Genomic DNA, 109,909 nt, shown 5'->3' on the forward strand with positions numbered 1-109,909 from the left:
ACAGGCATCTCCCAACCAGCAAAATCAACAAGCTTACCCCCCAACTCAACGTGCAAGTCATACAAGGGGGTGCGTTTTAAATCGATCATATCTCTAGCCTTTCGATCAGCGAGATTGGTCACGAACGACCATGACGGTGCAATGCGCGTTGCGCACCACACGGGCCAGGTTCGGGCCAATTTCATAATTCGGGAAATCGCCTTTGGTCGACGCCATGACGATCAGATCAAAGCCGTCCTTGTAGGCCAGCTTCAGGATTTCGCGGTAGACGCTGCCTTCTTCGATGTGAATTGCAACGTCGGAGGCATTGGCATGATCCAGAATGGCTTGAACCGCATTACGCACGTGCTCTTTGGCACCGGCGCCATAGTTGGCGGGCAGGTTCGGCAGTTGGATGATCTCGGGAATGACGGCAACCGCATGCAGTTCAGCACCGTAGAATTTTGCTTGTTCCAATGCGGTCGGCAGGGCCAATTTCCACGAGCGTTCGTCAGTGTGGTCAATAGGCAGCAGGATTTTCGTGGCCATCACGTCTCTCCTCGAGATATGGAATTCTATTTCAAAGGCGGGGGGCCGGAATGGCCCCCCGTATTCTTCAGGGCCGGATTATTCGGCAGGCGTGCCGCCCGGCTCTTCGGATTTGCCGCCCGAGGCAAAGAACTCTTTCGTCAGTTTGAAGACGATCGGGCTCAGCAGGGCTAGGGCGATCAGGTTCGGAATGGCCATCATGGCGTTCAGCGTATCCGCCAGCAGCCAGACAAAGCCCAGATCCGCGGTTGCGCCGAAGTAGATCGCGACAATCCACAGAACGCGGTACGGCATCAGGGATTTAACACCCAGAAGGAACTCGACGCATTTTTCGCCGTAGAACGACCAGCCGAGGATGGTTGTGAAGGCGAAGATCGACAGAGCGATTGCGATCAGAGCACCGCCACCCGGCAGCGACGTGGCGAATGCCAGTGAGGTCAGGGCCGCACCGGATTCACCGGAGGTCCATGCGCCTGTCGAAATGATCGCCAGACCGGTGATCGAGCACACGATGATTGTGTCGATGAACGTACCCAGCATCGCGATCAGGCCCTGGTTGACCGGACCTTTGGTCTCGGCTGCCGCGTGAGCAATCGGAGCCGAACCCAGACCGGCTTCGTTCGAGAACACACCTCGTGCCACACCAAAACGGATGGCGGCCCAAACGGCTGCACCTGCAAAGCCACCTTCGGCGGCGGACGGCGTGAAGGCGTAGGTGAAGACCAGTGACAGCGCGTTGCCGATCTCGCCGATATTGATGATCAGAACCAAAAGGCCTGCAACAATGTATGCAATTGCCATGGCCGGAACCAGTTTACCAGCAACCGCACCGATGCGGGTGATGCCGCCCAGAATAACGGCTGCGGTCAGGACCATCAGAACCACGCCGGTGACCGAAGTGTTCACGCCGAAGTTCGATTCCAGAACCTGCGCCACGCCGTTGGCCTGCACGCCGTTTCCGATGCCAAAGGCTGCAACTGCGCCGAACAGGGCAAATGCAACGCCCAGCCAGGCCCATTTCGCGCCGAGGCCGTTTTTGATGTAGTACATCGGGCCGCCGACAAAATTGCCCAGCTCGTCTTTTTCACGGTATTTAACCGCCAGAACAGCTTCGGCATATTTGGTGGCCATGCCCACCAGGGCGGTCATCCACATCCAGAACAAAGCGCCCGGACCGCCCAGGAAGACAGCAGTGGCCACACCGGCGATGTTGCCGGTACCAATGGTTGCCGACAGCGACGTCATCAGCGCGTTGAACGGGCTGATCTGACCATCACCTTGGCCTTCGCGGCCAGCAAACAGCAGCTTGAAGCCGGTGCCGATTTTCAGGATCGGCATGAATTTCAGCCCGACCTGCAGGAAGAAGCCGACGCCAAGGATGAGGACCAGCATCAGCGGCCCCCATACGACGCCATTGATGGCTCCTACGATTGAATTTAACGCTTCCATGGTTTCCCTCCCATTTGCGTTTGGTTTATGCCCCGTTGGCGATGGCCCGCTGGCGGGCCTGCTTGAGGGCGGCAAAATCTTCGTCGGCGTGGAACGAGGAACGTGTCAGCGGCGTCGCCGACACATGCAAAAAGCCCTTGGACCTTGCGATCTGTTCCAGTTGGGCGAACTCCTCCGGTGACCAGAACCGGTCAATTGGATGGTGTTTTGGGGTCGGCTGCAGGTATTGACCCACGGTCAGAAAATCGACCTGAGCCGCGCGCAGATCGTCCATGACCTGACGCACGTCATTCAGGCTCTCGCCCAGGCCAACCATCAAGCCGGATTTCGTAAAGATTTCTGGGTTTGCGCGCTTGGCATCATCCAGAAGTCGCAGTGAAGTATAGTAGCGTGCGCCGGGGCGAACGGTCGGGTACAAGTGCGGAACGGTTTCCAGATTGTGGTTGAACACGTCCGGGGCAGCATCGAACACCAGATCCGCCGCGTCGCCTTTGCCCAGAAAATCGGGGGTCAGCACCTCGACCGTGGTGCCGGGGTTCTGATGACGCACGGCGCGGATGGTTTGCGCGATATGTTCGGCTCCGCCATCGGCTAGATCATCGCGGTCCACGGATGTGATCACCACATGGCGCAAGCCCAGCTTTTTCACCGCCGCTGCGACGCGCCCGGGTTCGAACGCGTCCAGCGCATCGGGGCGGCCGGTGGCCACGTTGCAGAAAGAACAGCCACGGGTGCAGATCTCGCCCATGATCATCATGGTGGCGTGGCGCTTGGACCAGCATTCGCCAATATTGGGGCAGGCGGCCTCTTCGCAGACCGTTGCCAGATCGTGGTCGCGCATCAGGCGACGGGTCTCGTAATATTCGGGCCCGTCGATCTTTTTCTTGCGAATCCACTTCGGCTTTCGCGGGATGACACTGTCGGCCTTCTTGGCTTTTTCCGGATGGCGGGTGCGAAGCTGGATGGTCATCTGGCTGTTCCCTCTCAGGCGTGGATTGCGCGGCCCATGGCGTCCAGGCAGGCTTCCTTTACGGCCTCGCCCATTGCCGGATGCGCATGACAGGTTGAGGCGACTTCGCCGACGGTTGCGCCCTTGGTCATGGCCAGAACCAGCTCGGCGATCAGGTCACCGCCATGTGCGCCGCAGATATGCGCGCCCAGGATATTGCCATTTGGGTCGGCCAGTACTTTGACGGCACCGTCCGTCTCACCGGTCGAGCGCGCACGTGAGTTGGCCATGAAGGCAAACTTGCCAACCGAATATTCGGTGCCAGCCTCTTTCAGTGCTTCCTCGGTCAGACCGACCGAGGCGACTTCGGGGTCAGTATACACAACGCCCGGAACGGTGTTGTAATCCACATGACCGGCTTCACCTGCCAGCATCTCGACACAGGCGACGCCGTCTTCTTCGGCCTTGTGGGCAAGCATCGGGCCGGGGACACAATCGCCGATCGCATAGATGCCAGGGACCGAAGTGCGGAACGACTTGTCCACCTGGATAAAGCCGCGCGGGTCAAAGGCTATCCCCAGATCTTCCAGCCCAAGCCCGCGCGTTACGGGGCGGCGTCCGACGGCGATCAGGACCTTGTCAGCCTCGATCACCTCTTCCTTGTCTTTGCCGACCCGGTCCAATTTCAGCGTCAGTCCAACGTTGGTCTTGTCGATGGTTTTCAGTGCGCGCCCCAGCTGAAACTTCAGGCCACGCTTTGACAGGGCGCGCTGTGCGAGTTTCGCGATCTCGCCGTCAATTCCGGGCAGAATGCGATCCAGATATTCGACAACCGTGACCTTTGCACCCAAACGGGACCAGACCTGCCCAAGCTCCAGCCCGATCACGCCAGCACCGACGACAACCAGATGTTCGGGTACAGCGTCCAGCGCGATTGCTCCGGTCGAGCTCAGGATGTCCTGCTCGTCAATATCGATCCCGTTCAGCGGGGTAGGCTCGGAACCGGTGGCGATCAGGATGTTTTTGGCTTCATAAACATCTTCGCCAACTTTGACCTGCCCGTCAGAAGGGATACTGGCCCAGCCCTCGATCAGATCGACGCCGTTTTTCTTGAACAGAAACGCAATGCCCTTGGTCAGATCGCCGACGATCTTGTCCTTGCGACCCATCATCGAGCTCAGGTCGATGCTGGCCCCCTCGACAGCAATGCCATGGGAGGAGAGATGTGCAAGCTCGGCATACTTAGCCGAGGAGGTCAGCAACGCTTTGGAGGGTATGCACCCCACATTCAGACAGGTTCCGCCAAGCGAACCGCGGCCTTCAACGCAGGCGACTTTCATGCCCAGTTGTGCTGCGCGGATTGCTGCAACATATCCGCCGGGTCCGCCCCCGATGACGATTAGGTCGTAGATACTCATTGAACGGACTTTCAGTAGATCGGGTGGCTGGCGCAGAGTGCGCGGACTTTTTTGCGGGTTTCGGCTTCGATCTTCGCGTCGCCCTCGGGGGATTGGGCCAAGGCCTCGAGCACGTCGCCGATCAGGTGACCGATTTGTTTGAACTCTTCCGGTCCAAACCCGCGACTGCAGCCTGCTGCGGTGCCCAGCCGGATACCGCTGGTCACGGTAGGTTTTTGCGGATCGCCCGGCACGCTATTCTTGTTGCAGGTGAACCCGGCACGCTCCAGCGCGGCTTCTGCGTCTTTGCCGGTCACGCCCAGCGGGCGCAGATCGACCAGCATCAGGTGGTTTTCCGTGCCGCCCGAAACGATGTCACATCCACGCGCCATCATGACGTTTGCCAGGGCCGATGCGCTATCCACAACGCGTTGCATGTAGTCCTTGAATTCGGGCTTTAGCGCCTCGCCAAACGCGACAGCCTTACCGGCAATCACATGCATCAGTGGGCCGCCCTGAAGGCCGGGGAAAACGGCCGAATTCATCTTTTTCGCCAGCGCCTCGTCATTCGTCAGAATGATCCCGCCGCGCGGACCGCGCAGGGTTTTGTGCGTGGTCGAGGTAACCACATGCGCGTGGCCGATAGGCGAGGGGTGCAGCCCTGTTGCGACCAGGCCGGCGATATGTGCCATGTCCGCCAGCAGCCACGCGCCGACCTCATCTGCAATGGCACGGAAGCGGGCAAAATCGATCTTTTGCGAATAGGCGGATGCGCCAGCGATGATCAACTTGGGCTTTTCAGCCTTTGCCAACTCTGCAACCTGATCGTAGTCGATCAGACCTGCGTCTGTCAGACCGTACTGAACCGGGCGGAACCACTTGCCGGATTGTGCTGGTTTGGCACCGTGTGTTAGGTGGCCACCCGCATCCAGTGACATGCCCAGGATCGTGTCGCCGGGGCTGAGCAGGGCCAATTTGACGGCGCCGTTGGCCTGCGCGCCCGAATGCGGCTGAACGTTAGCGTATTCGCAGCCGAACAACTGTTTCAGACGGTCGATGGCCTCGGATTCAACTTCGTCTACAAATTCGCATCCGCCATAGTAGCGACGGCCAGGGTACCCTTCGGCGTATTTGTTGGTCAGGACTGACCCCTGCGCGTCGATCACCGCTTGCGAGACAATATTCTCGGACGCGATCAATTCGATCTGTTCAGCCTGACGTTTGCCTTCTCGCGCAATTGACGCGGCGACAACCGGATCAGCTTCGGTAAGCGACGTTTTGAACATGGTTTCCTCCTCAGGCACCGAATCCTCAGTACGAAATTTTGTTTCCTATAGTGGAAATCGTGCAGATAAAGCAACATATATCTCACATTTGTGAAGTTGTGTGGTTTGAGGGAAATCTGTAACCTCTGGTAAAACAGGGAGATTTTTATGGGCGACGAGACTCGCGGTGATGTTTCCTCACCGGAAGATCAGGACGAGGGTGAGGTTCTGGGGCGTTCCATCCGCGATGCACGACGTGCAAAAGGCTGGACTTTGGAGGAAGCCGGACGCGCGGCGGGAATCGGTCGGTCCACTTTATCGAAGATCGAAAACAACCAGACGCGGCCAAGTTTCGACATCGTGCGCAGGCTGACGCAGGCGCTGGATATGAGCACGCCGCAGCTGTTTCTGCAGTCCGGGCAATCGGGGATTTCGGGAAGGCGCGACTTTACCCCGAAAGGTGAAGGCGAGATAAAAAGCACACCGACCTATTTGCACGAACTGCTGTGTCCCGAGCTGACCAGCAAGCGGATGCTGCCCTATATCGCGACAATCAAAGCCCGCGACCTGTCAGAGTTCGAAACCTGGATCCGGCATACGGGCGAAGAGTTCATGTATGTCATCAGCGGAGAGCTGATTTTTGTGTCAGAGCATTACCGCCCGCTGCCGATGAAGGCTGGTGACTCGCTTTATTATGACAGCGGGATGGGGCACGGGTGCATTTCAACCAGTGAGGAAGATGCGAAGGTGCTGTGGGTGTCACTCGAATAAGCGCGGCGCACAAGGCATGAATAAAAGCGGCCCCAGCGGCCGCTTTTTTTGTAGGATAAGACGGTCACTGGGTCAGGTGTGGCCCAGTACCTTGCGGGCAACGCGGAAACACTCCAGCGCTTGTGGGACACCACAGTAGATGCCAATCACGTGGATGATGGCTCGGATTTCCTCGGGCGAGACGCCGTTGTTGATCGCGCCTTTGCAGTGAATTTCCCATTCATGCATCTTCCCAAGCGCGCCGATCATGGACAGGTTCATCATCGACCGCGTCTTGGCGTCGATCACGTCATCGCCCCAGCCAAATCCCCAGCACCAAGCGGTCATCGCCTCTTGGAACGGACGGGTAAAGTCATCTGCCGCCGCCAGGTTCTTTTCCACGTATTCCGCGCCCAGCGTGTTCTTGCGCTGTTCAAGGCCTTTCAGGAACAGGTCTTCGTCGAAAATATCAGCCATCTATGGTCTCCGGTTCTTCATCGCTTTGCGCGGTGTTCGTAAATGCGATCATATTGTGGGATCGTTTTGAACTGTACCCGTTCGATCCGATCCTGCAGGTCACTTTTGGGCGAGCGCAGATTATTCCACCGCCTCGCGCATCCATTGTTGCAACCGGGCAATTGAGTGTTCCGACATCACCCCACAACTGGGGTCCAGCACGAGCGGACCGGGGCGATACCCGCGGGATTTCAGGCCGCGATGGACGCTTTCGACCAGATGGATGTCTTCCTCGACTGTGGTCTCCCGGTCCTGCACGGCCAGTTGTCGTATCACCGCGCTTTCGGATCCACCCTCGGTGTACCAGCCGCGCCAGACGGTGCAGTGATCGGCATCAATGGCGCGCCAGTGATAAGTGTTAAGCACATTGCCGGGATAGCATTGGAACGAGAACATCGGCCACAAGAACCATGACTGATAGTCGCCCGCATGTGGCACCGACAGATCGACCGGGTAGGTCATCTTGTCGAGGCTTTGGCATTCGGTCGTATGACGCAGCACGTAACCGCCGTCTGCATCGGGCTGGATGTCATAGGTCTCGGGCTTGACCACACCTTCGGCAAAGGTCGGGTGGTTGGTCGGGCAATGATAGCACTCCGAGTAATTCTCTATACTGACTTTCCAATTGCAGTTTTCCGGGATTTCGACCCATTCCAGCGGTTCCAGATCGTCGATATGAGGGACAAAGGCGCGGATTTCCTCGCGCACGCCGGGGTACCATTCATCCATCGGGGCGGCGTTGTCGTCGAGGTTGACGAAGATGAATCCGTTGAACACCTCGGTCCGAACCGAAGTCAGGCAGATGGCGCTGCGGTCAAAACCGGGGACGGATTTGATATTGGGTCCCGCGCGCAGCTGGCCGGACAGCTCATAGGTCCAGGCGTGATAGGGGCAGACTACGACGCGGGTGTTGCCAGCGCCTGTTACCATCTCATGTGCGCGATGCTGGCACACGTTATAGAACGTGCGAATTTCGCTGTCTCGGCCCTGAATGCAGAACAGGTTTTGCCCGGCGATTTCAAAAGCAAAGTAATCGCCCGATTCCCGAACCTGCGCCACATGCCCGGCGAATTGCCATGTGCGGGCCAGAAGCCCCTGCATCTCCTGCGCGAAAATCGCGGGGTCGGTATAATACCGCGCGTCCAGTGAATGCGTCAGAGGTGCGTTCATTCGGGTTCCTCCGCGTAGAGGCCAAGCTGGTGGCGGCGTTGGTGAAATCGTTCCACCCGCTCGACGATCTCATCGCTGGAAACGGCGATCACAAAGGACAGCAGCGTTTCCAGCAAGGCGATGGTCGAAACCGAGGACGGAAAGAACTGTGGTGTGTCAGCGGCAACGACAAAACCGTGCTGTGCATTTAGGATCACTGGGCTGGCCGGGCTGTCGGAAATGCCAATGACGGTCATTCCCTGTTGCCGCGCCAGTTTGATAGCGTCGATGACTTCAGTGCGGTAGGGATGGCAGGTGATCGCGATCAGTACGTCTTGCTCATCCGCCCATGCCAGATCATCCACCGGAGTGGAACCGGGACGCGGGATGGCGTGAAACTGCTTCATGCCGGTTGAGGCCAGATAGGTGAAGTTTCGCGCGTTAGAATTGTTGACGCCAACGCCCAGTGTGAAAATCTGGCGACAATTCCAGATATCCTCGGCCGCGGCCTTCAGCTTTGCGGCGTCGATCCCGGCAAAGGTTTCTTCGATATTGCGGATCGCGGCGCCGATCATATCGGCATAGAGGCCGCCCAGTTCCCCTGACTTGCCGATGTCCTGCAACCAGCGGGCGCGGTCCGGAAATGACACTCGTCCCTGCCGGATCGCATCCCGGAACGGGGCGCGAAAATCTTCGTAGCCCTCGAACCCCACCTGCCGCGCCATGCGGACAAACGTGTTGGGTTTGACTTTCGCCGCCTCGGCGATCTCTCGCACGGTAGAAACTCCAACATCGGTTGGGTTTTCCAGCACGTAACGCGCGGCCTTCTGCGCTTCGGGCGTAAGGGCGTCCCATTCCTCGGACAGGCGATCCAGAACAGTTGATGATACATTTGTGTCATTCATGATTGACGATGGTACATTTGTGGAATTAGCCTGTCGAGCAGAAACGCGACTCGGGAAGAGGAAAAATCATGTCCGAGAAGAATCTGCCGTCGCATGCCCGCGTGGTGATCGTAGGCGGAGGTGTCATGGGAGTCGGTCTGGCCTATCATCTGGCGCATGAAGGATGGGGCGACGACACCGTCCTGCTTGAAAAGGCCGAGCTGACCAGCGGCAGCACCTGGCACGCCGCTGGGCAGATCACGCATTCGACGTCCAGTTTTGGGTTGGGTAAATGCGTCGACTACAACATCAGCTTGTATTCTGGCCAGCTGGAGGCCGAAACCGGCCAGCCGGTGACGTGGCATGGCTGCGGATCGTTCCGTCTGGCCTATACCGAGGATGAAATGGACTGGCTGCGCCACACCCTGTCGGTGGGCCGGTCGCTGGGGTTCAACATTGAGCTAGTCGGACCTGAAAAGGTGGCCGAACTGCACCCGTTCTACAATCTCGAAGGCGTGTTGGGTGCACTGCACACGCCTGATGACGGGCATGTGGACCCGACCAACGTCACCATGGCAATGGCAACTGGAGCGCGGCAAAAGGGTGTACGCATCTTCCGCAACTGCCGCGCCACCAACATTACGCAGGCCGAGAATGGCGAGTGGGTGGTAGAGACCGCACAGGGCACCATAACTTGTGAGCATGTGGTGAACGCTGGCGGCACCTATGCCCGTCAGATGGGCGAATGGTCGGGGCTGCAACTGCCCATGACCTCGATGACCCACCATTACTTCGTGACCGAGCCGGTGCCCGAGTTCCAGAATCTGGACAAGGAACTGCCCGTGATCCGCGATGACCGCAAGGTCTCGGGCTACATCCGGATGGAGCAGCAGCGCGGCCTGATCGGGATATACGAGAAAGAGAACCCGAACTCGGTCTGGCATGATCATTGCCCCTGGGAATACGAGAACTGGCTGTTCGATGCGGATTACGACCGAGTGATGCCGTGGCTTGAAGAAAGCCTGAACCGCATGCCGATCTTTGCCGAGTTGGGCATTCAACGCGACGTGCACGGTGCGATTTCACATCCGCCGGACGGGAACCCTTTGATCGGGCCTGCGCCGGGTGTGCGGAACTACTGGTGTTGCTGTGGGACGCAGATTGGCATTGGCTGGGGGCCGGGACTGACCCGCGAACTGGCGCGATGGATGGTGCATGGGGCCGCCGATATCTCGATGCGCGACTTCGACCCGCGCCGCTTCGGCAGCTATGCCACTAAGGACTGGCAGGTGGTTAAGGCCGAGGAAGACTACTGCCTGCGCCACGAAATTCCGTTTCCCCATTTCAACCGTCTGGCGGGGCGTCCGATCAAGCCGTCGCCTCTATATGATCTGTTGAATTCCAAGGGTGCGGTACATGAAGAAGTTTATGGTTTTGAGCGCCCCCGCTGGTTCGTCCGGGATGGGGCCGAGCAGCGCGATCACTACTCCTTCCGTCGGACCCCTGCGGATGACATGGTCGCAACTGAGGTCAAAGCGGTGCGCGAACGCGTGGGCATCATGGACGTGACCGCCTTCACCAAGGTCGAAGTCTCGGGCCCTGATGCCTACGCGCTGTTGGACCGTCTGACCGCCAACCGGATGCCGCAAAAGGTCGGATCGATCACGCTGACCCACATGCTGAACCGTCGGGGGCGGATCGAGTTGGAGACGACGATTGTCCGCATGGCCGAAGACCGCTTCTATCTGGTCTGTGCCGCGTTCTTCGAACAGCGTCTGCTGGACTATCTCGCGCAACAAGGCGCAAAGGAGAATGTTCAGGTCACAGCCTTGTCTTCCGACTGGTCCGCCCTGTCGCTGAACGGCCCCCGGTCGCGGGACGTGCTGGCGCGCTGCACCGATGCCGATCTGAGCAATGCCGGGTTCCGTTGGCTATCCGCGCAGGAGATCACCATCGCAGGTCACAAGGTCTGGGCCTTCCGCATGTCTTATGCCGGCGAGTTGGGGTGGGAATTGCACATGCCCAACGCCGCCTGCCTCGACGTCTACAATGCGCTTTGGGCAGCGGGTGAGCCGCACGGCATCACCGACTATGGCAGCTTCGCCATGAATGTGATGCGGATGGAGAAGGGGTTCAAGGGCGCGGGCGAGCTGACCAACGAGGTCACTTTGGCCGAGGCTGATGTGCTGCGCTTTGCGCGTACGGACAAAGAGTATCTGGGCAAAGACAAAACGCTGAACACTGACTTGCCGTGGGTGTGTGCCTATCTCGAAATTGAGCCGGATGGTGAAATTGACGGCCACGGTGGAGAAGCGGTGATGCTGGGCGGACGTGTAGTGGGTTCAACAGCCTCAGTCGTCTATGGGCACACGGTCGGCAAGATCCTGGCCTTTGCGTACATCAAGCCCGAGGCTGCTGCCCCTGGCACCGAGTTACAGGTCGTGATTCATGGCCAACCCCGCGCGGCCTATGTTCTGGGCGAACCAGCCTATGATCCGCAAAGCCTGCTGCCCCGCACCGACGCTATTTTGGAGACTGCATAATGAGCTTGCCTGACAAAATGAAGGCCATGGTCACGATGGGCCATGGCGGCTTGGAGCAAATGGTGCTGCACAAAGACTGGCCGCGCCCGGATCCCGCGGCCGGCGAGGTGTTGATCAAAGTCGCAGCCTGCGGGCTTAACAATACCGACGTCAACACGCGATCCGGCTGGTACTCAAAAACCGTGACCGATGCGACGACAGGCGACGCGTTCGAGGAAGTCAGTGACGAGGATCCGACGTGGGGCGGCGCGCCCATCACTTTTCCCCGGATCCAAGGGGCTGATATCTGCGGGGAGGTCGTCGCCGTGGGAAAAGGCGTCGACCCCGGGTTGATCGGTCAACGTGTGATCACCGATGGATGGCTGCGCGACCCGTTTGATCCGGGCAATAAGGACAAAACCGGCTATTTCGGCTCGGAACGGGACGGTGGGTTCGCCGAATACGCCACGACCCTGGCGGTTAACGCGGTGCCGATCCGGTCCGACCTGTCGGATGCCGAACTGGCAACGTTCTCGTGTTCCTATTCGACTGCCGAGGGCATGCTGACCCGCGCCAACGTCACCGACGCCGACACGGTTCTGGTGCCCGGAGCCTCGGGCGGGGTTGGCGGTGCCTTGGTGCAACTGGCCAAACGCCGGGGTGCCCGAGTCATTGCACTGGCGTCAGAGGCGAAACACGCAGACGTGGCGAAACTGGGCGCGGACATGATCCTGCCACGCGCTCCGGAAAACCTGCGTGCGGCGCTTGGCAATGAAAAGGTCACCGTTGTAGCCGACGTGGTTGGTGGCCCCTACTGGCCCAACCTGATCGACATTCTGGAACGTGGGGGGCGCTATACATGCTCGGGCGCGATTGCCGGGCCCATGGTCGAATTTGACCTGCGCACATTCTACCTGCGTGACCTGACCCTCACCGGCTCTACCGTGATTGACCCCCAGGTGATGCATAACATCGTTCAGTATATCGAGGCTGGTGAGATTAAGCCCGCCCTGGCCGCGACATTTCCCCTGGAAGAGTTGCGCGAGGCGCAAGCCGCATTCATTGCCAAGCAGCACACCGGGAACATCGTGGTGATCCCATGACGATGGACGACGTTCTCGAAGCTGCCCGACAGATGCATCAATCACATCCTGAGCTTTCAGAATTCGGCGCTTGGCCTGATGACCTGACGCCGGCCGATTTGGAGCCATACCAAATCCCAGCCGTTGAATTGATTCAGCAAACTGACTTCGCGACCGGGCACGCAACGCGATCCCTTTCAGACGCGATCAGGGCAACCGCACATCTGGCGCAGTGGAAACACACCTATACGGAGGAAGAGGTCGGCGCCGATTTCCTTAGTCGCTATGGCTATTACGAGCTATTCGGTCCGACCGGGCATTTCCATTCGACCCAAATGCGGGGCTACGTCGCCTACTGGGGGGCGGGCCTGAATTATGATTGGCACAGCCATCAGGCCGAAGAACTCTATCTGATCGTAGGCGGTGGGGCGATGTTCCGCGTCGAAGAAGACGAGACTTACGTCGGCCTCAATCAGACACGACATCACTGCAGCTGGCAAAGCCACGCCATGACAACAACCGACGAGCCAATTCTGGCTTTCGTTCTGTGGCGAGGACAAGGATTGAACGACTTGCCACAAATGGATGCGGCATGAAAACCATTCCGATACCTATCTGGCCATCCCAATGTGGGCATGCCTGTGTTGCGAAATGGCCCAGTATCCCGATTGAGGAGTTCCGTCTATGAGACCGCAAGCCGAAGCCACTCAGATGATTGATGACGCCCGCGTGCGTGTGACGCGATTTGACTTTGCACCGGGGGCCGAAACGGGATGGCATCGTCACGCAATGGATTACGTCATCACCGCCGTAACCGATTGCCATATGCGGCTGGAACTGCCCGATGGTTCGGTCAACGACGTAACGGTTGCTGCGGGAGTAACTTATCGCCGCGACGAGGGTGTCGAACACAACGTGATCAATGCCGGGGACGCGCCGATGACCTTTGTTGAAGTGGAACTGAAATGAAAATCACTCGTCTTTCAGTCTACCATGTCGACCTACCGCTTGAGCATCCGTATTGGCTGTCTGGTGGGCGGTTGAAGTTTGAAACGCTCGACGCAACGATTGTAAAGATCGAAACCGATTCAGGTCTGACCGGTTGGGGCGAGGGTACCCCGTGGGGCCACACATATGTTCCAGCCCACGGTCCGGGTATTCGCGCCGGGATTCAGACGATGGCACCGTTCATTCTGGGCCTTGATCCGCGTCGGGTGCTGGATGTCGAACGGGCGATGGATATCGCTCTGCCAGGCCACCTCTATGCCAAAAGCCCCATTGATATGGCTTGCTGGGATATTGCGGGTCAGGCCGCCGGTCTGCCAATTGCCGATCTGATGGGCGGCGGGTCTCGCACGCCGCGCCCGATTGCCTCGTCGGTCGGTGCGAAGACCGTCGAAGAAACGCGCGAAGTGATGGAGCGCTATCGCAGCCGCGGTTACGTTGCGCATTCGGTCAAAATCGGTGGGGATGTAGAACGCGACATTGCCCGCGTCCGTGACGTGGAAAGTATCCGACGCCCCGGCGAGATCGTCCTTTATGACGTCAACCGTGGCTGGACCCGGCAGCAAGCCCTGCGGGTGATGAGTGCCTGCGAGGACCTGAACGTGATGTTTGAACAGCCCTGCGAGTCGCTGGACGATATCGCCGCGATCTCGGGCCGCCATGCCTCATCCGTTTCGGTGGATGAAAGTCTTGTGACCCTGCAAGACGCCGCCCGCATTGCCCGCGAAGGGTTGGCTGAGGTGTTCGGAATAAAACTGAACCGCGTCGGCGGCCTGACCAAGGCTGCACGTATCCGGGACATCGCGTCGGCGCATGGAATCGACATGTTCGTGATGGCCACCGGTGGTTCGGTTCTGGCCGATACCGAGGCGCTGCATCTGGCGGCGACAATTCCGGATGAAAATTGCCACGCCGTCTGGGCGTGCCAGGACATGATCACCGTCGATGTCGCTGGCGGGCGAGGCCCCCGCAATATCGACGGCCACCTGCATTTGCCGGAAACGCCGGGACTTGGTGTGCACCCTGACGAAGATGCATTGGGCGATCCCGTCGGAGTTTATCATTGAGGATCATCAGGATAACGCTCTGGGCCGTCGATCTGACGAGTCATGAGACCTATCACATGGCTGAGGGTAAGACCTGCGCGACCGTGACCTCTCATATCCTGTGCCTTGAGACAGATACAGGCTTGAGGGGTTGGGGCGAGGTCTGCCCGATCCCGCATTACCTGCCAGCGTTTGCGGGCGGAGTGCCGGGCGCAGTGACAGAGATGGGCCGCGAGATTCTGGGCATGTCCCCCTTCGGGGTAGATGCGCCGATGCGAAAGCTGGACGGGTTCCTGCAGGGGCATCTCTATGCCAAGTCACTCGTCGACATCGCACTTTGGGATTTGTTCGGACAAGCGACGGGTCAACCGGTCTATGCGTTGCTGGGTGGGCGGACACGAAAGGACATGCCGCTGTACCACTCGATCACCTGCGTCGCGCCGGATGATATGGCGCGGATCGCCAAGACGGCTTACCAGACCGGCATTCGCCAGTTTCAGGTCAAGCTGGGGGTCGAAGGCGACTGGCAGGCCGACGCCGAGCGTTTGACCAAAGTGCGTGAGGCCGTGGGACCGGGTCCTCTGGTTTATGGAGACTGGAACTGCGGTGCGTCACGCCTGCAAGCTACGCGAACGGGCAGGGCGGTGGCCCACTTGGATGTGATGCTGGAACAGCCCTGCAAAACACTTGAGGACTGTGCGGCGGTTCGGCAGGCCACTGGTTTACCTATGAAGATAGACGAGAACGCCCATGATCTGGCGTCGCTGCAGCGTGCGCATGAGCTGGGTTGTTTGGATGCTGTCGCGCTCAAGCTTTCGAAGTTCGGCGGTTTGTCGGCCATGCGCCGGGCGCGTGATCTGACCGTGCATTTCGGGGCCGAAATCTGCGCCGAATGCACCTGGGGCTCGGACATAGTCACCGCTGCATCGCTGCATTTTGCGGCCTCGACCCCGCACGGGTCACTGATGAACACGTGCGACCTGTCATCGTATGTGTCACCCCGCATTTGTCCCGACGCACCAAACCGTGAAAACGGCCGGATTGCCCCGCCCGACGGACCGGGGTTAGGTGTTGTGCCAGACCCAGAGGTTCTTGGTCCGCCAATTTTGGAGATCGTTTGAGATGCTGAAAATCAACACCCAATCCGAATGGAGCGCCCGCGCGAATGAGGTACTGCCCGCTGGTGGGTTTGGTAATTTCGATCCCGGAATCATCATCGCGCGCGGCGAGGGCAGCCATGTCTGGGATGAAGACGGCAATGAATATGTGGACTACCTGATCGGTTCGGGCCCGATGTTGCTGGGCCATGGTCACCCCGAAGTCATAGAAGCCGTGCTGGAACAGCTGCCCAAGGGTATGACTTTCTTTGCCAACAACGCCCGGGGCATCGAACTGGCCGAGGCCATCGTTGACGCGGTGCCGTGTTGTGAGCAGGTCCGCTTTGTCGCTGCGGGGGGGGAGGCTGATATGTACGCCATTCGTCTGGCCCGTGCCTATACTGGCCGTAGCAAGATCCTGAAATTCGAAGGCGGCTATCACGGGATGAGCGCCGAGGCACAGATGAGTCTGGCCCCCAGCCGCCACGTCAACTTCCCCCAAGCTGTCCCGGACAGCGCGGGCATTCCCGACAGTGTGGCCGAGCAGATGCTGATCGCGCCTTTCAATGATCTGGAAGCCGTTGCCAATCTACTGGCCGAGCATGATGACGTTGCCGCGATCATGGTTGAGCCGTTGCAACGAATTGTCCCTCCGGCACCCGGATACCTTCAGGGGTTGCGCGATCTTTGCGACAAGCACAATGTTCTGCTGATTTTCGATGAAATCGTCACCGGATTCCGTTTGGCTTATGGCGGCGCGCAAGAAAAATATGGCGTGACGCCCGATATCTGCACCTTGGGCAAAATCATCGGCGGCGGCTTCCCTTTGGCCGCGCTGGGCGCAAGCGCCGAGATCATGCAGCATTTTGACAAAGCGAAAGTAGGCGAGGAAGGCTGGCTGATGCAGTTGGGCACGCTGTCGGGTAACCCCGTCGCTTCGGCTGCCGGGTTGAAGACGATGGAGGTTTTGCGGCGCGACGGCATGTATGACCATCTGCGTGAAATCGGTGCCGAGCTTCAACAGATGCAGGTGGATGCGCTGACCGGGGCTGGCATCCCGCATCAGATCTGCGGGGACGAAACCCTGTTCGACATCTATTTCACGGATGCGGACTGTCGCGACTACCGCAGCGCCAAACATGATGACCCCCGCCGCAACGCCATCTACAACGATTCGCTGCGCGCACATGGGATATTTAAAGCCCCCGGCAAACTCTATCCGTCTCTGGCTGTGACCCAAGCAGATCTGGATCAGACACGGATGGCCGTTGAGAAAGCGGTTCAGGCGATCAGCGCAGCCTGAGGGTCAAAAAGGCCATAAAATTGAGCGGGCCGCTGTCATTTCTGACAGCGGCCCTAACTGGTTGGATTTCAGGGTCTGGTCTCGCCCCCTCGAATACCACTTAAAAGAGAACGGACTAAAAAAACTTTCGACTATTTCGAGACCGACCCGACTTCACAACCGGTATGAATACTTTATGCACCATCGACGGCACTGTCTCAGTGAAGTAGTTCACTTTTCTTAAACTTTTTTATTTTTTCCAATCAAAAAAGCCTGGGCCTGCCTGTTTCAGCAGGGATTCTGCCATGGCGCGACCTATTTCCGGGCCATCTGCGACCGACCCAGTGGTGTCCTCGGATATGGATTCGGACCCGTCGGGGCGCAAAACCTCACCGCGCATGCGTAGTTGATCACCTTCTATTTCTGCCAAACCCGCGATCGGCGTTTCGCAAGAGCCGTCCAAAGCGGCCAGCAATGCGCGTTCTGCTGCCAATCGCTGCCCGGTCTCAGCGTGGTGGATGGCCTCGAGCATTTCGGCCGCACGGGAATCATCGCCACGGCGCTCGATGCCGATCGTGCCTTGGGCGATGGCGGGCAGCATATCTTCGACGGCGATGGCGGTTGCGGGAACCTCCTCCATATTCAGACGCCGGATGCCGGCCATGGCCAGAAACGTGCAATCGGCCACACCATCTGCCAGCTTCTTGAGGCGCGTTTGAACATTGCCCCGGAACTCGACCACATTCAGGTCCGGGCGACGGTTCAGCAATTGTGCCCGCCGCCGCAGCGATGAGGTGCCCACAATTGCGCCCTGCGCGAGGTCATGGATCGAGCTCAGGCTAGGTGAGATAAAGACGTCCCGCACATCTTCGCGCGGCAGAAACGTGTCCAGCACCAGACCCTGGGGCTGTTCTACTGGCATGTCCTTGGTGGAATGCACCGCGATGTCGATATCGCCACGCAGCATCGCCTCTTCGATTTCCTTGGTGAACAGGCCTTTGTTGCCAATCTCTTTCAACGGACGATCCGCATCAATCATGGCGCGGTTGTCGCCGGTGGTCTTGATCACCACAATCTCGAACGCGTCTTCGGGCAGATCAAAGGCTTTGCCCAGCCGTTGCCGGGTTTCATAAGCTTGCGCCAGCGCCAGCGGTGAGCCACGAGTGCCGATTTTGAGCGGTGATGCGGGGGTTGGCAGGGTCAGTGTCATATGCACAGCTTTAGTCGCGTCACATTGCCCTGACAATGGGGGCAGACCTTGACAAATTGACGCCGAAGGCAGACCCGTTTGCCGCAAACCTGACGATTGGGGACAAAGATGGCCGAGACAAAGAAACTGCTGCGGGCGCTGGCGGGCGAGGTTCAGGATGTGCCACCGATTTGGATGATGCGGCAGGCGGGGCGTTATTTGCCGGAGTACCGCGCAACCCGGGCGCAGGCCGGGGACTTTTTGTCTTTGTGTTATAACCCCGATTTGGCGGCCGAGGTGACGTTACAGCCAATCCGCCGCTATGGCTTTGACGCGGCTATTCTGTTTGCTGACATTCTGTTGGTGCCGCAAGCTCTGGGTGCGGATCTGTGGTTTGTCACAGGTGAGGGGCCGCGGTTGTCGACGATCACTCAGCAATCCGATTTCGATGCGCTGAAACCGGTATCGGATATCCATGAAACCCTGTCGCCGGTGTACGAAACTGTCCGAATCCTTTCGCGAGAATTGCCATCCGAGACCACCCTTATCGGGTTCGCAGGCGCGCCATGGACGGTTGCGACCTACATGATCGCCGGTCGCGGCACGCCGGATCAGGGACCGGCTCATGCGCTGCGCGAGGAAAACACCGCCCTGTTCGAAGCGCTACTGGAGCGGATCACGCTGGCCACCATCGAATATCTCTCGGCCCAAATCGAGGCCGGGGCCGAGGTGGTGAAGATTTTCGACAGCTGGGCCGGGTCGCTGAAAGGCGATGCCTTTCAAAAATATGCGGTCGAGCCTTGCCGTGTGATCACGCAGGCCATCAAGCAGCGCCATCCGGGCATCCCGGTGATCGGTTTCCCGCGCGAGGCAGGTGATGGTTACATAGGTTTTGCCAAAACCACCGGTGTGGATTGCGTTGCGCTGGACAATTCGGTGTCGCCGGATTGGGCGGTCGAGCATGTGCAGGTGGATGGCTGCGTTCAGGGCAATCTGGCCTCGTCACACATGGTGACCGGCGGACAGGCGCTGGTGGATGAGACGCGTCAGATTGTCGAGGCGTTCTCGAAAGGACCGCATATCTTTAATCTGGGCCACGGGATCACGCCAGATGCCGATCCTGAAAACGTTCAACTGATGATCGACACGGTGCGGTCGTGGCGGGACGCGTAGAGGGGCCAGCCCCTCTTGGATTTCGGCCAACTCACCCAGGGAAAACTTTAGCGAGGTGAAGGGTCAGGAGACGCGTTGGTGGACAGCTGATCCAGAATTTCCTGCCTGTGTTCGCCTCGGTGTGGGCTGGTTTTGGGCTGCCATGTCTCGGTCGAAAAGCGGGGCGCGGCCGCAGCCTGCAGCGCTCCGTCATGGTCGATCCAGGTATGGCGCGCGGCGTTCATGGGATGGGCTTGCGCCTCGACCGGGTCGAGTACGGGCGCGACGCAGGCGTCGGAACCTTGGAATATATCGGCCCAGTGGGCGCGGGGTTTGCTGGCGAATATGTCGGTGAGCCGTTGCGTGAGTTTGGGCCAAAGTGCCGGAACATATTGGTTTTTGAATTCGGTATCGTTGGTGAGGCCCAGTTTTTGCAGGAATTCGGCGTAGAACTTGGGCTCAAGACACTGGACGGACATGAAGCCCCCGTCCAGGCACACGTAAGTGCGGCTCCAATGTGGGCCATCCAGCAGGCTTTGACCGCGCGCTTCTGACAGGTTTCCGGTTTGGCGCATACTCATCAACAAGTTCATCATGTGGGCCGATCCGTCATAAATGGCGGCATCAACCACGGTACCCTGTCCGGTCCGCTGCGCGTTGAGAAGCCCGGCAAGAATACCGGCAACTAGATACATGGCACCGCCGCCTATATCCCCGACCAGGGTCGCCGGGGTCTGCGGGGGCTGGCCCGCTGCTGATGCATACCACAATGCCCCGGACAATGAGATGTAGTTCAGATCGTGCCCTGCAGTTTCAGACAACGGGCTGTTCTGACCCCATCCGGTCATGCGACCATAGACCAGTTTGGGGTTCGACGCGTTGAACGTGTCGGGACCCAGTCCCAGTTTTTCCATCACGCCGGGGCGGAACCCTTCGATTAGCGCATCGGCCGAGGCGATCAGACGCCTTGCGATGTCCAGATCGGCGGCATCCTTCAGATTCAAGTCAATCGAGCGTTTTCCGCGATCCAGGACGGATTGCTCGGGCATACCCGGTACGGCAGGCTGGTCTTTGCGGTGGATCGTAATGACGTCCGCCCCCAGATCGGCCAGCAGCATGGCGGCGAACGGACCTGGCCCCAAACCTTCAATTTCAATGATCCGTATTCCGCTGAGCATGAGCCCTCTCCTTTCTGCGCAGGTTTTCGGGGATGCCCGGGGATTGCAAGCCCGGATTCTGCTGACTTGCCAGATGGTCACGCGATCCTTAGCGTTCCAAACGGGATGGAGAGCGAGGCTCGGATGCGGTTGTGGTTCCTTTTTGGTAGCGCCGTTGCGCTGGCGGTGTTGGTAGGCGTGTTTTCGCGCCTGCATCCCCCTGGCAGTATGATGTTGGCGGCGGGTCCAGAAGGCGGCGCTTATGAAACGGTTGCGCGAGACTACGCCGAAATTCTGGCGCGCGATGATATTCAACTGGAAATACTGGATACCGCTGGTTCGGTCGAAAATGCTGAACTGCTTAGTGCGGGCGATGTCGACGCTGCGTTTCTACAAGGCGGTATCCGGGTTGATCCCAAAAAGGCTGAGGCCGTCGGGGCAGCGTTTTTTGAACCCATCATCTTTTTGGTCAACGAAGGCGCAACAATCCCAAAGAACCCCGCCTTGTGGACCGGTTTAAGGATCAACAGCGGCGCACCAGGCTCAGGTACGGCTGCGGCTTTTCGGGATTTCGAAAAGGCGGTCGGCTTGAATGAGGGGGATAATATACATTTCTCAATCCCTTATGCAAAAGCCGCGGCCGCTTTGTTGGACGGGGATTTGGATATCGCCGTCTATGTTGCGCCCATCGAAGCTCCCTATCTGAAGGCTGCATATGCAGAGCCGGGGCTTCGCGTGCTGGCGCTGGATCATGTTCAGGCGATCTCGCGGCGGTTGGAATACGCGACGGTGGTGACAGTTCCGGCGGGAGGAATGTCGTTGGACCCAGTTCTTCCGCCGCGACCGGTAGAGTTGATAGCGATCGAAGCCCGTCTGGTCGTGCGACCGGATTTGCACCCTGCGCTGATCAACCGTCTGACGATGGCGGCGATTGAATTGCACAGTGCCCGCGGAATTATCGCCGATCCGGGGGCATTCCCCAACCTCGAAGGTGCAGGGATGACTATCAACAATACGGCTCGGCAGCTAATTGTTGATGGTCCTTCGACATGGCATAATTGGCTGCCCTATTGGATCGCGGCACAGATTAACCGGGTTCTTTTGCTGTTGCTGCCGTTCTTTTTCATTGTCGTGCCTCTGATCCGGCTTGTGCCTATGGCCTATGCCTACGCGATGCGGTGGCGGGTTTGGCAGCACTACCCCGAAATCCGGGAAATTGAGGAGGAACTGGCCAACAATCCCGGTGTCAACGAGCTGCGCGAGATGCAGGCGCATCTGAACGCCCTAGATGAACGCCTCGCAACGTTGCGGCTGCCCGCGGCCTATCGGCAAGGACTGTACGATGCGCGGTTGCATGTCGAACTTGTACAAAAACGGGTGGCCGAATTGCAGCAGCATAGTCAGACCTGACCAAGCTGCGCGCCCACAAAAAAGCGCAGAACAATGTGCGGAATTGACCTGTTCTGTGACGGGCCATCGGGGTAGTGTCCCCGCCAGAACAGGGAATGTGCATGACAACTATTCTGTCCATTAGGGATTTGCGTAAGTCCTATGCCGACGGATTCGAGGCGCTCAAAGGAGTGTCCTTGGATATCGAGCAGGGCGAAATTCTGGCGTTGCTGGGCCCAAACGGGGCTGGCAAGACAACGCTGATTTCCACCGTGTGTGGCATTACCACGCCGACTTCGGGCACCGTTACCGTAGGTGGGCATGACATCCAGACCGAATTTCGTGCCGCGCGCCGGATGATCGGGCTGGTGCCGCAGGAAATCGCGCTTGAGCCGTTTGAGAAAGTTTGGAACACGGTCCGGTTCTCTCGCGGCCTGTTCGGATATGGCAGCGACAATGCCCGGATCGAAGAGATCCTGCGCAAGCTGTCTCTGTGGGACAAGCGTAAAAACGCGATCAAGGAACTGTCCGGTGGCATGAAGCGCCGCGTGCTGATTGCCAAGGCCCTGGCACATGAGCCGCGCGTGCTGTTCCTGGATGAGCCGACCGCCGGCGTAGATGTCGAACTGCGCAAGGACATGTGGGAGATCGTGGCCGAGCTGAAAAAGGCCGGGGTCACCATCATCCTGACGACACATTACATCGAAGAGGCCGAAGCCATTGCCGACAGGGTAGGTGTGATCGACAAGGGTGAGCTGCGGCTGGTGCAGGACAAGAACACCCTGATGGCCCAGATGGGCAAGAAACAGATCGAGGTTATGCTGGCCGATCCTATCCAGGCCATTCCCGATAGTCTGGCTGTGCATAACCTGACGCTGAACGGCAATGGCGATGCGCTGGTCTATACCTATGACACGCACGCGGACCGCACTGGGATCACCACTTTGCTGAACGATGTGGCGCAGGCGGGGCTTGTTCTGCGCGACGTGCAGACCCGGCAGTCGAGCTTGGAAGAGATTTTCGTGAACCTGGTATCCGGAGAACCCGCATGAACTGGTCTGCCATCGCTGCAATCTACCGGTTCGAAATGGCCCGGTTCTTCCGCACTCTGGCGCAGAGCTTTCTGTCGCCGGTCCTGTCGACCTCGTTGTATTTTGTGGTCTTCGGCACTGCGATCGGCAGCCGCATCCAAGAGGTCGAGGGTGTATCTTATGGCGCGTTTATCGTGCCGGGGCTTATCATGTTGTCCGTTGTGATGCTGGCAATCTCGAACGCGTCATTCGGGATCTACTTCCCGAAATTCCTTGGTACGATCTACGAACTGTTGTCGGCGCCGGTGAATTTCATAGAGATCGTAATAGGTTACGTCGGGGCCGCCGCCACCAAGTCGCTATTTGTCGGGCTGGTAATCCTTGTGACAGCCACATTCTTCGTGGACATACGCATAGAACATCCCTTTGCGATGGCGGCGTTCCTGATCCTGTCCTGCCTCAGTTTTTCGCTGTTAGGCTTTATCGTTGGGATATGGGCCAGCAACTTTGAACAGATATCTTTGGTGCCCCAACTGGTTGTCACGCCACTGATATTTCTGGGCGGCACGTTCTATTCGATCTCGATGCTGCCGCCGGTGTGGCAGACGATCACCCTGTTCAACCCGGTTGTTTATCTGATTTCCGGGTTCCGCTGGTCGTTTTACGGGTTGGCCGATGTCCCGATCGGATTCAGCCTGTTGGCGATTCTGGTCTTCACGGGGACTTGTCTGGCTGTGATCGGCTGGATCTTCAAAACCGGTTGGCGCATTCGCAGCTAGGGCGTTGCATTTTTGCCCGCCATGTGTGTGAATTTGGTTCACGTCACGTCTAAGGCCCGAACGGTCCCTTGTTTAGGGCCCGGCTGCACTCTACATCGGCACCCATGAAGCTCAGCCTGCCATTTGTCAAAAAGCAGCCCCTCGTGGCCGTGGTTCGCCTGTCTGGCGCCATCGGAATGGCGGGGCGTGGATCGTTGAACGACACCGCGCTGGCCCCCGTTCTGGAAAAGGCGTTTCGCAAAGGCAAACCTGCGGCCGTGGCGCTTGAGATCAACTCGCCCGGTGGATCGCCGGTGCAAAGCTCTCTGATCGGGTCGCGAATCCGGCGGCTGTCGGAAGAGCTTGAGATCCCCGTTATCGCCTTTGTCGAAGACGTTGCAGCGTCTGGCGGCTACTGGCTGGCCGCTGCCGCCGACGAAATCTGGGCGGATGACAGCTCGGTCCTGGGTTCGATCGGTGTGATTTCGGCTGGGTTTGGCGCGCATGTCCTTCTGGCGCGGCAAGGCATCGAGCGGCGCGTACATACGGCGGGCAAATCAAAATCAATGCTCGACCCGTTTTCGCCGGAGAAAGAAGAAGATGTCGCGCGGCTGCAAGGGTTGCTGGGTGATATCCATGCGAACTTCATTGACCATGTCAAAGCCCGTCGCGGTGACAAGCTGGATCAAAGTGCGGATCTGTTCACCGGCGAGGTCTGGCTTGCCAGGCGTGCGCAGGAACTGGGCCTGATTGACGGCGTCGCGCACCTGAGGCCGAAAATGCAGGAGCGGTTCGGCGACAAGGTGAAGTTCCGCCGCTATGGCCTGCGCAAACCGTTCTGGTCGCGGTTCGGTGCCACACTTGCGCAAGACGCCATAACCGGAATTGAGGAGCGGGCGGCTTACGCGCGCTTTGGTTTGTGACGTGATTGTCAAGATTGTCACCCTTTTCCTGATTGCCATGGGTGTCTTGGCGATGTTCGGCAAGCTGCGCTTTCCGGGGCAGAAGAAGTTGCAATCTGCAAGATGTCCGCGCTGTGGACGGTTCAGTATCGGTAAGGGGCCTTGCTCCTGCGAAAAAGGAGGCCGTACATGACGGCATGGCTGTTATCCGGCCTCGGCTTGCTGATCTTGCTTCTCGCAGGTGATGCTCTGGTCCGCGGCGCAGTGAACCTGAGCCTGCGCCTGGGTGTACCAGCCCTGATCGTCAGCCTGACCATTGTGGCCTTTGGCACCTCGGCCCCCGAGCTGTTAATCGCGATCAGTGCGATCAAGGAAAACGCGCCGGGGATTGCGCTGGGTAACGTGGTCGGGTCGAACACGGCAAACATCTTGCTGGTTCTGGGTTTGCCAGCCTTGCTTGCCACGCTGCACACCAGCGAATGCAACACCAGAAGAAACTATGTTTTCATGCTGCTGGCCACGGTGCTGTTCATCGGCCTGGCATTTTGCGGCGTGTTCAACATTGCCAGTGGTGCGATCTTGCTGGCTGCTTTGGGATTGGTCCTGCTTAACGCGTTCCGCGATGCGCGCGCGCATCGCAAAGCCTGCGGTGAAGCCTGCGCGGAAGAGGATGAGCTGGAAGGTCTGGAAGAGGCCGATCCGGACATGCCCTATTGGAAACTATCGATCTATCTGGTCCTGGGCCTGATAGGCCTGCCGATGGGTGCGCATCTATTGGTCGACAACGCCACGATCATTGCCCGCACATACGGCGTCAGCGAAACGATTATCGGACTGACGCTGATCGCAGTTGGGACATCCCTGCCGGAACTGGCAACGACTGTGATGGCGGCCTTACGTAGGCAAGCGGATGTCGCCTTGGGTAACGTGATCGGGTCGAACATGTTCAACCTTTTGGCCATCGTCGGTATCGCCACTTTGTTTGGACGTATCCCGGTGGACCCGGAATTCCTGCGTTTCGATCTGTGGGTCATGCTGGGCGCATCGCTTCTGTTGATCCCGTTCGTGTTCTTGAAACAAGATATCACACGCGGCTGGGGTCTAGTGTTGACGCTGCTGTATGCCGTCTACATCGTCTCGCTATTGGCGTGACCTGAAGATAGGGGGAAATCCATGGCCCGAGCGTTGGTGACCGGTGCAGGTATTCGTCTTGGTCGGGCAATGGCCCTGTATCTGGCAAACCGGGGGTATGACGTCGCCGTGCACTATGCGACGTCTGAACAACCTGCCGCCGAAACCGTAGCCGAGGTGCAGGCGCTTGGGCGCAAGGCTGTCGCCTTGCACGCCGATCTGCTGGATGAGGCGCAGGTCCTGACCTTGCTGCCCCGTGCGGCAGAGGCGCTGGGCGGACCAATCACCTGTCTGGTGAACAACGCGTCGATCTTTGAATACGACAGCCTTCAGTCCGCCACGCGGCAAAGCTGGGACCGACACCTCGACAGCAACCTGCGCGCGCCTTTCGTACTTACGCAGGCCATGGCCGAGCAGGGGCTGCAGCCGGGCACGGACGAGGCGGGTGAGCCTGTTGCCACCGGGCTGATCGTGAACATGGTGGATATGCGGGTGCGCAAGCTCACGCCAGAGTTCATGACCTATACGATTGCCAAGATGGGTCTGTGGGCCTTGACGCGCACCTCGGCGCAGGCGCTTTCGCCAGCAATCCGGGTTAACGCGATCGGGCCTGGTCCAACGATGCAAGGTCATCGGCAAAGCCAAGAACACTTCAATGCGCAGCGCGCGAACACGGTGCTGGAGCGCGGGTCAAACCCATCCGATATCACCGCGGCTTTGGGTTATTTCCTGGATGCGCATGCGGTCACAGGCCAACTATTGTGCGTCGACGGAGGTCAGCATCTGGGGTGGAAAACACCGGATGTTCTGGGGCTTGAATAGGTAAAACTGCTGCAAGTTTTGCACCGCTCTCGGTTCTGTTACTTTCGCGTTACAAAAATGTCTTTTTTTTCATACACTTGCCTTGTGAATGAAATTATATACAATGAAAGCAATGAGTTAAATATTTGCTTATTTTTTGTGCAAATCAAGGATTCCTTAATGAATCAAGGGAATTTCGCCACGCTCAGAAACTTATCTTCACACTTATCCACAGAAACCGTGGATTTGTTTTCTCTTGATCTGGGGGCCACAAGATTGCAGCCATGGTCAGAGAATCATATCTCAGGCAAATGACAACAGACAGCGACTCGACCCCTGACACTCAATTGACCGGCTATGCCTGCATTTTGCGGTATGTGAAGACGCTGGACAGCTCACCCGGTGTGTATCGGATGTTAGATGCGGACAGCCGGGTGCTGTACGTCGGCAAGGCGCGCAACCTCAAGGCGCGGGTGTCGAACTATGCGCGGCCGGGGCATTCGGGGCGGATTGAGCGGATGATCGCGGCGACAGCCTCGATGATGTTCCTGACCACGCGGACCGAGACCGAGGCGCTGCTGCTTGAGCAGAACCTGATCAAGCAGCTCAAGCCCAAGTACAACGTGCTGTTGCGGGACGATAAAAGTTTTCCCAATATTCTGGTCGCCAAGGACCATGCCTTTCCGCAAATCAAAAAACACCGTGGCGCGAAGAAAGAGAAGGGGACCTATTTTGGCCCCTTCGCCAGTGCTGGCGCGGTCAATCGAACGTTGAACCAGCTGCAAAAGGCGTTTCTGCTGCGCAACTGCTCGGATTCCATGTTTGACGGCCGCACGCGGCCCTGTCTGCTTTATCAGATCAAGCGGTGCTCGGGGCCATGCGTTGGCCTGATCTCGGAAGATGAATACGGCGAAAGCGTCAAAGATGCCGAGCGGTTCCTGTCGGGGCGGTCGACCAAAGTGCAAGAGGAGCTGGCCGAACAGATGATGGCCGCGTCTGAGGCGATGGAGTTCGAACGCGCCGCCGGGCTACGAGATCGCATCCGGGCGCTGACGCAGGTGCAGACGTCCCAGGGTATCAATCCGCGCGGCGTGGCTGAGGCGGATGTGATCGGCCTCTATATGGACAGTGGGCAGGCTTGTGTTCAGGTGTTCTTTATCCGCGCCAATCAGAACTGGGGGAACAAAGATTTCTATCCTCGTGTCGGTGCGGATGTGTCCGCAGCAGAGGTGATGGAGGCGTTTCTTGGCCAGTTCTACGACAACAAGGAACCGCCCCGGCAACTGATCCTGTCGGGCGCCGTTGAAAACGCAGATCTAATGCACGAGGCGCTGAGCGAGAAGGCAGGGCGCAAGGTCGAAATCGTAGTGCCTCAGCGCGGTGAGAAACAGGAACTGATTGCGGGCGCCTTGCGCAACGCGCGGGAATCTCTGGCCCGTCGTATGTCGGAAAGTGCCACGCAGGCCAAGCTGCTGCGTGGCGTGGCCGAGGCGTTTGATCTGGACAGCCCGCCGAACCGGATTGAGGTTTACGATAACTCTCATATCCAGGGCACCAACGCCGTTGGTGGGATGATCGTGGCAGGCCCAGAAGGGTACATGAAAAATGCCTATCGAAAGTTCAATATTCGCGGCGACGATCTGACCCCTGGTGACGATTTCGGCATGATGAAAGAGGTTCTGACCCGCCGCTTTACCCGCCTGCAAAAAGAGGATCCGGATCGTGACAAGGGGTTGTGGCCCGACCTGTTACTGATCGATGGCGGCGCGGGGCAGGTGAGTGCTGTTCGCGAGATCATGGTTGAACATGGGGTCGAAGATATCCCTATGGTCGGTGTTGCAAAGGGCGTTGATCGCGATCACGGCAAGGAAGAGTTCCATCGTACCGGCCAGCGCCCCTTTGCCTTAAAACGCAATGACCCGGTGCTGTATTTTATTCAACGTCTGCGGGACGAGGCGCACCGGTTTGCAATCGGCACTCACCGTGCCAAACGGGCCAAAGCGGTTGGCGCGACGCCGTTGGACGAAATCCCCGGAGTTGGTGCTGCGCGCAAACGGGCATTACTGGCGCATTTCGGCAGTGCCAAGGCTGTTAGCCGGGCCAATCTGGCGGATTTGAAAGCGGTCGAGGGGATCTCAGCCGGGTTGGCGCAGAAGGTTTATGATTTCTTCCACGACAAGGGCTAGGCCTTGCGCCCGCGCCACAGGATGTAGAGGCCGGAGGCCACGATCAGACCACTACCGATCCACATTGTCCGGTCCAGATCCTCACCGAAGAAGATCACGCCTAAGGCAACACCGAACAGCAGGCGGGAATAGCGGAAGGGCGTGACGGCGGACACCTCGCCGGTTCGCATGGCCTTCATCAGGGATGTGTATGCGATTGCGCCAAGGCCTACCGCTCCGGCGATATGCAGGCTTGTGAGCAACGGCACAGACGCGATGGGGGCCTGTTCCCAAAAGCTGTAGGCAAACCCGGCGACAATCACGCTGACAAAGCCGTAGAACCCTAAAACTTCGGTTCCAAGGCTGGCGGGTGCGACCCGACTGGCCAGATCGCGACCTGCAAATCCCAACATCCCCAGCACGGCCAGCAGGGACAGGATTGTGAAACTGTCCCCAGTTGGTTGGATGATGATCACAACGCCGATCAGGCCAACGAGAATGGCGCTCCACCGCCGCCAACCAACGGTCTCTCCGAATAGAAGCGCAGCACAGGCGACGACCACAAGCGGGGTGGCCTGCAGGATAACGGTTGCTGATGACAAGGGCGTCAATGTGATGGCCAGAACGTAGAACAGCCGCCCAAGAATTTCGAACACCGCGCGGATCTTCATTGCAGGCGACAGCACATCCGGTTGCAGCAGCTGCGTGCCTCGTGCCATTGCGACACAGGCAAAAATGACCGCGCCACCCAATCCGAACAGGACAAGAATTTGCCAGACGGGCAAGGCAACCGCCGCTGCTTTCAGCAGCGCGTCTTCCAGTGCGAAACATGCCATCGCGCCGATCATCCATGCGCTACCGATCAGGTTGGCGCGCGCGTCGGTCTCAATATTCGGGGTCATCGGTTCGTCTTTGCCATTGGGCTTGGTCGGCTGCACTCTGACGACAATCCGACCCGGGGCCAAGGCCAATAACCGGTGCCGGGCCGGACTGCGGCGCTTTGACCAAGCCTCTGTGATCGGTACAGTTTTTTTCCGCCCCGTCTTTCCTGTCCCAGGCCAGCGATGTAGGGTCTGCTTCATGAAGTGGAACCTGCCGAATATCCTGACTGTCCTGCGCCTGCTGGCCGCGCCCGGTCTGGCCGTAATGTTTTTGTATTTCACCAGACCCTACGCGGATTGGTTTGCGCTGATTCTATTTCTGACGGCAGCCATTACCGACTGGTTTGACGGATATCTGGCGCGGGCATGGAAACAGGAAACCAAGATCGGCGCCATGCTGGACCCGATTGCGGACAAGGCGATGGTGGTGATCGCGCTGATGATCCTTGTGGGTTACTCCGCTGAGCACTGGACGCCCTGGCTAGTGCTGCCAGCGACGGTCATCCTGTTCCGCGAAGTTTTTGTCTCGGGGCTGCGGGAATATCTGGGCGATACGGCCGGAACGCTGAAGGTCACAAAGCTGGCGAAATGGAAAACGACCGCGCAGATGGTGGCGATTGCCATTCTGTTTTCGCAGGGGATTTTCGAGCACTATTTTGTGATGGCTACATTCGGCATGGATGCCGCAACGATGGATCAAGTTCTGACGGGTCAATTGGAAGACCTGAATCATATGCGCTGGCACCTTGAGGCGATGTTCTGGTCCGGTCGCATTGGGCTGTGGCTGTTGTGGATCGCGGCAGCGCTGACATTGATCACCGGCTATGACTACCTACGTAAAGCCATGCCCCATCTGAAGGAGAGCTAAGGGATGGACGTGCTGTATTTTGCATGGGTACGCGAACGGATCGGCCTGCCGAAAGAGCGGATCGAAACCGAGGCCGCAACCGTATCCGATCTGGTCGCCGAGCTGAGCGCGCGTGAAGACCGCTATGCTGCCGCATTTGCGGACCTGTCCGCACTGCGCGTGGCACTGGATCAGGAACTGTCCGATTTTGACGCATCGCTTGCCGGTGTGCGCGAAGTGGCATTTTTCCCGCCGATGACCGGCGGCTAAAACCATGCGCATCGCGGTTCAGGAAGAAGAATTTGATCTTGGGGCCGAAGCCAATACCTTCGCCGCCGGAGACGATGCCAACGGCGCCATCGTGACCTTCACCGGCGTGGTGCGCGATCTGGCATCTGGCGATCTGGATGTGATGGAGATCGAGCATTACCCCGGTATGACCGAACGGGCGCTAACCAAAATCGCCGAAGAGGCACAGCAACGCTGGTCGTTGGGCGATGTTCTGGTGATCCACCGCCACGGGCGCCTTGCCCCGGGGGACCGGATCATGATGGTGGCTACTGCCGCGCGGCACCGCAAGGATGCGTTTGAGGCGGCGGAATACCTGATGGATTACCTGAAATCCCGCGCCCCGTTCTGGAAAAAGGAAATCACCACATCCGGCGCGGAATGGGTCGCAGCCAAGGATGAGGATGAAGATGCGCTGACGCGGTGGTAGGTTCTGTGCCCGGCACCGGATTATCTGGTGCCGGGTCTATCATAGCGAGTTAGGTGCTTTGTTCGGTGTTACACTGCCGTGCCGCTTCGATGGCTTTTTTAGTACCATCCAGACTAACGGTGAATGCGAACTCTTTCTTCGGAAACACGGTCATTTCGTATTTGTTCATGACGTCATCCACAAACTGGGCGTTGTTCGCAAGGATGTATCCGCCAGTATATCCGTCGGCGAGATGCTTAGTCTTCTTGTGCGCCTCAGCTTCGTAGACGTTGCCGTCGAGTGACAGGAAAATCTTTTCCTTCTTACCCTTCAGGCCAATGTCGTTCTTCGTGAACACACCAAGATAGCCCATCTCGTGGTCCTTGGTCAGACCCATCTGAACGACGTTCTGGTTTTCGTCCATACGCTCGATCAGGCAGGACCCGCGGGAGTCATCCACAAAGATAGTCCAACCGGATTCTTCGCCCCAGTTGGTGAAGGTATCGTTCTCTGACGGTATGACGTCACTTGAAGCCCAAGCGGCTACAGCAGAGAAGATGCTTAGAGTCGCAGCGGTTGTTAATGATGATTTGAAATTCATAGTACACTCCAATTTTCTGGATAGTGAACAGTGATGTGCATGTGTAAAAAATGCACCAATTCCTAATATTGAATTTGTTGTAAGAATTGAAGGCGATTGCCTCGGATCGGCTGATTTGTGCCTAAGGTGCAGTCGGCCCCAACCGGGGTCAGCTATTAAGCCCGGGGCTGGGATCAATCCGCGTTGTTGATACGCCCGCGTAGTTCTTCCGCCTCTTGCCGGGCGGCGCGCAGGCCGTCCATGGCGGCGGCCAATTCGGCCTCGGTCTGGGTCAGCTGGTTGGTCAGTTCGGCCTCGCGCTGCTGCAGATAGGTGATGGCCTGGTCGCGGGTTTCTTCTGCCTCATGCAGCTCCTGGCTCATGCGGTCCAGATCGGCGACGTCGCTTTGGCGGACGCGCGACAGGCGATGGGCCAGCCAGTTGGCGAACCATCCCATGCTAAAGGCGGCAAACAATATGACGGCGGTCGCGATAATGAATTCGATTCTGTTCAATTTACTGGTCCCCTGCGCCCGAGTCGGTTTCCGCATCCGTTTCCGCGGCTTCGGCCTCTGGCTCTGCGTCTTGTGACGTCTCTGTTTCGTCTTCCATCGCTTCCAACGCGGTTTGAGATTCGGCGGTGGATTCGGGCCGGATCAGGCGGAATTCGATACGTCTGTTTTCTTCGCGCCCGGTTTCGGTGTCATTGTCGGCGATTGGCTGGGTTTCACCATAGCCCAAGGCAGTAAAGCTGGCTGTGGGCACGCGCCGCGCGCGCAGCTCATTTAAGATGGATTGTGCACGCGACTGGCTGAGCTGCTGGTTCATCTCTTCGCGGCCCTGGCTGTCAGTGTGGCCCTGAATCTCCAGCCGGATGGGTCCGCATTCCCGCAGGATGTCGGCGATCTGATTGACCGTATCGCGCGATTCGGCTGCGACCGTGGCAGAACCTGGTTCAAAGGCGATTTTGGAACCCGCCTGAACCTCGGCGATGCGCTCTTCGCAAACATCCGGGTCGGGCAGCTTGTCTGCGGGCTCGGGTGGCTTTTGATAGGTGATCGACAGGCTGAAATCTTGTGCCTCGCCCAGTTTTTCCGACAAAAGCCCCGAAATATAGGCCCGGGTTTTGGGGTCGTGACTGATGCCGTTCAGAACCACTTCGTCCGGCGTCACGGTCAGTGCACCATTGTGCAGTTGCGACAACGCCTCAAGCCCGCTGAGGACGCGAATGGGCCAATCAGCGGGAAGGTCAGGGGCCACGCGGGTTGCGGTATGAACGTGTTCGTAACCAAAGGCTGCACGGGCATAGCTGTCGACCATGTCGCGCAGGGTTTCATCCCCCAGCCGGCCGCGCATTTGTACCAGACCCTCGGGGCTTCGTGTTGCTGAGAATTCGGGCGGGCCGGATTGGTCTTCCGTTTCGGGTTCCGGCAGAACCGCATGCAGGGCAAAGACCTCGGGCAGTGCGTTTTCCAGTTCGCCGATCACCTGGTCAAACCGCGCGGCACCAGTGCCTTCAGCCGCGACCAGAGTGATATCCGCATCTGACAAAGTCACCGTACCCTGGCCGATTTCCGCCAGCGCCCGAATGCTTAACACGGCGGCGTCGGGCCAGCGAGGTGAGGGTTCACCCAGACCGATGGTGCAGGAATAAGGCCCGGTCAGACTAGCATCCTGTGCGGCCGCGACGATCCGGTCCCGCGCCTTTTCGTCCTGGGCCGAACAGGCATCGAATTGCCCGCCATTTTCGTCGATCAGGTAACGCAGGGTGAAGGGTGTAATGACCGGGCGCGGTGCGGAAATGGACAAGCCGATGCGCAGGCTGGGCGGCGCTGCGCGCGTCAGCTCTTGCTCAAGCCGCTCTTTTTCCTGCTGGCTGTCGGCAATTGCCGTCACCTTTACGAGCCCGGGGCTGGCCGAGATTTTTGCTCGCGGCAGTCGGGTCAGCGCCTCAACAGCAAAAGCGATCGCATCGTCCCAGCCTTTGGGTTTTGGATAGTCGGCGGTTTCCAGCAAATCTGATACCGGCCCGTCATTCAGCGTGCGCAATCTTTTCGTCAGCGCATCGCGATCTTCGCTGGCCGGGATCAGGCCAATAACCGATATTCCGCTGTCATTGCGAAGAATCTCGGCTGAAAAGCGTGGCGAGGCCAGTTGCGTCGTGGGCGCGACTTCCATTTCGTCAATGACGCGCGAGGTGTCGACCTCTGTCCCTGCCGCTGTCAGAGCGTTGAATCGTGTGGCCTCATCCGAAGCCGTACCGGTCAGAACGACCCGCAGCCCGTCCGATTGGACCTCGGCCCAGTCGTGACCCTTCAGGTCCAGCGCACGTCGCACGGCGAACTCCGAGGCTTCTTCGACTTTTGTCACGGCAAAACTTGCCGCCAACAGAGACAGCCCTGCGGACACAAGGAAGACAAAGGCAACGACGAAGACATAAGGCAGGCGCATGTGCGAACTATCGACTCCTCGGGTGAGTGTTCGGAACTCTTACAGAGGGCTAGACCCGGGTGCAATCAGAGCAACAAGGCGACGCCAAGGAAGATCAGCGGAATAAGGCCGGTGTCACGGTTGGCGCGGAACAATTGCAGCAGTTTGGCGTTGTCTTCGATATCAAGCCCCCGCAATTGCCATGCCATGTGCCACCCCATCGCCCAAGGCCCCCCAAGGGCCACTACCAGGGCAATGATTGACGCCTGGGTCGTCGCGGCGTCGATGATTGCCAGTCCCATAAGCGCCACTGTGGCCATCAGGAAATACTTCAACCATCGCGCAGTGTCGGTGCCAAACAGCCGGGCGGTGGACTTGATCCCGATCAGTTCGTCATCTTCGGCGTCCTGGTGGGCATAGATCGTATCGTAGAACAGCGTCCATGCGATCCCGGCTAGGTACAGCGTGATTGCGGGTATACCCACGGTTCCTGTGTGGGCAGCCCAGGCCAGCAGGATGCCCCAGTTGAAGGCCAGCCCCAGAAACACCTGCGGCCACCAGGTGAATCGCTTGGCAAAGGGGTAGATCGTCACCGGCAACAGCGACAGTACGCCCATCGCAATTGCGGCCTGGTTGAATGTCAACAGAATCATCAGCGCCAGCAGGCATTGTAGCCCCATCCAGATCACTGCCTGCCGCACGCTGACCTGACCCGATGGAATCGGGCGGGATCGGGTGCGCTCCACCTGACCGTCAAATTCGCGGTCGGTGATGTCATTCCATGTGCAGCCCGCACCGCGCATCAGAAAGGCTCCGAAGGCGCAGCCGATGGCGATCCACAGATCCTCCCACCGCGGGGTGCCGTCACTGAGGATGGCCAGTGCCAATCCCCACCAGCAGGGAATCAACAGCAACCACGTGCCGATGGGCCGGTCAGCGCGGCTCAGGCGCAGGTAGGGACGGGTGAACGCCGGCGCATATGTATCGACCCAGTTGCCGCTGACAGCGTCGGCAACCTGACCGTCTGGTGTTGGGGCATTGCCTTGCATATGTAAGGTCTCATGAGTGCAAAGATCAGACTGTATGTAGAGCACCCTCTGGGTCAGGGGCAATCGGTTCCTTTGACGCGCGAGCAGGCCCATTACCTGTTTGGCGTTATGCGCCTGTCCGTCGGTGGACATGTCGCGCTGTTCAATGGGCAGAACGGAGAGTGGCTGGCCGAGGTAATAGAGGCAGGCAAGCGGGGCGGCGTCTTGTCATGCGTTGAGCAATCCAAACCGCTGCAACTGCCACCAGACCTGTGGTTCCTGTTCGCGCCGATCAAAAAGGCGCGCACTGACTTTATCGTTGAAAAGGCAGCGGAAATGGGCGCAGCGCGGATCATGCCGGTGCAGACGGAATTCACCAATTCGGAACGCATTCGTCAGGACCGATTGCAGGCGCACGCCGTTGAGGCGACCGAGCAATGCGGTGGAACATTTGTGCCCGAGGTGGCTGATCTACAGCGATTGGATCGCGTATTGGAAAGCTGGCCCGAAGGGCGGCAACTGATGTTCTGCGATGAGGCCGAGGTGGGCTCGGCCCTGCGGTTGGCTGGCAATGAAACGGACCAACCCTGGGCTATTCTCATCGGCCCCGAAGGTGGCTTTTCCGAGCGTGAACGCGCGAGGCTGGCCGCGTTGCCTTATTCACATGTGGTCAGCCTTGGCCCGCGCATCCTGCGCGCCGATACGGCTGCCGTGGCGGCGCTGACCATGTGGCAGCAGGCGCTGGGAGACTGGGTGTGAACTGGCAAGAAGCGCAAGGCGCAGACGTTCCAAAGATCGACAGGTTCCTATTCGAATACATCCAGACGTCCATGTTCCCTCTGGCGAACCTGCGGGACTTCGGCTTGCGCGGCTCAGACCCGCGCGCCGTGAACTTGTGGAAATTGGGTGATGGCCCACGGGCGGTTTTTGGAATTACCAACGAAGGTATGGTCCTGCCGCAATGCCCTGAATGTTCGGATGATGAACTGAGCCATGCGATTCGCCTGATCCGAGGGCGCAGGTTGTTCGGTCTAGCGGCTGAGGCCGCTCAAGCCGGTCGGATCATGCAGCTTGCGGGATGGGAAGACCGGCCTGCAACCCTAAACAGTGACGAGCCGGGGTTCTCGTTGGATCTGAGAAATCTTGTCATGCCGGACGCCACCGGCGCGAAACTGGTGCTGCTGAATGAACTGGACCGATCCTTAACAGTGGGATGGCGGCAAGACTATCTGATCGAAGCAATGGGCTTTGACCCCGAACGCGCGCAACCTCAGGCACAAAAAGATATCGCTGCCTATATCGAACGCGATTCTCATCGGGCCTTGTTGATGGATAACCAGCCGGTAGGAATGACCGGGTTCAACTCGCGTTTGCCAGAGGTTGTCCAGATTGGCGGTGTTTACACGCCACCCGATCTTCGGGGGCATGGCTACGCGCGACTGGCAGTGGCTCTGCATCTACGCGAGGCGCATAGCAACGGCGCAACCCGCGCTGTTCTGTTTGCCGCTAGCGATGCCGCCGCGCGTGCCTATATAGCAATTGGGTTCCGGCCAGCAGGCCACTATTCCCTGATTCTGTTCAAAAACCCCGAGGACACGGCATGAGTTTCATCCGACCCGAAGCCAAACTGGCCCTGTGGCGCTGGCGCGAAGTGCTGGTGGCAGGGGTCGTCTTGTTGGTCGGCCTCAGCTGGATCGGCGGACCCGGTGGATTGCTGGGTTGGCTGGGCTGGGTTCTGATCGCAGTCTCGGTGGCGCTGGCCGTTATTGGCATTCAGCGCGCCCGGTTTCGTACCGGTGCAGGTGGCCCCGGTCTGGTGACAATCGATGAAGGTCAGATCACTTACCTAGGGCCGCTGACAGGCGGCATAGTTGCGACACGGGAAATCGAGCGCCTTGCGCTGGACCCGACATCGTCCCCGGCGCATTGGATTTTGGATCAACAGGGGCAGCCGACGCTTCACATTCCTGTGAATGCGGAAGGTGCCGAAGCGCTGTTCGATGTGTTCTCGGCCCTTCCGGGCTTGAAAACCGAACAAATGCTGTCGGAACTGAACGGTGGCGCGACGCATCCTGTGGTTATTTGGGAACGTACTCCTCTGCGTCCGGCCCATTTGAGGCTGCATTGACACTGGCGCGGTTTAAGACCACGACTGACCAAACGACAGACACATCAGGATCGGAGCACGGTTCATGTCCATTCCCCAGTCCGGCGGCGGACCGATCGAACGCCATGAGCAACTGGCCGAATATCTGGAATCGGGCTGCAAGCCCAAACAGGATTGGCGCATCGGAACCGAACATGAGAAGTTCGGCTATTGCAAAGACACGCTGAAACCGCTGCCCTTTGAGGGTGAGCGTTCCATTCTAGCCGTGCTGCAGGGGCTGCGCGATCTGCACGGCTGGGCCCCGGTGGAAGAGGCCGGCAAGCTGATCGGGCTGGAAAAAGACGGCGCCAATGTCTCGCTGGAACCCGGTGGGCAGTTGGAATTGTCAGGCGCGCCGCTTGAGACCATTCATGAAACCTGTGACGAGGTGAACGCGCATCTGCGCGATGTGAAGGATATCGCGGACAAGATCGGTGTCGGCTTCATCGGCCTTGGGGCCGCCCCGATCTGGACCCATGAGGAAATGCCGCTGATGCCCAAGGGGCGTTACCGGCTGATGAATGACTACATGGAAAAGGTCGGCACCATGGGCCGGTCGATGATGCGCCGGACGTGTACGGTTCAGGTCAATATCGACTTTGGATCCGAGGCTGACATGGTGCAGAAACTGCGCGTCGCGCTGGCGTTGCAGCCGGTGGCAACCGCACTGTTTGCCAATTCGCCGTTCTTTGAGGGGAAACCCAACGGTCAGAAAAGCTGGCGCAGCTATATCTGGCGTCATCTGGATGATGCGCGCACCGGTATGCTGCCCTTTGTGTTCGAAGACGGGTTCGGGTTTGAGGCTTGGGTCGAGTACGCCTTGGATGTGCCGATGTATTTCGTCTATCGCGACGGCAAGTATATCGACGCGCTGGGCCAGTCCTTCCGTGACTTTCTGCAAGGCAAACTGCCTGCATTGCCCGGCGAAACGCCGACTTTGTCAGACTGGGCTGATCACCTGACCACAGCCTTCCCCGAGGCGCGGATCAAGAAGTTCATGGAGATGCGCGGGGCCGATGGTGGCCCATGGCGGCGCCTGTGTGCCTTGCCCGCATTCTGGGTGGGTTTGACCTATGATCAGGGTGCGTTGGATGCGGCCTGGGATCTGGTCAAAGGCTGGGACGCCGAAACGCGCGAAGAGCTGCGGGTTGCCGCGGCCCGGGACGGTTTGCAGGCGCAGGTCGGCGATATCAACATGCACGATCTGGCTGGTGAGGTGGTTTCGATCGCCCAAGCCGGCCTGAAATCCCGCGCCTTTCCCGGTGCAGGTGGGTTGGTACCGGATGAGACGCATTTCCTGAATGCGCTCAAGGACAGTATCGAAACAGGCAAGGTTCCGGCGGATGAATTGCTGGATCACTATAACGGCGACTGGAACGGCGATCTGACCCGGATTTATCCCGATTTCAGTTACTGACCGTCTTTTAGGTCTGTTGCCTTTAGGAGAGTATTTGCCAATTAACGCGATGTGACCTTGCCATGTGGCAGGGTCCTGCGAGTATGGTTGGCGGGATATTCCCGAGCGTGATGGCGTCATGGCCCGTATTAGCGAACTGCATTATTCCAATGCCTATGCCGCCCAAAGCGGTGTGTCCGAGTTCCTAGAGGTTGCGCTGAGATCCGATGAGGATCCGGCCAATTTCACTGTGTCCTTCTATCAGGCGAATGGTCAGGTCGGGATTGAAATTCCGCTGGATGACCCGTCGGTTCAGGTTTCGACAGACCCTGACAACAACGAACAAGTCTTTGTGATTTCAGCGGACTTCTTTCCGATCCTGCTGACCGATCCCAATGGCGGTGGCTCTACCAACTATGAAGCCTATGCGCTGACCAATACGTCGACGGGCGAGGTCATTGATTTCTACGATATCGGTGGCGGAACTACAGATATCGTCGCTCAAAACGGGTTGGCCGCCGGCGAAACTTCGGAAAATCTGCCGGTTCTTGTCGGGCCGAACCAAACCACAACGACCCTGCAGTTCAATCAGCCCAACCCGGACACACTGGTGCATGCGCCGCTCTCGCCCGGCGATTCAGGCGCACCGTGTTTCGCGGCTGGCACGTTGGTCGACACGCCGGATGGTCCGCGTAGGGTTGAAACTCTGGGGCCGGGTGACTTGGTGCTGACACAGGACGATGGTGCTTGCATCATTCGCTGGGCCGGTGGCCGCACTGTTTCAGGACGGGGTCGTTTTGCACCCGTTCGTATCCGTTCCGGCGCGTTGGGGGCGGAAAGGGACATTTACGTCTCGCCGCAACACCGCCTGCTGGTCTCAGGTTGGCAGGCGCAGCTGCTGTTCGGAGAAGACGAGGTTCTTGTCGCGGCCAAATCAATGGTCAATGATACGACTATCACAACCGCGCCTTGCGACCTTGTCCACTATGTCCACCTGTTCTTTGACCGGCATCAACTGGTGTCGACCTCTGGTCTGATCTCGGAAAGCTTCTTTCCCGGGGCGCAGGGCCTGTCGAGTCTTGATCGCGAAGCCGCAGACGAGCTGTTCGCCCTGTTCCCCGAGCTTTTGGATCAGCCACAAACTTATGGCCCGACCGTGCGCCCGGTCCGGTGCGGCCCACAAGTGGCAATGCTGCGGGCGATCTGATCCGCCCCTCTTGCTTTCGCAGACTGCTGTGATAGCAGAGCTTCAACAGCATTCAGGGAACCGTCATGGACGATCTTAAGGGAAAATATCTGGGTCAGATCGCCGATGCAGGCGACGAAAACGCACTCGAAGCGATCCGTGTCGCAGCTGTCGGCAAAAAGGGCGAGGTCGCGCTGAAGATGCGCGAGCTGGGCAAGATGACGCCCGAAGAACGTCAGGTTGCAGGCCCCGCGCTGAATGCCCTGAAGGATGAGATCAACTCGGCCCTGTCCGCCAAGAAAGCCGCTTTGGCCGATGCCGCACTGGATGAGCGTCTGCGCACCGAATGGCTGGACGTTACCTTGCCGACCCGCGCGCGCCGTCAGGGATCGATCCACCCGGTCAGCCAGGCGACCGAGGAATTGACCGCGATCTTTGCCGAACTGGGTTTCTCGGTGGCCGAAGGGCCACGGATCGAGGACGACTGGTACAACTTTGACGCCTTGAACATCCCCGGCCACCACCCTGCGCGGGCCGAGATGGATACGTTCTACATGCACCGCACCGAAGGCGACAATCGCCCGCCACATGTTCTGCGCACCCATACCTCGCCGGTCCAGATCCGCTCGATGGAGAAACGGGGCGCGCCGATCCGCGTGATCTGCCCGGGCGGTGTGTACCGCGCCGACTATGACCAGACCCACACGCCGATGTTCCATCAGGTCGAAGGGCTGGCCATCGACAAGGGCATCTCGATGGCGAACCTGAAATGGGTTCTGGAAGAGTTCGTGAAGGCGTTCTTTGAGGTCGACGACGTCGAGCTGCGCTTCCGCGCCTCGCACTTCCCCTTCACCGAGCCATCGGCCGAGGTCGATATCCGCTGTTCATGGGACAACGGCCAGCTGAAGATTGGCGAGGGCGACGACTGGATGGAGATTCTGGGCTCGGGCATGGTCCACCCCAAGGTGATTGCCGCCGGTGGGATTGATCCGGATGTCTATCAGGGCTTTGCCTTTGGCATCGGCATCGACCGTCTGGCGATGCTGAAATACGGTATTCCGGATTTGCGGGCCTTCTTTGACAGCGACCTGCGCTGGTTGCGGCACTATGGGTTTGCGGCGCTGGATATGCCAAACCTGCATGGTGGTTTGAGCCGTTAGGGAGATCATTGGACGACTGGCTAACAGCATATCGCGATTGGTGGAAACGTAGGGTTTCCAAACGTCCACTGCTTTGGCTTTTGTGCTCGTTTCTCGCGGTTTTTGTTCTACCGATGCTGGCGTCTTGGGTTTCGGAAAGCAACTCGGCCGCCGTCTTGATCGCTTTTGTCGTATCTGCGCTTTTGTTTCTGCCGGGCATGCTGATTGCTGGCCTTGAGTTTTCGAAGCCCGGTGCTTTCCACATGCGAGGTAGGATTCAAAAAGAAAAAACCCAAGACCTGATTAACAAACGCAACAGCGGTTTTTGGAAGTGGTGGTAGGTAGAGTATCAACTTGGTGTATACCTTGCGACCTACTACGACTGGTGCTTCGCGTTTTCTGCACGCCATCGCCGGTGGGTGGGTTATGCCGTTGTATTTGGACCTTTTTTGATCTTTTTCGGGCTCGCGAGCTTCTTTCCCGGATGGATCAACGCGTTGATCCTGCTGGCTATGACGCCGTTCCAAGGACTTTTCTTGCTAGCGCATCACCGTGTCTGGGATAAACGAGACCAGATTTACACCGACCGGCTAAACCGAGTTTACAAAACCAAAAAGCTCATAGATCGCTTAAAGAAGTAAGCGCGGAACAAAGGCCGATAGGCCGCCGCGCTATCGCCAGACCGCCTGCACGGGCTGGCGATTTGTCTCCGCAGGCGCTCGGTTTGAGCGATCCACGGACTTGACCAGCATGAATTGCCCACCACAGCCCGAATATCGCCACCCCGCGGTCTTGCGACAGCACGGCTTGTCACAATCTCGCACGGGGTTGTGACGTGACAGCGGGCGCAGGCTCGCTAGGGTTCGGCAGATGATTTACCGACTGCTCTGCCTTCTCCTGTTGACCGCCACCCAAGCCGCTGCTGTGGATAGATGCCACGGCGATACCGCCTGTCAGGTCGGCGACCGTTCCTATCATGTGCTTGAACCCGACGGCTGGGATGGCGAAACGCCTTTGCCGGTGTTGCTGCATTTTCACGGCTGGGCGCGGCAGGGGACGGTGGTGGTGAACCACGAACGCATTGCCGGGGCCACGAAGCTGCGCGGCGTATTGCTGGTGGCCCCGAACGGGTTGGGCAAAAGCTGGGACTTCTGGACCTCGGACACTGGGGATGTGCCTTTCGCTGACCGGGTGCTGGAGGATGTGGCTAGTCGCTATCCGATTGACCCCGACCGCATATATGTCTCGGGCTATTCCTACGGCGGCGCGATGGCGTGGCGCTATGTCTGCCAGTCGGGCAATGACACGGCCGCTTTGCTGGCGGTCGCAGGCTCGATCCGCCAGACCGAGGATTGCCCGCAGGCCCCGGCCGAGGTGCGCCATGTGCACGGGACCAGCGACACCGTGATGGATTTCCCTTTTGGGCCGGGCGGGGACACGACTTATCCAGTGGCGCTGTGGCGGCAGAAATATGGTTGCCACGACGCCACCCCGGGCGGGGATTGGAGCGTCGTGCCGATCCTGACGCTCAGCCGGGTGGAATGGACCGATTGCGCACAGGGACAGGTTTCGCTGGATACGCATCCCGGCGGGCACTTCATCCCGCATGGCTGGATCGGGCGACAACTGGATGAGCTTTTGGGACGGGAACCGACATACCCCTGATCATTTGACTTGCACGGGTATTTCCAGCTTGGTTGCCCGGAATGATCCGAAAATGGAACTGCCCGATGCGAACCTTGCTGCTAAGCGCCCTGATCCTTGCAACCACACCTGTTCTGGCGCGCGATACGTATCCGCCGGTTGAGGTTCTGTTGCAGACCGATAAATCCGTGATTGGCGAACCGCTGGAATACCCCGAAGGCAAGGCGCAGATAACTATGGCCATCGTGACCATGCAGCCCGGCCAAAAAACCGGCTGGCACCGGCACGAGGCCCCATTGGCGGCTTACATGCTAGAGGGTGAAATCACCGTGGATTACGGGGATGCCGGGACCAAAACCTACAAAACCGGTGACGCGTTGGTCGAGGCGTTTCGCACGCCTCATGCAGGGGTGAATTCAGGTGAAGATATCGCACGGATCCTAGCCGTGTTTGCCGGTGCGGATGGTGTTTCCAACACGGTCGCGGAAGAGTAGGCGCCCAAGCCCCCCGCACCCTCTTTCCCCTGTCCGCATTATCCGTTAAACGCGGTCTGACCCTAGATTTACTGGCGGATACCGACCGATGAAATTCACTCTTTCCTGGCTGAAAGACCACCTCGATACCGATGCGTCGGTGGATGAGATTGCAGAGACGCTGACCGATCTTGGACTGGAAGTCGAAGAGATCGTGAACCCGGCGGACCGTCTGGCAGGCTTTACGCTGGGCTATGTGAAACACGCGGAAAAGCACCCGGATGCGGACAAACTGCGCGTTTGCACCGTTGCGACTGACGAAGGCGATCTGCAGATCATCTGCGGCGCGCCCAACGCACGCGAAGGTATCACGGTCGTGGTCTGTAAGCCGGGCATGTATATCCCCGGTCTGGATCTGACGATCAGCGTGGGCAAGATCCGCGGCGTCGAAAGCTTTGGCATGATGGCCTCGGAGCGGGAGCTGGAGCTTTCAGAAGAACATGACGGCATCATCGAGCTGCCCTCGGGCGAGGTAGGAGACAAGTTCGTCGACTGGCTGGCCGAGAACGAGCCGGCAAAAGTCGATACGATGATCGAAATCGCGATCACGCCGAACCGCCCCGACGCGCTGGGCGTGGCCGGGATCGCTCGCGATTTGGCTGCACGTGGCGTCGGTACGCTGAAAGAACGCGGCTATACACCGGTGCCGGGTGAGTTCGAAAGCCCGATCAACGTCACGATCGATGAGGATACGCTGGACGGTGCGCCGCATTTCACCGGCCGCCTGATCAAAGGGGTCAGGAATGGCCCCAGCCCGCAATGGCTGCAGGATCAGTTGAAGGCAATCGGCCTGCGTCCGATCTCGGCTTTGGTGGATATCACCAACTATATGACGTTCGACCAGAACCGCCCGCTGCACGTTTTCGATGCGGACAAGGTGCAGGGTAACCTGCGCGTTCACCGTGCCAAAGGCGGTGAAAAGCTGGTTGCGCTGGACGAGAAAGAATACACCTTGCAGCCCGGTATGATGGTGATTTCGGACGATGAGGGCCCGGAGTCGATTGCCGGGATCATGGGCGGTGAGGAAACTGGTTGTACCGAGGACACCGTGAATGTGTTCCTTGAAAGCGCATTTTGGGATCATGTGCAGATTGCGTTGACCGGCCGTGCGCTTAAGATCAACTCGGACGCGCGCTATCGGTTCGAACGTGGCGTGGACCCTGAATACACGCTGGAAGGGTTAGAACATGCGACGCAGATGATCCTGGATATCTGCGGTGGCGAAGCCTCGAAAGTGGTCGAAGCTGGCAAGGCACCGGATCACTCGCGCGCCTACAAGCTGGACGCTGAACGCGTGCAGTCGCTGTTGGGCATGGACATTCCGGAAAGCGAGCAACGCCAGACCCTAACCCGCTTGGGCTTTCGTCTGGAAGGCGAGATGGCGCATGTCCCCAGCTGGCGTCCCGATATCATGGGCGAAGCTGATTTGGTGGAAGAGGTCGCGCGTATCGCATCCCTGACCAAACTGCAGGGCAAGCCGCTGCCGCGTGTGACGGATGGTATTCCCAAGGCGGTGATGACCACGACGCAACGGCGTCAGTCGATGGCGCGTCGCACTTGTGCGGCGCTGGGGTACAACGAATGCGTCAGCTATACGTTCATCGATCAGGCTTCGGCTGCCTTGTTCGGTGGCGGGGATGAGGCGACGCAGTTGGAAAATCCGATCTCGTCCGAGATGAGCCATATGCGCCCAGATTTGCTGCCCGGTCTGCTGCAGGCCGCAGCCCGCAATCAGGCCCGAGGGTATGCAGATGTCGCGCTGTTCGAGGTTGGCCCGGTTTTCCATGACGGCGAACCTGGCGATCAGAAAACCCAGATTACCGGGCTGCTTGTCGGTCGCAACGGCCCCAAGGACGTGCATGGTGCCTCGCGCCCAGTTGACGTGTTCGATGCCAAAGCAGATGCCGAGGCCGTGCTGACGGCCATTGGTGCACCCGCCAAGGTGCAGGTCCTGCGCGACGGTGACGCTTGGTGGCATCCGGGTCGTCACGGCAAAATTTGTCTGGGTCCCAAAAAGGTGTTGGGTGTCTTTGGGGAACTGCATCCACGGGTGTTGCAGGCGATGGACATCAAAGGCCCGGCGATGGCCTTCACCATCTGGCCAGAAGAGGTGCCTCTGCCGCGTAAATCAGGCGCTACCCGCGCCGCGCTTGAACTGCGTGATTTGCAGGCGGTCGAGCGTGACTTTGCATTCGTCGTCGACGAGAGCGTCGAGGCGCTGACATTGGTGAACGCCGCAGCCGGCGCCGACAAAGCTCTGGTTGAGGACGTCCGCGTCTTTGACGAATTCATTGGCGGCAGCTTGGGTGAAGGCAAGAAATCACTGGCCATAACCGTGCGCCTGCAGCCGACGGATGCGACGCTGAAGGAAAAAGACATCGAAGCGGTCGCCGAAAAGATCATCGCCAAGGTCACCAAGGCGACTGGCGGCGTTCTGCGCGGGTGATGCCTGGCCGCCTCCGGCTGGGGTTTTTGAAAAGATGAAGGGGCGGTGGCGCCCTTTCTGTTTTTGCGGAGGAGCAAATGATGCTGAACGTTTACCTATCCGGCGAAATCCATACCGATTGGCGGGAACAGATCATCGAAGGCGCTCAGGGTCTGGACATCACGTTCAACAGTCCTGTGACTGATCACGCGGCCAGCGATGACTGCGGTGTGGCCATTCTGGGGGCCGAGCCAAACAAGTATTGGCACGACCACAAAGGCGCAATGGTCAACGCGATCCGCACGCGCAAGGGCATCGCGGATGCCGATGTGGTCGTGGTCCGCTTCGGTGAAAAATACAAACAGTGGAACGCGGCATTTGACGCAGGTTACGCTGTGGCGCTGGGGAAATCACTGATTGTGCTGCACGGCCCTGACCACCAACACGCGTTGAAAGAGGTGGATGCGGCGGCACTGGCCGTGGCCGAGCATCCGGGCCAAGTCGTTGATGTACTGCGCTATGTTCTGACGGGCGCGCTGCCAAAATAACTCACGCGACGTTTTCCTTGCGGGAAATCAGGGTGCTTTCTACCGTCTGTTTGGGCAGTACGGGGAGACATTCATGGAATTCGACTATGTCATCGTGGGCGGTGGGTCCGCCGGATGTGTTATGGCCGCGCGGCTGAGCGAAGATCCAGACACAAGCGTTTGCCTGCTTGAAGCGGGTGGCGCTGGTGAAGATCTGGTGATCCGGGCTCCGGCCCTTGTGGCGGCCATGGTTTCGGGGCGGCCCAAGCTAAACAACTGGGCTTTTCAAACCGTGCCACAGGCCGGGTTAAATGGTCGGAAGGGGTTTCAGCCTCGGGGAAAGGCAATGGGCGGATCGTCGGCGATCAATGCGATGCTGTATGTGCGCGGACACCCCACGGACTATGATGAATGGGCGGATCTGGGGTGCGAAGGTTGGGATTGGAAGAATGTCCTGCCTTACTTTCGCAAGGCCGAGGTCAATGTGCGCGGTGCGGATGATTTCCATGGCGGTGACGGTCCCTTGCACGTGTCGGATCAGTCTGAGCCACGAGCAATCTCTCATGCGTTTGTCGAGGCCTGCGGCCAGCAACAAATTCGCGCGACAAACGATTTCAACGGGCCGGAGCAAGAAGGTGCAGGCCTGTATCAGGTCACGCAGTTCCACGGCGGAGAGCATAAGGGCGAACGTTGCTCGGCCGCGGCAGCCTATTTGCGGGGCGTCAAGTCGCGGCCGAACCTGACAATCATGACAGGGGCAGAAGCCCAGAAAATCCTGATTGACGAAAAGCGCGCGACCGGGGTGTTGCTGCGTCAGAAAGGTAAGGCCGTCGAGGTTCGCGCCTGCCGGGAAGTCATTCTTTCGGGGGGTGCATTTGGTTCGCCACAATTGCTCATGTTGTCCGGTATCGGGCCCGAGGCCGAGTTGAAACAGCACGGTATTCCTGTTTTGCATGACTTGCCCGGTGTTGGTCAGAACCTGCAGGACCATCTGGACTATGTCCTCAGCTATCATTCGAAACGTAAGGATGTCATCGGGTTGACCCCGGGCGGGGTGTGGAACCTGGCCAAAGCCGGGTTGGACTGGCGCCGTACCGGAGAGGGGCTGTTTGCGACCCCCTTTGCCGAAGGCGGCGCGTTCTTCAAATCCGATCCAACCGTTTCCAAACCGGATCTTCAGCTGCACTTTGTTGTCGGAATTGTTGATGACCACATGCGCAAGATTCACTTGCCGCACGGGTATTCGTGCCATGTCTGTGTGTTGCGCCCGTTCAGCAGGGGCAGCGTTGGGCTAACCTCGGACCGAGCCGGAGAGCCGCCGCGAATTGATCCGGCTTACCTCAGCGATGACCGCGATCTGGATCTGTTGAAGCGCGGGGCACATATCATGGAGTCAATTCTCGAATCCGAACCGCTGGAACCCTGGCGCAAAAAGCGGCTCTATGCCCATGATGGAAGCGATCAGGCACTAGAGGCCGATATCCGCCGCCGTGCCGACACGATTTATCATCCGGTGGGCACCTGCAAGATGGGGGTCGACGATATGGCCGTTGTCGATACCGAAGGCCGGGTTCATGGGGTCGAGGGGCTGCGGGTGGTGGATGCATCGGTTATGCCGACGCTGGTCGGCGGCAATACCAATGCGCCCACTATCATGATTGCCGAAAAGATCGCCGAAGCAATCAGGCCCGAGGCGGCGTAACCAAGCCTTTTTGGACCGCGGGTCGTTCCAGAAACCGGTCGAGATAGGCCACCAGATTGGCGTGGTCTTCCCAGCCGACAAGGTCGTGGGCGTTGTAGAATTCGAGCCCGCGCAACCATGGCGCGATTGCGATATCGGCAATCGAATAGTCTCCGGCAATCCAATCCTGACCCTCAAGCTGTTGGTTCAGAACGTTCAGCAACCGCTTGGCTTCGGTCACGTAACGCTCACGCGGGCGGGGGTCTTCGATCTCGCTGCCTGCGAATTTGTGGAAGTAGCCCAGTTGCCCGAACATCGGACCGATGCCGCCCATCTGGAACATCACCCATTGGATCACGCGATATTTGTCGGCTTTGGTTTGACCCAGAAACTTGCCGCTTTTCTCGGCGAGATATGTCAGGATCGCTCCGCTTTCGAACAGGCCAATGGATTCTCCGTCCGGACCATTCGGGTCGATGATCGCCGGGATTTTGTTGTTGGGGTTCAATGACAGGAATTCGGGGCTTTTGACATCCGAGTCCGAAAGTGTAACCCGATGGGCTTCATAGGGCAGGCCGGTTTCTTCCAGCATGATCGACGCTTTGACGCCGTTCGGCGTGGGGAAAGAATAGAGCTGAATCCTGTCGGGAAACTGCGCAGGCCAGCGTGCCGTTATCGGGTGAGAGGCGGTATCCAGCATGGGGGGCTCCTGTCATGGGTTGCCAGCAATAGGTAGGTACACCTGCCCAGTCTTGCCAGTATCCGAGCTGTGCATACAAGGTCAGGGGCTGTGTGCGTGAGAACAACGGGGAAAACCTGCGTATCTCACACCTAGACCGAAGCGCGCTTATGGATCACTATTCCGCCAATCCCGCGCTGAGAGACGCGGGTTTGCCGTGAATCGAAAGGAGATGCGCGTGGATGATGTCGTAACACAGGTGGGTGCCTTTGCCCCGCTGATCATAAGCGCAGTCAAAGCGCTGGTCGTACTGATCCTTGGATGGATCATTGCTGGCGCCATTGCCGGTGTAGTCCGGCGCAGGATCAATGCGACACCGCATATTGATCAGACGCTTGGGAATTTCGTCGCCAGTCTGGTGAAATGGGTCATATTGGCCATGGTACTGGTTGCAGTGCTGGGCATCTTTGGCATTCAGGCGACAAGCATCGTCGCCATTTTGGGTGCTGCTTCTCTGGCCATCGGTTTGGCCCTACAGGGAACGCTGAGTGATCTTGCGGCAGGCGTTATGCTGGTTGTCTTCCGCCCTTACAAGCTAGGTCAGTATGTCGATATCGGCGGCACCGCAGGCACTGTTAAGGATCTGAACCTGTTCACGACCGAGCTGGTGACGCCGGATAACGTGCAGATCATCGTTCCCAACGGACAATCCTGGGGATCGATCATCACGAACTACTCGGCGCATGACACGCGGCGTGTCGATCTGGTGTTCGGCATTGACTACGGTGACAGCGCTGATGAGGCGATGAAGATCATTCTGGATGTCGCGAAGGCCGATGACCGAATTCACTCAGATCCAGAGCCGTGGGTGCGCGTGACCAACTTGGGCGACAGCTCGGTCGATCTGACCGCACGCCTGTGGTGCAATGCCGCCGATTATTGGGACCTGAAGTTTGAGATCACTAAGGCCGTGAAAGAGGCGTTTGACGCCAAGGGTGTGTCGATTCCGTACCCACATACCGTGGAAATTCGGAAAGAGGGCTAAACCCTCCCGCCCGTCGAGCGGGCATTGGAAATGCCCTCCTCCGGTTGGGCCCGGCGCCGCGCTTTTAGCGCGGCGTTTTTTTATTGGTGCAAAAGTCGTTCGATCAAAAGAAAAGCGGCGCGCCAAAGGCGCGCCGCCATGCCCAACGCTGCAAAGCAGCCGCTTCAGCGGCTCCTTACAGGGGCGGGAGTGCTTCAGGCGTTGACGATTGCCTCAGGCGAGACAACGTCCAGACCCAGCGCCGTACCAACAGCTTCGTAAGTCAGCTGACCGGCATGGACGTTCAGACCTGCCAGCAAATGCGGGTCGTCCTGACATGCTTTCTTCCAACCTTTACCAGCCAGTGCCAGCAGGAACGGCATGGTCGCGTTGCCCAATGCGATGGTCGAAGTCCGCGCAACCGCGCCCGGCATGTTGGCAACGCAGTAGTGCATGACGCCGTCCACTTCATAGATCGGGTCAGCATGGGTGGTCGCTTTGGAGGTTTCAAAGCAGCCGCCCTGGTCGATCGCAACGTCAACCAGAACCGCGCCGGGTTTCATGGTGGACAATTGCGCGCGGGAGATCAGCTTGGGTGCCGCAGCGCCAGGGATCAGAACCGCACCGATGACCATGTCGGCATCCTGGATCAGCTCGGCCGTTGCGCCGGCTGTGGAGTACTGGCTTTTGAATGTGCCGCCGAAAACGTCGTCGAGGTAACGCAGGCGTGGCAAAGACCGGTCCAGAACGGTGACATCAGCGCCCATGCCGGCCGCGATCTTGGCTGCGTGCGTGCCAACAACGCCGCCGCCGATCACGATGACTTTGGCTGGGCCAACACCGGGAACGCCACCCATCAGAACACCACGGCCGCCATTGGCCTTTTGCAGGGTCCACGAACCGACCTGAGGTGCCAGACGACCGGCAACTTCCGACATCGGCGCCAGCAGCGGCAGGCCGCCGTTGCGGTCGGTTACGGTTTCATAGGCAATCGCGGTGCAGCCCGACGCCAGCAGGTCGTGGGTCTGGTCTGGATCAGGTGCCAGGTGCAGGTAGGTGAACAGCAGTTGGCCTTCACGCAGCATCTTGCGCTCGACCGCCTGAGGTTCTTTGACCTTTACGATCATGTCCGCGGTCGCAAAAACTTCTTCTGCGGTGTCGACGATGCGCGCACCTGCGGCAACATACGAGTCGTTGTCAAAGCCGGAACCCATGCCGGCATTGGTTTCAATGATGACCTCGTGGCCGCGCGCAACAGCTTCTTGCGCAGCGTTGGGGGTCATGCCAACACGGAATTCCTGGGGTTTGATTTCCTTGGGGCAACCGATTTTCATTTCTCGCTCCTCCATTCATAAACTGCCCAAATTATGTGCAATTCGGGATGCAATTTCTGTGAAACTCTGCCCGTCATTCGGGTTTTCTTTGCGAGAATCTTCGGTATTATTGGAATTTCTTGCAAAGGACTTGCGCCAATGAGCCTTGATACGACCGATAGAAAGATTCTGGCCGCCCTGCAGAGAAACGGCAGGATGTCGAATGCCGAGCTGTCAGATCAGGTGAATCTGTCGCCGTCGGCATGTCACCGGCGCGTCCAACGGCTTGAAGCCGACGGGTACATTCGAAACTATGTGGCGTTGCTGGATGCACGCAAGATGAACGTTCCGACCACCGTGTTTGTCGAGATCACGCTGCAGGGCCAGGCCGAAGAGCTTCTGGATGCGTTCGAAAAAGCGGTGGCGCGTATTCCCGACGTTCTGGAGTGTCATCTCATGGCGGGGACGGCGGACTATATTCTGAAGGTTGTCGCCGAGAACACCGAGGATTTCGCCCGAATTCACCGTCAGTACCTTTCGCGCTTGCCCGGCGTGGCGCAAATGCAAAGCTCATTTGCCTTGCGCACTGTGTTCAAGACGACGGCCTTACCGGTGTGACCATCAGGCTGGGGCCGGGTAGGTGAACAGGATCAGATGCATGGCATTGAAGCCGAAATGCATTATGACCGGCACCCACAACCGACCGGTCGCATAAAATCCCAAACCACAGGCCGCGCCAAGAATCGCGGCATAAGCGACCAGGGCCGGACCCCCGGCAAAATGCGCCAAACCAAACAGAAGGCTGGCCAGAGTCACACCAAGTGCTGCACCTAGTTTGGAAGCAAAAAGCGACTGCAGATACCCACGGAAAAAGGCCTCTTCCGTCAAGCAGGTCAGAAACAGATTCGAGAGTGCGAACACAATCCACCAAGGCGGCAGGCTGAGTTCTGGCCGGATGGCCTGCGCGGCCAGCCCAACGGCGAAGAGGGCGGCTAAGGCCGCAAGGCCCACCAGCAACGGTGTTCTCCGGACAGGTCTCGCTGAATTGGTCATTCCCGGCCACGCCAACAGAACCGCAAACAGCACCATTGGCTTGTCCAGATTCAGGTACATTGAAAACGCCGAACTGTCCGGCCCGGCATAGACCCGGTCCAGTACCAGCAGGTTTTGAAATCCGGGCACCAGATGCGCGCCCAATCCAAGACACCAGCCAATCAACATGACGTGGCCAACCGCCGCGCCGGTGCCTGTGAGATGGTTCAGGGCCGCAGCACCCAGCAATCCGGCTGCAACAACTCCAACAGCCAAAGGCGTGACCAGCCCCATGGCGAGGGCGGCAAGACCAAACACCAACAGCAGCGTCAGACCAAGTTGTCGCCGGCCCGAGGCCACACTGACCATGCCGGCGACCAGTATGGACCAGGGCCATATCAATGGCAGAAGGGATACAAAATGCGCCACGGCTCTCTTATGTATTCAGGTGCGTATTGATGCCGTCGGACAACCCCAAATGGCAAGGCCGTGCAAGGATCAGCCTGTGCCTAACTGCCGGCGTTGCGTCAAATCAGACGCTTGTATCTAGGCGCAGGTCGGTTCAATTATAGGAATGACCGAACGTCTGCCTGTTTTACGGCCCCGCACCAACTTGAAATTGAACCGGCGCGGAGCGTTCATCAATTATTTCTGATGACATCAGGCGGTCACACTCTCTGGGTATGGTCGGAACCCGTTGACTGATAAGGAGCAGATATTGGCTTACCAACAAAATGACGCCCCAAAAGACTGGCTGGAAGCCGAGCTCGAAGACACGCTGGACGAAGATTTCGAAATCGAATTCAGCGAGCCGATGCTGTCGATGGAAGTTCGCAAGATCTATAAGGAACAGCATCCCGATATGCTGGACCGCAAGGTCTATTTCCAGAACCTACTGCGATTGCAGGCGGAACTGATCAGGGTTCAGGATTGGGTTCAACATACCGGCGCCAAAGTGTGCATCCTGTTCGAAGGTCGCGATAGTGCCGGTAAAGGGGGTGTAATCAAGCGGATTACCCAGCGCCTGAACCCACGCGTTGCGCGTGTGGTCGCGTTGCCTGCGCCGAGTCGCAGAGAACAAAGCCAGTGGTATTTCCAACGCTACGTGCCGCATCTGCCTGCAGCTGGCGAAATCGTTCTGTTCGACCGGTCTTGGTACAACCGTGCGGGCGTCGAACGGGTCATGGGTTTTGCCAGTGAAGATCAGGTCGAACAGTTCTTTCAGGACGTTCCCGAATTCGAACGGATGCTGGTGCGGTCGGGGATCATCCTGCTGAAATATTGGTTCTCGATCACTGATGAAGAACAGCAGTTGCGATTCCTGATGCGCATTCACGATCCGATGAAGCAGTGGAAGCTGTCGCCGATGGATCTGGAATCGCGCATTCGGTGGGAATCCTACACCAAGGCCAAAGAGGATATGTTGTTCCGCACGAACATACCCGAAGCGCCCTGGTACATCGTTGAAGGCAACGACAAAAAGCGCGAACGCCTGAATTGTATCGAACACCTGCTGACCAAGATCCCGTATTCGGATGTGCCGCAGGAAAAAGTCGACCTGCCGGATCGAAAGTACAACCCGGAATACGAACGCCGGGTTCTGCCGGACGATCTGTATGTCCCAAAGGTTTATTGAGCTATTGAAGTGGAATTTGGTGCGAGGCAGGGTCGCCCCCGCCCCGCACCGTAGTATCCGTTAAGCGGCGTCCATCATGCAGTCGAAATCAAAATAGTTGAACACAAAGACATCACCTGAATTGTCCCCGGTCATGTCAGAGCAAGTCTCAACATCGTCCACAGGATTGTCATCGCCGGTCATCACCATATCGAAATCGTCGGTTTCGGGTTCCGCATCGGCATAGTCCGTATCGTTCCAATCAAACTGGTTGAACTGCGCCTGAATCGATTGGACGAATGCCCGGATCTCGGCAAGAAACTCCTGAACGTCAAAACAGGCAAACTCTTCGGGTTCTTCCGTTCCGGGCGTTTCGGCCACCGGTTCCTCGGGCACGGTAACTTCTGGGTCAGGTACTTCGGCCACAGGCTCTTCGGGCTCGGTAACTTCTGGGTCAGGTACTTCGGCCACAGGCTCCTCGGGCTCGGTAACTTCTGGGTCAGGTACTTCGGCCACCGGTTCCTCGGGTTCGGTAACTTCAGGGTCAGGCACTTCGGCCACCGGTTCCTCGGGCTCGGTAACTTCGGGGTCAGGTACTTCGGCCACCGGTTCCTCAGGCTCGGTAACCTCGGGTTCTGGCACTTCGGCAACCGGCTCTTCGGGCTGCGGGGTTTCTTCAACCGGTGGCGTCGGCGCCGGCGGAGTGGCAGAGCCGTTGTCCAGCATGACTTCACCCTGGGTGGCAGCAAAGTTCTGCGTCACCATCACAGCGTCGAAACCCTGCATGTCGCCGGTTTCAATGCCGATTCCGATATATTTGAAATCCGGGTTCAGAATATTGGCGCGGTGACCGGGGCTGTTCATCAGGTTCTGATGAAGCTGCGCGACGTCATCGCTGATGCCTGGCGCGCCGCGCTCGGATTGCCAGGCGATGTTTTCACCCGACCGCCAGTTGCCCGAGAAGTCGAATCCGGCCATTTCCATCCGCTGCGTGGCGCTGGAACCACCCGAGCCGGTGTGGCTGAACCTGTCCGTTTCCAGCATCCATTCGCTGTGATCCTCGGACGAGTCGTTCAGCCGCGTTTCAAGCTGTAGGGGGTCCAGCCCGCGGGATGTGCGCTCTTGGTTAATCAGCGCCAGCATTTCTTGTTCGATACTACTTGCAGTCGACATTTTTGCCTCCGATTGGTTTTTGTCGTGGTAGACGGCGCCAGTTACAAAGGCTCGATACGGCCTTCATAGGGATGGCGTGTTCAGAGGCGAGTTTTGGCGGGTCAGTGCTACCGCCACGGGATTCGCTGCGCTGCAAAATGCCGGGCAAAATGTTGCTGAGGGGGAAATGGCAGCTTGTCGCGCGTGGGCGGCCCGAGTCGGCATAAATCATCCGACCCTAAAAACGACAAACCCCCGGGCGATGCCTCGGGGGTCGTCAAATAGTGTCATCCAAAGCTGGACGAGCGAGGTTTTAGAGCAAACCTTCGCGCTGTGCTTTCTTACGTGCCAGTTTACGGGCACGGCGGATCGCTTCAGCTTTCTCGCGCGCTTTTTTCTCGGACGGTTTCTCGAAATGTTGCTTGAGCTTCATTTCGCGGAACACGCCTTCGCGCTGCAGCTTTTTCTTCAGGGCACGAAGCGCCTGATCGACGTTATTGTCGCGAACACTAACCTGCATGTGGTTGTCACCACCTTTCTAGATAGAGTTGCAAGGAAATTGCAGGAATTGGCCGTATAGCAAAGCCGTTCTATCTTGTCTAGTACTGCTCCCCAGAACCGGAGAACCGCCATGACCACCACATATGAAGACTCCAAGCTGCAGTTGTTGGACGCGATTTTGATCCATGTGCCGTTTGACGGCTGGTCCGAAGCCAGCTTTCGTGCAGCTATCTTAGATTGCAATATGGATGACACGCTGGCGCGCGCGATTTGTCCCCGTGGCGCGGTTGATCTGGCACTGGCCTTTCACGCGCGCGGCGACGCGGCGATGGAGGATCGGCTGAAGTCCTCGGACCTGAGCGAGTTGAAGTTCCGCGAGCGAATCGCCGCTGCAGTTCGGTTCCGGCTTGAGGCGGTTCCGGACAAAGAGCTTGTTCGCCGGGGTATGACGTTGTTTTCGCTGCCCACCTACGCAGCCGATGGGGCAAAAGCCTTGTGGCAGACCTGCGATCTGATCTGGGACACGCTTGGCGATTCCTCGGACGACGTGAACTGGTACACGAAACGAGCGACGTTGTCGGGCGTATATTCCTCGACCCTGCTGTTCTGGCTGGGCGACGATTCCCCCGATCACCAGAAAACCTGGGAGTTTCTGGATCGGCGGATAGACAACGTCATGCAGTTCGAAAAGATCAAGGCGCAGGTGAATGACAACCCGTTGTTCAAACCGTTTCTGGCGGTGCCGAACTGGTTGGCTGGTCAGGTAAAAGCGCCGACAAAGATACGGGCTGATTTGCCGGGTATGTTGAACCCGCGCAAGTAAGCGTCTGGGCCTTCTAGAAATTGCCTGCTAGGCATTGGGTAAAGGAGATTTGCCCATGACCCAGATGATGCGCGCTGTCGAAATCACCAAACCCGGTGGTCCGGATGTTCTGCAACTGACGGAACGCCCGGTGCCGGAACCACAAGCCGGGCAGGTGATCCTGAAAGTGGCCTATGCGGGTGTGAACCGCCCGGATGCGCTGCAGCGTGCCGGGGCCTATGATCCTCCTCAGGGTGCCAGCGATTTGCCGGGGCTTGAGGCATCGGGCGAGGTTGTTGCCGTTGGTGCCGGGGTCGAGGGTCTGGCCATCGGCGATCAGGTCTGTGCTTTGCTGCCCGGTGGCGGATATGCGGAATATGTGGCCACACCCGCTGCGCACTGTCTGCCAGTTCCTTCGGGAATGGGGATGAAAGAGGCCGCGTGCCTGCCCGAAACCTTCTTTACTGTGTGGTCCAACGTTTTCACGCGCGGCGGTCTGAAGGCAGGTGAGCGTTTTCTGGTGCATGGCGGGTCCAGCGGAATTGGCACGACAGCGATCCAGCTGGCGAATGCGTTCGGCGCGCGGGTATTTGCAACTGCGGGGTCGGCTGAAAAATGCGAGGCTTGTGTGAAGCTTGGAGCAGAGAAGGCGATCAATTACCGAGATGAGGACTTCGTGGGCGTCATGAGGGCTGAGGGTGGGGCGAACCTGATCCTCGACATGGTTGGTGGCGACTATATCCCGCGCAACGTCAAAGCTCTGGCCGAGGATGGGCGTCTGGTTCAGATCGCGTTCCTGCAAGGTCCGAAGGTCGAGTTGAACTTTGTAATGATGATGGTCAAACGCCTGACCCTTACTGGCAGCACCCTGCGCCCGCAAAGCGATCTGGCAAAGGCGAAGATTGCGCAGGATTTGCGCGAGGCTGTCTGGCCATTGCTGGAGGCTGGGAAGGTGGCCCCTGTCATAGACAGTCAGTTTGATCTGGCCGAGGCGGCAGCCGCCCATGCGCGGATGGAAAGCTCGGGTCACATCGGCAAGATTGTCCTCAAGGTCGCTGGTTAAAACTTTGGCGCGGGCAGATCCCGCGCTTTTTCCGATCAGACCACTGCGCGGCGGTAAAGATGCCAGGTTGCATGGCCCAGGACTGGCATGACAACGATCAGCCCCAACAGCATCGGGATGGCTCCGATGATCAACAGGGCCGCTACGATGAACCCCCATGCCAAAATGACACCGGGGTTATGCCGCAACACCCGGACCGACGTCACGACCGCCACAGGCAGACCGACCGGACGGTCCAACAGCAGTGGAAAGCTGACGACGCACATGGCCAATGCGACCAGCGCGAATAGAAACCCGATCGCATTGCCGAAAATGATCATGGACCAGCCTGCGCCCGTGGTGAACACCTGAGTCACGAAAGCCCCGAGTGAGGTGGGCAGATCCGGCCCAAGCGTATGCACATAGATGCTCTGCGCGACCATCAGCCAAATCAGCAGCAGCATGACCAGATAGAATCCCAAGGCCAGAATTGCTCCGAAGGACGGCGACCGGAAGACGCCCAAAGCGTCCAGCCAATGGACCTCGCCGCCTTGCTCGCGTTTGCGGCTGATTTCGTAAAGGCCCACGGCTGCTATCGGACCGACTAGTGCGAAACCCATGATCAGCGGTGCCAGAAGGGGAACCATGTTGCGATTAAGGCCGAATCCGAACATCAGCAGACCTGCGATCGGGTAAACCAGTATGATGAAAATCGCATCCGCCCGTGTTTCCAGAAAATCATTGTACCCGGCCTGCAAACAGGCCTTCAGGTCCTGCATCGTCAGTGTTTGCACCTGCGGCAGATGCCGGGTGTCCGCGCTGCCGATGTGGTGCACGCTTTCGGTAATATGATCGCCGGTCGCGCCGATGTTTCGGGCGGCCCAACTGATCGGATTTCCTATTGTTTTGGCCATCTTGATCCCCTCCCTTTGCCAGTGCGCAACGGGTTGAATCCGGCGGTGGTTGCCTTTGGCCGGACCAGCCGGCAACGCTCAGACCCCAGTATAGCACAGTTTTTCCCGTTGTGGTTGCGCGGCAGGAAAAACCTACCAATTGCCCTGTTTCACAGGCGTGTTAGCTTGGCGTCAGGCAACAGGAGGTCAGCATGCAGCAAACGGCAAGAACCGTCGTCATTCATGAACACGGCGGTCCCGAAGTTCTAAAGATCGAAGACCGGCCCTTGGGCGATCCCGGACCTGGCGAGGTTCGCATCCGCCACCGGGCCTGTGGGCTGAACTTCATTGATGTCTATCAGCGCACCGGGTTGTACCCGATGGATTTACCGCACGCGCTGGGCATGGAAGCGGCAGGTGTGATTGAGGCCGTTGGCGAAGGTGTTACCCATCTGAAACCGGGCCAGCGCGCAGCCTATGCCGCAGCTCCCGCCGGGGCCTATTGTGAGGCGCGCGTGATGCCAGCGGCGCAGGTGTGTCCGTTGTCCGAAGGGATTTCTTTTGACGCGGCTGCGGCGATGATGCTCAAGGGGATGACGGTCGAGTATCTGTTTCACCGGACAACGCATTTGAAACGGGGTGACACGGTTCTATTTCACGCGGCCGCCGGTGGCGTTGGTCTGATTGCCTGCCAATGGGCCAAGTCCGAGGGCATCACCCTGATCGGAACAGCCGGGACAGACGAAAAATGCAGCCTCGCGCAGTTCAATGGGGCTGCGCATTGCATCAACTACCGGACCGAGAACTTTGCCGAACGTGTGGCCGAAATCACCGGCGGCAAAGGTGTGGATGTGGTCATGGATTCCATCGGCGCGGACACGTTCAATGGCTCGCTGGACTGCCTGAAACCCTTGGGAATGATGATCTCATTCGGCAATGCCTCAGGTCCGGTCCCGATGATGGATATCGGTATTTTGGGTAAGAAGGGTTCCTTGAAAATCACCCGACCGACGTTGTTTACCCATATCGCCGACCCTTCCGTTTGTCAGGCAATGGCACGGCGGCTGTTCGGCAAGGTTGAGGGCGGCGAGGTCAAAATCCATATCGACCAGCGGTTCCCGTTGGATCAGGTGGCCGAGGCGCATCGGGTGCTTGAAGCGCGTCAGACCACAGGCAGCACGGTTCTTGATCCGTAAGACCGACTGCACCCGGCTCGCCGGTGTTTGATTTTGAAACGAAAAGCGGCGGCAGAAAACTCTGCCGCCGCTTTTATTAGGAATATCAGAAATTATTGCTGCAGTTCCGCCGGTGTTTTATCCGCGATGGTTTCCCAATTGGCGCTGGCCTGTTCGACAAAACCAGGGATGTCACCTTCCCAGCGCTGCTGGATGTCTTGCGACAGGTTCAGGTACAGCTTGTTGTCGACGATCTTCCAGTAGGTCGGGTCACCGTCAAACTTGAAGCCCATCGCAGCGCCGAATGCGCAATAGCCGCCATATGCAGGCAGGTAGGCCTCGGGGTTTTCTTCGAACGCGGCTTTGTTTTCTTCATTGGCAAAGCGGTACATCGCGTCGTTATGCAGTGTGGTGATGCGGTAGTCACCTTTGGTCGGCTCGCCAGCGGTGAAGTAGGCAACCGGATCATAGCCCTGCATGGCCAGACCGGTCGAGCTTGCGTTCAGTTCAACACCAGCGGCCAGAGCCGAGCTTGCGATGGCAACAGACAGAGCGGCGCCGCCGATAAGAGATTTGAACTTGTTCATTGTTTTCACCTTTCGTGAAGGGGCCGCCACGTGGCGCAGAAAATTGCGCCCAGACGACCCAAGAGTTTTTTTGTCCGTGAGACCCGCAATTGGCCGTCACGGAACCCAAGTGGGCAGGCGGCTCATCACGTTCAAAGCAATCAATTGTGAATGTGCAGGGGCGAAGAGGCATTGTTCACAAATGCAGGGTAGGCCTTAGGTATCGGGCGTCAGATCCAAAACGAATTCGGTGACTTTTTCCGCGGGCATTTCGCAGGGGCGAAGAAGAGATCCGCGTTTGGTCAGATAAAGGTTCAGGCTGATGTAGTCGCTGCCGTCCAGTGCGCGTGCGACAAGTTTCTGCGACTTGCCGTCTGAAAATTCCGTTCGACTGACGATATACCGCCTGCCGTGGGCACGCCCGGTCGACGACCCCTTGGGGATGGCAAAAAAGGCGGTCAGGAAGGCGTTCGGGGCGCTCAAGACTGCCCGATTTTTGGTTCAGTGCCGGATTTGATGCGGGCAATATTCGCGCTGTGGCGCCAATAGACCAACAGGGTCAGGACGCCAGCCAGTAGCAGCGTTTGCGAACCTGTCAGCAGAAGGGCCCAAATCGTGGACGTTGCCGCCGCTGCAAGTGCCGCAAGGGATGAGATGCGCCAGATTGCAGCAGCAACCAACCAAGTCAAACAACAGGCTACACCGACGCGCCAGTCCAACGCCAGCCAGATCCCCAGAAACGTGGCGACCCCTTTGCCGCCCTTAAATCCCAGCCAAACCGGAAAGCAATGGCCCAAAAGTGCTGCCAGCGCTGCAATCTGCGCAGCATCCTCGCCCCCCAGTACGCGCGCCACCAGAACGGCAACCCCGCCTTTTGCGGCGTCGAAGATCAGGGTCAGGGCAGCGGCGGTCTTGTTGCCTGTCCGCAAAACATTGGTTGCGCCGATATTGCCCGATCCGATGTTGCGCAGGTTGCCCAGCCCCATCACCTTGGCCATGACCATACCAAACGGGATCGATCCCATCAGGTATCCAAGTGCCGCCCAGAGGATCAGCTGGGTCATTGTGCTGTCGATGATCGGCATCAGGGTCTCCGGTAAACTTCTTGTCCTGCAACGAAAGTTGCGGTGACCTTACCCTGCATCCGCTGGCCGTCAAACGGTGTGTTCTGAGATTTGGATTTGAGCGAGAACCGGTCCAGCACAAAGGGCACATCCGGGTCAAACAGCACCAGATCCGCAGGCGCGCCTTCGGACAGGCGGCCACTGTCCAGCCCTAATCGTTTCGCCGGGTTTAGGGCCATTGCACGGAACAGTGTCGGCAGGTCCAACTGCCCGGCATGATACAGACGCAAGGCGGCGGGCAGCAGGGTTTCCAACGCTACCGCGCCGGAGGCCGCCTCTTCAAACGGCAGGCGTTTGCTTTCCTCATCTTGAGGCGTGTGCATGGAGCTGATCGTATCAATCAGGCCGGTCCGCACCGCTTCGATCACTGCTTGCCGGTCATCCTCGGATCGCAGCGGCGGCTTGACCTTGAAGAAGGTGCGATAGTCGGCCACGTCCAACTCATTTAGGGTCAGGTGGTGGATTGACGTACCTGCCGTGATGTCCAGACCGTTCCGCTTCGCCCGCTCCAACGCTGGCAGGGCGCGGGCAGTGGTGATCTGGTCGGCGTGATAGGTTGCCCCGGTCATCTCTAGCAGAGCGATGTCGCGGTCCAGTCCCATCCGCTCGGCCATTGGTGAGACGGCGGGCAGGCCGCGCAGCACGGCGAACTTACCACTGGTGGCTGCGGCACCATTGCTGAGAATGGGTTCTTGCGGGTGGGCGATGACCAGCGCGCCACAGGCCCGGGCATAGGTCAGGGCGCGGGAAAACACCTTGGTGTTGGCGATCACGTGATCGCAGTCAGTAAAGGCGACGGCGCCGGCATCCTGCAGGAACCCGATCTCAGTCATTTCGCGGCCTTCGCGACCTTTGGTCAACGCGGCCATTGGAAGGACGTTGACCGGCGTGTCGGCCTGAGCCCGGCGTGTGACGAACTCCAGACTTTCCGGTGTGTCGATGGCCGGGCTGGTGTCAGGACGGGTCACGATCGTGGTCACGCCACCGGCGGCGGCGGCCAGACCGGCGGACTTATAGCTTTCCTTGTGCCGCTCGCCGGGTTCGCAGACCTTGACGCCGATATCGACGATACCGGGGGCAAGGCATTGCCCGCCACAATCGACGACCTGTGCCTCTAGCGTCGGAGCAGCCCCTGCGCCACGTGCAGAAATCCGACCGTCAGACACGTGCAGCCAGCCAAGGCTGTCCGTACCAGTCTCAGGGTCGATCAGGCGGGCGTTTGAGAAGAGTACAGCAGTCATTTCGAGGCCTCTTGGGCTTGGTGCAGCGCCGCCAACACGGCGTCTTTTTCTTCAAGACAATCATAGGAAAAGAACGGTTTCAGCTTAATCCTAGTTGGCGTGGATTCAATCTTAAGGGATTGAGTGATTTCAACGCGCTTAATACGCGGTTGCTTTGAAATCAAAAGCTTCCTGATGATCCATGCAGAGTTTCTTGTAACCGCATAGATGCAATGCGTGCGATTGTAATAATCGATGAACAAAATAGCGGTTGTGCTTATCGGAAGCATGTAGAGCGGCAGATATTCCCACGACACCTTCAGTGAGAAAAGCACTGGAATCCAAACCACTAAAGAAATAGCAGCTAGCCAATGTCCAAAAAAGGACGCGTGCTTTGGGATCACGCGTTGATCGGGGCGACCGACCCACAAAACCTCTTCTTTGAGAGGTATCTTTGAACGCACCCAATCTTTTACGGCTGTCATCTAATCGCCCTTTCGATGGCGGCTTTGGTGGCGGCGGGGTCAGCCTGATACTTGATCAGATGCTTGTCGCCGCCCTTGGTGACGATCTGGACAAAGCTGCCCATGAGGTTGACCGCCTCTATCTGGTTCAGCGCCACATTGCGCGTGCCGGGGCCGGTTAGGGTGGTGTCCGTCATCTGCCATGTGGTGTTCAGTTCTTCTGAGGCCAGGTACCATGCGCGAAAGGCAACCGCGGCAAGACCGGCGGGCGCCCCGGTCCAGACGTAGGGGTTGCCGACCAGCCACAGCACGATCATCGCGACCGCCATGGCTCCGGCGGCCAGCCATGTATTCGTGCGGATATACGCACCTTTGTCGGGGGTGAAGGTCACAGGATCAGCCATAGGATGCCTCCAATGACCACCAGCACCACTACTGCTAGCATGGCCGACCCAATACGGCCGGGTTTGTCGTCCTTTGGCGGGGTTTGCGGGGCCGAGAACGGTTTCGCGCTTTCGGTTTTAATTGCTCCACCGGTCCAGCTTGTTGCCTCTTCTGTATAAAGGCCGATCAGTTGCACTTTGGCGTCTGGTTGCAAAGTGGCGGCACGTCCCTGAAACGCGGCACTGCGCACGACCATGACCCAGCCTTCAACGCTGCCAAGTGCAGCCCGATCCAGTTGATCTTTGGGAACGCCGCACCCTTCGTTGAGATAGCCGAAAAGACCCAGTTCCTCGAGATCTGATACGGGAAAGACGTCGATCTGAACGGGATCCAGACCCTCGACACCCAGAATCTGGTCGGCGGCGCCCGGTTCGCGCAGGAACTTTGCTGCTTCGGGCCGCATGTCCAAGTGAAACAGGCGGAGGACGCCATGTTCGTGGGGGGCGACGTTCAGATCACTCATGCTGCCTCGCGCAGGTTGCGGGCCAACAGTTCCATTGCGGCCATGCGAACGGCGACGCCCATTTCGACCTGTTCCTGAATAACGGACCGGTTAATGTCGTCCGCCAGCGTTCCATCAATCTCAACACCGCGATTCATCGGGCCAGGATGCATGACGATGGCGTCCGGTTTGGCCTGCGACAGCTTAGCGGCGTCCAGACCATAGCGGTGATAGTATTCCCGTTCCGAGGGGATGAACCCGCCATCCATCCGCTCTTTCTGGAGGCGCAGCATCATCACGACGTCGACATCTTTCAAGCCCTGGTTCATGTCGTCGTAAATTTCAGCACCAAACTCGGCAAACTGGCTTGGGAGCAGCGTCGGTGGTCCAATCAGACGAATACGGTTTTCCATTTTGCCCAGCAGGATCAGGTTTGACCGCGCCACGCGGGAATGGGCGACGTCGCCGCAGATCGCGATGTTCAGGCGGTGCAGGCGACCTTTGGCGCGGCGAATGGTCAGAGCGTCCAGCAGAGCCTGCGTCGGGTGTTCATGTTTGCCGTCACCGGCATTCAGCACCGCGCAATTCACCTTCTGCGCCAGCAGGTCGACCGCGCCGGAATGCGGATGGCGCACCACCAACAAATCGGGGTGCATAGCATTCAGCGTCATCGCTGTGTCGATCAGCGTCTCGCCTTTTTTGATCGAACTGGCCTGCATCGCCATGTTCATCACATCCGCGCCCAGCCGCTTGCCTGCGATTTCGAAACTGGCCTGCGTGCGGGTCGAGTTCTCGAAGAACATGTTGATTTGCGTCAGCCCTGACAGCACGTCGGAATGCTTGGTCGACTGGCGGTTCATGTCGACATATTTCTCGGCCAGATCGAGAATGGCAGTAATATCGGATTGCGACAGGTGTTCGATGCCAAGAAGGTGACGATGGGCGAAACGCATTGGCGGGCTCCTGTCTGACAATCGCGCCGCTTATAAGAAGCCACGCAGCCCAAGGCAACCTAAGGATCAGATCCTTCAGGCAGTTTCTCGCACCCGCCTTCGGGCAGACACTGTTCGCCCGGTTTGCACCATTTACCATATCCGCAGTCGACGGCCTTGACGGGAACACAGCCCTGGTTTTTGGAACACTTGAACCCCTGACGGCACTGAGACCCGGTTTTTTCGCAAAGATACCAACCGGGGCGCGAACATCCGCCACCCGGCAGGCAAGACGATCCGGATCCGCAAATGCGACCGTCGTCGCATGTCAGTGAAGGCAGTTCCAGAATGTCAGGTGTATTGCGCTCGCATTCGCCACGGGCATTGCAGATGCTGCCGCCGGGGCAGTCCAGGCGCGACCTGCACTTATTTTGCCCCGCTGGTGCGCATCGGGTGCCGCCTGCCACGCAGCGCTCGAATGGGCCGCAGGTACGGCCGCCGCCGCAATAGGTGCCGCCCAATGGAATGCAGTGCCCGTCAAAGCTGCATCTTTGCCCGCCCGAGCAGCATGTGCTGCCACATTTGAATTGGCCCGCGCGGCACTGGCCATATCTGTCTTTGAACTGCGCAGAAGTAGGACTGCTGAGAATGATCAGCAGCAAACCAAGAAACAAGAATCGCAATACAGACAACATGAATATGGCAATCGTCGGCGCGATGGACTGACCAATCAAGGTCTATCTGCTTTCCCTCGTTCAAAAGGTGGTTAGATTGAGGGGTATGGAATCGGCTTTGGACTATCATACTACCCGTGCTCTGCTGGAATGGCAGATCGAACTGGGTGCGACGGATGCGATCGGTGATGCACCGGTGGATCGCTATGCGTTGCCGGATACTGCGCCCAAAGCCAAGAAACCCGCAAAGGCCCAGACCGCACCAGAAAAACCCAAGCAAGTTGATCCAGCTACGGTTGCGAAAGCTGCCGCTCAGGCGGCTGGGTCATTGGTTCAGTTGCAAGCGGCCATAGGCGCGTTTGAGCTTTGCGAGTTGAAGCGCGGCGCGCGGCAGTTGGTCTTTGCCGACGGCACCCCGGGTGCGCGGGTGATGATTATCGGAGAGGCCCCGGGCCGCGATGAGGACCGCGAGGGCAAGCCCTTTGTCGGACGCGCCGGTCAGTTGTTGGACCGGATGCTGGCCGCGATTGATCTGAATCGGACCGAAAACGTCTATATCACCAACGTCCTGCCGTGGCGCCCACCGCAGAACCGGGATCCCAAGCCCGAAGAGATTGGCATGTTGAAGCCGTTTCTCGAACGGCACGTGGCCTTGGCCAAACCCGAGGTTCTGGTGGTGATGGGCAATATCAGCTGTCAGGCTGTTCTGGGTAAACGGGGGATCACACGGCTTCGGGGTCAGTGGGATCAGGCGATGGACTTGCCGGTTATCCCGATGTTCCACCCGGCTTATTTGCTACGTCAACCGCAGATGAAGCGGCAGGCATGGGCCGATTTGCTGGAGCTCAAAGCAAGGCTGGAGGGCAAGGTATGAAAATCCTCGCATTCTCGGACCTGCATATGGCGCGAAACCGTGCCGCAGACGTTGTTGCAGCCAGCGATGAGGCCGATCTGGTTATCGGAGCCGGAGATTATTGCAACATGCGGCAAGGTCTGGATGACGCGATGGCGATGCTCTCTGGTATCAATGCGCCGCTGGTTCTGGTGCCGGGCAATGCCGAAAGTGCAGGTGAGCTGGCCGAGGCTGCGCCGGAAGGCGTGCATGTTTTGCATGGGACAGGCATGACTGTGGATGGGCTGCGTCTGTTTGGCCTTGGTTACGGCGTGCCGGTGACGCCATTCGGTGAGTGGTCCTGTGATCTGACGGATCCTGAAGCGGCTGAGTTGCTGGATCGTTGCGAAGGGGCTGACATCCTGATCGCGCATTCTCCGCCCAAGGGTCACGGCGATCTTACGTCGACGGGTGATGCGGTAGGATCGGTGGCGGTCCGTGACGCAATCGAGCGGTTGCAGCCGCAATTTGCCCTTTGTGGCCATATCCATGACAGCTGGGGTTACCGAGGCGCAATCGGCGTGACGCAGATCGCCAATCTTGGCCCCACAGTAAATTGGTTCGAGGTCACCACGTGATTGAAACAGTTATGCTGCTGGCGTTTATCCCGGCGGCAATTGCCCTGAACCTGACCCCCGGGGCGGACATGATGTTCTGCTTTGGGCAGGGGCTGCGGTCCGGGGCGCGGCCTGCAATCGCCGCCAGCGCAGGTATCTCCGTCGGATCGATGGTTCACGTTCTGGTGGCGGGTCTCGGTTTAGGAGCGGCCGTGGCGACGATGCCCTGGCTGTTCGATGTGATCCGCTGGATGGGCGTTGCTTATCTGCTGTATCTCGCCTGGGGGGCGTTTCGGAATGGGGCGGTCTCTGCGGATGCTCCCTCCGGTCCCACCCAATTGGCATTCCGGGACGGGCTGGTGGTGAACCTGACCAACCCTAAGGTAATTCTGTTTGTTCTGGCTTTTATCCCGCAGTTCGTGAACCCGGCGGCGGGATCGATCCTGCTGCAGTTCCTGATTTTCGGATCCATCATTGCGCTGGGCGGATTTGTGGTGAATGGGCTAGTGGGAATTTTTGCCGGTGGTGCGGGGCGGATGCTAATCGCGAACCCGCGCGCTTCGCGCATCATGGGCTGGATGACCGGAGGGATTTTCACAGCCCTCGCGATCCGGCTTGCCATCTTGGAAAGGGCCTAAGGAAACATGTCGCGCATTGATGAGACCAAAGACTTCATTCCGGTCCGTATCGCCGTGCTGACCGTCTCGGACACGCGGTCGCTGGATGAAGATAAATCCGGTCAGACACTTGTGGACCGCATCGAGCGTGCCGGGCATCACGTTGCTGACCGCAGCATCATACAGGACGAGCGCAACAAGATCGCCGATCAGTTGCGGGCCTGGATCGCTAACCCGGAAATAGATGTGGTAATTTCGACAGGGGGTACCGGCCTGACGGGCCGCGACGTAACGGTCGAAGCGCATCGCGATGTCTATGAGAAGGAAATCGAGGCTTTCGGCACGGTGTTCACAGTCGTTTCAATGAAGAAGATTGGTACGTCGGCCGTGCAATCACGTGCGACCGGTGGGGTCGCAGGCGGCACATATCTATTTGCATTGCCCGGCAGCCCGGGCGCTTGCAAGGACGCCTGGGACGGCATTTTGGAAAAACAGTTCGACTACCGCCACCGTCCCTGCAATTTCGTCGAAATAATGCCCAGATTGGACGAACATTTGCGACGGAAGTAGACTGGTCGCACGTTAAACCGTTCATAACCGCTTTGTGGCTTGGCATTTTTTGCTACCCAGCTACCTTTTGCTAATGGCAGCCTGATGCAACCGGGGTGAATTTTATATGCGATTTCTGAGGCAAAGCCTTGTTGGAGTCTTTTTGACGTCGTTGACAGTGGCCCTGTTGTTTGTGGCGGCGCAGATGATTTCGGGCGCCGTGCAAGACGTTCTGACACGGGAGGAGTCGGCTCCGCAGGCGCGCGAGCGTGTCTTTGCCGTTTCTGTTCGGTCTGCGGAATTGGAGACCGTCACCCCATATCTTGAAGCCTTCGGCGAAGTTCAAAGCCGTCGTAGGTTAGAGTTGCGCGCCGCGCTGGGCGGGCGTGTTGTCGGGCTGGCTGAAGATTTTGAAGATGGCGGTGTGGTAACAACAGGCGAAGTTCTGGTTGAACTTGATCCCGCGGACGCCCAGTCCGCACTGGACCGGGCAAAATCCGATTTGTTGGACGCGCAGTTTGAAGAGCGTGACGCGGAGCGGTCGCTGCTGCTGGCGCAGGACGAGTTGAACTCGGCTGAGGCGCAGGCGGAGCTGCGCGGGCGCGCCTTGCAGCGCCAACAGGATTTACAGACCCGCGGGGTCGGGGCCGCGGCATCTGTGGAAGAAGCCGAGCTGGCCAAGGCCGCCGCGCAGCAGGCGGTGCTGGCGCGGCGGATTGCGCTGGCCCAAGCAGAATCCCGCGTCGATCAGGCGACCACCCTGTTGTCACGAGCCCGCATTGCGCTTGAGGCTGCTGAACGCGATCTGGATGATATGACAATCCGCGCCCGGTTCGGGGGTACATTGACGGATGTAACGCTGGTCGAAGGACGGCTGGTGTCCGCGAACGAAAAGCTGGCAGAACTTGTCGACCCCAATGCATTGGAGGTGGCATTCCGCGTCTCAACCGCGCAATACGTCCGATTGCTGGATGCAGCCGGTGATCTGATCGACGCACCGGTGACTATCTCGCTTGAGGTCACGGGCACGGACCTGACCGCACAAGGCCGCATTAGCCGCGACAGCGGATCGGCGGGCGAAGGGCAGACTGGGCGTTTGATCTATGCCCGACTGGATGAGGCGTCGGGGTTCAAGCCAGGCGATTTTGTTACCGTCACAGTGCAGGAACAACCGCTGGACAACGTAGTACTGCTGCCGTCTTCGGTTCTTGATGCTGTTGGCACAGTGTTGGTGCTGGATGAGAATGACAGGCTCGAAGCGCTTCCAGTCCAGCTGATCCGGCGTCAGGGCGATGAGGTCTTGCTGCGCGGCGAAGGTTTGGTTGGGCGTGAGGTCGTGATCGGCCGCACGCCGCTGCTGGGATCGGGCGTTCGCGTCCGGCCCCTGCGGATAGATGATAGCGCCGGGGCCGCACCGGATATGGTTGAGCTGTCTGTCGAACAGCGCGCTAAGTTGGTCGCTCAGGTTGAGGCCAGCACCCGCATGCCAAAGGACGTCAAAGAACGGGTTCTGGGTCAGTTGAGCGAGGCCAAGGTGCCCGCCTCGCTTGTCCAGCGGCTTGAAAACAGGGCGGGGGGCTAAGCGCCATGATGCGCGAGATCCCCGGCGCGGCAGGCGGCATCCTTAGTTACTTCACGCGTCACAAAACGGTGGCAAACCTGCTGCTGCTGGTGATGCTGGTCCTGGGCGCGGCGGCAATCCCGAACATGCGGGCACAGTTCTTTCCGGATGTGATCCTAGAACGCGTCGACGTGAGTGTGGACTGGGATGGGGCCGGTCCCGAAGATGTGGACAACGGTATCGTTCAGGTGCTTGAGCCCGCCTTGCTGGCGGTCGAGGGTGTCGCCAGCACCGAGTCCACGTCACGCGAGGGGCGCGCCAGCATTCGGCTCGAGTTCGAGCCAAACTGGGACATGTCCCGCGCCGTCGAGGAGGTCCGGACTGCCGTCGACAGTGTCACCAGTCTGCCCGACGATGCCGAAGAACCAACGATCCGGCGGGGTGCCTGGCGGGACCGGGTTACAGATGTGGTTGTGACCGGACCTGTCGATCCTGATCAACTGGCCAAGTTCACGGACGAATTGATCAACCGTCTTTTCGCGGTCGGGGTTACCCGTACCACGATCCGGGGGCTTGCTGCGCCGCGCATCGTGGTCGAGATACCAACCGCCCAACTGATTGCCAACGACATCACCCTGTCCGAGGTCGCATCAGCCGTCGCGGCCGAGGTCAATGCAAACCCAGCAGGTGATGTGACTGGCGCGAATGCCCGTATTCGCACGGGTACGGAAAAGCGCACACCCGAAGAAATCGAAGGTATCGCCCTGCGCAATTTTGCGGATGGGTCCAAGTTGCTGGTGGGCGATGTCGCCCAGATCCGGGTCGAAGGGGTCAACCGCAATCGCAGCTACTTTGTGGGCGAAAATCCGGCAATGTCGGTGCGGGTAGATCGCTCAAACCTGGGTGACGCGATCGAAATCCAGCACGCGGTCGAAGACGTTGTGACGGAAATGCAGGCCAGCGTTCCCGAAGGGGTGACGATCGAGCTGATCAGAACCCGCGCTCAGGCGATCACCGACCGTCTGGATATTCTGGTCGACAACGGCCTTGTTGGCTTGGGCCTGGTGGTCTGTCTGCTGTTTTTGTTCCTGAATGCGCGGATCGCCTTTTGGGTCGCAGCAGGTATTCCGGTTGCCATGTCCGCCGCGATTGCCTTCATGTATATCGGCGGGCTGTCGATCAACATGGTGTCCCTGTTTGGCCTGATCATCACATTGGGCATTGTTGTGGATGACGCCATCGTCGTGGGTGAGCATGCCGATTTCCGCGCGCGCCGATTAGGTGAGGCCCCAATGGTGGCCGCTGAACGCGCGGCGCGACGCATGGCGATGCCGGTCTTTGCTGCGACCCTGACAACCGTGATCGCCTTTTTTGGCCTGACCCTTGTTGGCGGTCGGTTCGGAGAGTTGATCCGCGACATCCCCTTTACCGTTATCGCGGTTTTGATTGCGTCGCTGATCGAATGCTTCCTGATCCTGCCGAACCACATGGCACATGCCATCGCGCATTCCACGAAAGAGCACTGGTATGACCTGCCCAACCGCGTGGTCAATCGCGGGTTCCGCTGGGTGCGGGATCATCTGTTCCGACCGTTGATCGCCTGGGTTGTTTGGGCGCGATATGTGGTGGTTGCAATGATGGTGGTGATCCTGGCCAGCCAGGTTGCCCTGTTCATTCGAGGTGATGTGAACTGGCGGTTCTTTAACGCGCCCGAGCGCGGCTCGGTCACGGGCAACTTCATAATGGTCGAAGGCGCCACCCGCGCCGAGACCGTGGCCATGATGCATGAGCTGCAGCGCGCGACCGAAGAGCTGGGGCAGATCTATGAAGACCGCCACGGTCGCAATCCGATCGACTATGTGCTGGCCGAGGTGGGCGGGTCCGCAGGATGGGGATTGGCTGCCGCCGATGGCAAAGACGCTGACTTGCTGGGTGGTATTTCCATCGAGCTGATCGATGCGGATCTGCGCCCCTATTCCAGCTTTGAGTTTGTGGGTGAGTTGCAGGATTTTGTTCCGCGCCACCCGAAGGTCGAACTGCTCAGCTTCCGGGGCTGGCGCTCTGGGCCCGGTGGCGATGCCATTGACGTTCAGTTCTATGGCGCGGATGTGAATACGCTCAAATCCGCATCAGAGGACTTGCAGACCGAGCTTTCAAAATATCCTGAAGTTTCGGCGCTGGAAGACAATCTTGCCTATGACAAGGAAGAGTACATTCTGGACCTGACAGCGCAGGGTCAGTCGCTGGGGTTCAGGATCGAAACGCTGGGACGCGTCTTGCGCGACCGGTTGAACGGGATCGAGGCGGCGACCTTCCCGGACGGCCCGCGTAGTGCCGAGATCAGGGTTGAACTGCCCGAAGGAGAGCTGACCGCCGACTTCCTGGAACGTACTCTGATGCGCACCCCGGACGGCGTTTATGTACCGCTGGCCGATATCGTTTCGGTCGAGCGGAAATCCGGCTTCTCGACCGTCCGACGCGAAAATGGGCTGCGGGTGATATCGGTGAATGGCGACATCTCGGAAGATGACCCCACGCGCGCGGCTGAGATTGCACGTGCCATGGGCGAGGAAATCCTGCCGAAAATCGCCTCGGAACGACAAGTTGAATGGCGGATGGCCGGTCTGAGCGAACAGGAAGACGAGTTCCTGTCCGAGGCGCGCACTGGCCTGATCCTGTGCCTGACGGGCATCTATCTTGTTTTGGCCTGGGTGTTTGCGAGCTGGACGCGGCCACTGGTGGTGATGGCGATTATCCCATTTGGGTTGGTCGGCGCGATCTGGGGGCACTACCTGTGGGAAGTTCCGCTAAGCATGTTCACGGTCGTCGGTCTGCTGGGGATGACGGGGATCATCATCAACGACTCGATTGTTTTGGTGACGACCATCGACGATTACCAGAAAGAGCGCGGGCTTGTGCCGTCGATAGTTGAAGGCACCGCAGACCGGTTGCGGCCTGTGATGCTGACGACGCTGACCACGGTTCTGGGGCTGACCCCGTTACTGTATGAAGGGTCGCAGCAGGCGCAGTTTCTCAAACCCACAGTCATTACTTTGGTCTATGGGCTGGGCTTTGGAATGTTGCTGGTCCTGCTGCTAGTCCCGGCGTTGCTTGCCATTCTGAACGATCTGTCTCGCCCAATGACCGCGATGCGTCGGGCGGCACGTGCCCCGGACCGTGTGGTGCAGGGGACGTTGGCGTGTTCGGGCCTCGCTTTGCTTTCATGGTTTATGGTCACGATGGTGTGGCCCGCAATTTACGGCGCGCCCATCGGGTTCTTGTCCGGGCTTTATGCGGGCGAGGATGGCATGGCTATTCTTCGGATGGGCTTAGGTGCATTCGTGACAGGTGCTGCGCTGATACTGTTCCTCAGCGTGGCAGTCTCTGGCTTGCTTTATTCCCGGCTCAAAAGGCCCGCGACCTAAGTCCGGCGCAGGGCGGTTTCCAGCAGATCGATGACGCGGTTGCTCATCTCTAGTTCGCCGCGACGGATCTGATCCACAGGGAACCAACGCGCATCGAGCGCGTCGTCACCTGCAATGGGGTCGCCGGTTTGATACTGACAGGCCACGCCTACCAGCAGGTAGTGTGTCTGGACGTCGCCGTTTTCGTTCCAGCGCAGCAAATCAAGATTGTCTAAGTAGTGCTGTGGGTCTGCAATGACCGAGGTTTCTTCGCGCAGCTCTCTTTGCGCGGCTTGCAGAACGGTCTCACCCCATTCCACATGGCCACCGGGAAAGCCCCACAGGCCAGCATCGGGTTGCTTGCCGCGCTGCACCAGCAGCACATGGTCCTGATGCAGAACAACCGCCAAGGCGCCGATTTTCGGGGTTTGTGTCATGAAATCACCGGGCTCAGCTTGCGCTGCATCCCCGAATGTCGACTGCGTGATTTGCCCCCAACACGGTGATCCGAATTTCCGACCGATCCAGCGCAAACGGTCCGCCTGTTGCGTTGATCACCTCAGAGGTTGCGATCAGAGTATTCCCGGTTCGCGTCGTCTCGGTCTGCGAAGCCCAGAGCGCCGGGTTCCCCGGCTCGATCACGGCCACCTCGCGACCGCCTGCCGAGGGCATGGTCACCCGGGCCTCGATCTTCATCCCGTCTGATGTGGGTGAGAGGTGACAGGTGGTATGGGCCACTCTGGCCTCGTGTTCGGAAAAGGGTCTTTGTGCTAATGCAGCGGCGATGGTGGGGTTGCGCCCGGCGTCTGCGTTCAGCGTGTGGTCGAAATCCAGCTGTTCCGGGATGCAAACATCCTTGCAGACACCCAGATCCATCGTTCCCTGCAGGCGTACGGGCTTGGCTGGGTTTTTCGGCGTGATCTCGACTGGCAAAACCAGTTGGTTTTCGTAGCCGATCGATTGCAATCCGTTCTGGTCAAAAACATTGGGTGCGGGCCATGTAATCGACACATGCCCTACGTTGTCCGAGCGGTTCCAGTCGAATTGCGGCGGAATGCCAGCATCCCCCGGCGCACGCCAATAGGTTTTCCAACCGTCCTGCAGTGTCACACGCACGGCGCTGAGGTACGTTCCTTTAGCGGTGCGTCCGCCATCCAGAATATCCAACTCGGCAACGGGGCCTTTGACCTGCGCTGTTGCAGGTAGGGCCAGACCAAAGGTTATGGCGATTGCCGGTAATACATTTTTTACGCTCATGGTTCATAAATGCGCGGTTGCGGCACAGATTCCAAGTCACGTTCCGGTAACCAGGATGAAATCTGCGGAAATGTGCGCTGATCCCTTGCCATTCCGGGTGACCAAGGGTCATTGTTGAAGCATACCTGATAAGAGATGTCGGCCCATGGATCTTACCGGAAAACTGTTGATTGCGATGCCTGGCATGGGCGATCCGCGTTTTGATCATTCGGTGGTGTACCTGTGCAGCCATGGCGAAGATGGTGCTATGGGTTTGATTATCAACAAACCTTCGGATCTGCGGCTGAAAACTTTGTTGAGTCAGCTCAACATCCCCTGCCGGATTCCGGTTGTGGGTGAACGTTTGGTCCATTTCGGCGGTCCGGTCGAGATGTCGCGTGGTTTTGTCCTGCACAGCTCGGATTACGAGGCGAACCTGCATTCCATGCACATCACGGATGAGTTCAGCATGACGGCAACGCTGGATATCCTAGAGGATCTTGCCTCGGGGCGCGGGCCTTTGAACTCCACTTTGGTGCTGGGCTATTCGGGTTGGGGACCTGGTCAGCTTGAGGATGAGATCGCGATGAATGGTTGGCTCACGACCGAGGCGTCGTCCAAGCTGGTCTTCGATGTAGCTGATGATGAGAAATGGGGAGGTGCGCTTGCGACTTTGGGCGTTGACCCCTTGATCCTGTCTGCCGAGTCTGGGCGCGCCTGATCAGCCGTTACGCGGGGCCGCAGCGCGGCGCAGGCGGTCGTTAATGGCCGCACCCAAACCATGTTCGGGAATTTGGGTCACCGCAATTGGTCTGCCGGTGTCATTCAGGCTGTGCAGTGCGGCGAACAGGTTGGCAGCGGCCTCGGCAAGATCACCTTTCGCTGACAGGTTCAGATCGCAGTCCACCGGGCCAAACCCCAGCAGAACTTCATCGCCTTGGGCAGTGCTGGTGTTCAGACGAACGGGCGCATCCGGGGCATAATGCGATTGCAGCTGGCCGGGCGCGTTCAGCGCATCACCCGATTGGTGATGGTGCAGCTGAGTATCCAGAACCGCCTCGATCTGTTCCAGCGCAACACCGCCGGGGCGCAAAAGGGCAGGCTCGCCCGCAAGGCCCACAATTGTGCTTTCCAACCCGACCCCGCATGGCCCATCGTCCAGAACCGCGGCGATGCGCCCATTCAGGCCGGACAGGACGTGCGCGGCTGTGGTCGGGCTGATTTGCCCGGACGGATTGGCGGATGGCGCGGCGACCGGGCCGTCGAATTCGGACAGTAGCGCACGGGCCGCAGGGTGGGCTGGCACTCGCACTGCGAGCGTGTCCAGCCCAGCCGTTACCAGCGATGAAATCCCGTGATCCGGGCGCAGTGGCAGAACCAGAGTCAGCGGTCCGGGCCAGAACGCGGCCGCTAAGGCCTCGGCCTGATCGGACCATGTCACGAACCGCTGGGCGGCTTCGATCGAGGCCACATGCGCAATCAACGGGTTGAAGCTGGGTCGTCCCTTGGCGGCATAGATGCTTGCCACCGCTTCTCCGTTACGGGCATCCCCGCCCAGGCCGTAGACCGTCTCGGTCGGGAAAGCCACCAGAAGACCCTGGCGCAGCAAGTCTGCGGCCTGCGCGATTCCGGCTGGGTCGGCGTTTAATGTCAGAGTGCCGTTGGGGATCATTGGTGGTGACGCCGCGTTTTGATTGCGTATAGCATTTGGACCGATACCTAATCGGTGGAACCCAGATGCATAAAGGTGGGCGGTGGAAATTCCAAGCCCGTCGGCGTAAACGCAATCAGACAGCCTAGAGGGAAGACATGCCATATCGCGCCCCAATCTCTGATTATGAATTCTTGTTCCGCCACGCGGTCAATTTTGACAAGATCGCTGCTACCGAGAAATTCTCGGAAGCCAGCGACGATGTGGTCAGTGCCATTCTGACCGAAGCCGGAAAACTTTGCGAAGAGGTGATGGCCCCTCTGCAACGCCCCGGTGATCTTGAGCCCGCGCGCTTGGAAAACGGCGTGCTGCGTACCTCGACCGGGTATGCTGATGGCTGGAAAGCCATAGCCGATGGCGGCTGGGTCGGGATGAGCGGTGATCCGGAATATGGCGGCATGGGTCTGCCGATGACGCTGACCACCGCCGTGAATGAAATGATGTCGGCCGCCTGCTTGTCGCTGCAACTTGCGCCGCTGATGACACAGGGCCAGATCGAAGCGCTGGAACATCACGCCAGCGATGAGCTCAAGGCGCTGTATCTGCCTAAGATGATGGCAGGTGAATGGTCTGGTACCATGAACCTGACCGAACCACAGGCCGGGTCGGATGTGGGTGCGTTGACTTCGAAAGCCGAAGCCAATGGGGATGGCACCTTTTCTGTGACAGGGCAGAAAATCTTTATCTCATGGGGTGACAACGATTTTGCTGAGAATGTCTGCCATCTGGTACTGGCGCGCCTGCCCGATGGCGTTCCCGGAACCAAGGGCATTTCGCTGTTCCTGGTGCCCAAGCTGTTGCCGGATGAGAACGGCAATCCCGGTGTGGCCAATGATCTGAAGGTCGTATCGGTCGAGCACAAGATGGGCCTGCACGGCTCGCCAACCTGCGTGATGCAGTTTGACGGTGCCAAAGGCTGGCTCGTGGGCAAGGAACATGGCGGCATGGCCGCGATGTTCACCATGATGAACAACGCGCGCCTGGGTGTTGGCGGTCAGGGCGTGGGCGCAGCCGAAGGTGCCTATCAGCACGCGCTGGCCTATGCGTTGGAGCGGAAACAGGGCAAAACCCCCTCGGGCACCATTATCGACCACGCTGATGTGCGTCGGATGTTAATGAGCATGCGTGCTGACACTTTCGCTGCGCGTGCGATTATGCTGGCCAACGCCGCGGCCATCGATATGGCCAACGCAACGGGCGACGCCGATTGGATGTCTCGTGCCGCTCTTTTGACACCGATTGGCAAGGTTTTTGGCACCGAGACGGGAATGCGCGTATCTGAGACCGGTGTTCAGGTACATGGCGGTATGGGCTTCATCGAGGAATCCGGTGCTGCTCAGTATTATCGCGACGTCCGCGTGACCGCGATCTACGAAGGCACCAACGGTATTCAGGCGATGGATTTGGTGGCGCGCAAGATGATGGATGGCGGCGAAGCAGCCTCGCGCCTACTGGACGAGATCGAAGATCATGCTGAACAGGCGCGGGCGACGATGCCCGAACTGGCTGGCCCGGTTTGGGAAGCGACCGAAAGCTTGCGCGAGACGACCGAGTGGATGGTGGCGCAGTCTGATATGAACAACCGGTTTGCCGGGGCGTTGCCGTATCTGCACGCCTTCGCCCGCGTTTTAGGTGCACATTACCACCTGAAGTCGGCTTTGGCTGAACCGGGTGGTCCGCGCTTCAAACTGGCCCGGTATTACATCAACGCGCTGTTGCCTGAATATGCTGGGCTGCTTGTACAAGCACAGAACGGGGCAGATGATGTATTCGGGCTCAGCGCCGAGGAGTTTGTATCCTGATGGACGGAGATACCCCTTTGGCAATCAGATATCCCTGGTCTGAACCTCCAGCCGAGGGCGAGGCGACCGAGATTGCCGAAGGTGTTCTGTGGATGCGTTTGCCGCTGCCCATGGCGCTGGATCACGTTAACGTTTATGCGCTGGACGATGGGGACGGCTGGACCGTGATCGACACAGGAATGTCGTCGAACAAAACACGGCGCATCTGGGAAAAGCTGATGGCAGGCCCGTTGGCGGGCAAGCCGATCACGAGGGTGGTTGTGACTCATCATCACCCCGATCACGTGGGCAATGCGGGTTGGTTCCAATCCGAACATAGCGTGGAATTGGTGGCGTCGCGAACGGCCTGGCTGTTTTCGCGGATGCTACAGCTGGATGTTCAGGAAAGCTGGCCCCAGGAGACGCTGGATTATTACCGCAGTGCAGGAATGGCGCCCGACGTTCTGGCCAAGCGGATGGCCGAGCGCCCGTTCAATTATTGCGACACTGTTTATCCGATGCCACTGGGTTTCACTCGGATCAAACAAGGCAGTGTAATCCGCATGGGTGGGCGCGATTGGGATGTTCATATGGGCAATGGTCATGCACCAGAACACGCCACGTTCTGGAGCCGAAACGACAATCTGGTGATCACCGGCGATCAGATCCTCAGTTCGATCAGTCCCAACCTGGGTGTCTATGTCACCGAACCACTTGCTGATCCGGTTGCGGAATGGCTTGAGGCCTGCGAACGGCTTCAGGGGCTGGCGCGACCAGAACATCTGGCGCTGGGCGGGCATAAGTTGCCATTCACCGGGTTGCCCATCCGGATGAGGCAACTGATCGACAATCACCACAGCGCATTGGATCGTTTGGAAAAGTATTTGGACCAGCCCAAGACCGCTGCCGAATGTTTCATGCCCTTGTTCAAACGGCAGATCAGCGGTGGCGAGTATGGGCTTGCGCTGGTCGAAGCGGTTGCACATCTGAACCATCTTTACCACATTCGAGCTGTCACCCGGACGCGCCGCGCGGACGGGGCGTGGGAGTTTCAGCGCAAAGGGTAAAGCTATGCAGGATCAGATCGAAACCTCGGCCGAGGCCGCCGAAGCCGCAGCTTTGCCGCGCTGCTACGAAGTGCATTCCGACCCCGAAGCAAAGTCAGGCGCAAAAGACCTGCCCGGCCCGTTGCAAAAGCCGGTCGAAAAGAAAAGCCCCGCGCAATGGGCTTATGAGCGGCTGATCCTCTATATCCAGAATTTCGAAAAGACCCTGACTGGCGACCAAGAGGTTGCGATGGGATTCACCGGCGGCGACGCAGGTGTCATGCGGATCGAGGGGATGGGGTATTTTGATCCCGATATCATCACCTTTTACGGGTCCGATGCGACCGGCGCGCGCACTCAGCTTGTACAACATGTGAGCCAGTTGAACGTGATGCTGCGGGCCCTGCCCAAATCGGTTGAGGATAAACCAGCCAACCGGATCGGGTTCCGTCTGGCGGCGGATCTGGAAGAAAGCTGATCACCTGACTTGCAATTCACGTCTGCGCAGCCTTGAATGAGTTTACCATTTAAGGGGGCCTCACGTGACCACTTTCTCTGCCGTTACAAGTGCCTACAAAGGTGCGTGGGCCCGTCGCCGTGTCTTTGTGCCGATCTATCTTGTTGTGCGCCTGCTTTTGGTTGCGCTGATTGCGCCCGGCGTGGCGATCACGGTGAATCTTGCCGTATCGCTATCCAACCAGACGGCGCTGACTGATCAGGCGATCGCTGCATTCATCCTCTCACCTGCCGGGTTTATTGCGGCCGTTGTGGTTCTCAGCCTGTTTCTACTGGCCGAGGTGTTTGTCTTCTCGGTCATGGCCGGGTCGCTACGGATGGCAGAGCCGGACCCATGGCGCGCCGGCAGTTCTTCGATCAGGCTGATCCTGTCGCGGCTTCCATCCCTGTTCGGATTTGCGGTGCGCTTTGTTGTGCGCGTTTTGCTGTTGGTTCTGCCCTTTGCGATCGTTTCTGCCGTGATCGCGTGGTGGACGCTGACTGAATATGACATCAACTATTATCTGACCTTCCACCCGCCCTCATTCTGGGTGGCTGTGGTGCTGATCGGGGCGGTTGCGCTGGCTATGGCTTGGGTGTTGATCCGACGCCTGTCAGCTTGGGCTTTGTCGCTGCATTTGGTTTTGTTCGAGGGCGTTCACCCCGGACATGCGTTTGGCATCAGTGCCAGTCGGATGGAAGGTAAGCGCGGACGCCTCAAGATAGAACTGGCCATCTGGTTGGCTGTGCGCTTTGTCATCGCTGCCGTGATCGCCTGGGTGGCCGGGCTTTTGTTCGCACTGGTGCCGCTGCAAGGCGCAGCCAACCTGAGATTGGCCCTGATTTACAGCCTCGCCGTTGCCGGTATCTGGTCACTGGCCGGACTGGTATTGGCAGCCACGGCTCTGGGCGCACTGGCAGTGCTGCTCGATGGGTTCTTTGATATCCAGACATCAGAGCCAACCCCTCCAAAGCCGCGCAACCTGCGCAGAACAATGGTCACGGCTGTTGGGGCCGCCATCGTTGCTGTTCTTGTTGGGATATGGTTTGGGCAGCACCTTCTGGAAAGGGTGCAGGCACCGGACCGTGCAGAGGTTATCGGTCATCGCGGCGCTGCCGCGCTGAAGCCAGAAAACACGATGGCCTCGGTTCTCAAGGCGATCGAGGACGGGGCCGACTGGGTTGAGATCGACGTGCAGGAAACTGCGGATGACGTGGTCATCGTCGCCCATGACAGTGATTTCATGAAACTGGCCGGTGTTAACCTCAAGGTGTGGGATGCCACGATGGAGGATATCGATCAGATCGACATCGGCAGCTGGTTTGGCCCGGAATACGCCGATGAGCGTACGCCGACGCTGCGCGACGTGCTGGAGGCCGCGAAGGGCAAGGCCAAGGTCATTATCGAACTGAAATACTACGGCCACGACGTAGACCTTGAGAATCGGGTTGTCGCTCTGGTCGAAGAGCTGGGCATGCAGGACGACATTGCAACGATGTCCCTGAAATACCCGGCAGTGCAAAAGATGAAGACGATTCGCCCCGACTGGCGCGCCGGTGTTCTGGCCGCGACTGCTGTGGGTAATCTCTCAGGTCTCGAAGGTGATTTCGTTGCGGTGAACGCTGCGATGGCAACGCCGGGCTTGGTCAATTCGGTCCACGCTGCGGGTAAGGACATCTATGTCTGGACCGTGAATGATCCGCTGCAAATGTCGGCCATGGCGTCGATGGGGGTGGATGGGCTGATCACGGACCGACCAGCGATGGCGAATGAAGTTCTGCGTGTGCGCGCCGAAATGGGGCCGGCAGAGCGTTTGTTGCTATGGCTGGCGACGACCTTTGGCATGTCCTTTGATACTGAGGCGATGCGCGATGAAAGCCCTTAAACTGGCAGCAATCCTTTTGGTGACTGCCGCGCCAGCCTCCGCGCAAGACGTCATGCGCAGCTTTGAGTTGCCCGCGCATCGCTCCCTGATGGCAGAGCGTAGCAGCGCAGAGTTGACTCCGTTTGAAACGGATGGCTGTTCGGGTGGTCTTTCGGCCAGCTGGCGTTTTGTGGCTGATACATTCCCCAGCTTTCGGGGACTGTATGAGGCGCACCCACCGTGGGAATACTGCTGTGTGACCCATGATCGCGCCTATCACCATGCGGGCGGGGCTTTGCGGGCCGAAGACAGCTATGACGCGCGCCTGTCCGCGGACGACACCTTGCGTGCCTGCGTCAAACAGCATGGAACAGACCATGCCGAGGAATATGCCGAGCGCTATGACATGACGGCCGAACAAATCCGTACCGCTCATTCCGTCGCGGCCGAAGCGATGTATGCGGCGGTCCGATTTGGCGGCGGCCCCTGTTCGGGCCTGCCCTGGCGTTGGGGTTTTGGGTATCCGGGGTGCTCGGTGTTCCCACCTTTGGCCCCTGCGCGCGAATGACGTGGTGACAGGCCCCGGATTTTCCATTATCCAACATTTCAAACACGCGAATTAGGATTCTGAGACTCATGGCTGAACACAAGCACGGCGAAATGGATATCACTGTTCAAACCAAAACCTTTGATGGGTTTGTCAAAGCCACCACATGGTGTGTGGTTGCCATCGCCCTCCTTTGCCTGTTCCTGGCGGTCTTCGCCGCATAATCCAAAAAACGGGGTTGACCGTGATCCGGATTTTGATTGCCTGCCTGCTGGCAGCAACTGTTGCTGGCTGCACGGGATCGCAGCGCCCGCAAGCCGACCGGGCCGAGGTCGTTGCCCGATCCTATCGTGATCCGGGGCCTTCGACCCTGACGCTTTATACGATGATCAGCACGCGCACCGGATCTGGTGCGCATACCTCGTTGATGATCAGCGGCAGTGAGCGGGTGATCTTTGATCCTGCGGGGTCTTTCCGCGCAGATGTGGTTCCGATCAAGGACGACGTGCTGTACGGTATCACCCCGAATGTCGAGCGCGCCTATCGCAGCTCGCACGCGCGCGAAACGCATTATGCGCGTATCCAGACGATTCAGGTAAGCCCGCAACAGGCTGAGATCGCATTGCAGCTGGCCAAGCAATCCGGTCCGGTCGCAGGAGCCTATTGTGCGAATTCCACTGCGTCGCTGTTGAAGCAGGTTCCGGGGTTCGAACAGATCAACGTGACCTTTTTTCCGGTCAAGCTGTCGGATCAGTTCGGTCAGCTTCCGGGTGTTGTGACCACTGAGTATCGTGAGAATGACGATGCCGATCTGCAAAAAGGTCTGGCCGCCAACAACGCGACGCTGAACCAACTGGAAACGGTCTCAACCCAATAAGTATAGCAACCCGTACAGGGTTGCGGCGCCGCTGAAGATTGCTGCCAGCACATTCTTTGTGATCACTCCAACGCTCAGCGCAACCGCGGCGGCCGCCATGCGGGGAATGTCCGGTTGCCCCTCGGTTGCGGTCGGCCACACGACCAGCGGTGCAATCAGTGCTGGCAAAATGGCCACAGCAGTATAGCGCAAGTGGCGCAACAGCCATGGTGGCATCGGGCGATCCCCGACGAGGCCAATAAAGACAAACCGCAAACTATAACTGCCAACGGCAAGTCCAATGATGATGGACCAGATCGTGACCGAATCAACAGGGGTCATGATGTGGCCTTTCTGCGTTCGGCGAACAATTCGGCCTGAGCGCCGGCCATCATGCCGGCACATCCGGCAATCAGCAGGCCCAGATTGTATGGGATGCCAGCGGTCATCAAAGAAACGAAAATGGCGACCAGCGCAGCCACCACATGGGGTAGGGTGCGCATCATTGGCCCGATCATTGCCAGAAATGTAATCGGCAAGGCAAAGTCCAGCGCCCAGCTTTCGGGAATGCGCGTGCCAAGAACCGCGCCCAGATAGGTCGCAAATATCCATAGCGGCGTGATGGGGGTGACCGAGCCCACGAAATAAGCCATGCGCTGGGGCACCGTCATCCTGGGTTCTTTTTCAAACTGCACGATTGAACAGGCATAAGACTGATCGACGGTCAGGTAGGCTGCACATGCCCGCTGCCACATCGGCGCAGCCCCCAGATAGGGCGTCAGTGACGCTGAATACATCGCCATCCGGAGGTTTACCGCCAGGGCAGAAACAAGAATAATGGCCGTCGGTGTCTGATCCTGCAGCAATTGCAGCGCGGCAAACTGCGCAGCACCCGCAAAGACCGTGGACGTGAACGCCATGGTTTGCACGATATTCAACCCAGCCTCAGTCGCGAACACGCCGAACAGGGTGCCAAACGGGATCGCCACAAAAATGAACGGGGTCCCGTCGCGAAAACCCTTCCAGAAGTATGACTTGGATGTGGTGTCTGCCATGGCTAAATCCTATGGTGATCCCCGCAGCAGTAGCGGTCTTGGGAAAGGGTTGCAATTGGCCACGGAACAGAACCAGTCAGACTACATCATCGCCCCAGATCCCGGTGCGCCCCGCCTGACTCGCGCCGTTGAAGGCGTGGACCAGAATGGTGAAGTCAGCCAGATCTCGGTGGTGGAGGAACGCCCGCTGACGATTTTCCTGAATTCGCAAGAGATCGTGACAGCGATGACGATCGGTGACTACCCCGAGTATCTGGCGCTGGGGTTCCTGCGCAACCAGGGGATGCTGCTGGTCGATGACGACATCACGCGCGTCGATTACGATGAAGATCTGGAAACCGTGGTGGTACGCACCGCGCGCGAGACCTCGTATGAGGACAAATTGAAGAAAAAGACCCGCACCAGCGGCTGTGCGGTCGGCACGGTGTTCGGTGACATGATGGAAGGATTGGAGAACGTGCGCCTGCCGCAGGTCTCGGTCCGCACCTCGTGGCTGTACGATCTGGCGGCCAAGATCAACCGCACCCCGTCGCTGTATCTTGAGGCTGGGGCGATCCACGGCACTGTGCTGTGCCACGAGAACCGCCCGTTGGTCTATATGGAAGACGTGGGCCGCCACAACGCTGTCGACAAGATCGCGGGTTGGATGCTGTCAAAAGGTGAGGGGGCTGAAGACAAAATCCTCTACACCACCGGACGTCTGACCTCGGAAATGGTGATCAAGACCGCGATGATGGGCATCCCGGTTCTGGCGTCGCGATCGGGCTTCACCGCATGGGGCGTAGAGATTGCCCGCGAAGTCGGACTGACACTGATCGGTCGGATGCGTGGGCAGCGCTTTGTATGTCTTTCAGGTGAGGACCGACTGATGCGTGATGTGGATCCGGCGACTGTGGCGGTCGAAGATAAGAAACACAAAAGGAAAAGTTCCCAGTCCTGAAATCCGTTGGGTAACCAGTCGTTCTGAGAAAACTCTGCAAGTTCCAGAAGATGTACACTAAGGTGGAGCAACTCAGAGTGGAATTTTGGATGGTTGCCACGTAGGGAAGCTATGGAATTAATCAGTTTAATTGCACCGGTCTTCGCGGTGATCTTGACGGGGTACGTGTTTTCTTGGACGAATCTTCTGGGTGAAGACACGTCAGAAGCTCTGGTGCAGTTTGCCGTTTACGTCCTGATCCCCGCCATCATGTTTTACCTGATTGGTCAGGAGGAGTTTGAGAACCTTCTAAACTACGGTTTCTACGTGTCGTATGGCGGTACGATACTGGCTCTTTTTGCCGTCCTGTTCATCGGTTTGAAGGCGCTGACGAGTTTTCAGGTCGGATCAGCAACCGTTTTGGCTTTTGCTGGCGTTGCCTCGAACACAGCGTTGGTTGCGCTGCCCATCCTCCATGCGATTTTTGGATCAAAGGGGGCGCTGCCGGCCGTATTGGCAAATCTGGTGGTCGCCATTCTGCTGTTGATCATGACCACCATTCTAGAGACCTCGGCCGGGCACAAGGCAAGCGCCAAGACACCCATTTACAAGATCCTTCTGAATGTTTTGAAAAACCCGATAATCGCTGCAACGTTGTTGGGCGTTCTTTACTCTTTCACAGGTATTGGGTTTTCTGACGCCGTTTCGGATTATTTAGAGCTTATGAGCCAGGCGCTTGCAGCTGTTGCGCTGTTTGCGATCGGGTTTACCACAAGTGTTCGCACGATTGTTCAGACTGGACCAATGATCCTGTTCTTGACGGTAGTAAAACTTCTCGTTGTTCCGGGGGTGGTGCTGCTTGCGGGGCATTTGATCGGGCTGGATCCGCTTTGGATCATTGCGGCGACGGTCTCTGCAGCAGCGCCCACGGCAAAGAGCATCTTTTTGCTGGCCAAACATTATGATCAGGAGCCGCAACTCGCCGCTCACATCGTGTCGGCGACCTCGTTCCTGGCGGTCGGGACTTTGATCCTGTGGCTGTTTGTCCTGCATCATCTGCATCCTACCGCGTTCCAATTGAATTGAGTTCGCTCTACAAAGTTGCGATCTATTGATCACTTGGACGCAAGCAACAAGGTGCAGCAATGAACACCCCTTTGGGCGTAATCCTCGCAGGCGGCCTCGCCACCCGTATGGGCGGCGGCGACAAGGGTCTGTTGCAGATCGGGGGCCAAAGCCTGCTGTCTCATGTCATTGACCGGTTTGGCCCGCAGGTCGACGGTCTGGCGCTGAACGCCAATGGCGACCCCGAACGGTTCGCCGATCTGAACCTACCGGTTCTGCCCGATACCATCGAAGGGTTCGCCGGGCCTTTGGCGGGTGTGCTGGCGGGGCTCGACTGGGCTGCTAAGCAAGGCGCCGACAGCATAGTCACAGCCGCTGCTGATACGCCGTTTTTTCCACGCGATCTTGTGGCGCGGCTGACCGACGCTGCCCAAGGGCAAACACATCCTCTGGTGCTGGCCACCACGCCGCGCACCGGGGATGAAGCGCTAAAGTCCGGCGGCGGCAAGCGGGTCAACAAGCATCCGACATTTGGGCTCTGGCCTGTCGCCCTGCGCGATGATCTGCGGGATGCATTGAATGACGGGCTGCGCAAGGTTGTGCTGTGGACCGACAAACATGACGGTCGTGAAGCTTTGTTTCCCGCGGAACCTTTCGATCCCTTCTTCAACGTCAACACGCCCGACGATTTGGCGCGGGCGCAAAAGCTGCTGGAACAGGCATGAGGGTCTTCGGCGTCACCGGCTGGAAAAACGCAGGCAAGACCGGCCTAGTGGAGCGGTTAGTGACCGAGATTACCGGGCGCGGCTTTTCAGTTTCGACGGTCAAACATGCCCATCACGCGGTCGATGTCGACCAGACCGGAACCGACAGTTTCCGCCATCGAGAAGCCGGTGCGTCCGAGGTGCTATTGGCATCCGGCAAGCGTATTGCCGTGATGCAAGAACTGCGCGGGGCACCTGAGCCGCCTTTGGCTGATCTTCTGGCTCGGCTGCTTCCGGTCGATCTCGTACTGATCGAAGGTTTCAAACGAGAAAGCCACCCCAAGGTCGAAGCGTTTCGTGCCGAGGCCGGCAATGCGTTGATGGCCCCGGAAAACAGTACGATCCGCGCTGTCGCCAGCGATACGCCCCTGCAGGTACAGGTTCCGGTGTTTGATCTGGACAACACCGCCGCAGTCGCGGATTTCATCTTGAAAGAGGTCGGATTATGACGCCGCCAAATATCACGCCTCCGCCCCTGCGAAATGATTGTTTTGCCTTGCCTGCCGGGGTCAACTGGACACCAGTGGACGACGCGCTGGCCTTGTTGCGATCTCGGTTGACGGTGGTGACTTTGGTCGAAACGGCTTTGATCGGGCAGGCTGTGGGGCGGATACTGGCAGAAGACGTTTTTGCGAAACGTTCAAACCCACCGCAGCCAAACACGGCCGTGGATGGTTATGGGTTTTCCGGGGCCGCCCCCGTGGGTCCCCAAGTGATGCCGCTGCAGGATGGGCGCGCTGCGGCTGGTATTCCGTTTGATGGCGCGGTGCCACACGGCAAGGCACTGCGCGTGTTGACCGGCGCAGCGCTGCCTACCGGTGTGGATACGGTCATACTGGAAGAAGACGTGACCGTTCAGGATGGTCACATCGCCTTTCACGGCCCGCTGAAACAGGGCGCCAATACCCGCAAAGCTGGCGAAGACGTGGCCGAGGGCGATTTGGTTCTGCCTACCGGGCGCAGATTGACCCCTGCTGACATGGCCCTTTTGTCGGCCACCGGGATATCCGAGGTCGCGGTACGCAAGACGCTGCGCGTTGCGGTTCTCTCGACCGGGGATGAGCTGGTCGAGCCTGGAAACTCTGCCGGACCCGGCCAAATATTTGACGCCAACCGTCCGATGCTGTTGTCGATGATCGCGCGACTGGGCTATGAGCCGGTGGATATGGGGCGCGTGTCCGACGACCGGGAAGATCTGCGTTACAGGCTGGACAAGGCGTCAGAACAGGCCGACGTCATTCTGACCAGCGGCGGCGCGTCCGCCGGGGATGAAGATCATGTCTCAGCCCTATTGCGAGAGGCCGGTGCGATGCAGGAGTGGCGCATTGCGCTAAAGCCCGGCCGCCCATTGGCGCTGGGTATGTGGAACGAAACGCCCGTATTTGGCCTGCCGGGTAATCCCGTCGCAGCCAAAGTCTGTACGTTGATCTTTGCCCGACCTGCACTGGGTCTGATGGCGGGCGAGGGCTGGTCCGAACCGCAGGCGTTCAATTTGCCTGCCGGTTTCGAAAAACGAAAAAAACCGGGGCGGCGCGAATACTTGCGCGCCCGTGTCCGAGACGGTCAGGTCGAGGTTTTTGCATCGGAAGGATCGGGTCGTATCAGCGGCCTTAGCTGGGCCGAAGGGCTGGTCGAGATTCAGGATGGCGCATGTCACATCAGGCCGGGTGATCTGGTGCGGTTCATTCCTTATGGCAGCTTTGGGTTGTGATCAGTCAAATGTACCCGCGACGCGCCCAAGCAGCATGAAAGCGCGGGCGGTTCGTGTGTCGCCCAATGCAGTCAGGTCCGCGTCGCTGGCAACCGGTTCAAATTCAACGATCATGTGATCAAAACGGCGTAGGAAATGATGCACGGCGTCCCGGAATATCGGGTCCTGCTTCATCCGCGCTGCCGTCAGTGCCAGCGAAGACCGGTCCCTGATCCCGCCCAACGCGGCAACCGCGCGGCCGCGCGCGCCCTGTGCGAACTGTCGCCAGATTTCGGGACGCGCCATATCCGGGCGCAGATCGTCCATATAGATGCCTTCCTGGCTCAGCAGTGTAAGCACGTCCTGCGAAGCCTGCACCAGTTGGGCGGTCTTGCGATCCCGTAGCGCCAGCCTGAGGGCATCGAACCCTTCGGCGTCATCCTGTGTTTCAGGAAAGTTCAGCGCCCGAATGAAGGTATCGGTCGTCAATGGCGGCGCGATATCTTCGGCCGGAGTGCCCAGTTCCAAAGATGTCTGGTCGCCTGTGGCAACTGATGCTTCGCCGCGAACCGGCTCGGTCCGTTTCGACGAAAACGTCGCCAGCGCGGTTTCTGCTTTTTTGGCGGTCTCGGCGATTTCGTCCAGCTTTTTGCTGACACCGGGTTCTTGCAAACTGGCGGCGCGCTGTTGCTGAATCACGTAAGCCTGACGGATTGCATCTATTGCGGTCTGCAGCCGGGCGCTTTCCTCGCGCATGACGCGGCTGGCGCGCATAGCCATAGCGGCGACCCAAATCATCGCCACCGGCATGAAAACAGCCAGCAGAGTCACGACGAATCCGCCGCCATCGACCTTGTCGGGAAGCACCAGAAACACAATCGACACGATCAGCCAAACCACGCTAAGCGCGACGGCAACGATCTCGATCTCGGTTACCGAAGGATGCGAAGGCTTGTCATATATCCCCAAAGGGGTTGGCCGTTCGGGATCTTGTTCGGGATTGGGCTCTGACATGGTCAAGGCTCCGGTCAGGCATACTCGATACTTAGAACTTCATAGGACCGCACACCGCCGGGGGTGCGTACTTCGACACTGTCGCCTTCTTCCTTGCCGATCAATGCCCGCGCGATGGGGGATTTGATATTCAGCAGGCCTTTTTCAATGTTGGCTTCGTATTCGCCAACAATCTGCCAGGTCTTTTCCTCGTCAGTGTCTTCATCCACCAGGGTGACCTTTGCGCCAAATTTGATCGCGCCGTTCAGTTTGGCGGGGTCGATCACATCGGCCAGCGACAGAATGCCTTCCAGCTCTTTGATGCGACCTTCGATGAAGCCCTGCTTTTCGCGGGCCGAATGATACTCGGCATTCTCTTTAAGGTCGCCCAGCTCGCGCGCTGTTGCGATGGCTTCGATGATCGCCGGGCGCTCGACGGACTTGAGGTTTTTGAGCTCCGCCCCAAGCGCGGCATTACCCGCAGGCGTCATTGGAATTTTTTCCATGTTCTTGTCGTCCACGCATAAATTGGTTCGCCCCGCCGCATGAGACACGCGTCGGGGCGATTTGATGGGTCGTCAATTAACTGACCCAAATGAGGCGTGAATTGCAAGGGGGCTCGGTCGCACAACGCGCGGATTACGGCCTATGGTGTTCGGGAAAAGTCTGAATCGCCAATACCCTGCCACGCTCGTGGCGCTCGGGGCATTGGCGATGAAGAATCTATCGGGTGTTTCCCAGAACGCCTTAATCGTAGCTAATCACTTCGAATTCGATGTCATTGTCGTCATTGAAATAGAACCGCCGACCCGGTTCATAATCAGCATGGGACTTGGGCGTAAAACCGGCGTCGATCACCTTTTTCTCGATCGCGTCGATGTCTTCGACCAGAACACCCACATGGTTCAGCCCGCCGACGATGTCATAGCTGCTTTCCCCGGACGGTTGTGGATCGCTGGGCGCGTAAAGCGCCAGATAGGTGTGCTTGGAGCCCACGTGGACCGTGTAGCCGCCTGCAATTGCCGGGCCTTCCCAGCGTGTTTTCCAACCAAATACCCTGTGCATCCACGCAGCCGAAGCTTGCGGGTCGCGAACGGTGAAATTGGTGTGTTCAAGTGTCGCCATCATGGGATCTCCTTCGTGTTTTGAGGCTTGTCCCGACTCACCATAATTCCTAAACCTAACTTTAGATCAAGGGATTTTTCAGGAGGATGTGATGGCGGCTTCGGAAGGGTTGGCAATTGGCGCATTGGCCCGGCGCACAGGCTTGGCCGTTTCGGCGATCCGGTACTATGAGGCGCAACGTCTGATATCGCCCTGGCGCAATGCGGGCGGGCAGCGGCGGTATCAGCGCGCAGAAATCAGACGCCTAAGTTTTGTGATGATTGCACAGCAGTTCGGTTTGACTCTGCCCGAGATCCGCGAGGTCCTGTCTGGCCTGCCCGGAAACCGCACGCCAACACCAAAGGATTGGCAGGACATCAGCAAGGGGCTGAGGGCCCATCTGGACCAGCGAATCGATACTCTGACGCGTTTGCGCGACAATTTGGATGGCTGCATCGGCTGCGGATGTCTCAGCCTGCCGAAATGCGCCCTCTACAACCCGGATGACCGCGCAAAATCCAATGGTAGCGGTCCCAGGTACCTGATGGGGGACTCACCCGAGGCATAACTGCCGCATTGCAGCAAAGTTACGCCGTGTTTTGATTGACCAAGGTGTTTGCGACCATGTAATCAGCCGTGAAACAAAATTGCGCAGAGCATGCAGTGAAAGCGCCAATTCGGAAAGTTAGCTAGGGAGCCCGCGATGGCCGAGATTGAACGCGAAGCGATGGAATACGACGTGGTGATCGTGGGTGCAGGCCCCGCGGGCCTGTCGGCGGCCATCCGTCTGAAACAGCTGGATGCCGACCTGAACGTCGTGGTTCTGGAAAAGGGCTCGGAAGTGGGCGCACATATCCTGTCGGGCGCGGTTCTGGACCCTTGCGGGCTGGACGCACTGATCCCGGACTGGAAAGAAAAAGGCGCGCCGCTGAACGTGCCGGTGCATGAAGATAACTTCTACATGCTGGGCGAGGCGGGTAAGATTCGCATTCCCAACTTCCCAATGCCGCCGCTGATGAACAACCACGGCAACTACATTGTTTCGATGGGCAATGTCTGCCGCTGGATAGCTGAACAGGCGGAAGAGCTGGGCGTGGAAATCTTCCCCGGCATGGCGTGTTCGGAACTGGTGTATGGCGACAATGGCGAAGTCAAAGGCGTCGTCGCCGGTGTCTTCGGCCTAGAGCCTGATGGATCATACGGGCCGCAGACCGAGCCGGGTATGGAACTGCATGGCAAGTACGTCTTCCTGTCGGAAGGTGTGCGCGGTTCGCTGTCCAAGGAAGTCATCGCCAAGTATGACCTCTCTGCTGGCAAAGAAGTGCAGAAATACGGCGTGGGCATGAAAGAGATCTGGGAGATCGACCCGGCCAAGCACAAGGAAGGCTCGGTCACGCACACCATGGGTTGGCCGCTGGGCAGCAACGCGGGCGGCGGGTCATTCATCTACCACCTTGAAAACAATCAGGTCTACGTCGGTTTCGTGGTTCACCTGAACTACAAGAACCCACACCTGTACCCCTACATGGAATTCCAGCGTTTCAAGCACCACCCGATGGTGGCCGAGCTGCTGAAAGGCGGCAAGCGCGTCGCTTACGGCGCCCGTGCGATCACCGAGGGTGGTTATCAGTCAATGCCCAAGCTGGTGGCGCCGGGCGTGGCTCTGTTGGGCTGTTCCGCAGGCATGGTCAACGTGCCGCGCATTAAGGGCAACCACAACGCGATGTTGTCGGGCAAAGCGGCGGCTGAAGCGGCGTTTGACGCCATCAAGGCCGAGCGTTCGGGTGATGAACTGACCGCCTATGAAACCGACGTGCGCGAAGGTGCAATCGGCGCAGACCTGAAGAAGGTGCGCAACGTTAAGCCGCTGTGGTCGAAATACGGCCTGACCGCCAGCCTGATGCTGGGCGGCATGGATATGTGGACTAACACGCTGGGCTTTTCGCTACTGGGCACGCTGGGCCACGGAAAGAACGATGCTGAATCGACCGAAGAGGCCAGCAAGCACAAGCCCATCGATTATCCAAAGCCCGATGGCAAGCTGTCCTTTGATCGTCTGACCAACGTGTCCTTTGCGATGACCAACCATGAGGAAAGTCAGCCTTGCCACCTGAAGCTGGCCGATCCGGAAATCCCGGTCAAAGTAAACTTGCCCAAGTTCGACGAACCGGCGCAGCGCTATTGCCCGGCCGGTGTGTACGAGATGGTCGAGGATGAAGATGGCGCGCGATTCGTCATCAACTTCCAGAACTGCGTCCACTGCAAAACCTGCGACATCAAGGATCCCAGCCAGAACATCACCTGGACCACGCCGCAGGGCGGGGATGGACCGAACTATCCCAACATGTAAGCGAAAACACGGGCAATGGCGGGGTCGTGAAGGCTCTGCCATTGCCTCTTTCCGGTCAAAGCCCTAGCTTGTTGTCCAGTCAACGATAGCAAGGCAGGATTTTGGTGGCTTCCCTCGTTCGTCGCGCGGCATTTGCCGCGCTGTTAACCTCGTCATTTGCATTCCCGGCGCTGTCGGACTCTGGCTCTGGGTCGTATCTGGCCGGGCGTCAGGCGATTTATCAAAGCGATTATATTTCTGCCGAGAAATATTATGCGCAGGCGCTGCGCGCCGACCCTGAAAATGGCAAACTTCTGGAAAACGTCGTTGTAGCGCGTCTTGCATTGGGTGAGATTGAGCGCGCGCTGCCGGTTGCGCAGTCAATTGAGGCGCTTGAATTGCCAAGTCAGGCGGCAATGATGGTCATCATGGCCAACCTGATTGACGACGGAAAGCTAGATGAGCTGCTTGCACGTGATCCTGAAACCCAAGGCGTTGGGCCATTAGTAGATGGCTTGGTTCTGGGTTGGGTCTATGTGGCGCAAGGCGCCATGACCAAAGCGATGGAAAAGTTCGACGAAGTCGGCACCCAGGAGGGGCTTCTGGAATTCGCGCTTTACCACAAGGCGTTGGCGCTGGCGTCGATTGGTGACTTCGAAGGGGCCGAAGAGATTTTTGCGGCAAACAACGGCGCGGTGTCGCGGTTCTCGCGCCGGGCGGCCTTGGCCCGGACCGAAGTATTGTCGCAGCTGGACCGCAACGAAGACGCCCTGCAATATCTGAAAGACGTTTTCGCGGCGGGCAGCGACCCATCCATCGAAGGTTACGTGGCGCGTTTGAAGGCGGGTGAAACGTTGCCGTTTACGCACATACAGTCGGCGCAGGATGGTATGGCTGAAGTGTTCTTTTCTGTAGGTGCCGCGCTCAGCAGCGAGGCATCCCAGGACTATGTACTTCTCTATGCCCGGATTGCCGCGTTTCTGCGCCCGGACCACGTGGACGCAATCCTACTAAGCGCCGAGTTGCTGGATGCACTGGAACAATATGACCTGGCCGTCGAAGCCTATCGTATGGTGCCGTCCACCAGCAGCGATTACCACGCGGCCGAGTTGGGCCGGGCCGAGGTTCTGAGCCGATCGGGAAAAACGGACGCTGCGGCCGAAGTTCTGCAGAACCTCGCGGCGCAAAGCCCCAGCCTGCCCAGTGTGCATGTGGCCCTGGCTGATCTGCAAAGACGGCAAGAAAACTATGTCGACGCCGTTGGGACCTATGACACTGCTATCGAACTGACCGAGCAGGGTGTCAGCGGCAACTGGTTTCTATATTACGCCCGCGGTATTTCGCATGAGCGTCTCAAGCACTGGGAAGCGGCTGAGGCCGATTTCCGTCGCGCGTTGGAACTGAACCCCGATCAGCCACAGGTTCTCAACTATTTGGGCTACTCGCTGGTCGAACGGCAGGAAAAGCTGGACGAAGCACTGAACCTGATCGAACGCGCTGTCGCGGCGCGCCCCGACAGCGGCTATATTGTCGACAGTCTGGGGTGGGTTTTGTTCCGATTGGGCCGCTACGACGAAGCTGTCGCGCATATGGAGCGTGCGGTCGAACTGATGCCGGTTGATCCTGTGGTGAATGATCATTTGGGTGATGTCTATTGGGCCGTGGGCCGCGCGCGCGAAGCTGAATTTCAGTGGAAGCGTGCTCTGTCCTTTGTTGATCCCGACGACACGGATGGTGAGGCCGACCCCGAGCGCATTCGTCGCAAGATTGAGGTGGGCCTGGACGCGGTCTTGGCCGAAGAAGGCGCCGATCCCTTGAAAGTCGCCAATGGCAATTGAGGGTTTTGCGCCTGCCAAGATCAACCTGACCCTGCATGTGACCGGCCGACGCGATGATGGATATCATCTGCTGGACTCTCTTGTTGTGTTTGCAGATGTCGGGGATAAGCTGGAATTCACGCTGGGGTCAGAGCTGTCGATGTCGGTGGCAGGTGAACACGCCAAGGGCGTTCCGGTGGACGACCGAAATCTAGTCTGGAAAGCCGCTGCCGCCGCTGGATGGACAGGGCATATCAACCTGAACAAAGCGCTGCCCCACGGTGGTGGCATTGGCGGCGGATCATCCGACGCCGCAGCAACACTGCGCATGATCGCAGATCAGGGTGTGGCTATCCCCAACGAAACTGCCCTGACCCTTGGTGCGGATGTGCCGGTTTGCATGATGGCAAGGGCCACCCGGATGCGCGGCATCGGCGAGCGGTTGCAGCCGGTCTTAATGCCGCAATTGCCCGCGCTTTTGGTCAATCCTGGTGTCGAAGTCCCAACCGGCGCCGTATTCTCTGCCTTGCAGAGCCGCGACAACCCGCCTATGCCTGATGAAATCCCAGTTTTTGAAACGCCCAAGGCATGCGCGGATTGGGTGCAGGAACAACGCAATGACTTGGAGCCACCGACAAAGGGCATCGCACCCGAGGTTGCCCGGGTGCTGGATGATCTGTCGGATACGAAAGATGTTCTGCTGGCTCGGATGTCAGGTTCGGGTTCGACCTGTTTTGCGCTCTACCCGATGATGAAAGCCGCCCATTTCGCAGCCTACGAGATTGGCGCGGCGCACCCCGATTGGTGGTGCCGCGCCACGCAGCTTAATTGAGGCGCGAAACCACGTAGTCAGCCAGATCGCGCAGCAACGACCGGATCTCGTGATCCGGCAGCGCATCCAGCGCGGTCTTGGCTTTGGTGGCCCACCCAAATGCATCCGACCGTGTGGCGTCCAGCGTGCCGTATTTGTTCATCAGGCTCAGCGCATGGTCCAGATCGCCGTCTTCTTGACGGCCTCGACCAATTGTACGCTCCCAAAAGGCGTGCTCCTCCGGGGTGGCCTGTGCGATAGCCTTGATGACGGGCAAGGTCAGTTTGCGCTCGCGGAAGTCGTCGCCGACATTCTTTCCGGTCGCCTTGCTGTCCCCCTGATAATCCAGCAGGTCATCGGCAATTTGGAACGCAATCCCCAGCGCATCGCCGTATTCGTATAGCGCTTTAACCTGATCCTCAGCCGCACCAGCAATCACGCCGCCCACCTCGGTTGCGGCGGAAAACAGTGCGGCGGTCTTGCCGCGAACGACCTGCAAATAGATTGCCTCGGTAGTGCCCAGATCGGTGGCAGCGGTCATCTGCAACACTTCGCCCTCGGCGATGGTGGCAGAGGCATTGGCCAGAATGTCCAGCACCCGCAGCGATCCGGTCTCAACCATCAGTTGGAAACTGCGGGAAAACAGGTAGTCGCCGACAAGAACGCTGGATTTGTTGTCCCACAGCAAGTTCGCCGTGGGGCGGCCACGCCGCTGGGCGCTTTCATCAACGACATCGTCGTGCAACAGGGTCGCGGTATGGATGAATTCAACCGTCGCGGCCAGACGCACGTGATGATCACCCGGGTAGTCAAACATCCGGGCCGCCGCCAGCGTCAGCATTGGACGCAGACGCTTACCGCCTGCTTCAACCAGATGCGCTGTCACTTCGGGGATGCGCGGTGCGTGCTCCGAGGCCATGCGCGTACGGATCAACTGGTTTACGGCGTCCATTTCGCCGTCCAGAATCTCTGCCAGGCGCTCATGCGGTTTCGAGATCGTGTCGATGTTCATCACTCTCCTGATACAAGGCTCGACTTCCGCCTTGCCTTGCCCTTACATCCATCCCCATGAAAGAACTTTTGCGCAGCACCGATCCGACGATTCTGGCCTTTGCTTCTGCCCTTCTTGAGGGCGAGGATATAGACTGCTTTCAGATGGACGTAAATATGAGCATCCTCGAAGGAGGCATAGGAATCTTTCCGCGCCGCCTGATGGTGCGAGCCGACGACCTGACCCGCGCAGAACGAGTAATGCGTGACAACGAAATCCCGCTGGGCAGATGAACCTGTTTTCCGATAGTGAATTGACCAAAAATGACTTTCTGGGCGGGCGTGTGCGTTTGTGTCAGCCACGCGCAGGGTATCGTGCAGGTGTTGACCCGGTTCTGCTGGCAGCGGCGGTCCCGGCGACACGTGGTCACACTGTGCTGGAACTGGGCTGCGGCGCGGGTGCCGCGATCCTGTGCCTGCTGGCCCGTGTGCCGGGTCTGCAGGCCGTTGGGGTCGAGTTACAGGCAAGCTATGCAGAATTGGCACGCCGAAACGCCGCGGAAAATGACGCGCCGCTAGAGGTAGTCGAGGCCGATATCAGTGCATTGCCAGCTACGCTCAAACAGCGGCAATTCGATCATGTACTCGCAAACCCGCCTTATTACCGTGCTGGCGCGCATAGCCCGGCCGATGACACCGGGCGTAGTATTGCGTTGGGCGAGCAAACGCCTTTGGAGACATGGATTGACTGCGCGGCCAAGCGCCTCGCGCCCCGCGGGTACTTGCATATGATCCAGAAAGCCAACCGCCTTCCAGACATTCTGATGGCGTGCGAAGGGCGGCTGGGATCGGTCGAAATCCTGCCGCTGGCTGCCAGAGCCGGTCGTAAGGCCGAACTGGTAATTTTACGGGCCAGAAAGGGTGGCCGCGCCGATTTTCAGCTGCATGCGCCGGTCGTTTTACACGACGGGGATCGGCACGAACGTGATGGGGAAAGTTATACGCCAAAGGTCTCAGACGTATTGCGCGAAGGGGCCTCGCTGCCGGGGTTTTCTGATCAATAGGCATTAACCAGCCGAATTTGTCGGATTTATTACAGATTCTGTGCGTCTGCGGCGTGACAGGCTGGAAACGATGTGGTCAACTTCTTACGTGAACCTGAGACACCAACGAAGGAGTATCGCCATGAGCGTGAGCGCACATCTGACCGAACTGAAGAAAAAGCACGAAACTCTCGGTCTTGAAGTTGAACAAGCCCAACGCTCGCCAGGCATCGATGATCTCCATATTGCTCAACTCAAAAAACAAAAACTAAGGCTAAAAGAAGAGATCGAACGCCTGTCAGCCTAGGTTTTCATACTCGCCCGCGCGGCAATGGCCGCGCCGCCAGTAATCAATAGGGCCGCGATCGCCAGACCCCAGGATGGGGCGGCGATCCCGGCCACAACCAAAGCTAGCGTAGACAACAAGGGTGCCGCGTACGACGCCGTCCCCAAAAGCTGTATGTCGCCTTGCTTGACCCCAATATCCCAGACATAGAACGCCAACCCCACCGGCCCCAGACCTAGGGCGATCACTGACGCCCAGCCAAAGGCACTGTCAGGCCAGACGGTATCTTCGACAGCTAGGTGCAGCGCGGCGGACGCGATGGCAGTCGCAATGCAGAAAACGGCGACAGAGCTGGTTGGTGTATCGCCCAGCCGACGCGACAGGACCGAGTATCCAGACCATGTCAGCGCACATAACAAGGCCAACGCGTAGCCTGGCAGGTGGTCGGTCTGAAACCCGGTGCTGCCACCCCCGGCGATGATCACGGCGGCCCCTGCGAACCCAAGGCACGCGCCGAACAAATGTCCGATGCGCAGGTGTTCGCCCGGTAAAAGTCCGGAAAACAGCACAATGAGCAATGGCCAGAGATATGCGATCAGACCAGCCTCGGCCGCCGGAGCCATGCGCAGGGCCGAGAAATATAGTGCGTGATAGCCGAACAACCCGACTGTGCCGAACAGATAGGTAGTCCACGGCACGTCCCGCAATTGCCGCAACCCACCGCTGCGCCAGGTCCAGATCAGGCCAAGTGTTCCACCAATAGAAAAGCAGATTGCATTCAGCAACAGTGGCGGCGTTGGGGATGACCCGACGGTGAACAAGGCCAGCAGCGACCACAGCAAGACGGCGGCAAACCCGATGGCTGTAGCGCGCGATTTGGTCATGGGCTTTGAATCTCTTCGACCGGGATGATGTTGAAATCGTCCGAGATATGCGCGGTCTTTTCAATTTCGGCCATGAACCAGTCGCGGAAAGCGGCGATTTGGGGCCTGTTTTCTGCACCTGGCAAGCACAGAAACCGAAACCGGCCTTGTGTTTCGATAGCCGTTTTGAACGGAGCAACAAGACGCCCCTCGGTAAGGTCCTTCAAGATCATAGCCCGGCGACCCAGTACCACGCCAACGCCCGCAACCGCAGCATCAATTGCGTGGTCTGCGTTCGAAAAATGCGCCCCATGCGTTGGGGCATAATCCACTCCGACCGCGCGGAACCAGGTCGGCCAATCGCTGGGCGGTTGTAGGAACGCAATCGAATCGTCAAAGATCAATGGTGCGTCCCGCAGGCTGTCGGGGGTGGGGAATTGCTCGGCCAGATCTGGTGTCATCACCGGGGTCAGCCATTCCTTGCGAACTTGCAGGGAATACAATCCTTCATCCCCCCCGTAACCAAATCGAATGGCCACATCCACGTCATCGCGTTCAAGATCCATAATCCGCAACGTTGCCGAGAATTTCAGGTCAATCTCGGGATGCGCCCGTGCAAATTCATACAGGCGCGGTGCCAGCCATTTGGCTGTCAGCGCCGGGCCTGCTGTCACGGTCAGCGAGGTATCGTTGCCCTGTCGGCGCGCAGCTTGCCATGCCGTCTGCAGTGCGGCGAATCCTTCGGCCGCGCCGGGGGCAAGGGCGCGTCCGGCCTCGGTCAACTCAACCGCGCGGTTCAAGCGGTGAAACAAGGGCCGGCCCAGATGTTCCTCCAGTGATTTGATCTGGAAAGACAGGGCTGCCGGGGTCACGCGCAGCTCCTCTGCGGCTTTGGCAAAGGACATGTGGCGTGCTGCGGCGTCAAAGGCACGCAGGGCGGTTAGCGGGGGAAGATAGTCGCTCATCAATACGCAAGAATATCTTAACTGAAACTCAAAGAAAGCTCGTTTGCCGTCTTTCTTGATAAGGCGCATATTGGGTTCAAGTCAAACACAGCTGAACTGAAAGGAAGACTGCCATGATCGAAATAACGACCAACCCCGCAGCTGCCCGCGCCTTTCAGCGGGCCCATGCTGAACGTGGCAAGATGATCAAACACGCCCTTATGTGGCTATTCGGTTCCCGCTGAGCGCAGCGCGCGCGTTCTTACGGGATAAAAAAGGGCCGGTCCGCAATGGACCGGCCCGTTGTCTTTTCAGCGCTTCGGATCAGGCGAAGAACTGTGCTCCGTTGGCCGAGATTGTCGAACCATTGATGAACTGAGAATCGTCGGATGCCAGGAACGCCACGCAACGCGCGATTTCTTCCGGCTCGCCCAGGCGACCAGCTGGGATCTGGCCGATGATGGATTCGCGGACTTTTTCAGGAACAGCCATCACCATCTCGGTTGCGATATAGCCGGGGCAGATCGCGTTGGCGGTAATGCCTGCACGCGCGCCTTCTTGCGCCAGCGATTTAACAATGCCCAGATCGCCCGCTTTGGTCGCAGCATAGTTCACCTGAGCGAACTGGCCCTTCTGACCGTTGATCGAGCTGATGACGATGACGCGACCAAACTTGCGCTCGCGCATTCCGTTCCAGACGGGGTGCACGGTGTTGAACACGCCGGTCAGGTTGGTGTCGATCACCTGGTGCCACTGTTCGGGGGTCATCTTGTGGAACGGCGCGTCGCGAGTGATGCCCGCGTTTGCAACCACGATGTCGATCGCGCCAACCTCGGCTTCGACTTTTTCAATTCCGGCTTTGGATTCGTCGTAATCAGCGACGTTCCACTTGTAGGTGGCGATGCCGGTCTCTTCGGTGAACTTCGCGGCGGCTTCGTCGTTCCCCGCATAGGTGGCTGCAACATTGTACCCTTCGGCCTTGAGCGCCTTGGAAATTGCTGCGCCGATGCCGCGGGAGCCGCCGGTAACGAGTGCTGTACGTGCCATTTAGGAATCCTCCAATTAAAGTCGTCTTGGTAATGCTGTTACTTTGAGAGGTGATCGTGCGCAATATTGTTTCGTCATGATTCTCTAAATTCCGCGTGGCAATATCGTCGCATCTTTGGGTTAAGGACCCAATGTAACAAAAAAGGGCGCCCAAGGGACGCCCTTTTCTATTCGCTTGTCAAAGCACTTAGTCGCGCTCCACGCACAGGGCGACGCCCATGCCGCCACCGATGCAGAGGGTCGCCAGACCTTTTTTCGCGTCGCGGCGTTTCATTTCGAAGAGCAGCGTGTTCAGAACGCGGCAGCCAGACGCGCCAATCGGGTGGCCGATGGCAATTGCGCCGCCGTTCACGTTCACGATCGACGGATCCCAGCCCATGTCCTTGTTCACGGCGCAGGCCTGAGCGGCGAAGGCTTCGTTGGCCTCGACCAGATCCAGATCGTCAACGGACCAGCCCGCTTTTTCCAGTGCTTTGCGCGAAGCGTAGATTGGGCCTACGCCCATGATCGACGGGTCCAGACCGGCGGTTGCATAGGATGCGATACGGCCCAGTGGCTCGATTCCGCGCTTTTCAGCATTTTCGGCGGACATCAGCAGGGTCGCCGCCGCGCCGTCATTCAGGCCGGATGCGTTTGCGGCCGTGACCGAACCGTCCTTCGCGAAGGCCGGACGCAGCTTTGCCATCGCTTCCATGGTGGCGCCATGGCGGATGTATTCGTCAGCGTCCATCACGATGTCGCCCTTGCGGGTCTTGATGGTGAAGGGTGTGATTTCGTCGGCGAACTTGCCAGCCTTTTGCGCGGCTTCAGCCTTGTTCTGCGAAGCGACGGCGAATTCGTCCTGCATGTCACGACTGATCTGCCATTTCTCGGCGACGTTTTCAGCGGTCTGGCCCATGTGATAGCCATTGAACGCATCCCAAAGACCATCGCGGATCATTGTGTCGATGTATTTCATGTCGCCCATCTTTTGACCGGCACGCAGAGCGGCGGCGTGGGGCGAAAGAGTCATGTTTTCCTGACCACCGGCAGCAACGATTTCGGCGTCGCCCAGTTGGATGTGCTGAGCACCCAGAGCCACGGCGCGCAGGCCCGAGCCGCAAACCTGATTGATACCCCAGGCTGCGCTTTCCTGCGGCAGACCAGCGTTGATATGTGCCTGACGGGCGGGGTTCTGACCCTGAGCTGCCGTCAGCACCTGTCCCAGTATGGTTTCGCTGACTTCGCCCTTTTCCACGCCTGCGCGTTCTACTACAGCCTCCAGTACGGCGGCCCCAAGATCATGCGCGGGTGTGTTTGCAAACGAGCCGCCAAAGCTGCCCACTCCGGTGCGCGCGGCGGATGCGATTACTACGTTGGTCATTTAGACAATCCTTTACCGTCAAGGTCCTGCGGGATATTCGACGGCGCGGATCGCACAGAGACAACTCTGTGGCAGTGAGAGCGCCTCATGTTCCCCGCTCCAACTCCACATGGCATAGCGCAACGCTGCAGTTGCAGCAACGGTCAGCTTGCCTCAGGTCGGGTGTGGACCGGCCAAATCACGCTAACTGGCTGTACGCTTGGGTTTTTCCGCCTTCCATGGGGCGGAAACGGTCGGGGGGCCAAACAGGAACCCCTGCAGGCAGTCGACGCCGTTGGCAATTAGGAATTCGGCATCCTTCTGTGTTTCGACTGATTCGGCGGTCACCAGAATCTCGAATTCTCGCGCCACGGCGATCAGGGCCCGTACCAACGCGTGATTGTCCCGATTTTCGCCGATTCCGTGGATGAACTGGCCGTCGATCTTGGCAGCATCAAAGAAAAACTCGCGAAAATTGCGAAAGCTGAAATTGCTGGCCCCAAAGTCGTCAAGCGCAAAGGCGATGCCGCGCGGCTGCAGCCGGTCCATGAAATCGATCACCAGCTCAGGCACCGTCATAGCCGAGCTTTCTGAGATTTCCAAAATCAACCTTTCGCCGATATTGGGGTCTTTCTTCAGAAACCGCTCCAGCACACGTGACCATCGCGCGTAACCGATCGAACGGGCAGACATGTTGATGGACAGGCGAATGTCGGGGTTTTTGGTCAGCGTCCGCAATCCCATTTCAAGCGCGACACAGTCCAGTTCGCGCCCGATTGGAGTGTTTTCCAGTTGTGGCATGAACTCGCGCGCAGGGATGACCCGACCGGTTTCATCTAGCACTCTGATGAACCCTTCATAGAAAGCGACGTCATGCTGCCTGTTCGCTAGCATCACAGGTTGAAAGGCCAGTTTGCACTGTTTGTGCTTCACCGCCTCGGTCGCCATTTCAATCGTCGAGGCATCGCGGGATTTGACAGCCGCGTTCAAGGGGCTGTCCCCACCTTCGGGCAAATCTGCCAGTACCTTCTTCCGCATGTGCAACCCGTTTCCCTTAACGCCGCCGGTCCGGTGACGATTTCAGAGGAAAGGTGTGAATCTGCGGTTAAAGCAAACGCAATTGATTGAAGTCAGGCTTGGGTCAACGTGTCGTTTCCCAGATGCGTCCCAGCGCTGCAAAACCACCGACCACCGCACCCATGAACCCCAAAAGCATCATGCCAAAGCCCAACGCGACGATTCCGGTCGCACCGCCAGCCAGAGCCGTCAACATTGCGAGCACCACTCCGGTAAGACCCATAACGGTGGAAAGGGTTGTCAGTCTGGTCATGTTGCCTCCGGTTACTCGCACTGCACACATCGATTGGATATGGGACGCGAGGGCCGGATTTCAAGAAACGGGTCGATTGGGTCGGCGGCATCAGGCCTGTTTTGCTTGCGTTTTAGGCTGTTTGGTGTCGAATTGTTCGAATCCGGGCGTTCCACGATCTTCCGGGTGGCGGTCCAGATGCTTGGCCTTGATCTGTTCGGAATTGTCCCGGCTGCCATCATGGCTGTAGCCCGGGGGTGCAAAGCAGTAAGCCAGTCGCTGACGTATTGTCAGGCCCGGTTGTGTCGCGTCGCGCCAAATTCCAACCCATTCGTGAAAGGCCACGCGCAGCGGATTGAAGGTGCCGATATTGTGCACCAGCCCATAGTCGACGTGGTCATCTTCCTGTTCGGGGACAAATGTTCCGAACATCTTGTCCCAGATGATGAAAACGCCAGCATAGTTGCAATCCAGATAACGCGCGTTGCGACCGTGATGGGCGCGGTGGTGGCTGGGCGTGTTCATCACCGCCTCGAACCAGCGGGGCATCTTGCCGATGGCTTCGGTATGAATCCAGAACTGGTAGATCAGGTTCAGACCACCGACGAACAGTACCATCGCCGGATGGAAACCTAGTAGGATCAAAGGCGCGCGAACTACCATCATGAAGGTAAACGTATAGGTCCATGTCTGACGCAGGGCGGTGGTCAGGTTGTAGTGTTGCGAGCTGTGGTGGTTCACGTGGCTGGCCCAGACCCAGCGAATGCGGTGACCAAAGCGGTGCACCCAGTAGTAGCGGAAATCATCCAGCACAAAGCACAGAAGGATAACGGGGATAGAGGTGCCCAGGTTCAGCGGCGTGATCTGCCACAGCCACATGAAGAATGCATAGGCGATGAACCCCAACAGAAAGCCGGACGCGATGTTGCCAGCCCCCATGATCAGCGATGTGACAGCGTCCCGCGTCTCATAGCGGCCACCGCGTCCTTTGACGGCGATCCACAGAAACTCGGCCAGAATGGCAGCTATGAAAAAGGGGACGGCCCACTGCACGGCGTCCGGAAATGTCACGTGGTCGGTCATGCGGGCTCCATCAGGTGCTGCCAGTGGCGGCGTTCGCGTTCATCAAGGTGGATTATGGCTTTGGGCGTTCCAAAGTCGTGGAATTGAACCTCGAACCCTTGCGGGTGATCCAGCAGATCAAAGTCCAGCAGGTGCCGGGCAACGGTGTCTGCGCCAAAAGACCACAGCAGACCATATCCTGTTTCGGTTCGGATCAGGGCCGCGTGCCCGTCATGTGCAACGGTGACATCGATGATCGAATCATCCGGCGCATGGCGCAGCCATTCTGACCACGCCAATTCGGGCGATAACACGCGCAATCGGGATCTACCTGTCAGGTGCAGCAACAAGGTTATCCCGGCGATGCCTCCGACCACCAGAACCAATAGAATTTCAAGCGGCATTCCGTCCTCCTGCACGGCAGAGTGCAAAGCGGCAGGCAGGCTGTCAAAGGTGGCGTCGCGTCAGCTATGTTCCAGACTGTCCAGAACCTCATACTGGACAACTCGCTGGACAAACGGCACCAACCCGTCCGGGCCCGAGGCGCGATCCTTTAGGTGAATACAGATATCGGGCCTGCGCGCCGCAATGATGCCCACCATCTCGCCGCGTATCCTGTCATCAAGACCGGCACCCATGATCGCGCAGGCGATGCGCGGCTCTTCGTCCAGCTGCCGTTTGACTTCTTCCTGATCATGCGCGCCAAGCCATTGGATCGGAAGGTGATCCAATTGACGCGCAACATCACCGATCACGTTGGGCAATTTTCCAATCAACAGAACTACCGGTTTCATCGTCGTCTCCCCTTCCTTCAGGTTGCAAACGAAAACCGGCCCATCTGGGCCGGTTTCAGCATAACACAAAACGTTCAGGAAGGCCTGATGCTTCAGCTGTTGCCCTCGACAAGGGTTGAAACGATGGCCTTGGCGCTGTCCGAATTCCACTCGGCATCTCCGATCAGGCGGGCAATCTCGTTGCCGTCGGGGTCGAGAATGACAGTGATTGGCAGGGCGATCACGCCCATTTTGCGTGCAACTGCCGATTGGGGGTCCTGATGACGTGGCAGGTTGTCGATGCCGTTTTCCTCGAAAAACTTCTTGATCCCGGCTGGCGAGTTGCGCCCGGTGGCCAGTGTCACGACCTCGAACTTGTCGCCGCCGAATTCTTCTTGCAGCTCGGCGATCTGGGGCATTTCCTTGCGACACGGCGCGCACCAGGTGGCCCAGAAGTTCAACAGAACATACTTGCCCTTGTAATCCGCAAGCGTCGCGGTGCCGCCGTCATCCTCAAGCTGAAATTCAACTGCTTCGACTGGCTTTGGCTCTTTGTGCAGGATCAGCCGTTTTAAGGAGTCCTCCCGAAGCGGTGCCAGAGTTTCGGCATCCGTGGCCAAAGCCGCGTTTGCACCCAACGCAAGGGCCATATAAAGGGGGATCAGACGAAATAGGCGCATATCAACTCCGGGTTTTCTTACATGACCGATCAATCTTCGAACCAGATGTGGGGCGGCCGCTTTGCCGCCGGTCCAGACGCGATCATGGAGGCGATCAATGCCTCGATCGGGTTCGATCAGCGGATGGCAGCCCAGGACATTGCAGGCTCGCGTGCCCATGCCGCCATGCTGGCTGCCACAGGTGTTATAACTGATAGTGATGCGCAGGCTATTCGGGAAGGGCTGCTCACTGTTTTGTCAGAAATCCAGAACGGAGAATTTCAGTTCTCGACCGCGCTAGAAGACATCCACATGAATGTCGAGGCGCGCCTGAAAGAGGTGATTGGCGAACCCGCAGGCCGTTTGCACACAGGCCGGTCGCGCAATGATCAGGTGGCGACCGATTTCAAACTATGGGTCCGCGATCAGTTTGATGCGGCTGAATCCGGCCTGCTGGCCCTGATCCGCGCGCTTTTGGCGCAGGCTGAGGCTGGTGCTGATTGGGTCATGCCCGGCTTTACCCATTTGCAGGTTGCGCAGCCCGTCACATGGGGCCATCACATGATGGCCTATGTCGAGATGTTTGGCCGCGACCTGTCCCGCGTTCGCGATGCCCGCGCCCGGATGAACGAATCCCCCTTGGGTGCAGCCGCGCTGGCTGGAACGTCCTTCCCCATCGATCGTCAGATGACGGCTGAGGCGCTGGGCTTTGACCGCCCCGCCGCCAACTCACTGGATGCGGTCAGCGACCGTGATTTCGCGCTCGAGTTCCTGTCGACCGCCTCAATCTGCGCTGTGCACTTGTCGCGCTTTGCCGAAGAGCTGGTCATCTGGTCATCGGCTCAGTTCCGGTTTGTTACGCTGTCCGATCGGTTCTCGACCGGTTCGTCAATCATGCCGCAGAAAAAGAACCCTGATGCCGCGGAACTGATCCGTGCCAAAGTGGGTCGGATTTACGGTGCGAATACTGCGCTGATGATGGTGATGAAGGGCCTGCCTCTGGCGTATTCAAAGGACATGCAGGAAGACAAGGAACAGGTCTTTGACGCCGCCGACAATTGGATGCTGGCTCTGGCCGCGATGGAAGGCATGGTCAAGGACATGACCGCCAACCGTGAAAGCCTTGCTGCCGCCGCAGGGTCTGGTTTCTCGACCGCGACCGATCTGGCCGATTGGCTGGTCCGTGTGCCGGGCCTGCCGTTCCGCGACGCGCACCACGTTACCGGATCGCTGGTCGCCATGGCCGAAAGCAAGGGTTGTGACCTGCCTGATCTGACGCTGGAAGACATGCAATCGGTCCATGCGGACATCACCGACAATGTCTATTCTGTCCTTACCGTCGAAAATTCGGTAAACTCACGCCAGTCTTATGGTGGCACCGCGCCGGGTCAGGTGCGTGCGCAGGTCAAGCGGTGGAAGGCGCTGGTGTGATGCAGATACTACGTGTGGTGCTTCTTATTTCGGCCGGGGTTGTCCTGGCCGGCTGCGGAGCAGACGGCGAACCCATCCAACCCACGATGAGCGCAAATATCGGTGTTGGCAGCAGCGGCACGTATGGCGGTGTCGGGGTCGGCCTGCGACGCGGTGGGCTGGGCGTTTTCCTAGGGTTGTAATCGTCGATGGCAATCTCGCACAACCATGCCTATTTGAACGGCATAGTGGCCGAGTGCCAAATTCAAAAAAGAAGTCAAAACAATGAAAATCATCGGCCTGATCCTCTCGCTTGTCGTACTGGCAGCTTGCGACCCAACATATAAACCCCGCCCCGAGCCCGCAGAGACATCAACCGGGAACGGCATCAAAATCTCGGGCTATGGCCGGGTCGGTGTTTCCACATCGAACTGATCTTGCGCGGAATCCATTGATCCGCGTGGTCATTTTGGTCTAAGCGCGCAGTCATGGATCACTTTCTCTACCGCGACGGCGCGCTATACGCCGAGGATGTCCCGATTTCCGAAATCGCAGCCGCGGTCGGAACACCGTTTTATGTTTATTCCACCGCCACGCTGTTGAGGCACTTCCAGCTGTTTGATGACGCGCTGGAAGGGATGGACCATCTAGTCTGCTATGCCATGAAAGCGGCCAGCAATCAGGCGATCCTGAAGACGCTGGCACAGGCCGGTGCGGGGATGGACGTGGTCTCGGGCGGGGAATACCTGCGTGCCAAGGCGGCTGGCGTGCCGGGCGACAAGATCGTGTTCTCGGGCGTTGGCAAGACCGCGGATGAGATTCGCGCTGCGCTGAGCGGCGGTATCCGCCAGTTCAACGTGGAATCCGAACCTGAGATGGAAGTGATCAACGCCATCGCGTTGGAACTGGGTGTGGTCGCGCCGATCACCGTTCGGGTGAATCCGGACGTAGACGCCAAGACCCATGCCAAGATCGCGACTGGCAAGTCTGAGAACAAGTTTGGGATCCCGATCGCACGCGCATCTGAGGTTTATGCCCACGCAGCCAGCCTTCCGGGGCTGGAGGTGATCGGTATCGACGTCCATATCGGCTCGCAACTGACCGAGTTAGAGCCGTTCGAGATGGCATACACCAAAGTCGCCGAACTTACCGAAAAGCTGCGGTCCGAGGGACACAATATCCGACGCCTTGATCTGGGCGGGGGATTGGGCATTCCATACACCCGCGCCAATGACGCACCACCGTTGCCGGTGGAGTATGGCGCGTTGATCAAGAAAACGCTGGGCCGTCTGGGCTGCGAGATCGAGATCGAACCTGGCCGCCTGATTGCCGGAAACGCCGGTCTGATGGTCAGCAAGGTAATTTACGTGAAATCCGGCGAGGGCCGTGATTTTCTGATCCTCGACGGGGCGATGAACGACCTGATCCGCCCGGCGATGTACGAGGCGCATCACGATATTGTGGCCGTGCAAGAACCCGCCCCGGGTGTTGAACAGCAACCCTATGACATTGTCGGCCCGGTTTGCGAAAGCGGTGATACCTTTGCCAAGGAACGCAACATGCCACCCCTTTCACCGGGCGATCTGGTCGCGTTCCGCAGCGCCGGGGCCTATGGCGCGGTGATGTCCAGCGAATACAATACCCGCCCCCTGATCCCCGAGGTTCTGGTGCACGGGGATCAATTTGCAGTTATTCGTGAACGCCCGAGCTTTGACGAAATCATAAACCGCGATACCATACCTGAGTGGCTTTGACGCGATAGGCGCGTGGGCCCGATCAGGAGGCCCGCTTTGCGCGCAAAACACAACCTGCCGATCCCAAGACTGTCCCTGTGGCTGACGCACGCAGGGATGCTGGCCGAGCAGTTCTTGCGGGCATTTTGGCCGTTTTTCTCGGTTTTGATGGCGATTCTGGCGGCTTTGATGCTGGGCTTGCAGGACGAGGTCCGCGTTGAAATCGTCTGGGGTGTGGGCGCCGTAGCATTGCTGGGATTGGCCGCTACGCTGTTTGTTGGTGCAAGGCGATTCCATTTCCCTTCACGTGCCGAAGCGCTGATGCGGCTGGATGCGGCGATGCCGGGGCGGCCTATCCAAGCTTTGATAGATGATCAGGCCATCGGCGCGATGGACACGGATTCTGTCGCGTTGTGGCGCGCGCACCAGAATAGGATGGCGCGACGTGTTGCGCAGGCGGAACCTGTCAAACCCGATTTGCGGCTGGCGGATCGCGACCCTTATGCGCTGCGTTATTCAGCACTGCTGGCGCTGGTGATCGCGGCGATGTTCGGGTCGTTCTGGCGCATCGGCTCGGTGGCCGAGATGACGCCGGGCGCTGCTGTGGCAGGGCAAGGGCCCAGCTGGGAAGGCTGGGTTGAGCCGCCGCGTTACACCGGGCTACCGACGCTGTATCTGGCTGATCAATCCGATCCGACGTTGTCCGTTCCGCAGGGCAGTCGTATCACTCTTCGCTTCTACGGGGAAATCGGCGCGCACAGTTTGACGGAAACCACCACGCCTTTGGGCACTGAGGCGGCCACCGAGCCGGACCAGGATTTTGTCGTCGAACGCTCGGGCCAGTTCAAAATCGACGGCCCATCGGGCCGCGATTGGGCGCTGAACGTTATTGCGGATACCCGCCCACAGGTGGCCGTGGCCGGTTCCGCCGAGTCCGAGGCCGGCGGTCAGATGAAACTGCCATTTGCTGCCAGCGATGATTATGGCGTGGTATCCGGCTCGGCGGTGATCGAACTGGATCTGGCCTCGGTCGACCGCCGGTATGGTTTGACCTCTGCGCCTGAGCCGCGCGAGGTCATCAAGGTTGAACTGCCCATGCCGATCACCGGTGATCGGGCGGATTTCACCGAAGATCTAATCGAGGATTTTTCACAGCATCCATGGGCGCATTTGCCGGTAAAAGTAACCCTGATGGCCCGAGACGCGGCGGATCAAGAGGGGCAATCCGAGCCTTATGCGACTGCGCTGCCCGCGCGCCGGTTCTTTGACCCGCTGGCCGCCGCCGTGATCGAACAGCGCCGCGATCTGCTGTGGACGCGCGAAAACGCGACCCGGGTTTCGCAAATGCTGCGGGCGGTATCGCACTTGCCCGAAGAGCTTTTCCGGTCCGACACCGCCTATCTGCGCCTGCGCGTGATCCTGCGCCGTTTGGAGATGTTCAACGAGTACGGCCTGAAACCGGAACAGCAGGCAGAAATCGCCGAGGCGCTTTGGGAGCTAGGTGTTCTGATAGAAGACGGTACCCTTGCCGACGCGCTGGAACGCATGCGCCGGGCGCAGGAGCGCCTGACAGAGGCGATGAAAAACGGTGCCACGGATGAAGAGATCGCCGAGTTGATGCAGGAACTGCGCGAGGCAACGCAGGACTACATGCGCCAATTGCAACGTCTGGCGCAGGAAAACAGCGAGTTCGACGAGAACCAGCAAGGTCAGGACGGCGAGTCCATGCAAATGACGCAGGACGACCTGCAACGCATGATGGACCGAATTCAGGAGCTGATGGAACAGGGCCGCATGGCCGAGGCGCAGCAAGCGCTGGAAGAGTTCCAGCAGATGATGGAGAATATGCGCGTTACCCAGGGCCAGGGTCAGGGACAACAGTCCGAAGGCCAGCAGGCGATGGAAGGATTGGCCGAAACTCTGCGCGAACAGCAAGGTCTGAGCGATCAAGCCT

At 58.6% G+C, this 109,909-nt stretch carries 116 protein-coding genes (1 of these 116 cut by a window edge); 67 read left to right on the plus strand and 49 right to left on the minus strand.

The window, feature by feature from the left end:
* Positions 1-105 precede the first annotated feature (105 nt).
* From AC2FIB_RS08895 to glyA, 5 genes are all read right to left on the minus strand, one after another.
* Positions 106-528: a universal stress protein gene (locus AC2FIB_RS08895; protein WP_496734214.1), complete on the minus strand. Its 423-nt coding sequence runs from the start codon at positions 526-528 to the stop codon at positions 106-108.
* Between the two features lie 78 nt (positions 529-606).
* A complete protein-coding gene (locus AC2FIB_RS08900) occupies positions 607-1,977 on the minus strand; it encodes an alanine/glycine:cation symporter family protein (protein ID WP_108860658.1) in 1,371 nt (456 codons plus the stop codon).
* A gap of 25 nt (positions 1,978-2,002) precedes the next feature.
* Positions 2,003-2,947: a lipoyl synthase gene (gene lipA / locus AC2FIB_RS08905; protein ID WP_496734215.1), complete on the minus strand. Its 945-nt coding sequence runs from the start codon at positions 2,945-2,947 to the stop codon at positions 2,003-2,005.
* A 14-nt stretch (positions 2,948-2,961) separates the two neighbouring features.
* Positions 2,962-4,344, minus strand: a complete 1,383-nt coding sequence (gene lpdA, locus AC2FIB_RS08910) for a dihydrolipoyl dehydrogenase (RefSeq protein ID WP_496841955.1) — start codon at positions 4,342-4,344, stop codon at positions 2,962-2,964.
* Between the two features lie 11 nt (positions 4,345-4,355).
* Positions 4,356-5,609 carry a serine hydroxymethyltransferase gene (gene glyA / locus AC2FIB_RS08915; protein WP_496734217.1) on the minus strand — a complete coding sequence of 418 codons (1,254 nt, stop codon included), beginning with the start codon at positions 5,607-5,609 and terminating at the stop codon, positions 4,356-4,358.
* A 147-nt stretch (positions 5,610-5,756) separates the two neighbouring features.
* Between glyA and AC2FIB_RS08920 the strand changes: the two genes are divergently transcribed.
* Positions 5,757-6,359 (plus strand): helix-turn-helix domain-containing protein, encoded by a 603-nt coding sequence (locus AC2FIB_RS08920; RefSeq protein ID WP_496734219.1) that lies wholly within the window; start codon positions 5,757-5,759, stop codon positions 6,357-6,359.
* 72 nt (positions 6,360-6,431) lie between these two features.
* Here AC2FIB_RS08920 and AC2FIB_RS08925 read toward each other — a convergent pair whose 3' ends face one another.
* The 3 genes from AC2FIB_RS08925 to AC2FIB_RS08935 form a co-directional block, all read right to left on the minus strand.
* Positions 6,432-6,815 carry a carboxymuconolactone decarboxylase family protein gene (locus AC2FIB_RS08925; protein ID WP_058273646.1) on the minus strand — a complete coding sequence of 128 codons (384 nt, stop codon included), beginning with the start codon at positions 6,813-6,815 and terminating at the stop codon, positions 6,432-6,434.
* A 120-nt stretch (positions 6,816-6,935) separates the two neighbouring features.
* The gene (locus AC2FIB_RS08930) at positions 6,936-8,024 is read right to left on the minus strand and encodes an aromatic ring-hydroxylating oxygenase subunit alpha (RefSeq protein WP_496734221.1); all 1,089 of its coding nucleotides are present in this window, start codon (positions 8,022-8,024) and stop codon (positions 6,936-6,938) included.
* Entirely contained in the window at positions 8,021-8,908 is an 888-nt protein-coding gene (locus tag AC2FIB_RS08935) for a MurR/RpiR family transcriptional regulator (protein WP_496734222.1), read from the minus strand. Before AC2FIB_RS08935 ends, AC2FIB_RS08930 begins: the two co-directional genes overlap by 4 nt.
* A gap of 68 nt (positions 8,909-8,976) precedes the next feature.
* On the opposite strand from AC2FIB_RS08935, the gene AC2FIB_RS08940 reads away from it, so the two are divergent.
* The 7 genes from AC2FIB_RS08940 (at position 8,977) to AC2FIB_RS08970 (ending at position 16,942) form a co-directional block, all read left to right on the plus strand.
* Positions 8,977-11,430: an FAD-dependent oxidoreductase gene (locus AC2FIB_RS08940; protein WP_496734224.1), complete on the plus strand. Its 2,454-nt coding sequence runs from the start codon at positions 8,977-8,979 to the stop codon at positions 11,428-11,430.
* On the plus strand, positions 11,430-12,512 hold the full coding sequence (locus AC2FIB_RS08945; protein ID WP_496734225.1) for an alcohol dehydrogenase family protein: 1,083 nt from the start codon (positions 11,430-11,432) through the stop codon (positions 12,510-12,512). Before AC2FIB_RS08940 ends, AC2FIB_RS08945 begins: the two co-directional genes overlap by 1 nt.
* Positions 12,509-13,087, plus strand: a complete 579-nt coding sequence (locus tag AC2FIB_RS08950) for a dimethylsulfonioproprionate lyase family protein (protein WP_496734226.1) — start codon at positions 12,509-12,511, stop codon at positions 13,085-13,087. The genes AC2FIB_RS08945 and AC2FIB_RS08950 overlap by 4 nt, the downstream gene beginning before the upstream one ends.
* Positions 13,088-13,175: 88 nt before the next feature.
* Positions 13,176-13,460: a cupin domain-containing protein gene (locus AC2FIB_RS08955; protein WP_496734228.1), complete on the plus strand. Its 285-nt coding sequence runs from the start codon at positions 13,176-13,178 to the stop codon at positions 13,458-13,460.
* Positions 13,457-14,563, plus strand: a complete 1,107-nt coding sequence (locus AC2FIB_RS08960) for a mandelate racemase/muconate lactonizing enzyme family protein (RefSeq protein WP_496841958.1) — start codon at positions 13,457-13,459, stop codon at positions 14,561-14,563. Before AC2FIB_RS08955 ends, AC2FIB_RS08960 begins: the two co-directional genes overlap by 4 nt.
* The gene (locus AC2FIB_RS08965) at positions 14,560-15,663 is read left to right on the plus strand and encodes a mandelate racemase/muconate lactonizing enzyme family protein (protein ID WP_496734231.1); all 1,104 of its coding nucleotides are present in this window, start codon (positions 14,560-14,562) and stop codon (positions 15,661-15,663) included. Before AC2FIB_RS08960 ends, AC2FIB_RS08965 begins: the two co-directional genes overlap by 4 nt.
* Before the next feature lies 1 nt (position 15,664).
* Positions 15,665-16,942, plus strand: a complete 1,278-nt coding sequence (locus AC2FIB_RS08970; RefSeq protein ID WP_496734232.1) for an aspartate aminotransferase family protein — start codon at positions 15,665-15,667, stop codon at positions 16,940-16,942.
* 229 nt (positions 16,943-17,171) lie between these two features.
* On the opposite strand, the gene hemC is transcribed toward AC2FIB_RS08970, so the two are convergent.
* Positions 17,172-18,131: a hydroxymethylbilane synthase gene (hemC, locus tag AC2FIB_RS08975; RefSeq protein WP_496734234.1), complete on the minus strand. Its 960-nt coding sequence runs from the start codon at positions 18,129-18,131 to the stop codon at positions 17,172-17,174.
* Positions 18,132-18,239: 108 nt separating this feature from the next.
* Here hemC and hemE point away from each other — a divergent pair, with 108 nt between their 5' ends.
* Positions 18,240-19,283, plus strand: coding sequence for a uroporphyrinogen decarboxylase (hemE, locus tag AC2FIB_RS08980; protein WP_496841959.1), 1,044 nt, complete (start codon positions 18,240-18,242; stop codon positions 19,281-19,283).
* A 47-nt stretch (positions 19,284-19,330) separates the two neighbouring features.
* On the opposite strand, the gene AC2FIB_RS08985 is transcribed toward hemE, so the two are convergent.
* Positions 19,331-20,440 (minus strand): CaiB/BaiF CoA transferase family protein, encoded by a 1,110-nt coding sequence (locus AC2FIB_RS08985; RefSeq protein WP_496734236.1) that lies wholly within the window; start codon positions 20,438-20,440, stop codon positions 19,331-19,333.
* Positions 20,441-20,506: 66 nt separating this feature from the next.
* Here AC2FIB_RS08985 and AC2FIB_RS08990 point away from each other — a divergent pair, with 66 nt between their 5' ends.
* From AC2FIB_RS08990 to uvrC, 7 genes are all read left to right on the plus strand, one after another.
* Positions 20,507-21,829 (plus strand): TAXI family TRAP transporter solute-binding subunit, encoded by a 1,323-nt coding sequence (locus tag AC2FIB_RS08990; protein WP_496738699.1) that lies wholly within the window; start codon positions 20,507-20,509, stop codon positions 21,827-21,829.
* Between the two features lie 101 nt (positions 21,830-21,930).
* A complete protein-coding gene (locus AC2FIB_RS08995; RefSeq protein WP_058273632.1) occupies positions 21,931-22,860 on the plus strand; it encodes an ABC transporter ATP-binding protein in 930 nt (309 codons plus the stop codon).
* The gene (locus tag AC2FIB_RS09000; protein ID WP_058273631.1) at positions 22,857-23,618 is read left to right on the plus strand and encodes an ABC transporter permease; all 762 of its coding nucleotides are present in this window, start codon (positions 22,857-22,859) and stop codon (positions 23,616-23,618) included. Before AC2FIB_RS08995 ends, AC2FIB_RS09000 begins: the two co-directional genes overlap by 4 nt.
* Before the next feature lie 104 nt (positions 23,619-23,722).
* Positions 23,723-24,520, plus strand: coding sequence for a S49 family peptidase (locus AC2FIB_RS09005; protein ID WP_282121365.1), 798 nt, complete (start codon positions 23,723-23,725; stop codon positions 24,518-24,520).
* Between the two features lie 168 nt (positions 24,521-24,688).
* Positions 24,689-25,651, plus strand: coding sequence for a calcium/sodium antiporter (locus tag AC2FIB_RS09010; RefSeq protein ID WP_058273628.1), 963 nt, complete (start codon positions 24,689-24,691; stop codon positions 25,649-25,651).
* A gap of 21 nt (positions 25,652-25,672) precedes the next feature.
* Positions 25,673-26,452 carry an SDR family oxidoreductase gene (locus AC2FIB_RS09015; protein WP_496734237.1) on the plus strand — a complete coding sequence of 260 codons (780 nt, stop codon included), beginning with the start codon at positions 25,673-25,675 and terminating at the stop codon, positions 26,450-26,452.
* A 290-nt stretch (positions 26,453-26,742) separates the two neighbouring features.
* Complete coding sequence (gene uvrC / locus AC2FIB_RS09020; protein ID WP_496734556.1) at positions 26,743-28,617, plus strand: excinuclease ABC subunit UvrC; 1,875 nt, start codon at positions 26,743-26,745, stop codon at positions 28,615-28,617.
* Here uvrC and AC2FIB_RS09025 read toward each other — a convergent pair.
* Positions 28,614-29,498 (minus strand): DMT family transporter, encoded by an 885-nt coding sequence (locus AC2FIB_RS09025; protein WP_496734239.1) that lies wholly within the window; start codon positions 29,496-29,498, stop codon positions 28,614-28,616. The two genes, uvrC and AC2FIB_RS09025, sit on opposite strands and share 4 nt — an antisense overlap.
* A gap of 178 nt (positions 29,499-29,676) precedes the next feature.
* On the opposite strand from AC2FIB_RS09025, the gene pgsA reads away from it, so the two are divergent.
* The 3 genes from pgsA to AC2FIB_RS09040 are packed head-to-tail and all read left to right on the plus strand — an operon-like array spanning position 29,677 to position 31,042.
* A complete protein-coding gene (pgsA, locus tag AC2FIB_RS09030; protein WP_282121368.1) occupies positions 29,677-30,345 on the plus strand; it encodes a CDP-diacylglycerol--glycerol-3-phosphate 3-phosphatidyltransferase in 669 nt (222 codons plus the stop codon).
* A 3-nt stretch (positions 30,346-30,348) separates the two neighbouring features.
* Entirely contained in the window at positions 30,349-30,594 is a 246-nt protein-coding gene (moaD, locus tag AC2FIB_RS09035; protein ID WP_209224144.1) for a molybdopterin converting factor subunit 1, read from the plus strand.
* A gap of 4 nt (positions 30,595-30,598) precedes the next feature.
* Positions 30,599-31,042 carry a molybdenum cofactor biosynthesis protein MoaE gene (locus AC2FIB_RS09040; RefSeq protein ID WP_282121369.1) on the plus strand — a complete coding sequence of 148 codons (444 nt, stop codon included), beginning with the start codon at positions 30,599-30,601 and terminating at the stop codon, positions 31,040-31,042.
* Positions 31,043-31,091: 49 nt separating this feature from the next.
* Here the strand turns inward: AC2FIB_RS09040 and AC2FIB_RS09045 are convergent, their stop codons facing one another.
* The 4 genes from AC2FIB_RS09045 to ubiA all read right to left on the minus strand — a co-directional run bounded on the left by AC2FIB_RS09045 (position 31,092) and on the right by ubiA (position 35,080).
* Positions 31,092-31,622, minus strand: a complete 531-nt coding sequence (locus AC2FIB_RS09045) for a hypothetical protein (protein WP_058278867.1) — start codon at positions 31,620-31,622, stop codon at positions 31,092-31,094.
* Between the two features lie 173 nt (positions 31,623-31,795).
* Complete coding sequence (locus AC2FIB_RS09050) at positions 31,796-32,116, minus strand: hypothetical protein (RefSeq protein ID WP_058278866.1); 321 nt, start codon at positions 32,114-32,116, stop codon at positions 31,796-31,798.
* 1 nt (position 32,117) lies between these two features.
* Entirely contained in the window at positions 32,118-34,052 is a 1,935-nt protein-coding gene (locus AC2FIB_RS09055) for an OmpA family protein (protein ID WP_496734241.1), read from the minus strand.
* 65 nt (positions 34,053-34,117) lie between these two features.
* The gene (gene ubiA, locus AC2FIB_RS09060) at positions 34,118-35,080 is read right to left on the minus strand and encodes a 4-hydroxybenzoate octaprenyltransferase (protein WP_496734243.1); all 963 of its coding nucleotides are present in this window, start codon (positions 35,078-35,080) and stop codon (positions 34,118-34,120) included.
* A gap of 12 nt (positions 35,081-35,092) precedes the next feature.
* Between ubiA and AC2FIB_RS09065 the strand changes: the two genes are divergently transcribed.
* The 6 genes from AC2FIB_RS09065 to pheS all read left to right on the plus strand — a co-directional run bounded on the left by AC2FIB_RS09065 (position 35,093) and on the right by pheS (position 40,947).
* On the plus strand, positions 35,093-35,818 hold the full coding sequence (locus AC2FIB_RS09065; RefSeq protein ID WP_496734244.1) for a 16S rRNA (uracil(1498)-N(3))-methyltransferase: 726 nt from the start codon (positions 35,093-35,095) through the stop codon (positions 35,816-35,818).
* Positions 35,815-36,663 (plus strand): GNAT family N-acetyltransferase, encoded by an 849-nt coding sequence (locus AC2FIB_RS09070; RefSeq protein ID WP_496734245.1) that lies wholly within the window; start codon positions 35,815-35,817, stop codon positions 36,661-36,663. The genes AC2FIB_RS09065 and AC2FIB_RS09070 overlap by 4 nt, the downstream gene beginning before the upstream one ends.
* On the plus strand, positions 36,660-37,187 hold the full coding sequence (locus tag AC2FIB_RS09075) for a hypothetical protein (protein ID WP_058273616.1): 528 nt from the start codon (positions 36,660-36,662) through the stop codon (positions 37,185-37,187). The genes AC2FIB_RS09070 and AC2FIB_RS09075 overlap by 4 nt, the downstream gene beginning before the upstream one ends.
* Positions 37,188-37,251: 64 nt before the next feature.
* Positions 37,252-38,622 (plus strand): glutamate--cysteine ligase, encoded by a 1,371-nt coding sequence (locus AC2FIB_RS09080; protein ID WP_058273615.1) that lies wholly within the window; start codon positions 37,252-37,254, stop codon positions 38,620-38,622.
* A gap of 118 nt (positions 38,623-38,740) precedes the next feature.
* A complete protein-coding gene (locus tag AC2FIB_RS09085) occupies positions 38,741-39,808 on the plus strand; it encodes a Hint domain-containing protein (RefSeq protein ID WP_496734248.1) in 1,068 nt (355 codons plus the stop codon).
* A gap of 65 nt (positions 39,809-39,873) precedes the next feature.
* Positions 39,874-40,947 (plus strand): phenylalanine--tRNA ligase subunit alpha, encoded by a 1,074-nt coding sequence (gene pheS, locus AC2FIB_RS09090; RefSeq protein ID WP_496734250.1) that lies wholly within the window; start codon positions 39,874-39,876, stop codon positions 40,945-40,947.
* Between the two features lie 107 nt (positions 40,948-41,054).
* Here pheS and AC2FIB_RS09095 read toward each other — a convergent pair whose 3' ends face one another.
* Positions 41,055-41,453 (minus strand): hypothetical protein, encoded by a 399-nt coding sequence (locus tag AC2FIB_RS09095; protein ID WP_496734252.1) that lies wholly within the window; start codon positions 41,451-41,453, stop codon positions 41,055-41,057.
* Between the two features lie 343 nt (positions 41,454-41,796).
* Here AC2FIB_RS09095 and AC2FIB_RS09100 point away from each other — a divergent pair, with 343 nt between their 5' ends.
* From AC2FIB_RS09100 to AC2FIB_RS09120, 5 genes are all read left to right on the plus strand, one after another.
* On the plus strand, positions 41,797-42,591 hold the full coding sequence (locus AC2FIB_RS09100) for a CE1 family esterase (RefSeq protein ID WP_496734253.1): 795 nt from the start codon (positions 41,797-41,799) through the stop codon (positions 42,589-42,591).
* Positions 42,592-42,656: 65 nt separating this feature from the next.
* Entirely contained in the window at positions 42,657-43,064 is a 408-nt protein-coding gene (locus tag AC2FIB_RS09105) for a cupin domain-containing protein (RefSeq protein ID WP_496734254.1), read from the plus strand.
* Positions 43,065-43,152: 88 nt separating this feature from the next.
* Complete coding sequence (gene pheT / locus AC2FIB_RS09110; protein ID WP_496734256.1) at positions 43,153-45,549, plus strand: phenylalanine--tRNA ligase subunit beta; 2,397 nt, start codon at positions 43,153-43,155, stop codon at positions 45,547-45,549.
* Positions 45,550-45,626: 77 nt separating this feature from the next.
* On the plus strand, positions 45,627-46,076 hold the full coding sequence (locus AC2FIB_RS09115; protein ID WP_496734257.1) for a YtoQ family protein: 450 nt from the start codon (positions 45,627-45,629) through the stop codon (positions 46,074-46,076).
* 73 nt (positions 46,077-46,149) lie between these two features.
* A complete protein-coding gene (locus AC2FIB_RS09120; protein ID WP_496734259.1) occupies positions 46,150-47,757 on the plus strand; it encodes a GMC family oxidoreductase in 1,608 nt (535 codons plus the stop codon).
* Here AC2FIB_RS09120 and AC2FIB_RS09125 read toward each other — a convergent pair.
* Positions 47,738-48,436 carry a glutathione S-transferase family protein gene (locus AC2FIB_RS09125; RefSeq protein WP_496734261.1) on the minus strand — a complete coding sequence of 233 codons (699 nt, stop codon included), beginning with the start codon at positions 48,434-48,436 and terminating at the stop codon, positions 47,738-47,740. The genes AC2FIB_RS09120 and AC2FIB_RS09125 overlap by 20 nt on opposite strands.
* Before the next feature lie 211 nt (positions 48,437-48,647).
* On the opposite strand from AC2FIB_RS09125, the gene AC2FIB_RS09130 reads away from it, so the two are divergent.
* Positions 48,648-49,460: a mechanosensitive ion channel family protein gene (locus AC2FIB_RS09130; RefSeq protein WP_472724642.1), complete on the plus strand. Its 813-nt coding sequence runs from the start codon at positions 48,648-48,650 to the stop codon at positions 49,458-49,460.
* Between the two features lie 194 nt (positions 49,461-49,654).
* Here the strand turns inward: AC2FIB_RS09130 and ald are convergent, their stop codons facing one another.
* Entirely contained in the window at positions 49,655-50,773 is a 1,119-nt protein-coding gene (gene ald / locus AC2FIB_RS09135) for an alanine dehydrogenase (RefSeq protein ID WP_058273693.1), read from the minus strand.
* A 138-nt stretch (positions 50,774-50,911) separates the two neighbouring features.
* Here ald and AC2FIB_RS09140 point away from each other — a divergent pair, with 138 nt between their 5' ends.
* Positions 50,912-51,370: an Lrp/AsnC family transcriptional regulator gene (locus AC2FIB_RS09140; RefSeq protein WP_496727301.1), complete on the plus strand. Its 459-nt coding sequence runs from the start codon at positions 50,912-50,914 to the stop codon at positions 51,368-51,370.
* Between the two features lie 3 nt (positions 51,371-51,373).
* Here the strand turns inward: AC2FIB_RS09140 and AC2FIB_RS09145 are convergent, their stop codons facing one another.
* Positions 51,374-52,213 (minus strand): CPBP family intramembrane glutamic endopeptidase, encoded by an 840-nt coding sequence (locus AC2FIB_RS09145; protein WP_496734262.1) that lies wholly within the window; start codon positions 52,211-52,213, stop codon positions 51,374-51,376.
* Between the two features lie 289 nt (positions 52,214-52,502).
* Between AC2FIB_RS09145 and ppk2 the strand changes: the two genes are divergently transcribed.
* Entirely contained in the window at positions 52,503-53,420 is a 918-nt protein-coding gene (ppk2, locus tag AC2FIB_RS09150; RefSeq protein ID WP_496734263.1) for a polyphosphate kinase 2, read from the plus strand.
* A gap of 60 nt (positions 53,421-53,480) precedes the next feature.
* On the opposite strand, the gene AC2FIB_RS09155 is transcribed toward ppk2, so the two are convergent.
* Both AC2FIB_RS09155 and rpsU read right to left on the minus strand, forming a co-directional pair.
* Entirely contained in the window at positions 53,481-54,572 is a 1,092-nt protein-coding gene (locus tag AC2FIB_RS09155) for a CAP domain-containing protein (protein ID WP_496734265.1), read from the minus strand.
* 292 nt (positions 54,573-54,864) lie between these two features.
* Positions 54,865-55,071 carry a 30S ribosomal protein S21 gene (gene rpsU, locus AC2FIB_RS09160; protein WP_005614280.1) on the minus strand — a complete coding sequence of 69 codons (207 nt, stop codon included), beginning with the start codon at positions 55,069-55,071 and terminating at the stop codon, positions 54,865-54,867.
* A gap of 111 nt (positions 55,072-55,182) precedes the next feature.
* Between rpsU and AC2FIB_RS09165 the strand changes: the two genes are divergently transcribed.
* Both AC2FIB_RS09165 and AC2FIB_RS09170 read left to right on the plus strand, forming a co-directional pair.
* Positions 55,183-55,875 carry a COQ9 family protein gene (locus AC2FIB_RS09165; protein WP_496734266.1) on the plus strand — a complete coding sequence of 231 codons (693 nt, stop codon included), beginning with the start codon at positions 55,183-55,185 and terminating at the stop codon, positions 55,873-55,875.
* A 55-nt stretch (positions 55,876-55,930) separates the two neighbouring features.
* Positions 55,931-56,917, plus strand: coding sequence for an NAD(P)H-quinone oxidoreductase (locus AC2FIB_RS09170; RefSeq protein ID WP_496734268.1), 987 nt, complete (start codon positions 55,931-55,933; stop codon positions 56,915-56,917).
* Between the two features lie 35 nt (positions 56,918-56,952).
* Here AC2FIB_RS09170 and AC2FIB_RS09175 read toward each other — a convergent pair whose 3' ends face one another.
* The gene (locus AC2FIB_RS09175) at positions 56,953-57,810 is read right to left on the minus strand and encodes a DUF2189 domain-containing protein (protein ID WP_496841961.1); all 858 of its coding nucleotides are present in this window, start codon (positions 57,808-57,810) and stop codon (positions 56,953-56,955) included.
* Between the two features lie 191 nt (positions 57,811-58,001).
* Between AC2FIB_RS09175 and AC2FIB_RS09180 the strand changes: the two genes are divergently transcribed.
* Positions 58,002-58,985 (plus strand): quinone oxidoreductase family protein, encoded by a 984-nt coding sequence (locus tag AC2FIB_RS09180; protein WP_496734271.1) that lies wholly within the window; start codon positions 58,002-58,004, stop codon positions 58,983-58,985.
* Between the two features lie 92 nt (positions 58,986-59,077).
* Here AC2FIB_RS09180 and AC2FIB_RS09185 read toward each other — a convergent pair whose 3' ends face one another.
* The 8 genes from AC2FIB_RS09185 to AC2FIB_RS09220 all read right to left on the minus strand — a co-directional run bounded on the left by AC2FIB_RS09185 (position 59,078) and on the right by AC2FIB_RS09220 (position 64,177).
* Positions 59,078-59,551 carry a YHS domain-containing (seleno)protein gene (locus tag AC2FIB_RS09185; protein WP_496734273.1) on the minus strand — a complete coding sequence of 158 codons (474 nt, stop codon included), beginning with the start codon at positions 59,549-59,551 and terminating at the stop codon, positions 59,078-59,080.
* Positions 59,552-59,746: 195 nt separating this feature from the next.
* Positions 59,747-60,013: a hypothetical protein gene (locus AC2FIB_RS09190; RefSeq protein WP_282169849.1), complete on the minus strand. Its 267-nt coding sequence runs from the start codon at positions 60,011-60,013 to the stop codon at positions 59,747-59,749.
* A complete protein-coding gene (plsY, locus tag AC2FIB_RS09195) occupies positions 60,010-60,615 on the minus strand; it encodes a glycerol-3-phosphate 1-O-acyltransferase PlsY (RefSeq protein WP_496734275.1) in 606 nt (201 codons plus the stop codon). The genes AC2FIB_RS09190 and plsY overlap by 4 nt, the downstream gene beginning before the upstream one ends.
* A complete protein-coding gene (gene pyrC, locus AC2FIB_RS09200) occupies positions 60,615-61,895 on the minus strand; it encodes a dihydroorotase (protein ID WP_496734276.1) in 1,281 nt (426 codons plus the stop codon). The genes plsY and pyrC overlap by 1 nt, the downstream gene beginning before the upstream one ends.
* Positions 61,892-62,359, minus strand: a complete 468-nt coding sequence (locus tag AC2FIB_RS09205; RefSeq protein WP_496734278.1) for a hypothetical protein — start codon at positions 62,357-62,359, stop codon at positions 61,892-61,894. The genes pyrC and AC2FIB_RS09205 overlap by 4 nt, the downstream gene beginning before the upstream one ends.
* Positions 62,356-62,742 carry a hypothetical protein gene (locus AC2FIB_RS09210; RefSeq protein ID WP_496734280.1) on the minus strand — a complete coding sequence of 129 codons (387 nt, stop codon included), beginning with the start codon at positions 62,740-62,742 and terminating at the stop codon, positions 62,356-62,358. The genes AC2FIB_RS09205 and AC2FIB_RS09210 overlap by 4 nt, the downstream gene beginning before the upstream one ends.
* A complete protein-coding gene (locus AC2FIB_RS09215; protein ID WP_496734281.1) occupies positions 62,727-63,245 on the minus strand; it encodes a hypothetical protein in 519 nt (172 codons plus the stop codon). Before AC2FIB_RS09215 ends, AC2FIB_RS09210 begins: the two co-directional genes overlap by 16 nt.
* The gene (locus AC2FIB_RS09220; protein WP_496734282.1) at positions 63,242-64,177 is read right to left on the minus strand and encodes an aspartate carbamoyltransferase catalytic subunit; all 936 of its coding nucleotides are present in this window, start codon (positions 64,175-64,177) and stop codon (positions 63,242-63,244) included. Before AC2FIB_RS09220 ends, AC2FIB_RS09215 begins: the two co-directional genes overlap by 4 nt.
* A 759-nt stretch (positions 64,178-64,936) precedes the next feature.
* Here AC2FIB_RS09220 and AC2FIB_RS09225 point away from each other — a divergent pair.
* The 6 genes from AC2FIB_RS09225 to AC2FIB_RS09250 all read left to right on the plus strand — a co-directional run bounded on the left by AC2FIB_RS09225 (position 64,937) and on the right by AC2FIB_RS09250 (position 72,431).
* A complete protein-coding gene (locus AC2FIB_RS09225) occupies positions 64,937-65,704 on the plus strand; it encodes a uracil-DNA glycosylase (protein ID WP_496734557.1) in 768 nt (255 codons plus the stop codon).
* Positions 65,701-66,300, plus strand: a complete 600-nt coding sequence (locus AC2FIB_RS09230) for a metallophosphoesterase family protein (protein ID WP_282169842.1) — start codon at positions 65,701-65,703, stop codon at positions 66,298-66,300. The genes AC2FIB_RS09225 and AC2FIB_RS09230 overlap by 4 nt, the downstream gene beginning before the upstream one ends.
* Positions 66,297-66,917, plus strand: a complete 621-nt coding sequence (locus AC2FIB_RS09235) for a LysE family translocator (protein ID WP_496734283.1) — start codon at positions 66,297-66,299, stop codon at positions 66,915-66,917. The genes AC2FIB_RS09230 and AC2FIB_RS09235 overlap by 4 nt, the downstream gene beginning before the upstream one ends.
* Positions 66,918-66,923: 6 nt before the next feature.
* Positions 66,924-67,466, plus strand: coding sequence for a molybdenum cofactor biosynthesis protein B (gene moaB / locus AC2FIB_RS09240; protein WP_496734285.1), 543 nt, complete (start codon positions 66,924-66,926; stop codon positions 67,464-67,466).
* Positions 67,467-67,572: 106 nt separating this feature from the next.
* Positions 67,573-69,027 (plus strand): efflux RND transporter periplasmic adaptor subunit, encoded by a 1,455-nt coding sequence (locus AC2FIB_RS09245; RefSeq protein ID WP_109312948.1) that lies wholly within the window; start codon positions 67,573-67,575, stop codon positions 69,025-69,027.
* Between the two features lie 5 nt (positions 69,028-69,032).
* Positions 69,033-72,431: an efflux RND transporter permease subunit gene (locus AC2FIB_RS09250; RefSeq protein WP_496734289.1), complete on the plus strand. Its 3,399-nt coding sequence runs from the start codon at positions 69,033-69,035 to the stop codon at positions 72,429-72,431.
* Here the strand turns inward: AC2FIB_RS09250 and AC2FIB_RS09255 are convergent.
* Positions 72,428-72,847, minus strand: coding sequence for an NUDIX hydrolase (locus AC2FIB_RS09255; RefSeq protein WP_496734290.1), 420 nt, complete (start codon positions 72,845-72,847; stop codon positions 72,428-72,430). The two genes, AC2FIB_RS09250 and AC2FIB_RS09255, sit on opposite strands and share 4 nt — an antisense overlap.
* Before the next feature lie 13 nt (positions 72,848-72,860).
* Complete coding sequence (locus tag AC2FIB_RS09260; RefSeq protein WP_496734291.1) at positions 72,861-73,667, minus strand: protein-disulfide reductase DsbD domain-containing protein; 807 nt, start codon at positions 73,665-73,667, stop codon at positions 72,861-72,863.
* Positions 73,668-73,812: 145 nt separating this feature from the next.
* Between AC2FIB_RS09260 and AC2FIB_RS09265 the strand changes: the two genes are divergently transcribed.
* Complete coding sequence (locus AC2FIB_RS09265; RefSeq protein ID WP_109312945.1) at positions 73,813-74,367, plus strand: YqgE/AlgH family protein; 555 nt, start codon at positions 73,813-73,815, stop codon at positions 74,365-74,367.
* Here the strand turns inward: AC2FIB_RS09265 and AC2FIB_RS09270 are convergent, their stop codons facing one another.
* The gene (locus AC2FIB_RS09270; protein WP_496734293.1) at positions 74,368-75,318 is read right to left on the minus strand and encodes an L-threonylcarbamoyladenylate synthase; all 951 of its coding nucleotides are present in this window, start codon (positions 75,316-75,318) and stop codon (positions 74,368-74,370) included.
* Positions 75,319-75,455: 137 nt separating this feature from the next.
* Here AC2FIB_RS09270 and AC2FIB_RS09275 point away from each other — a divergent pair, with 137 nt between their 5' ends.
* The 7 genes from AC2FIB_RS09275 (at position 75,456) to AC2FIB_RS09305 (ending at position 81,968) form a co-directional block, all read left to right on the plus strand.
* Positions 75,456-77,159, plus strand: a complete 1,704-nt coding sequence (locus tag AC2FIB_RS09275; RefSeq protein WP_496734295.1) for an acyl-CoA dehydrogenase family protein — start codon at positions 75,456-75,458, stop codon at positions 77,157-77,159.
* A complete protein-coding gene (locus AC2FIB_RS09280; RefSeq protein WP_496734296.1) occupies positions 77,159-78,205 on the plus strand; it encodes an MBL fold metallo-hydrolase in 1,047 nt (348 codons plus the stop codon). Before AC2FIB_RS09275 ends, AC2FIB_RS09280 begins: the two co-directional genes overlap by 1 nt.
* A 4-nt stretch (positions 78,206-78,209) precedes the next feature.
* Positions 78,210-78,662: a DUF6173 family protein gene (locus AC2FIB_RS09285; RefSeq protein WP_496734297.1), complete on the plus strand. Its 453-nt coding sequence runs from the start codon at positions 78,210-78,212 to the stop codon at positions 78,660-78,662.
* A 64-nt stretch (positions 78,663-78,726) separates the two neighbouring features.
* Positions 78,727-80,565: a glycerophosphodiester phosphodiesterase gene (locus AC2FIB_RS09290; RefSeq protein WP_496734299.1), complete on the plus strand. Its 1,839-nt coding sequence runs from the start codon at positions 78,727-78,729 to the stop codon at positions 80,563-80,565.
* Positions 80,552-81,112 (plus strand): hypothetical protein, encoded by a 561-nt coding sequence (locus AC2FIB_RS09295; RefSeq protein ID WP_496734301.1) that lies wholly within the window; start codon positions 80,552-80,554, stop codon positions 81,110-81,112. Before AC2FIB_RS09290 ends, AC2FIB_RS09295 begins: the two co-directional genes overlap by 14 nt.
* Before the next feature lie 68 nt (positions 81,113-81,180).
* A complete protein-coding gene (locus AC2FIB_RS09300) occupies positions 81,181-81,315 on the plus strand; it encodes an aa3-type cytochrome c oxidase subunit IV (RefSeq protein ID WP_058273578.1) in 135 nt (44 codons plus the stop codon).
* Between the two features lie 20 nt (positions 81,316-81,335).
* Complete coding sequence (locus tag AC2FIB_RS09305) at positions 81,336-81,968, plus strand: hypothetical protein (RefSeq protein WP_496734302.1); 633 nt, start codon at positions 81,336-81,338, stop codon at positions 81,966-81,968.
* Here the strand turns inward: AC2FIB_RS09305 and AC2FIB_RS09310 are convergent.
* Complete coding sequence (locus tag AC2FIB_RS09310; protein WP_496734304.1) at positions 81,957-82,289, minus strand: AzlD domain-containing protein; 333 nt, start codon at positions 82,287-82,289, stop codon at positions 81,957-81,959. The genes AC2FIB_RS09305 and AC2FIB_RS09310 overlap by 12 nt on opposite strands.
* Positions 82,286-83,002: an AzlC family ABC transporter permease gene (locus AC2FIB_RS09315; RefSeq protein ID WP_496734305.1), complete on the minus strand. Its 717-nt coding sequence runs from the start codon at positions 83,000-83,002 to the stop codon at positions 82,286-82,288. The genes AC2FIB_RS09310 and AC2FIB_RS09315 overlap by 4 nt, the downstream gene beginning before the upstream one ends.
* On the opposite strand from AC2FIB_RS09315, the gene AC2FIB_RS09320 reads away from it, so the two are divergent.
* The 5 genes from AC2FIB_RS09320 (at position 83,001) to AC2FIB_RS09340 (ending at position 87,461) form a co-directional block, all read left to right on the plus strand.
* Positions 83,001-83,942, plus strand: a complete 942-nt coding sequence (locus tag AC2FIB_RS09320; protein WP_496734307.1) for a formate dehydrogenase accessory sulfurtransferase FdhD — start codon at positions 83,001-83,003, stop codon at positions 83,940-83,942. The genes AC2FIB_RS09315 and AC2FIB_RS09320 overlap by 2 nt on opposite strands.
* Before the next feature lie 111 nt (positions 83,943-84,053).
* Positions 84,054-85,007: an AEC family transporter gene (locus tag AC2FIB_RS09325; protein WP_109312937.1), complete on the plus strand. Its 954-nt coding sequence runs from the start codon at positions 84,054-84,056 to the stop codon at positions 85,005-85,007.
* Between the two features lie 59 nt (positions 85,008-85,066).
* Positions 85,067-85,711: a molybdenum cofactor guanylyltransferase MobA gene (mobA, locus tag AC2FIB_RS09330; RefSeq protein WP_496841962.1), complete on the plus strand. Its 645-nt coding sequence runs from the start codon at positions 85,067-85,069 to the stop codon at positions 85,709-85,711.
* Positions 85,708-86,199, plus strand: coding sequence for a molybdopterin-guanine dinucleotide biosynthesis protein B (gene mobB / locus AC2FIB_RS09335; protein WP_109312935.1), 492 nt, complete (start codon positions 85,708-85,710; stop codon positions 86,197-86,199). The genes mobA and mobB overlap by 4 nt, the downstream gene beginning before the upstream one ends.
* Positions 86,196-87,461, plus strand: coding sequence for a molybdenum cofactor synthesis domain-containing protein (locus tag AC2FIB_RS09340; protein WP_496841963.1), 1,266 nt, complete (start codon positions 86,196-86,198; stop codon positions 87,459-87,461). Before mobB ends, AC2FIB_RS09340 begins: the two co-directional genes overlap by 4 nt.
* On the opposite strand, the gene AC2FIB_RS09345 is transcribed toward AC2FIB_RS09340, so the two are convergent.
* The 3 genes from AC2FIB_RS09345 to AC2FIB_RS09355 form a co-directional block, all read right to left on the minus strand.
* The gene (locus tag AC2FIB_RS09345) at positions 87,462-88,454 is read right to left on the minus strand and encodes a hypothetical protein (RefSeq protein WP_058273571.1); all 993 of its coding nucleotides are present in this window, start codon (positions 88,452-88,454) and stop codon (positions 87,462-87,464) included.
* Positions 88,455-88,468: 14 nt separating this feature from the next.
* Positions 88,469-88,939: a transcription elongation factor GreA gene (gene greA, locus AC2FIB_RS09350; protein ID WP_109313008.1), complete on the minus strand. Its 471-nt coding sequence runs from the start codon at positions 88,937-88,939 to the stop codon at positions 88,469-88,471.
* A 241-nt stretch (positions 88,940-89,180) separates the two neighbouring features.
* Entirely contained in the window at positions 89,181-89,561 is a 381-nt protein-coding gene (locus tag AC2FIB_RS09355; protein WP_496734310.1) for a VOC family protein, read from the minus strand.
* 88 nt (positions 89,562-89,649) lie between these two features.
* Here AC2FIB_RS09355 and soxR point away from each other — a divergent pair, with 88 nt between their 5' ends.
* The 4 genes from soxR (at position 89,650) to AC2FIB_RS09375 (ending at position 94,515) form a co-directional block, all read left to right on the plus strand.
* A complete protein-coding gene (gene soxR, locus AC2FIB_RS09360; RefSeq protein WP_496734311.1) occupies positions 89,650-90,105 on the plus strand; it encodes a redox-sensitive transcriptional activator SoxR in 456 nt (151 codons plus the stop codon).
* 135 nt (positions 90,106-90,240) lie between these two features.
* Positions 90,241-91,887: an electron transfer flavoprotein-ubiquinone oxidoreductase gene (locus AC2FIB_RS09365; protein ID WP_496734312.1), complete on the plus strand. Its 1,647-nt coding sequence runs from the start codon at positions 90,241-90,243 to the stop codon at positions 91,885-91,887.
* Positions 91,888-91,991: 104 nt separating this feature from the next.
* Entirely contained in the window at positions 91,992-93,704 is a 1,713-nt protein-coding gene (locus AC2FIB_RS09370) for a tetratricopeptide repeat protein (protein WP_496734313.1), read from the plus strand.
* Positions 93,694-94,515 (plus strand): 4-(cytidine 5'-diphospho)-2-C-methyl-D-erythritol kinase, encoded by an 822-nt coding sequence (locus tag AC2FIB_RS09375; protein ID WP_496734315.1) that lies wholly within the window; start codon positions 93,694-93,696, stop codon positions 94,513-94,515. Before AC2FIB_RS09370 ends, AC2FIB_RS09375 begins: the two co-directional genes overlap by 11 nt.
* Here AC2FIB_RS09375 and AC2FIB_RS09380 read toward each other — a convergent pair.
* Positions 94,508-95,506, minus strand: a complete 999-nt coding sequence (locus AC2FIB_RS09380; RefSeq protein WP_108860731.1) for a polyprenyl synthetase family protein — start codon at positions 95,504-95,506, stop codon at positions 94,508-94,510. The two genes, AC2FIB_RS09375 and AC2FIB_RS09380, sit on opposite strands and share 8 nt — an antisense overlap.
* A gap of 56 nt (positions 95,507-95,562) precedes the next feature.
* On the opposite strand from AC2FIB_RS09380, the gene AC2FIB_RS09385 reads away from it, so the two are divergent.
* The 3 genes from AC2FIB_RS09385 (at position 95,563) to AC2FIB_RS09395 (ending at position 96,834) form a co-directional block, all read left to right on the plus strand.
* Entirely contained in the window at positions 95,563-95,778 is a 216-nt protein-coding gene (locus AC2FIB_RS09385; protein WP_037316655.1) for a putative signal transducing protein, read from the plus strand.
* Complete coding sequence (locus AC2FIB_RS09390; RefSeq protein WP_496734316.1) at positions 95,775-96,548, plus strand: tRNA1(Val) (adenine(37)-N6)-methyltransferase; 774 nt, start codon at positions 95,775-95,777, stop codon at positions 96,546-96,548. The genes AC2FIB_RS09385 and AC2FIB_RS09390 overlap by 4 nt, the downstream gene beginning before the upstream one ends.
* Positions 96,549-96,669: 121 nt before the next feature.
* A complete protein-coding gene (locus tag AC2FIB_RS09395) occupies positions 96,670-96,834 on the plus strand; it encodes a YdcH family protein (RefSeq protein WP_082637184.1) in 165 nt (54 codons plus the stop codon).
* Here the strand turns inward: AC2FIB_RS09395 and yddG are convergent.
* From yddG to AC2FIB_RS09445, 10 genes are all read right to left on the minus strand, one after another.
* A complete protein-coding gene (yddG, locus tag AC2FIB_RS09400) occupies positions 96,831-97,697 on the minus strand; it encodes an aromatic amino acid exporter YddG (RefSeq protein ID WP_496734317.1) in 867 nt (288 codons plus the stop codon). The two genes, AC2FIB_RS09395 and yddG, sit on opposite strands and share 4 nt — an antisense overlap.
* Positions 97,694-98,641: a transcriptional regulator GcvA gene (locus tag AC2FIB_RS09405; protein ID WP_496734318.1), complete on the minus strand. Its 948-nt coding sequence runs from the start codon at positions 98,639-98,641 to the stop codon at positions 97,694-97,696. Before AC2FIB_RS09405 ends, yddG begins: the two co-directional genes overlap by 4 nt.
* 303 nt (positions 98,642-98,944) lie before the next feature.
* A complete protein-coding gene (phbB, locus tag AC2FIB_RS09410; protein ID WP_496734320.1) occupies positions 98,945-99,667 on the minus strand; it encodes an acetoacetyl-CoA reductase in 723 nt (240 codons plus the stop codon).
* A gap of 187 nt (positions 99,668-99,854) precedes the next feature.
* Positions 99,855-101,030 (minus strand): acetyl-CoA C-acetyltransferase, encoded by a 1,176-nt coding sequence (locus AC2FIB_RS09415; RefSeq protein WP_109312924.1) that lies wholly within the window; start codon positions 101,028-101,030, stop codon positions 99,855-99,857.
* A 183-nt stretch (positions 101,031-101,213) separates the two neighbouring features.
* On the minus strand, positions 101,214-102,047 hold the full coding sequence (locus AC2FIB_RS09420; protein WP_496734321.1) for an EAL domain-containing protein: 834 nt from the start codon (positions 102,045-102,047) through the stop codon (positions 101,214-101,216).
* A gap of 103 nt (positions 102,048-102,150) precedes the next feature.
* Positions 102,151-102,339: a hypothetical protein gene (locus tag AC2FIB_RS09425; protein WP_282120095.1), complete on the minus strand. Its 189-nt coding sequence runs from the start codon at positions 102,337-102,339 to the stop codon at positions 102,151-102,153.
* Positions 102,340-102,429: 90 nt separating this feature from the next.
* On the minus strand, positions 102,430-103,401 hold the full coding sequence (locus AC2FIB_RS09430) for a sterol desaturase family protein (protein ID WP_496734323.1): 972 nt from the start codon (positions 103,399-103,401) through the stop codon (positions 102,430-102,432).
* Entirely contained in the window at positions 103,398-103,784 is a 387-nt protein-coding gene (locus AC2FIB_RS09435) for a hypothetical protein (protein ID WP_496734325.1), read from the minus strand. The genes AC2FIB_RS09430 and AC2FIB_RS09435 overlap by 4 nt, the downstream gene beginning before the upstream one ends.
* Positions 103,785-103,844: 60 nt before the next feature.
* Positions 103,845-104,174, minus strand: a complete 330-nt coding sequence (locus AC2FIB_RS09440) for a hypothetical protein (RefSeq protein WP_058278908.1) — start codon at positions 104,172-104,174, stop codon at positions 103,845-103,847.
* Between the two features lie 92 nt (positions 104,175-104,266).
* The gene (locus AC2FIB_RS09445; protein ID WP_058273552.1) at positions 104,267-104,833 is read right to left on the minus strand and encodes a TlpA disulfide reductase family protein; all 567 of its coding nucleotides are present in this window, start codon (positions 104,831-104,833) and stop codon (positions 104,267-104,269) included.
* Positions 104,834-104,854: 21 nt separating this feature from the next.
* Between AC2FIB_RS09445 and argH the strand changes: the two genes are divergently transcribed.
* The 5 genes from argH to AC2FIB_RS09470 all read left to right on the plus strand — a co-directional run.
* Positions 104,855-106,243, plus strand: a complete 1,389-nt coding sequence (argH, locus tag AC2FIB_RS09450; RefSeq protein ID WP_496734326.1) for an argininosuccinate lyase — start codon at positions 104,855-104,857, stop codon at positions 106,241-106,243.
* Positions 106,243-106,425: an argininosuccinate lyase gene (locus AC2FIB_RS09455; protein ID WP_282120098.1), complete on the plus strand. Its 183-nt coding sequence runs from the start codon at positions 106,243-106,245 to the stop codon at positions 106,423-106,425. Before argH ends, AC2FIB_RS09455 begins: the two co-directional genes overlap by 1 nt.
* Before the next feature lie 82 nt (positions 106,426-106,507).
* Positions 106,508-106,657 carry a hypothetical protein gene (locus AC2FIB_RS09460; RefSeq protein WP_186437433.1) on the plus strand — a complete coding sequence of 50 codons (150 nt, stop codon included), beginning with the start codon at positions 106,508-106,510 and terminating at the stop codon, positions 106,655-106,657.
* 53 nt (positions 106,658-106,710) lie between these two features.
* The gene (lysA, locus tag AC2FIB_RS09465; protein ID WP_496734327.1) at positions 106,711-107,976 is read left to right on the plus strand and encodes a diaminopimelate decarboxylase; all 1,266 of its coding nucleotides are present in this window, start codon (positions 106,711-106,713) and stop codon (positions 107,974-107,976) included.
* A 36-nt stretch (positions 107,977-108,012) separates the two neighbouring features.
* Positions 108,013-109,909, plus strand: partial view of a TIGR02302 family protein gene (locus AC2FIB_RS09470; RefSeq protein ID WP_496734328.1) — the 5' portion only. It continues 650 nt past the right edge of the window; 1,897 of the gene's 2,547 nt are visible here — the first part of the coding sequence; it begins with the start codon at positions 108,013-108,015; the stop codon falls past the right edge of the window.

The organism is Ruegeria sp. YTSA072 (genome assembly GCF_059610285.1).

Excerpts from the sequence above, each read along its gene's own strand:
- AC2FIB_RS08895 (WP_496734214.1), bottom strand. The coding sequence starts at position 528 with ATGGCCACGAAAATCCTGCTGCCTATTGACCACACTGACGAACGCTCG.
- AC2FIB_RS08900 (WP_108860658.1), bottom strand. The coding sequence starts at position 1,977 with ATGGAAGCGTTAAATTCAATCGTAGGAGCCATCAATGGCGTCGTATGG.
- lipA (WP_496734215.1), bottom strand. The coding sequence starts at position 2,947 with ATGACCATCCAGCTTCGCACCCGCCATCCGGAAAAAGCCAAGAAGGCC.
- lpdA (WP_496841955.1), bottom strand. The coding sequence starts at position 4,344 with ATGAGTATCTACGACCTAATCGTCATCGGGGGCGGACCCGGCGGATAT.
- glyA (WP_496734217.1), bottom strand. The coding sequence starts at position 5,609 with ATGTTCAAAACGTCGCTTACCGAAGCTGATCCGGTTGTCGCCGCGTCA.
- AC2FIB_RS08920 (WP_496734219.1), top strand. The coding sequence starts at position 5,757 with ATGGGCGACGAGACTCGCGGTGATGTTTCCTCACCGGAAGATCAGGAC.
- AC2FIB_RS08925 (WP_058273646.1), bottom strand. The coding sequence starts at position 6,815 with ATGGCTGATATTTTCGACGAAGACCTGTTCCTGAAAGGCCTTGAACAG.
- AC2FIB_RS08930 (WP_496734221.1), bottom strand. The coding sequence starts at position 8,024 with ATGAACGCACCTCTGACGCATTCACTGGACGCGCGGTATTATACCGAC.
- AC2FIB_RS08935 (WP_496734222.1), bottom strand. The coding sequence starts at position 8,908 with ATGAATGACACAAATGTATCATCAACTGTTCTGGATCGCCTGTCCGAG.
- AC2FIB_RS08940 (WP_496734224.1), top strand. The coding sequence starts at position 8,977 with ATGTCCGAGAAGAATCTGCCGTCGCATGCCCGCGTGGTGATCGTAGGC.
- AC2FIB_RS08945 (WP_496734225.1), top strand. The coding sequence starts at position 11,430 with ATGAGCTTGCCTGACAAAATGAAGGCCATGGTCACGATGGGCCATGGC.
- AC2FIB_RS08950 (WP_496734226.1), top strand. The coding sequence starts at position 12,509 with ATGACGATGGACGACGTTCTCGAAGCTGCCCGACAGATGCATCAATCA.
- AC2FIB_RS08955 (WP_496734228.1), top strand. The coding sequence starts at position 13,176 with ATGAGACCGCAAGCCGAAGCCACTCAGATGATTGATGACGCCCGCGTG.
- AC2FIB_RS08960 (WP_496841958.1), top strand. The coding sequence starts at position 13,457 with ATGAAAATCACTCGTCTTTCAGTCTACCATGTCGACCTACCGCTTGAG.
- AC2FIB_RS08970 (WP_496734232.1), top strand. The coding sequence starts at position 15,665 with ATGCTGAAAATCAACACCCAATCCGAATGGAGCGCCCGCGCGAATGAG.
- hemC (WP_496734234.1), bottom strand. The coding sequence starts at position 18,131 with ATGACACTGACCCTGCCAACCCCCGCATCACCGCTCAAAATCGGCACT.
- hemE (WP_496841959.1), top strand. The coding sequence starts at position 18,240 with ATGGCCGAGACAAAGAAACTGCTGCGGGCGCTGGCGGGCGAGGTTCAG.
- AC2FIB_RS08985 (WP_496734236.1), bottom strand. The coding sequence starts at position 20,440 with ATGCTCAGCGGAATACGGATCATTGAAATTGAAGGTTTGGGGCCAGGT.
- AC2FIB_RS08995 (WP_058273632.1), top strand. The coding sequence starts at position 21,931 with ATGACAACTATTCTGTCCATTAGGGATTTGCGTAAGTCCTATGCCGAC.
- AC2FIB_RS09000 (WP_058273631.1), top strand. The coding sequence starts at position 22,857 with ATGAACTGGTCTGCCATCGCTGCAATCTACCGGTTCGAAATGGCCCGG.
- AC2FIB_RS09005 (WP_282121365.1), top strand. The coding sequence starts at position 23,723 with ATGAAGCTCAGCCTGCCATTTGTCAAAAAGCAGCCCCTCGTGGCCGTG.
- AC2FIB_RS09010 (WP_058273628.1), top strand. The coding sequence starts at position 24,689 with ATGACGGCATGGCTGTTATCCGGCCTCGGCTTGCTGATCTTGCTTCTC.
- AC2FIB_RS09015 (WP_496734237.1), top strand. The coding sequence starts at position 25,673 with ATGGCCCGAGCGTTGGTGACCGGTGCAGGTATTCGTCTTGGTCGGGCA.
- uvrC (WP_496734556.1), top strand. The coding sequence starts at position 26,743 with ATGACAACAGACAGCGACTCGACCCCTGACACTCAATTGACCGGCTAT.
- AC2FIB_RS09025 (WP_496734239.1), bottom strand. The coding sequence starts at position 29,498 with ATGACCCCGAATATTGAGACCGACGCGCGCGCCAACCTGATCGGTAGC.
- pgsA (WP_282121368.1), top strand. The coding sequence starts at position 29,677 with ATGAAGTGGAACCTGCCGAATATCCTGACTGTCCTGCGCCTGCTGGCC.
- moaD (WP_209224144.1), top strand. The coding sequence starts at position 30,349 with ATGGACGTGCTGTATTTTGCATGGGTACGCGAACGGATCGGCCTGCCG.
- AC2FIB_RS09040 (WP_282121369.1), top strand. The coding sequence starts at position 30,599 with ATGCGCATCGCGGTTCAGGAAGAAGAATTTGATCTTGGGGCCGAAGCC.
- AC2FIB_RS09045 (WP_058278867.1), bottom strand. The coding sequence starts at position 31,622 with ATGAATTTCAAATCATCATTAACAACCGCTGCGACTCTAAGCATCTTC.
- AC2FIB_RS09055 (WP_496734241.1), bottom strand. The coding sequence starts at position 34,052 with ATGCGCCTGCCTTATGTCTTCGTCGTTGCCTTTGTCTTCCTTGTGTCC.
- ubiA (WP_496734243.1), bottom strand. The coding sequence starts at position 35,080 with ATGCAAGGCAATGCCCCAACACCAGACGGTCAGGTTGCCGACGCTGTC.
- AC2FIB_RS09065 (WP_496734244.1), top strand. The coding sequence starts at position 35,093 with ATGAGTGCAAAGATCAGACTGTATGTAGAGCACCCTCTGGGTCAGGGG.
- AC2FIB_RS09075 (WP_058273616.1), top strand. The coding sequence starts at position 36,660 with ATGAGTTTCATCCGACCCGAAGCCAAACTGGCCCTGTGGCGCTGGCGC.
- AC2FIB_RS09080 (WP_058273615.1), top strand. The coding sequence starts at position 37,252 with ATGTCCATTCCCCAGTCCGGCGGCGGACCGATCGAACGCCATGAGCAA.
- AC2FIB_RS09085 (WP_496734248.1), top strand. The coding sequence starts at position 38,741 with ATGGCCCGTATTAGCGAACTGCATTATTCCAATGCCTATGCCGCCCAA.
- pheS (WP_496734250.1), top strand. The coding sequence starts at position 39,874 with ATGGACGATCTTAAGGGAAAATATCTGGGTCAGATCGCCGATGCAGGC.
- AC2FIB_RS09100 (WP_496734253.1), top strand. The coding sequence starts at position 41,797 with ATGATTTACCGACTGCTCTGCCTTCTCCTGTTGACCGCCACCCAAGCC.
- AC2FIB_RS09105 (WP_496734254.1), top strand. The coding sequence starts at position 42,657 with ATGCGAACCTTGCTGCTAAGCGCCCTGATCCTTGCAACCACACCTGTT.
- pheT (WP_496734256.1), top strand. The coding sequence starts at position 43,153 with ATGAAATTCACTCTTTCCTGGCTGAAAGACCACCTCGATACCGATGCG.
- AC2FIB_RS09115 (WP_496734257.1), top strand. The coding sequence starts at position 45,627 with ATGATGCTGAACGTTTACCTATCCGGCGAAATCCATACCGATTGGCGG.
- AC2FIB_RS09120 (WP_496734259.1), top strand. The coding sequence starts at position 46,150 with ATGGAATTCGACTATGTCATCGTGGGCGGTGGGTCCGCCGGATGTGTT.
- AC2FIB_RS09125 (WP_496734261.1), bottom strand. The coding sequence starts at position 48,436 with ATGCTGGATACCGCCTCTCACCCGATAACGGCACGCTGGCCTGCGCAG.
- AC2FIB_RS09130 (WP_472724642.1), top strand. The coding sequence starts at position 48,648 with ATGCGCGTGGATGATGTCGTAACACAGGTGGGTGCCTTTGCCCCGCTG.
- ald (WP_058273693.1), bottom strand. The coding sequence starts at position 50,773 with ATGAAAATCGGTTGCCCCAAGGAAATCAAACCCCAGGAATTCCGTGTT.
- AC2FIB_RS09140 (WP_496727301.1), top strand. The coding sequence starts at position 50,912 with ATGAGCCTTGATACGACCGATAGAAAGATTCTGGCCGCCCTGCAGAGA.
- AC2FIB_RS09155 (WP_496734265.1), bottom strand. The coding sequence starts at position 54,572 with ATGTCGACTGCAAGTAGTATCGAACAAGAAATGCTGGCGCTGATTAAC.
- rpsU (WP_005614280.1), bottom strand. The coding sequence starts at position 55,071 with ATGCAGGTTAGTGTTCGCGACAATAACGTCGATCAGGCGCTTCGTGCC.
- AC2FIB_RS09165 (WP_496734266.1), top strand. The coding sequence starts at position 55,183 with ATGACCACCACATATGAAGACTCCAAGCTGCAGTTGTTGGACGCGATT.
- AC2FIB_RS09170 (WP_496734268.1), top strand. The coding sequence starts at position 55,931 with ATGACCCAGATGATGCGCGCTGTCGAAATCACCAAACCCGGTGGTCCG.
- AC2FIB_RS09175 (WP_496841961.1), bottom strand. The coding sequence starts at position 57,810 with ATGGCCAAAACAATAGGAAATCCGATCAGTTGGGCCGCCCGAAACATC.
- AC2FIB_RS09180 (WP_496734271.1), top strand. The coding sequence starts at position 58,002 with ATGCAGCAAACGGCAAGAACCGTCGTCATTCATGAACACGGCGGTCCC.
- AC2FIB_RS09185 (WP_496734273.1), bottom strand. The coding sequence starts at position 59,551 with ATGAACAAGTTCAAATCTCTTATCGGCGGCGCCGCTCTGTCTGTTGCC.
- plsY (WP_496734275.1), bottom strand. The coding sequence starts at position 60,615 with ATGCCGATCATCGACAGCACAATGACCCAGCTGATCCTCTGGGCGGCA.
- pyrC (WP_496734276.1), bottom strand. The coding sequence starts at position 61,895 with ATGACTGCTGTACTCTTCTCAAACGCCCGCCTGATCGACCCTGAGACT.
- AC2FIB_RS09205 (WP_496734278.1), bottom strand. The coding sequence starts at position 62,359 with ATGACAGCCGTAAAAGATTGGGTGCGTTCAAAGATACCTCTCAAAGAA.
- AC2FIB_RS09210 (WP_496734280.1), bottom strand. The coding sequence starts at position 62,742 with ATGGCTGATCCTGTGACCTTCACCCCCGACAAAGGTGCGTATATCCGC.
- AC2FIB_RS09215 (WP_496734281.1), bottom strand. The coding sequence starts at position 63,245 with ATGAGTGATCTGAACGTCGCCCCCCACGAACATGGCGTCCTCCGCCTG.
- AC2FIB_RS09220 (WP_496734282.1), bottom strand. The coding sequence starts at position 64,177 with ATGCGTTTCGCCCATCGTCACCTTCTTGGCATCGAACACCTGTCGCAA.
- AC2FIB_RS09225 (WP_496734557.1), top strand. The coding sequence starts at position 64,937 with ATGGAATCGGCTTTGGACTATCATACTACCCGTGCTCTGCTGGAATGG.
- AC2FIB_RS09230 (WP_282169842.1), top strand. The coding sequence starts at position 65,701 with ATGAAAATCCTCGCATTCTCGGACCTGCATATGGCGCGAAACCGTGCC.
- moaB (WP_496734285.1), top strand. The coding sequence starts at position 66,924 with ATGTCGCGCATTGATGAGACCAAAGACTTCATTCCGGTCCGTATCGCC.
- AC2FIB_RS09245 (WP_109312948.1), top strand. The coding sequence starts at position 67,573 with ATGCGATTTCTGAGGCAAAGCCTTGTTGGAGTCTTTTTGACGTCGTTG.
- AC2FIB_RS09250 (WP_496734289.1), top strand. The coding sequence starts at position 69,033 with ATGATGCGCGAGATCCCCGGCGCGGCAGGCGGCATCCTTAGTTACTTC.
- AC2FIB_RS09255 (WP_496734290.1), bottom strand. The coding sequence starts at position 72,847 with ATGACACAAACCCCGAAAATCGGCGCCTTGGCGGTTGTTCTGCATCAG.
- AC2FIB_RS09260 (WP_496734291.1), bottom strand. The coding sequence starts at position 73,667 with ATGAGCGTAAAAAATGTATTACCGGCAATCGCCATAACCTTTGGTCTG.
- AC2FIB_RS09265 (WP_109312945.1), top strand. The coding sequence starts at position 73,813 with ATGGATCTTACCGGAAAACTGTTGATTGCGATGCCTGGCATGGGCGAT.
- AC2FIB_RS09270 (WP_496734293.1), bottom strand. The coding sequence starts at position 75,318 with ATGATCCCCAACGGCACTCTGACATTAAACGCCGACCCAGCCGGAATC.
- AC2FIB_RS09275 (WP_496734295.1), top strand. The coding sequence starts at position 75,456 with ATGCCATATCGCGCCCCAATCTCTGATTATGAATTCTTGTTCCGCCAC.
- AC2FIB_RS09280 (WP_496734296.1), top strand. The coding sequence starts at position 77,159 with ATGGACGGAGATACCCCTTTGGCAATCAGATATCCCTGGTCTGAACCT.
- AC2FIB_RS09285 (WP_496734297.1), top strand. The coding sequence starts at position 78,210 with ATGCAGGATCAGATCGAAACCTCGGCCGAGGCCGCCGAAGCCGCAGCT.
- AC2FIB_RS09295 (WP_496734301.1), top strand. The coding sequence starts at position 80,552 with ATGAAAGCCCTTAAACTGGCAGCAATCCTTTTGGTGACTGCCGCGCCA.
- AC2FIB_RS09300 (WP_058273578.1), top strand. The coding sequence starts at position 81,181 with ATGGCTGAACACAAGCACGGCGAAATGGATATCACTGTTCAAACCAAA.
- AC2FIB_RS09310 (WP_496734304.1), bottom strand. The coding sequence starts at position 82,289 with ATGACCCCTGTTGATTCGGTCACGATCTGGTCCATCATCATTGGACTT.
- AC2FIB_RS09320 (WP_496734307.1), top strand. The coding sequence starts at position 83,001 with ATGGCTAAATCCTATGGTGATCCCCGCAGCAGTAGCGGTCTTGGGAAA.
- AC2FIB_RS09315 (WP_496734305.1), bottom strand. The coding sequence starts at position 83,002 with ATGGCAGACACCACATCCAAGTCATACTTCTGGAAGGGTTTTCGCGAC.
- AC2FIB_RS09325 (WP_109312937.1), top strand. The coding sequence starts at position 84,054 with ATGGAATTAATCAGTTTAATTGCACCGGTCTTCGCGGTGATCTTGACG.
- mobA (WP_496841962.1), top strand. The coding sequence starts at position 85,067 with ATGAACACCCCTTTGGGCGTAATCCTCGCAGGCGGCCTCGCCACCCGT.
- mobB (WP_109312935.1), top strand. The coding sequence starts at position 85,708 with ATGAGGGTCTTCGGCGTCACCGGCTGGAAAAACGCAGGCAAGACCGGC.
- AC2FIB_RS09340 (WP_496841963.1), top strand. The coding sequence starts at position 86,196 with ATGACGCCGCCAAATATCACGCCTCCGCCCCTGCGAAATGATTGTTTT.
- AC2FIB_RS09345 (WP_058273571.1), bottom strand. The coding sequence starts at position 88,454 with ATGTCAGAGCCCAATCCCGAACAAGATCCCGAACGGCCAACCCCTTTG.
- greA (WP_109313008.1), bottom strand. The coding sequence starts at position 88,939 with ATGGAAAAAATTCCAATGACGCCTGCGGGTAATGCCGCGCTTGGGGCG.
- AC2FIB_RS09355 (WP_496734310.1), bottom strand. The coding sequence starts at position 89,561 with ATGATGGCGACACTTGAACACACCAATTTCACCGTTCGCGACCCGCAA.
- soxR (WP_496734311.1), top strand. The coding sequence starts at position 89,650 with ATGGCGGCTTCGGAAGGGTTGGCAATTGGCGCATTGGCCCGGCGCACA.
- AC2FIB_RS09365 (WP_496734312.1), top strand. The coding sequence starts at position 90,241 with ATGGCCGAGATTGAACGCGAAGCGATGGAATACGACGTGGTGATCGTG.
- AC2FIB_RS09375 (WP_496734315.1), top strand. The coding sequence starts at position 93,694 with ATGGCAATTGAGGGTTTTGCGCCTGCCAAGATCAACCTGACCCTGCAT.
- AC2FIB_RS09380 (WP_108860731.1), bottom strand. The coding sequence starts at position 95,506 with ATGAACATCGACACGATCTCGAAACCGCATGAGCGCCTGGCAGAGATT.
- AC2FIB_RS09385 (WP_037316655.1), top strand. The coding sequence starts at position 95,563 with ATGAAAGAACTTTTGCGCAGCACCGATCCGACGATTCTGGCCTTTGCT.
- AC2FIB_RS09390 (WP_496734316.1), top strand. The coding sequence starts at position 95,775 with ATGAACCTGTTTTCCGATAGTGAATTGACCAAAAATGACTTTCTGGGC.
- AC2FIB_RS09395 (WP_082637184.1), top strand. The coding sequence starts at position 96,670 with ATGAGCGTGAGCGCACATCTGACCGAACTGAAGAAAAAGCACGAAACT.
- yddG (WP_496734317.1), bottom strand. The coding sequence starts at position 97,697 with ATGACCAAATCGCGCGCTACAGCCATCGGGTTTGCCGCCGTCTTGCTG.
- AC2FIB_RS09405 (WP_496734318.1), bottom strand. The coding sequence starts at position 98,641 with ATGAGCGACTATCTTCCCCCGCTAACCGCCCTGCGTGCCTTTGACGCC.
- phbB (WP_496734320.1), bottom strand. The coding sequence starts at position 99,667 with ATGGCACGTACAGCACTCGTTACCGGCGGCTCCCGCGGCATCGGCGCA.
- AC2FIB_RS09415 (WP_109312924.1), bottom strand. The coding sequence starts at position 101,030 with ATGACCAACGTAGTAATCGCATCCGCCGCGCGCACCGGAGTGGGCAGC.
- AC2FIB_RS09420 (WP_496734321.1), bottom strand. The coding sequence starts at position 102,047 with ATGCGGAAGAAGGTACTGGCAGATTTGCCCGAAGGTGGGGACAGCCCC.
- AC2FIB_RS09425 (WP_282120095.1), bottom strand. The coding sequence starts at position 102,339 with ATGACCAGACTGACAACCCTTTCCACCGTTATGGGTCTTACCGGAGTG.
- AC2FIB_RS09430 (WP_496734323.1), bottom strand. The coding sequence starts at position 103,401 with ATGACCGACCACGTGACATTTCCGGACGCCGTGCAGTGGGCCGTCCCC.
- AC2FIB_RS09435 (WP_496734325.1), bottom strand. The coding sequence starts at position 103,784 with ATGCCGCTTGAAATTCTATTGGTTCTGGTGGTCGGAGGCATCGCCGGG.
- AC2FIB_RS09440 (WP_058278908.1), bottom strand. The coding sequence starts at position 104,174 with ATGAAACCGGTAGTTCTGTTGATTGGAAAATTGCCCAACGTGATCGGT.
- AC2FIB_RS09445 (WP_058273552.1), bottom strand. The coding sequence starts at position 104,833 with ATGCGCCTATTTCGTCTGATCCCCCTTTATATGGCCCTTGCGTTGGGT.
- argH (WP_496734326.1), top strand. The coding sequence starts at position 104,855 with ATGACCGATCAATCTTCGAACCAGATGTGGGGCGGCCGCTTTGCCGCC.
- AC2FIB_RS09455 (WP_282120098.1), top strand. The coding sequence starts at position 106,243 with ATGCAGATACTACGTGTGGTGCTTCTTATTTCGGCCGGGGTTGTCCTG.
- AC2FIB_RS09460 (WP_186437433.1), top strand. The coding sequence starts at position 106,508 with ATGAAAATCATCGGCCTGATCCTCTCGCTTGTCGTACTGGCAGCTTGC.
- lysA (WP_496734327.1), top strand. The coding sequence starts at position 106,711 with ATGGATCACTTTCTCTACCGCGACGGCGCGCTATACGCCGAGGATGTC.